At 58.8% G+C, this 114,324-nt stretch carries 109 protein-coding genes and 1 riboswitch (1 of these 110 only partly in view); of the genes, 53 read left to right on the forward strand and 56 right to left on the reverse strand.

Annotated elements, in window-relative coordinates; all coding sequences use genetic code 11:
* Window positions 1-386: 386 nt before the first annotated feature.
* Complete coding sequence (locus BM069_RS17625) at window positions 387-1,526, forward strand: efflux RND transporter periplasmic adaptor subunit (RefSeq protein ID WP_093325672.1); 1,140 nt, start codon at window positions 387-389, stop codon at window positions 1,524-1,526.
* Between the two features lie 36 nt (window positions 1,527-1,562).
* Window positions 1,563-4,703: an efflux RND transporter permease subunit gene (locus BM069_RS17630; protein WP_093325675.1), complete on the forward strand. Its 3,141-nt coding sequence runs from the start codon at window positions 1,563-1,565 to the stop codon at window positions 4,701-4,703.
* 108 nt (window positions 4,704-4,811) lie between these two features.
* Here BM069_RS17630 and BM069_RS17635 read toward each other — a convergent pair whose 3' ends face one another.
* From BM069_RS17635 to bcoG, 5 genes are all read right to left on the reverse strand, one after another.
* On the reverse strand, window positions 4,812-5,522 hold the full coding sequence (locus BM069_RS17635) for a WbqC family protein (RefSeq protein WP_139216239.1): 711 nt from the start codon (window positions 5,520-5,522) through the stop codon (window positions 4,812-4,814).
* A 107-nt stretch (window positions 5,523-5,629) separates the two neighbouring features.
* Window positions 5,630-6,391, reverse strand: a complete 762-nt coding sequence (locus BM069_RS17640; protein WP_093325679.1) for an SDR family oxidoreductase — start codon at window positions 6,389-6,391, stop codon at window positions 5,630-5,632.
* Window positions 6,388-7,863, reverse strand: coding sequence for a carnitine 3-dehydrogenase (locus BM069_RS17645; protein WP_093325680.1), 1,476 nt, complete (start codon window positions 7,861-7,863; stop codon window positions 6,388-6,390). Before BM069_RS17645 ends, BM069_RS17640 begins: the two co-directional genes overlap by 4 nt.
* Window positions 7,864-7,889: 26 nt before the next feature.
* A complete protein-coding gene (locus BM069_RS17650) occupies window positions 7,890-8,462 on the reverse strand; it encodes a lipocalin family protein (RefSeq protein ID WP_244503660.1) in 573 nt (190 codons plus the stop codon).
* Window positions 8,463-8,585: 123 nt separating this feature from the next.
* Window positions 8,586-9,500 (reverse strand): 3-dehydrocarnitine:acetyl-CoA trimethylamine transferase BcoG, encoded by a 915-nt coding sequence (gene bcoG / locus BM069_RS17655; protein ID WP_093325682.1) that lies wholly within the window; start codon window positions 9,498-9,500, stop codon window positions 8,586-8,588.
* Between the two features lie 74 nt (window positions 9,501-9,574).
* Between bcoG and BM069_RS17660 the strand changes: the two genes are divergently transcribed.
* A complete protein-coding gene (locus tag BM069_RS17660) occupies window positions 9,575-10,552 on the forward strand; it encodes a GlxA family transcriptional regulator (RefSeq protein WP_093325817.1) in 978 nt (325 codons plus the stop codon).
* Between the two features lie 44 nt (window positions 10,553-10,596).
* Here BM069_RS17660 and BM069_RS17665 read toward each other — a convergent pair whose 3' ends face one another.
* From BM069_RS17665 to BM069_RS17685, 5 genes are all read right to left on the reverse strand, one after another.
* A complete protein-coding gene (locus BM069_RS17665; protein ID WP_093325683.1) occupies window positions 10,597-12,045 on the reverse strand; it encodes a cobyric acid synthase in 1,449 nt (482 codons plus the stop codon).
* A 1-nt stretch (window position 12,046) separates the two neighbouring features.
* Window positions 12,047-12,391 (reverse strand): Lin0512 family protein, encoded by a 345-nt coding sequence (locus BM069_RS17670; RefSeq protein WP_093325685.1) that lies wholly within the window; start codon window positions 12,389-12,391, stop codon window positions 12,047-12,049.
* Window positions 12,388-12,735 carry a Lin0512 family protein gene (locus tag BM069_RS17675; RefSeq protein WP_093325686.1) on the reverse strand — a complete coding sequence of 116 codons (348 nt, stop codon included), beginning with the start codon at window positions 12,733-12,735 and terminating at the stop codon, window positions 12,388-12,390. Before BM069_RS17675 ends, BM069_RS17670 begins: the two co-directional genes overlap by 4 nt.
* Entirely contained in the window at window positions 12,735-13,349 is a 615-nt protein-coding gene (cobO, locus tag BM069_RS17680; protein WP_093325688.1) for a cob(I)yrinic acid a,c-diamide adenosyltransferase, read from the reverse strand. Before cobO ends, BM069_RS17675 begins: the two co-directional genes overlap by 1 nt.
* A gap of 94 nt (window positions 13,350-13,443) precedes the next feature.
* Complete coding sequence (locus BM069_RS17685) at window positions 13,444-14,598, reverse strand: NnrS family protein (RefSeq protein WP_093325689.1); 1,155 nt, start codon at window positions 14,596-14,598, stop codon at window positions 13,444-13,446.
* Window positions 14,599-14,633: 35 nt separating this feature from the next.
* Window positions 14,634-14,849, forward strand: a riboswitch (cobalamin riboswitch).
* A gap of 78 nt (window positions 14,850-14,927) precedes the next feature.
* Here BM069_RS17685 and BM069_RS17690 point away from each other — a divergent pair.
* Genes BM069_RS17690 through cobJ form a run of 7 tightly spaced genes read left to right on the forward strand, consistent with a single transcriptional unit; the run spans window position 14,928 to window position 22,896 of the window.
* The gene (locus BM069_RS17690) at window positions 14,928-15,311 is read left to right on the forward strand and encodes a DUF1636 family protein (protein WP_093325691.1); all 384 of its coding nucleotides are present in this window, start codon (window positions 14,928-14,930) and stop codon (window positions 15,309-15,311) included.
* On the forward strand, window positions 15,308-16,345 hold the full coding sequence (gene cobW / locus BM069_RS17695; RefSeq protein WP_093325693.1) for a cobalamin biosynthesis protein CobW: 1,038 nt from the start codon (window positions 15,308-15,310) through the stop codon (window positions 16,343-16,345). The genes BM069_RS17690 and cobW overlap by 4 nt, the downstream gene beginning before the upstream one ends.
* A gap of 6 nt (window positions 16,346-16,351) precedes the next feature.
* Entirely contained in the window at window positions 16,352-19,657 is a 3,306-nt protein-coding gene (gene cobN, locus BM069_RS17700) for a cobaltochelatase subunit CobN (protein WP_093325694.1), read from the forward strand.
* Window positions 19,657-20,790 (forward strand): cobalamin biosynthesis protein CobG, encoded by a 1,134-nt coding sequence (locus tag BM069_RS17705; RefSeq protein ID WP_093325696.1) that lies wholly within the window; start codon window positions 19,657-19,659, stop codon window positions 20,788-20,790. Before cobN ends, BM069_RS17705 begins: the two co-directional genes overlap by 1 nt.
* Complete coding sequence (locus BM069_RS17710) at window positions 20,790-21,419, forward strand: precorrin-8X methylmutase (protein WP_093325697.1); 630 nt, start codon at window positions 20,790-20,792, stop codon at window positions 21,417-21,419. Before BM069_RS17705 ends, BM069_RS17710 begins: the two co-directional genes overlap by 1 nt.
* A complete protein-coding gene (gene cobI, locus BM069_RS17715; protein ID WP_093325699.1) occupies window positions 21,416-22,147 on the forward strand; it encodes a precorrin-2 C(20)-methyltransferase in 732 nt (243 codons plus the stop codon). Before BM069_RS17710 ends, cobI begins: the two co-directional genes overlap by 4 nt.
* Window positions 22,144-22,896, forward strand: a complete 753-nt coding sequence (gene cobJ / locus BM069_RS17720; protein ID WP_093325700.1) for a precorrin-3B C(17)-methyltransferase — start codon at window positions 22,144-22,146, stop codon at window positions 22,894-22,896. The genes cobI and cobJ overlap by 4 nt, the downstream gene beginning before the upstream one ends.
* A gap of 39 nt (window positions 22,897-22,935) precedes the next feature.
* Here the strand turns inward: cobJ and BM069_RS17725 are convergent, their stop codons facing one another.
* Window positions 22,936-23,670 (reverse strand): cobalt-precorrin-6A reductase, encoded by a 735-nt coding sequence (locus tag BM069_RS17725; RefSeq protein ID WP_170846787.1) that lies wholly within the window; start codon window positions 23,668-23,670, stop codon window positions 22,936-22,938.
* Here BM069_RS17725 and cbiE point away from each other — a divergent pair.
* From cbiE to BM069_RS17760, 7 genes are all read left to right on the forward strand, one after another.
* Entirely contained in the window at window positions 23,669-24,865 is a 1,197-nt protein-coding gene (gene cbiE, locus BM069_RS17730) for a precorrin-6y C5,15-methyltransferase (decarboxylating) subunit CbiE (protein ID WP_093325702.1), read from the forward strand. The two genes, BM069_RS17725 and cbiE, sit on opposite strands and share 2 nt — an antisense overlap.
* Window positions 24,862-25,227 carry a cobalamin biosynthesis protein gene (locus BM069_RS17735; RefSeq protein WP_093325703.1) on the forward strand — a complete coding sequence of 122 codons (366 nt, stop codon included), beginning with the start codon at window positions 24,862-24,864 and terminating at the stop codon, window positions 25,225-25,227. The genes cbiE and BM069_RS17735 overlap by 4 nt, the downstream gene beginning before the upstream one ends.
* Window positions 25,224-26,018, forward strand: a complete 795-nt coding sequence (gene cobM / locus BM069_RS17740; protein WP_093325705.1) for a precorrin-4 C(11)-methyltransferase — start codon at window positions 25,224-25,226, stop codon at window positions 26,016-26,018. Before BM069_RS17735 ends, cobM begins: the two co-directional genes overlap by 4 nt.
* Window position 26,019: 1 nt before the next feature.
* Complete coding sequence (locus BM069_RS17745) at window positions 26,020-27,330, forward strand: cobyrinic acid a,c-diamide synthase CobB (protein ID WP_093325706.1); 1,311 nt, start codon at window positions 26,020-26,022, stop codon at window positions 27,328-27,330.
* Window positions 27,327-28,049, forward strand: coding sequence for a uroporphyrinogen-III C-methyltransferase (gene cobA / locus BM069_RS17750; RefSeq protein ID WP_093325708.1), 723 nt, complete (start codon window positions 27,327-27,329; stop codon window positions 28,047-28,049). The genes BM069_RS17745 and cobA overlap by 4 nt, the downstream gene beginning before the upstream one ends.
* Before the next feature lie 77 nt (window positions 28,050-28,126).
* Complete coding sequence (cobF, locus tag BM069_RS17755) at window positions 28,127-28,879, forward strand: precorrin-6A synthase (deacetylating) (RefSeq protein WP_093325709.1); 753 nt, start codon at window positions 28,127-28,129, stop codon at window positions 28,877-28,879.
* 338 nt (window positions 28,880-29,217) lie between these two features.
* Window positions 29,218-30,297, forward strand: a complete 1,080-nt coding sequence (locus BM069_RS17760; protein ID WP_093325711.1) for a response regulator — start codon at window positions 29,218-29,220, stop codon at window positions 30,295-30,297.
* A gap of 52 nt (window positions 30,298-30,349) precedes the next feature.
* Here BM069_RS17760 and BM069_RS17765 read toward each other — a convergent pair whose 3' ends face one another.
* The gene (locus BM069_RS17765; protein WP_093325712.1) at window positions 30,350-30,937 is read right to left on the reverse strand and encodes an acyl-homoserine-lactone synthase; all 588 of its coding nucleotides are present in this window, start codon (window positions 30,935-30,937) and stop codon (window positions 30,350-30,352) included.
* 468 nt (window positions 30,938-31,405) lie between these two features.
* Between BM069_RS17765 and BM069_RS17770 the strand changes: the two genes are divergently transcribed.
* From BM069_RS17770 to BM069_RS17780, 3 genes are all read left to right on the forward strand, one after another.
* Window positions 31,406-31,867 (forward strand): hypothetical protein, encoded by a 462-nt coding sequence (locus BM069_RS17770; RefSeq protein WP_139216240.1) that lies wholly within the window; start codon window positions 31,406-31,408, stop codon window positions 31,865-31,867.
* A 112-nt stretch (window positions 31,868-31,979) separates the two neighbouring features.
* Window positions 31,980-33,416, forward strand: a complete 1,437-nt coding sequence (locus BM069_RS17775; RefSeq protein WP_093325714.1) for a sensor histidine kinase — start codon at window positions 31,980-31,982, stop codon at window positions 33,414-33,416.
* An 18-nt stretch (window positions 33,417-33,434) separates the two neighbouring features.
* The gene (locus BM069_RS17780; RefSeq protein WP_093325716.1) at window positions 33,435-33,773 is read left to right on the forward strand and encodes an Hpt domain-containing protein; all 339 of its coding nucleotides are present in this window, start codon (window positions 33,435-33,437) and stop codon (window positions 33,771-33,773) included.
* Here the strand turns inward: BM069_RS17780 and BM069_RS17785 are convergent.
* Window positions 33,770-34,150, reverse strand: coding sequence for a response regulator (locus BM069_RS17785; RefSeq protein WP_093325820.1), 381 nt, complete (start codon window positions 34,148-34,150; stop codon window positions 33,770-33,772). The two genes, BM069_RS17780 and BM069_RS17785, sit on opposite strands and share 4 nt — an antisense overlap.
* Window positions 34,151-34,345: 195 nt before the next feature.
* Here BM069_RS17785 and BM069_RS17790 point away from each other — a divergent pair, with 195 nt between their 5' ends.
* Window positions 34,346-35,110 (forward strand): enoyl-CoA hydratase/isomerase family protein, encoded by a 765-nt coding sequence (locus BM069_RS17790; protein ID WP_093325717.1) that lies wholly within the window; start codon window positions 34,346-34,348, stop codon window positions 35,108-35,110.
* A 58-nt stretch (window positions 35,111-35,168) separates the two neighbouring features.
* Here BM069_RS17790 and BM069_RS17795 read toward each other — a convergent pair whose 3' ends face one another.
* From BM069_RS17795 to BM069_RS17805, 3 genes are all read right to left on the reverse strand, one after another.
* Window positions 35,169-37,409, reverse strand: a complete 2,241-nt coding sequence (locus BM069_RS17795; RefSeq protein WP_093325718.1) for a xanthine dehydrogenase family protein molybdopterin-binding subunit — start codon at window positions 37,407-37,409, stop codon at window positions 35,169-35,171.
* A gap of 11 nt (window positions 37,410-37,420) precedes the next feature.
* Window positions 37,421-37,870: a (2Fe-2S)-binding protein gene (locus BM069_RS17800; protein ID WP_093325720.1), complete on the reverse strand. Its 450-nt coding sequence runs from the start codon at window positions 37,868-37,870 to the stop codon at window positions 37,421-37,423.
* A gap of 144 nt (window positions 37,871-38,014) precedes the next feature.
* Window positions 38,015-38,851, reverse strand: coding sequence for a hypothetical protein (locus BM069_RS17805; RefSeq protein ID WP_139216241.1), 837 nt, complete (start codon window positions 38,849-38,851; stop codon window positions 38,015-38,017).
* A 419-nt stretch (window positions 38,852-39,270) separates the two neighbouring features.
* On the opposite strand from BM069_RS17805, the gene gap (BM069_RS17810) reads away from it, so the two are divergent.
* Window positions 39,271-40,269, forward strand: a complete 999-nt coding sequence (gene gap / locus BM069_RS17810) for a type I glyceraldehyde-3-phosphate dehydrogenase (protein ID WP_093325723.1) — start codon at window positions 39,271-39,273, stop codon at window positions 40,267-40,269.
* On the opposite strand, the gene BM069_RS19885 is transcribed toward gap (BM069_RS17810), so the two are convergent.
* The gene (locus tag BM069_RS19885) at window positions 40,266-40,586 is read right to left on the reverse strand and encodes a hypothetical protein (protein ID WP_170846788.1); all 321 of its coding nucleotides are present in this window, start codon (window positions 40,584-40,586) and stop codon (window positions 40,266-40,268) included. The two genes, gap (BM069_RS17810) and BM069_RS19885, sit on opposite strands and share 4 nt — an antisense overlap.
* Here BM069_RS19885 and BM069_RS17820 point away from each other — a divergent pair.
* The 3 genes from BM069_RS17820 (at window position 40,586) to BM069_RS17830 (ending at window position 44,668) form a co-directional block, all read left to right on the forward strand.
* Window positions 40,586-42,499 (forward strand): AsmA family protein, encoded by a 1,914-nt coding sequence (locus BM069_RS17820; RefSeq protein ID WP_093325726.1) that lies wholly within the window; start codon window positions 40,586-40,588, stop codon window positions 42,497-42,499. The genes BM069_RS19885 and BM069_RS17820 overlap by 1 nt on opposite strands.
* Window positions 42,500-42,509: 10 nt before the next feature.
* Window positions 42,510-43,709 carry a multidrug effflux MFS transporter gene (locus tag BM069_RS17825; protein ID WP_093325727.1) on the forward strand — a complete coding sequence of 400 codons (1,200 nt, stop codon included), beginning with the start codon at window positions 42,510-42,512 and terminating at the stop codon, window positions 43,707-43,709.
* Between the two features lie 200 nt (window positions 43,710-43,909).
* Window positions 43,910-44,668 (forward strand): prephenate dehydrogenase, encoded by a 759-nt coding sequence (locus tag BM069_RS17830; RefSeq protein ID WP_093325728.1) that lies wholly within the window; start codon window positions 43,910-43,912, stop codon window positions 44,666-44,668.
* 1 nt (window position 44,669) lies between these two features.
* Here BM069_RS17830 and BM069_RS17835 read toward each other — a convergent pair whose 3' ends face one another.
* Window positions 44,670-45,398: a hypothetical protein gene (locus tag BM069_RS17835; RefSeq protein ID WP_093325730.1), complete on the reverse strand. Its 729-nt coding sequence runs from the start codon at window positions 45,396-45,398 to the stop codon at window positions 44,670-44,672.
* 95 nt (window positions 45,399-45,493) lie between these two features.
* Window positions 45,494-46,090 (reverse strand): GcrA family cell cycle regulator, encoded by a 597-nt coding sequence (locus BM069_RS17840; protein WP_093325731.1) that lies wholly within the window; start codon window positions 46,088-46,090, stop codon window positions 45,494-45,496.
* 138 nt (window positions 46,091-46,228) lie between these two features.
* Here BM069_RS17840 and BM069_RS17845 point away from each other — a divergent pair, with 138 nt between their 5' ends.
* Complete coding sequence (locus tag BM069_RS17845; protein ID WP_425288694.1) at window positions 46,229-47,029, forward strand: ABC transporter permease; 801 nt, start codon at window positions 46,229-46,231, stop codon at window positions 47,027-47,029.
* Here BM069_RS17845 and BM069_RS17850 read toward each other — a convergent pair.
* From BM069_RS17850 to BM069_RS17860, 3 genes are read right to left on the reverse strand one after another with little or no spacing between them, the layout of a single operon-like run.
* Window positions 47,019-48,353: an MATE family efflux transporter gene (locus BM069_RS17850; RefSeq protein WP_093325733.1), complete on the reverse strand. Its 1,335-nt coding sequence runs from the start codon at window positions 48,351-48,353 to the stop codon at window positions 47,019-47,021. The genes BM069_RS17845 and BM069_RS17850 overlap by 11 nt on opposite strands.
* Window positions 48,346-48,855, reverse strand: a complete 510-nt coding sequence (locus BM069_RS17855; RefSeq protein ID WP_093325734.1) for a PaaI family thioesterase — start codon at window positions 48,853-48,855, stop codon at window positions 48,346-48,348. Before BM069_RS17855 ends, BM069_RS17850 begins: the two co-directional genes overlap by 8 nt.
* Window positions 48,855-49,277, reverse strand: coding sequence for a PaaI family thioesterase (locus BM069_RS17860; protein ID WP_093325736.1), 423 nt, complete (start codon window positions 49,275-49,277; stop codon window positions 48,855-48,857). Before BM069_RS17860 ends, BM069_RS17855 begins: the two co-directional genes overlap by 1 nt.
* Before the next feature lie 116 nt (window positions 49,278-49,393).
* On the opposite strand from BM069_RS17860, the gene BM069_RS17865 reads away from it, so the two are divergent.
* Complete coding sequence (locus tag BM069_RS17865) at window positions 49,394-49,771, forward strand: MerR family transcriptional regulator (protein ID WP_093325737.1); 378 nt, start codon at window positions 49,394-49,396, stop codon at window positions 49,769-49,771.
* Between the two features lie 23 nt (window positions 49,772-49,794).
* On the opposite strand, the gene BM069_RS17870 is transcribed toward BM069_RS17865, so the two are convergent.
* A complete protein-coding gene (locus BM069_RS17870) occupies window positions 49,795-50,562 on the reverse strand; it encodes a hypothetical protein (RefSeq protein ID WP_139216242.1) in 768 nt (255 codons plus the stop codon).
* Window positions 50,559-51,629 (reverse strand): GSCFA domain-containing protein, encoded by a 1,071-nt coding sequence (locus BM069_RS17875; RefSeq protein ID WP_093325823.1) that lies wholly within the window; start codon window positions 51,627-51,629, stop codon window positions 50,559-50,561. Before BM069_RS17875 ends, BM069_RS17870 begins: the two co-directional genes overlap by 4 nt.
* Window positions 51,630-51,970: 341 nt before the next feature.
* Between BM069_RS17875 and BM069_RS17880 the strand changes: the two genes are divergently transcribed.
* The 6 genes from BM069_RS17880 (at window position 51,971) to BM069_RS17905 (ending at window position 58,852) form a co-directional block, all read left to right on the forward strand.
* A complete protein-coding gene (locus BM069_RS17880; RefSeq protein WP_093325740.1) occupies window positions 51,971-52,372 on the forward strand; it encodes a MerR family transcriptional regulator in 402 nt (133 codons plus the stop codon).
* An 18-nt stretch (window positions 52,373-52,390) separates the two neighbouring features.
* On the forward strand, window positions 52,391-54,166 hold the full coding sequence (locus tag BM069_RS17885) for an acyl-CoA dehydrogenase C-terminal domain-containing protein (protein WP_093325742.1): 1,776 nt from the start codon (window positions 52,391-52,393) through the stop codon (window positions 54,164-54,166).
* A gap of 73 nt (window positions 54,167-54,239) precedes the next feature.
* Entirely contained in the window at window positions 54,240-54,452 is a 213-nt protein-coding gene (locus BM069_RS17890; RefSeq protein ID WP_093325743.1) for a hypothetical protein, read from the forward strand.
* A gap of 301 nt (window positions 54,453-54,753) precedes the next feature.
* Complete coding sequence (locus BM069_RS17895; RefSeq protein WP_093325825.1) at window positions 54,754-55,392, forward strand: glutathione S-transferase family protein; 639 nt, start codon at window positions 54,754-54,756, stop codon at window positions 55,390-55,392.
* A gap of 22 nt (window positions 55,393-55,414) precedes the next feature.
* Complete coding sequence (locus BM069_RS17900) at window positions 55,415-56,626, forward strand: acetyl-CoA C-acetyltransferase (RefSeq protein ID WP_093325745.1); 1,212 nt, start codon at window positions 55,415-55,417, stop codon at window positions 56,624-56,626.
* Between the two features lie 24 nt (window positions 56,627-56,650).
* A complete protein-coding gene (locus BM069_RS17905) occupies window positions 56,651-58,852 on the forward strand; it encodes a 3-hydroxyacyl-CoA dehydrogenase NAD-binding domain-containing protein (RefSeq protein ID WP_093325746.1) in 2,202 nt (733 codons plus the stop codon).
* 123 nt (window positions 58,853-58,975) lie between these two features.
* Here the strand turns inward: BM069_RS17905 and BM069_RS17910 are convergent, their stop codons facing one another.
* A complete protein-coding gene (locus tag BM069_RS17910; RefSeq protein ID WP_212611561.1) occupies window positions 58,976-59,422 on the reverse strand; it encodes a MarR family winged helix-turn-helix transcriptional regulator in 447 nt (148 codons plus the stop codon).
* Between the two features lie 2 nt (window positions 59,423-59,424).
* On the opposite strand from BM069_RS17910, the gene BM069_RS17915 reads away from it, so the two are divergent.
* Window positions 59,425-59,856 carry an abscisic acid-deficient protein Aba4 family protein gene (locus tag BM069_RS17915; RefSeq protein WP_212611562.1) on the forward strand — a complete coding sequence of 144 codons (432 nt, stop codon included), beginning with the start codon at window positions 59,425-59,427 and terminating at the stop codon, window positions 59,854-59,856.
* A 151-nt stretch (window positions 59,857-60,007) separates the two neighbouring features.
* Here the strand turns inward: BM069_RS17915 and BM069_RS17920 are convergent, their stop codons facing one another.
* A complete protein-coding gene (locus BM069_RS17920) occupies window positions 60,008-60,649 on the reverse strand; it encodes a Hint domain-containing protein (protein WP_170846789.1) in 642 nt (213 codons plus the stop codon).
* Between the two features lie 335 nt (window positions 60,650-60,984).
* Between BM069_RS17920 and BM069_RS17925 the strand changes: the two genes are divergently transcribed.
* A complete protein-coding gene (locus BM069_RS17925; RefSeq protein WP_093325749.1) occupies window positions 60,985-62,613 on the forward strand; it encodes an AMP-binding protein in 1,629 nt (542 codons plus the stop codon).
* A 100-nt stretch (window positions 62,614-62,713) separates the two neighbouring features.
* Window positions 62,714-63,721 carry a hypothetical protein gene (locus BM069_RS17930; RefSeq protein ID WP_093325751.1) on the forward strand — a complete coding sequence of 336 codons (1,008 nt, stop codon included), beginning with the start codon at window positions 62,714-62,716 and terminating at the stop codon, window positions 63,719-63,721.
* 44 nt (window positions 63,722-63,765) lie between these two features.
* Here BM069_RS17930 and BM069_RS17935 read toward each other — a convergent pair whose 3' ends face one another.
* The 7 genes from BM069_RS17935 to BM069_RS17965 all read right to left on the reverse strand — a co-directional run bounded on the left by BM069_RS17935 (window position 63,766) and on the right by BM069_RS17965 (window position 70,828).
* The gene (locus tag BM069_RS17935; RefSeq protein ID WP_093325752.1) at window positions 63,766-65,199 is read right to left on the reverse strand and encodes an SPOR domain-containing protein; all 1,434 of its coding nucleotides are present in this window, start codon (window positions 65,197-65,199) and stop codon (window positions 63,766-63,768) included.
* Between the two features lie 77 nt (window positions 65,200-65,276).
* Window positions 65,277-65,909, reverse strand: a complete 633-nt coding sequence (upp, locus tag BM069_RS17940; RefSeq protein ID WP_093325754.1) for a uracil phosphoribosyltransferase — start codon at window positions 65,907-65,909, stop codon at window positions 65,277-65,279.
* Window positions 65,906-66,892, reverse strand: a complete 987-nt coding sequence (locus BM069_RS17945) for an adenosine deaminase (protein WP_093325755.1) — start codon at window positions 66,890-66,892, stop codon at window positions 65,906-65,908. Before BM069_RS17945 ends, upp begins: the two co-directional genes overlap by 4 nt.
* Window positions 66,889-68,097: a phosphopentomutase gene (locus tag BM069_RS17950; RefSeq protein ID WP_093325757.1), complete on the reverse strand. Its 1,209-nt coding sequence runs from the start codon at window positions 68,095-68,097 to the stop codon at window positions 66,889-66,891. Before BM069_RS17950 ends, BM069_RS17945 begins: the two co-directional genes overlap by 4 nt.
* Complete coding sequence (locus BM069_RS17955) at window positions 68,098-69,402, reverse strand: thymidine phosphorylase (protein WP_093325758.1); 1,305 nt, start codon at window positions 69,400-69,402, stop codon at window positions 68,098-68,100.
* An 8-nt stretch (window positions 69,403-69,410) separates the two neighbouring features.
* The gene (locus BM069_RS17960; RefSeq protein WP_093325760.1) at window positions 69,411-69,821 is read right to left on the reverse strand and encodes a cytidine deaminase; all 411 of its coding nucleotides are present in this window, start codon (window positions 69,819-69,821) and stop codon (window positions 69,411-69,413) included.
* Window positions 69,818-70,828 carry a cupin domain-containing protein gene (locus BM069_RS17965; protein WP_093325761.1) on the reverse strand — a complete coding sequence of 337 codons (1,011 nt, stop codon included), beginning with the start codon at window positions 70,826-70,828 and terminating at the stop codon, window positions 69,818-69,820. The genes BM069_RS17960 and BM069_RS17965 overlap by 4 nt, the downstream gene beginning before the upstream one ends.
* A 232-nt stretch (window positions 70,829-71,060) precedes the next feature.
* Here BM069_RS17965 and BM069_RS17970 point away from each other — a divergent pair, with 232 nt between their 5' ends.
* Entirely contained in the window at window positions 71,061-73,340 is a 2,280-nt protein-coding gene (locus tag BM069_RS17970) for an NADP-dependent malic enzyme (RefSeq protein ID WP_093325763.1), read from the forward strand.
* Window positions 73,341-73,406: 66 nt separating this feature from the next.
* Here the strand turns inward: BM069_RS17970 and BM069_RS17975 are convergent, their stop codons facing one another.
* Window positions 73,407-74,642 (reverse strand): hypothetical protein, encoded by a 1,236-nt coding sequence (locus tag BM069_RS17975; RefSeq protein WP_093325764.1) that lies wholly within the window; start codon window positions 74,640-74,642, stop codon window positions 73,407-73,409.
* Window positions 74,643-74,947: 305 nt separating this feature from the next.
* Between BM069_RS17975 and BM069_RS17985 the strand changes: the two genes are divergently transcribed.
* Window positions 74,948-76,840, forward strand: a complete 1,893-nt coding sequence (locus BM069_RS17985; RefSeq protein ID WP_093325767.1) for a propionyl-CoA synthetase — start codon at window positions 74,948-74,950, stop codon at window positions 76,838-76,840.
* A gap of 125 nt (window positions 76,841-76,965) precedes the next feature.
* Here BM069_RS17985 and BM069_RS17990 read toward each other — a convergent pair whose 3' ends face one another.
* Window positions 76,966-77,727, reverse strand: coding sequence for an NAD kinase (locus BM069_RS17990; protein WP_093325828.1), 762 nt, complete (start codon window positions 77,725-77,727; stop codon window positions 76,966-76,968).
* Between the two features lie 180 nt (window positions 77,728-77,907).
* On the opposite strand from BM069_RS17990, the gene glyA reads away from it, so the two are divergent.
* The 3 genes from glyA to BM069_RS18005 all read left to right on the forward strand — a co-directional run bounded on the left by glyA (window position 77,908) and on the right by BM069_RS18005 (window position 81,296).
* On the forward strand, window positions 77,908-79,200 hold the full coding sequence (gene glyA / locus BM069_RS17995) for a serine hydroxymethyltransferase (protein ID WP_093325769.1): 1,293 nt from the start codon (window positions 77,908-77,910) through the stop codon (window positions 79,198-79,200).
* Between the two features lie 80 nt (window positions 79,201-79,280).
* Entirely contained in the window at window positions 79,281-79,988 is a 708-nt protein-coding gene (locus BM069_RS18000) for a class I SAM-dependent methyltransferase (RefSeq protein WP_093325770.1), read from the forward strand.
* Window positions 79,989-80,108: 120 nt separating this feature from the next.
* On the forward strand, window positions 80,109-81,296 hold the full coding sequence (locus BM069_RS18005) for a winged helix-turn-helix domain-containing protein (protein ID WP_093325771.1): 1,188 nt from the start codon (window positions 80,109-80,111) through the stop codon (window positions 81,294-81,296).
* A gap of 156 nt (window positions 81,297-81,452) precedes the next feature.
* Here BM069_RS18005 and BM069_RS18010 read toward each other — a convergent pair whose 3' ends face one another.
* Complete coding sequence (locus tag BM069_RS18010; protein ID WP_093325773.1) at window positions 81,453-81,827, reverse strand: hypothetical protein; 375 nt, start codon at window positions 81,825-81,827, stop codon at window positions 81,453-81,455.
* Between the two features lie 74 nt (window positions 81,828-81,901).
* On the opposite strand from BM069_RS18010, the gene BM069_RS18015 reads away from it, so the two are divergent.
* The gene (locus BM069_RS18015) at window positions 81,902-82,672 is read left to right on the forward strand and encodes an alpha/beta fold hydrolase (RefSeq protein ID WP_093325774.1); all 771 of its coding nucleotides are present in this window, start codon (window positions 81,902-81,904) and stop codon (window positions 82,670-82,672) included.
* On the opposite strand, the gene BM069_RS18020 is transcribed toward BM069_RS18015, so the two are convergent.
* The gene (locus BM069_RS18020) at window positions 82,673-82,861 is read right to left on the reverse strand and encodes a CTP synthetase (RefSeq protein ID WP_093325776.1); all 189 of its coding nucleotides are present in this window, start codon (window positions 82,859-82,861) and stop codon (window positions 82,673-82,675) included.
* 127 nt (window positions 82,862-82,988) lie between these two features.
* Window positions 82,989-83,729, reverse strand: a complete 741-nt coding sequence (locus BM069_RS18025) for a YbaY family lipoprotein (protein ID WP_093325777.1) — start codon at window positions 83,727-83,729, stop codon at window positions 82,989-82,991.
* A gap of 134 nt (window positions 83,730-83,863) precedes the next feature.
* Between BM069_RS18025 and BM069_RS18030 the strand changes: the two genes are divergently transcribed.
* The 5 genes from BM069_RS18030 to BM069_RS18050 all read left to right on the forward strand — a co-directional run bounded on the left by BM069_RS18030 (window position 83,864) and on the right by BM069_RS18050 (window position 89,375).
* Window positions 83,864-84,517, forward strand: coding sequence for a response regulator transcription factor (locus tag BM069_RS18030; RefSeq protein WP_093325778.1), 654 nt, complete (start codon window positions 83,864-83,866; stop codon window positions 84,515-84,517).
* Between the two features lie 69 nt (window positions 84,518-84,586).
* Window positions 84,587-85,768, forward strand: a complete 1,182-nt coding sequence (locus tag BM069_RS18035) for an FIST N-terminal domain-containing protein (RefSeq protein WP_093325780.1) — start codon at window positions 84,587-84,589, stop codon at window positions 85,766-85,768.
* Window positions 85,769-85,777: 9 nt separating this feature from the next.
* Window positions 85,778-88,000 carry a hybrid sensor histidine kinase/response regulator gene (locus BM069_RS18040; RefSeq protein ID WP_093325781.1) on the forward strand — a complete coding sequence of 741 codons (2,223 nt, stop codon included), beginning with the start codon at window positions 85,778-85,780 and terminating at the stop codon, window positions 87,998-88,000.
* A gap of 116 nt (window positions 88,001-88,116) precedes the next feature.
* A complete protein-coding gene (locus BM069_RS18045; RefSeq protein ID WP_093325783.1) occupies window positions 88,117-88,677 on the forward strand; it encodes a DUF4202 domain-containing protein in 561 nt (186 codons plus the stop codon).
* Window positions 88,674-89,375: a CbiX/SirB N-terminal domain-containing protein gene (locus BM069_RS18050; RefSeq protein ID WP_093325784.1), complete on the forward strand. Its 702-nt coding sequence runs from the start codon at window positions 88,674-88,676 to the stop codon at window positions 89,373-89,375. Before BM069_RS18045 ends, BM069_RS18050 begins: the two co-directional genes overlap by 4 nt.
* On the opposite strand, the gene BM069_RS18055 is transcribed toward BM069_RS18050, so the two are convergent.
* Complete coding sequence (locus tag BM069_RS18055) at window positions 89,372-90,361, reverse strand: LacI family DNA-binding transcriptional regulator (RefSeq protein ID WP_093325829.1); 990 nt, start codon at window positions 90,359-90,361, stop codon at window positions 89,372-89,374. The two genes, BM069_RS18050 and BM069_RS18055, sit on opposite strands and share 4 nt — an antisense overlap.
* Before the next feature lie 155 nt (window positions 90,362-90,516).
* On the opposite strand from BM069_RS18055, the gene gap (BM069_RS18060) reads away from it, so the two are divergent.
* The 4 genes from gap (BM069_RS18060) to eda are packed head-to-tail and all read left to right on the forward strand — an operon-like array spanning window position 90,517 to window position 95,485.
* The gene (gene gap, locus BM069_RS18060; protein WP_093325785.1) at window positions 90,517-91,524 is read left to right on the forward strand and encodes a type I glyceraldehyde-3-phosphate dehydrogenase; all 1,008 of its coding nucleotides are present in this window, start codon (window positions 90,517-90,519) and stop codon (window positions 91,522-91,524) included.
* A gap of 6 nt (window positions 91,525-91,530) precedes the next feature.
* Complete coding sequence (gene zwf, locus BM069_RS18065; RefSeq protein ID WP_093325787.1) at window positions 91,531-92,985, forward strand: glucose-6-phosphate dehydrogenase; 1,455 nt, start codon at window positions 91,531-91,533, stop codon at window positions 92,983-92,985.
* Between the two features lie 39 nt (window positions 92,986-93,024).
* Window positions 93,025-94,833 (forward strand): phosphogluconate dehydratase, encoded by a 1,809-nt coding sequence (edd, locus tag BM069_RS18070; RefSeq protein WP_093325788.1) that lies wholly within the window; start codon window positions 93,025-93,027, stop codon window positions 94,831-94,833.
* A 4-nt stretch (window positions 94,834-94,837) separates the two neighbouring features.
* Window positions 94,838-95,485, forward strand: a complete 648-nt coding sequence (gene eda, locus BM069_RS18075; protein ID WP_093325790.1) for a bifunctional 4-hydroxy-2-oxoglutarate aldolase/2-dehydro-3-deoxy-phosphogluconate aldolase — start codon at window positions 94,838-94,840, stop codon at window positions 95,483-95,485.
* Window positions 95,486-95,551: 66 nt separating this feature from the next.
* On the opposite strand, the gene BM069_RS18080 is transcribed toward eda, so the two are convergent.
* Entirely contained in the window at window positions 95,552-96,238 is a 687-nt protein-coding gene (locus BM069_RS18080) for a D-lyxose/D-mannose family sugar isomerase (RefSeq protein WP_093325791.1), read from the reverse strand.
* 149 nt (window positions 96,239-96,387) lie between these two features.
* On the opposite strand from BM069_RS18080, the gene BM069_RS18085 reads away from it, so the two are divergent.
* Window positions 96,388-97,497 carry a M24 family metallopeptidase gene (locus BM069_RS18085; RefSeq protein ID WP_093325831.1) on the forward strand — a complete coding sequence of 370 codons (1,110 nt, stop codon included), beginning with the start codon at window positions 96,388-96,390 and terminating at the stop codon, window positions 97,495-97,497.
* A 38-nt stretch (window positions 97,498-97,535) separates the two neighbouring features.
* Here the strand turns inward: BM069_RS18085 and BM069_RS18090 are convergent, their stop codons facing one another.
* Window positions 97,536-99,092, reverse strand: coding sequence for a putative bifunctional diguanylate cyclase/phosphodiesterase (locus BM069_RS18090; protein ID WP_212611563.1), 1,557 nt, complete (start codon window positions 99,090-99,092; stop codon window positions 97,536-97,538).
* A 245-nt stretch (window positions 99,093-99,337) separates the two neighbouring features.
* On the opposite strand from BM069_RS18090, the gene BM069_RS18095 reads away from it, so the two are divergent.
* Entirely contained in the window at window positions 99,338-100,618 is a 1,281-nt protein-coding gene (locus BM069_RS18095) for a flavin-dependent oxidoreductase (protein WP_093325794.1), read from the forward strand.
* A 407-nt stretch (window positions 100,619-101,025) separates the two neighbouring features.
* Here BM069_RS18095 and BM069_RS20180 read toward each other — a convergent pair whose 3' ends face one another.
* From BM069_RS20180 to BM069_RS18165, 15 genes are all read right to left on the reverse strand, one after another.
* The gene (locus tag BM069_RS20180) at window positions 101,026-101,442 is read right to left on the reverse strand and encodes a carbohydrate kinase family protein (protein WP_342028875.1); all 417 of its coding nucleotides are present in this window, start codon (window positions 101,440-101,442) and stop codon (window positions 101,026-101,028) included.
* The gene (locus BM069_RS20185) at window positions 101,336-101,809 is read right to left on the reverse strand and encodes a carbohydrate kinase family protein (protein ID WP_342028877.1); all 474 of its coding nucleotides are present in this window, start codon (window positions 101,807-101,809) and stop codon (window positions 101,336-101,338) included. The genes BM069_RS20180 and BM069_RS20185 overlap by 107 nt, the downstream gene beginning before the upstream one ends.
* 291 nt (window positions 101,810-102,100) lie before the next feature.
* Entirely contained in the window at window positions 102,101-102,796 is a 696-nt protein-coding gene (locus BM069_RS18105; RefSeq protein ID WP_093325796.1) for an RraA family protein, read from the reverse strand.
* Complete coding sequence (locus BM069_RS18110; RefSeq protein ID WP_093325797.1) at window positions 102,793-103,488, reverse strand: alpha/beta fold hydrolase; 696 nt, start codon at window positions 103,486-103,488, stop codon at window positions 102,793-102,795. The genes BM069_RS18105 and BM069_RS18110 overlap by 4 nt, the downstream gene beginning before the upstream one ends.
* Window positions 103,485-104,609, reverse strand: a complete 1,125-nt coding sequence (locus tag BM069_RS18115) for a cobalamin-independent methionine synthase II family protein (protein ID WP_093325798.1) — start codon at window positions 104,607-104,609, stop codon at window positions 103,485-103,487. The genes BM069_RS18110 and BM069_RS18115 overlap by 4 nt, the downstream gene beginning before the upstream one ends.
* A 157-nt stretch (window positions 104,610-104,766) precedes the next feature.
* Window positions 104,767-105,732 carry a cupin domain-containing protein gene (locus BM069_RS18120; protein ID WP_093325800.1) on the reverse strand — a complete coding sequence of 322 codons (966 nt, stop codon included), beginning with the start codon at window positions 105,730-105,732 and terminating at the stop codon, window positions 104,767-104,769.
* Window positions 105,733-105,888: 156 nt separating this feature from the next.
* The gene (locus BM069_RS18125) at window positions 105,889-106,878 is read right to left on the reverse strand and encodes a nuclear transport factor 2 family protein (protein ID WP_093325801.1); all 990 of its coding nucleotides are present in this window, start codon (window positions 106,876-106,878) and stop codon (window positions 105,889-105,891) included.
* Window positions 106,879-106,883: 5 nt separating this feature from the next.
* Window positions 106,884-107,921, reverse strand: coding sequence for a LacI family DNA-binding transcriptional regulator (locus BM069_RS18130; protein WP_425288696.1), 1,038 nt, complete (start codon window positions 107,919-107,921; stop codon window positions 106,884-106,886).
* On the reverse strand, window positions 107,921-108,685 hold the full coding sequence (locus BM069_RS18135) for an SDR family NAD(P)-dependent oxidoreductase (RefSeq protein ID WP_093325803.1): 765 nt from the start codon (window positions 108,683-108,685) through the stop codon (window positions 107,921-107,923). Before BM069_RS18135 ends, BM069_RS18130 begins: the two co-directional genes overlap by 1 nt.
* Window positions 108,682-109,740, reverse strand: coding sequence for an ester cyclase (locus BM069_RS18140; RefSeq protein ID WP_093325804.1), 1,059 nt, complete (start codon window positions 109,738-109,740; stop codon window positions 108,682-108,684). Before BM069_RS18140 ends, BM069_RS18135 begins: the two co-directional genes overlap by 4 nt.
* A gap of 1 nt (window position 109,741) precedes the next feature.
* Window positions 109,742-111,070: a histidinol dehydrogenase gene (hisD, locus tag BM069_RS18145; protein ID WP_093325806.1), complete on the reverse strand. Its 1,329-nt coding sequence runs from the start codon at window positions 111,068-111,070 to the stop codon at window positions 109,742-109,744.
* A gap of 10 nt (window positions 111,071-111,080) precedes the next feature.
* Window positions 111,081-111,611, reverse strand: coding sequence for an ester cyclase (locus BM069_RS18150; protein WP_093325807.1), 531 nt, complete (start codon window positions 111,609-111,611; stop codon window positions 111,081-111,083).
* Window positions 111,612-111,738: 127 nt separating this feature from the next.
* The gene (locus BM069_RS18155) at window positions 111,739-112,620 is read right to left on the reverse strand and encodes a carbohydrate ABC transporter permease (protein WP_093325808.1); all 882 of its coding nucleotides are present in this window, start codon (window positions 112,618-112,620) and stop codon (window positions 111,739-111,741) included.
* Window position 112,621: 1 nt separating this feature from the next.
* Window positions 112,622-113,647, reverse strand: a complete 1,026-nt coding sequence (locus BM069_RS18160) for a carbohydrate ABC transporter permease (RefSeq protein ID WP_093325810.1) — start codon at window positions 113,645-113,647, stop codon at window positions 112,622-112,624.
* Between the two features lie 72 nt (window positions 113,648-113,719).
* On the reverse strand, window positions 113,720-114,324 hold the final stretch of the coding sequence (locus BM069_RS18165; protein WP_093325811.1) for an ABC transporter substrate-binding protein. It continues 622 nt past the right edge of the window; the window shows 605 of its 1,227 coding nt (coding positions 623-1,227); the start codon falls outside the window, past its right edge; the stop codon is at window positions 113,720-113,722.

The following is a 114,324-nucleotide window of genomic DNA, read 5'->3' on the forward strand; positions in this document are numbered from 1 at the left end:
AGCTTCTCCCTCGAGCAGGTCATGGACAAAATGACCAACACCGTGGGCGACTGATACCTGCAAAAAACTTCGCGACCCCAAAAAAGGGGTCGCGATTTTTCATCCATCCAAGTGTTTTCGTCTGACATAGCCGCTCGGTTGACCAAGTGTCACCCACCTGACCAGCGCCCCCTGATCACCGCGCCTGATCCACATCAGCCCCTCAGGACCGGCTCTCTTGCAAACGCTTTCCCGCACTTGGACCAAGTCAAAAACAGCTCCACATCGACGAATTTAAGATACGAACCGCGTTGTTCCTTCTCACGACCGTCCTCTTGTCAGGCGGAATTTCAGATCTATGCTGCGGGTAAGTCATTTTTCGTTGAATTGCTTTTAGGAGATCCAGAATGGGCCTCGCAAAGAAAACCCAACACCTGCTTACTGCTGCGTTTTACACAATAATTGCTTTTTCGCCACAGACCGGCATGGCGTCCTCTGAGGATGGGCCCGTCGTTCTGGTGCAACAAGTCAAAGCAGAAAGCATTTTTCCCTCATTTCAGCACCCTGCCAAGCTGGAAGCCATCAACACGGCAAGTGTGAGACCCCTTATCTCCGCCCAGATCACCGAGATTCACATCAACGCCGGTGAACATGTCAAAGCGGGTGATCTTCTGATTGAGTTGGACAAGACCGACTACAAGATCGCGCTGGCGGAAGCCGAGGCCAACCTGCTTCAGGCACAGGCCAACTCCGTAAAGGCGGTTGCCGATTTTGAACGCGCGGAACGCCTTGTCAGCCTTGAAACCATATCCGAACGGGATCTTGATTTCGCGCTGGCCAACAAAAACGTTGCCGAAGCACAGGTGAAGATTGCCGAGGCACGCCTGCAGCGCGCCCGCAAGAACCTTGACGACACCGTGGTCAAAGCCCCATTTGATGGGCGTATCAGCGCAGCAAAATACGCCAAGGGAGACCTTTTCCAGCCTGGCGATCCCACTCAGCCCGGTGCTGTGGCAGAGCTAGTCTCTCTTGACCCGATCTACGCCACTGGTCTTGTCGATCAGGCAAACTATTTTCAGTTTCTGGCCCGCCGGCTCAACCTCGAAAACGCCGGTGTGAGCATTCCGCCTCTGGAAATCGAATTGGTCTTGCCAGGGGGCACAACCTACCCTCTGACCGGTGTGTTCGAAAACTGGGACAACACCGCCATTGCCAGCACCGGCACAATTGCTGGTCGCGTGATATTTGAAAACCCCAAAGGTGTCCTACTGCCAGGAGAGAACGTGACAGTTCGCGGCTCTCTGATCGAAGCTGTCGATGCCATGCTCGTTCCGCAAAAAGCAATCAGCTTTGACCAGCAGGGCTACTATGTCTGGGTCGTTGGCGCGGATAACACCGTGAGCCGCCAGAACATCGAGATCGGTATTCGGGACGGTGGCGACTGGACAGTCCCAGTCGGTCTTGAAGAAGGCCAAACTGTTGTTGTGGAGGGCCTTCAGAAAGTACGCGAAGGCGCAACCGTTACACCGAAGCCGTATCAAGAGTGATCGGCATCAACAGCGATTTTGAGCGAGAGACCTTCCATGGGACCAGCATTTTTTATTAAACGACCCAAGTTTGCGTTCGTCATTTCCATTCTGATCACGCTGTTTGGCGCCCTGTCGCTTGTGGTGATGCCGGTGGACCAGTTCCCCGACATTTCTTCACCCAAAGTGGTGGTGCGCGCGCTGTACCCCGGCGCAAGCGCAGACACGGTGCTCAAGGCGGTTGGTGCGCCGATCGAGGATGAAGTAAACGGCGCAGAGGGCATGGTTTATATGTCTTCCAAGGCGGCCAGCGACGGCAGCTACACTTTGACTGTGACCTTCGAAATCGGCACAGACCCCGATCTCGCTCAGGTGGATGTGCAAAACAGGGTGGCGCTGGCCATTCCCACTCTTCCAGCCGAGGTGCGCCAACGCGGCGTCAAGGTTAAGAAACGCAACCCCGACATCCTCATGGTTGTGAACATCGTGTCCCCAGACGACCGGTTTGACAGGGTGTTTTTGTCCAACTTCGCCACGATCAACGTGGCCGGCGAACTGGCCCGCATCCCCGGCGTCGGCGAAGCCAGCATTATCGGCGCACTGGACTACGGTCTGCGCGCGTGGCTGGACCCGATCGAAATGTCCAACCGCAATATCTCTGTCACGGATGTGATTGCCGCACTCAAGGAACAGAACGTTCAGGCCGCCGTTGGCCAATTGGGCGCCGCACCAAGCCCTGATGAAACCCATTTCCAATACGTCCTGACGGCCAAAGGGCTTGTCGAAAACGAAGAGGACTTTGGCGACATTATCTTGCGGGCCAATGAAGCGGGCTCAGTGGTGCGTCTGCGCGATGTTGCGCGCATCGAATTGGGCTCCGAAGTCTACAAAGGCTATGGCGAATTCAACAACGGGCCGGGTGTTCTTTTGGCCATCTATAAGTTGGGCGAAGCCAACAGCCTAGAGGTTGCCGAACTTGTCAAACACAAGATGGAAGAACTGAAGCCTCTGTTCCCTGAAGGCGTCGATTATGTGGTAGGTCACGACACCACGTTGTTCATCGAAGCATCGCTGGAGGAAACCGTTCTGACCATGATCTTCACCATCGTTCTGGTGGTCTTGGTGACGTATCTCTTCCTTGGAACAGTTCGGGCCACCCTGATCCCGACCATTGCGGTTCCGGTCTCCATCATTGGTACGCTCGCGGTTCTATTTGCGGCGGGCATGACCATCAACACGGTCACGCTTTTTGCCTTGATCCTCGCGATTGCGATTGTTGTCGATGACGCGATCATTGTGGTCGAAAACGTCGAACGCATCATGCACGAGCAACCGGAACTGTCCGCGCCGGCAGCCACCAAGCTTGCCATGGAAGAAGTGACAGCCCCCATTGTTGCGACCTCAATGGTGCTGGTTGCCGTGTTCGGACCGACCTTGCTTTTGCCCGGGATCACCGGACGCATGTTCAGCCAGTTCGGCGCGACACTGACGGTGTCGGTGCTGATTTCCATGATCAACGCTCTGACCCTCAGCCCTGCCCTTGCCAGTGTTCTGATGACGCATGGCCACAAGCCCAATTTTGTCATTCGAGGCTTCAACAAGGGCTTTGACTTCGTCACCAAAGGTTACGTGGCTCTGGTCGATTTCCTATGCCGCAAGATCTGGGTCACTCTGCTTTTGGTCGTCGGCTTCATGGGGCTGCTTTATACCTTGTATGATCGCGTCCCCACGAGCTTTATCCCCAACGAAGACAAAGGCTTCTTCATCGTTGATGTGCAGCTTCCGGGTGGTGCGTCTTTGAACCGTACAGAGGTCATCATGGACCGCGTCACCGAAATGCTTGGCGAGGATGAGCACATTGAAAACGTGCTGTCTGTGAATGGCTACAGCCTTTTGAACACCGCGCTGCAATCCAACGCAGGCATGGTGATTGCGAAGCTCAAGCCGTGGCACGACCGCCGCTCGCCGGAATCTCATCAATTTGCGCTGCAACGCAAGTATCAGGCGAAATTCGCCGAGATGCCCGAAGCGCAGATGATCGTGTTCGGTGCACCGGCCATTCCGGGCCTTGGCGCCATCTCGGGCTTCAGCTTTGTGCTGCAAGACACCCAAGGTCGGCCTCCTGCCGAATTGAAGGCCACCATCGACGGTTTGATTGCCGAGGCAAACAGCTCCCCGCAAATCGCGCGCGCCTTCAGCACGTTCAAGACCGACAGCCCCCAACTCAAGCTTGAATTCGACCGTTTGCGGGCCAAAACTCTGGGCGTCAAGATCAGCGATGTTTTCCTGACCCTGCAAACCCAGCTTGGCGGGCTGTACGTCAACGACTTCAGCCTCTTTGGCCAGACCTATAAGGTCATGCTGCAAGCTGATGCCCCCTACCGGCAAAACGAAAAAGCGCTCAACGATCTCTATGTGCGCAACAACGTCGGCGAACTGGTGCCCCTCAGCACAGTGTTGCAGGTTGTCCCTGAGCTGGGACCGGACGTGATGTACCGCTACAACGGCTTCAACTCGGCCACTATCAATGGCGTGCCCAACCAGGCACAGGGTTTCAGCTCTGGCAACGCGATGGATCAGATGGAAACACTTGCCGCAGAGACCCTGCCGCCGGGCTATAAGTTCGAATGGACCGACTCCAGCTACGAGGAACGTGCCTCCGGAAATGCTGTGCCAATTGCACTGGCCTTATCTCTCGTCTTTACGTTCCTGTTCTTGGCAGCGCTCTATGAATCCTTCCTGACGCCGATCGCCGTTCTGATGTCAGTGCCATTCGCCATACTGGGCGCATTGGTTGCCCTGACCATCGCCAGTGAACCGCTTAGCCTTTATGGACAAATCGGCCTTCTGATGCTTTTGGCGCTCGCGGCCAAGACGGCCATTCTGATCGTCGAATTCGCCAAGCAACAACGCGAAACTGTCAAGCTGGACCTGCACGCCGCATCCATGAAGGCGGCGCGCCTGCGTTTCCGTCCGGTGATGATGACCGTGCTGGCCTTTGCGGTCGGGGTGTATCCGCTGGTGATTGCCTCCGGCGCGGGCTCCGCGGCGCGGTCGTCGCTGGGTATTGCAGTCTTTGGCGGCAGTATCGCAGCGGCGCTGTTTGGCTCGATCTTTGGTCCGGTGTTCTTCAAGATCATTCAGGGCCTCAGAGAGAAGCTGCACAAGGGACCGACAGGCCTCGAACCCGACAGCTAAGCGATCCAACAACACGGTCAGACCCGCCTCTCACAGCGCAGTTTGCCCCTCAGAACCCCACAAACGCCGGCGCACCCCCGCCGGCGTTTTTCTGTCCCGACACATGCCCTAGGACAACAGCGCGACGTCCCCCAACATAGTCCGCACCGTGGACAATTCGTTCCGCGCAAGCACGTTGAGAATAGAGTGTCCGGTGTCCTCGGCGGCCATGCGGGGCGCGCCTTCAACAAATCGCAGCGAGATGTTGTGCCTGTCAAATTCTGCCGCGTCATAAAGCGCGCGGCCACCCGCAGCATTCACGTATTCGGTTGCGCCGACCTCTCGGCAAAGCGCGATCAGATACGCGCTCGCCGTTTCCCTATCCCGCGGCGCAAGCTGGCTTGCTCGAATGACCGGTGTTGATATCGCAAGCGCCCCAAAGACCTCTGCCAGTCCGGCAAGGTTCACATCGACAAGACCGCGCGCAGGCTTAATCTCGGCCAAGGCCGGTGCCGCCACATCCATCATACCCTCAAACGCAGGCGCATCCCCAAGAGTCGCGTGCAACTGGTTCACAATCCGGCGCCCCCCACGGTCGGCATCCTGAGCCAGCCTGATATCTTTGATCAACGTGGTACGCGGTTGCAACGCCACCGGTACGGTCAGGTACCGTGGCCGCCCGTCGTGCAAGACCTGATTGCGGTTCACCCAACCGCGCCGGATGTATTGCACCGTGTCCAGAACAACAAAAAGATCAACGGCCGCCGCCATCTGAAAATATGGCAGGTGAGGAAAAAAATAAGGTTGCATGATCGCGACACGCATAGGTTCTTTGCTCACTCGCTCCAACTCGCCGACAGGATAGTGGAAGAGCGGCAAAGCCAAAACACCAAAGGCCGCCTATGTGGCCTTTGGTGCTTGCCTACACCCCGCAGCCGGATACTGCGCTAGACCTTTGGGTCGGGATTGACGGTGAACCCATCTACGGCAATCACCTGCCCGCTGACCAAACGCGCCTTGTCCGAGCACAGGAACGCCGCCATCTCACCGATATCGCGCCCTTCGACAAACGAACCCATCGCGGTGCCGGAGGCATAGCCGTTATAGACCGCGTCACGGGTCATACCCTTGGCCGCCGCCTCACGCTCCAACACACCTTCCATCCGCGGCCCCTCGACCGCGCCCGGACAAATCACGTTGGCGCGCACACCATAAGCCCCGAGTTCCATAGCCAGCGTTTTGGTCAACCCGATCACGGCCCATTTCGCCGCCGCATAAGGCGCACGATAAGGGTAGCCATACTGCCCCGCCGTCGAGGAGGTCACCACAATCGCCCCCCCGCCCTGCGCCTTCATCAGTGGCGCGGCATATTTGGCTGCCAGAAACGCTCCCTCAAGATTGACCGCCACACAGGCTTGCCAATCTTGCAATTTTATCTCCTCAACTGCCGCCGTGGGCCCTGCGATACCGGCATTTGCGCAAAGCGCATCGACACCGCCCCAGACCTCCAGAACCTCGCCAAACAAGGTTTTGACCGCCGCCTCATTGCTCACATCCACTTGCGACCGCATCCACGAGGACGGCGCGGCATCCAATGCCGCCGCGTCCATATCCGCGATCCAGATTTGCCAGCCATCGCGCGCAAACGACTCTGCCATCGCGCGCCCGACGCCGGATGCGCCCGCGGTGATCAGAACACGCCCGCTCATCGTGGCTGCCCCACATAGCGGCCAGCGCCTTCTGGCGCGGCCAAATGCGCCTGCGCCTCGGAGATCAACTTCAGGTTTGCGGCAATCTCGGGGCTAAACGGCGCGGGACGGCGTGTCTCAAGGCTCACATGGATGAGGATATGCTCCCCCGTCGCCAACAGAGAGTCACCCGCATACATTTCATGCCAGAGGTGCATTTTCTTGCCTTCTGCCATCAAAACCCGCGTGCGCACCTCAATGACCGATCCTAAATGGGTCTCGTCAATGTGGCGGATGTGGGTTTCCGCCGTAAAGAACGACCCGCCCGTAGCGATATAATCCTGATCGCAGCCGATGATCTCCATCAACCGGTCCGACGCATCGGCAAAGGCATGCAGGTAGCGGCTTTCGGTCATGTGTCCGTTGTAATCCAGCCAATCAATCGGCACCGCGCGGCGCACGGTGACAATCGGCTGGCTCGGGTCGGCAATGTCTGCCGCCCTACGCACCATGCCCGCCTCTGCCGACAACTTCACGTCATGCGCATTCAGCACCGCACCCGAGGCAAAATTCTGCGCCTTCAATGCGCGCATCATCGACACAAGGTTGTTGTCGCGAATGCGCTCCATCTCACGGATCGTCATGTGACCGGATTGCTGGTCCGACTGCCCCGCGATCAGCTCAACCAGCTCATCAGTGAACTCCGGCACATCCATCAACTTGGTCCACGGCCATTCCAGCGCGGGGCCAAACTGCGCCATGAAATGCTTCATGCCTGCTTCGCCGCCTGCCACGCGATAGGTGTCAAACAGCCCCATCTGCGCCCAGCGGATGCCAAATCCCATGCGGATGGCCTCGTCAATCTCCTCAGTCGTCGCAATGCCGTCTTTCACCAGCCACAGCGCCTCGCGCCACACCGCCTCAAGGAAACGGTCGGCGATATGCGCATCGATCTCTTTGCGCACATGCAACGGGAACATGCCCACGCCCTTGAGCGTCGCCTTGGCCCGTTCAATCACCTCTGCAGGGTTTTTGTCGGTTGGCACCAACTCCACTAAAGGCATCAGGTAGACCGGATTGAACGGATGCGTGACCACGATCTGTTCGGGACGCACGGTGCCTTCTTGCAATTCGCTTGGTTTGAAACCGCTGGTCGAGCTGCCCAGAATGGCGTCGGCCGCACAATGCTCCTGAAGGCTTGCATACACCTTCTGCTTCAGATCGAGCCGTTCCGGCACGCTTTCCTGGATCCACTCCGCGCCCTCAACGGCCTCGGCGATTGTCTCGTGAAAGGACAACGTGCCTACTGCCGGCATTGCCGTGTCACTCAGCCCCGGCAAGCTTGCTCGCGCGTTGTCGATCACTTCGCCGATCTTGCGCTGTGCTTCGGGGTCGGGGTCAAACACCCGCACGTCCCAACCGTTCAATAGGAATCGCGCGGCCCATCCACCCCCGATTACGCCACCGCCGATGATCGCTGCTGTTTTGCTCACGCTTGTCTCCCGTCGTGTGTATTTGATCAACCTGGCGGTTGTGCCACGTTGTAAAGTTTGCTGGCGTCATAGCCATTTTTTGTCAGAGCAGCCTCCGCAGCCGCACGTTGTTCTTTTGAAATCTTCGGGCTACGCGCCAAGATCCAGCCGGTCTTGCCAGACGGATTGCCGATCGCTACCACCGAGTAAGCCTCATCAATCCACAACACCCAATAATCACCTCGGGCAAACGGCAACCACGGCACAAATGTCACCTTCAACTTGCCGCCTTCGACAACCCAGGCCTCCCCTTCCGCCGAATTGGCCGGCCCCGACGGGCCGCCTTCTCGACAGGTGTTTAGCACCGAAACCTTTCCGTCATCGCGCAAGGCGTATTCGGCAGTCACCCCTTCGCAGCCTTTTTCGAACCGGTTGGGAAATCTTGCGATCTCGTGCCATTTGCCTAGGTATCGGTCCAGATCCAGCGTCTCGACCGCGGTGATCTCGACACTGCGATCGCGATAGCGTTCGGCAGTCGCGGTGGTTGTCGTTCCCAGAGTGGCAATGGCCGCCAAGGCGAACGCAAACATCTGATTTCGGCGCATGGGGGTTCCTTTCATCATGCTCTCCTTCTCAGGTCTCTACGAACGCCTCTGCTTTCAAGGCCAAATCCATTCCGAAATCCGCACCGACGCGATACCGACGTAATACCGACGCGATACAGCCCGTCTTTTTGGCTCCTTTTACGCCCCTTTCGGCGCGCGCTTCGTCAGGCCAAGTTTCTCGCGCACTTCAGCCGGTCCAATCACCCGCGCGCCCATGTTTTCGATGATGGTGCCGGCACGTTCCACCAGTTGCCAATTCTCAGCCAGCACGCCTTTGTCGAGCCACAGGTTGTCCTCAAGGCCCACCCGCACATTGCCGCCCGCGAGCACCGAAGCCCCCACATAGGCCATCTGATGTCGGCCCAAAGCAAAAGCGGAGAACGTCCACTCGTCCGGCACATTGTTGACCATCGCCATAAAGGTATTGAGGTCATCCGGCGCGCCCCACGGCACCCCCATGCAAAGCTGAACAAGTGCATCGGCCTCCAGAATGCCCTCTTTGACCAACTGCTTGGCAAACCAGAGGTGACCGGTGTCAAAGGCTTCGATCTCGGGCTTAACTCCCAGATCCGTCATCATTTTTCCCATCGCCCGCAACATGCCCGGCGTGTTGGTCATCACATAGTCAGCCTCGGCAAAGTTCATTGTGCCGCAATCCAGCGTACAGATTTCCGGCAGACATTCCGCCACATGCGCGACCCGTTCGGTGGCTCCGACCATGTCGGTTCCGGCAGCGGTCGGAAGCGGTGCTTCCACCCCGCCAAACACAATATCACCGCCCATGCCGGCGGTCAGGTTCAGAACCATATCCACTTCGGCATCCCGAATGCGGTCGGTCACTTCGCGGTAAAAGGCCAGATCCCGCGACGGAGCGCCGGTCTCCGGATCCCGCACATGACAGTGCACGACCGCGGCGCCCGCTTTGGCGGCTGCGATCGCACTGTTTGCAATTTGCTCAGGGCTGCGCGGTACATGAGGACTACGATCCTGCGTCCCGCCCGATCCGGTTACGGCGCAGGTGATGAAAACCTCGCGGTTCATTTCCAAGGGCATGGCGATTCCTCCAACTGATTTGCCCCAAGCCTAACGCGCTTGCGCCAATGCACTTTGCAATTTACGAAGTTTACATGACAAAATTCGAAGAAACCGGCATTTTTCGCCCCAACCCAAACGCGCTCAACACGGCCATCCTCGTGCTGGATGACTGTAACACGCTCAGCTTTGCCGCCGCAGTCGACCCCATGCGCGCTGCCAACCGACGGGCAGCAAAACCCTTGTTCAACTGGACGTTTTATACCGCAAATGGCCACCCTGCCGCCCTCACCAGCGGCCTTGAAATCACGGGATCTGCGATTTCTAAACTGGTGGCCTGCGATTTGCTTTTGGTCGTGGCTGGCTTTCGATTGGAAGAGCACGCCACGCCCTCGCTTCTCGCCTCATTGCGGCGCATCGCCCGGCAAGGGACCACCATCGCGGGCATTGATGGCGGCCCTTGGCTGCTGGCGCGCGCGGGCCTACTGGACGGTGAAACCGCTACCACTCACTGGGAAGATCTAGAGGAATTTGCGACACGTTTTCCGCAGGTTAACACCCGCAGAGACCGGTTTTGCGTGTCCGACCGATTTGCCACATCAGGGGGCGCGGCGCCTTGCATCGACATGATGCTTCACCTGATCGCAACCCGTTTCGGAGAGCCCCTCGCCCGCCGTGTTGGCGGCGCGTTTCTTTACGACCCGTTGCCAGCCGGAAGCCAAACCCTGACCTCAGCCCCGCGCAAGGTTCGCCGGAATCCGCGACTCGCCCGCGCTCTGGAACATATGGAGGCCACGCTTTCCGACCCTCTGCCAATTCCACAGATTGCGGCGCACGTAGGCCTTTCGTTGCGCGCTCTGGAACTGAGGTTCCAGGCACACCTCGGCCAATCCCCTAAAGCCGCGTATTTGCAGATGCGCCTCGAAGAAGCTCTCCGCCTTGCCACCGACACCTCGCTGCCCGTGCGCGATATCGCACTGGCCACAGGGTTCAATGCGCCGGCCACTTTCGCACGCGCGTTCAAATCCGCGCATGGTCAATCCGTGCGAGACCTCCGCGCACAAAGCGCCTAACGCCTTAATCCCACAAAAAATTCTCCTGCCAGTGGCAAACATCTCTAACGCGCCACCGCCAGCAATGCGTCCACATCAAGGTGCGCTTCAACATGATCCGCCAACCGATCCAACACGGCCTCGACCGTGGCGTCGTAGCCTTCATTCCCGACCGTCGCCCCCAACGCCGTCAACCAAGCCCGCCGAAACCCATCATCGCGGAACATCCCGTGCAGGTAACTGCCACTAACCCGCCCGTCGCCAGACACAGCGCCCTCATCGCGCCCGTCAACCTGCGCAAACGGCTTGGCTCGATCGTCGCCATCCGTTCGTCCGATGTGAATTTCATACCCGCGAAACGCCTGCCCTGAGGTCACATGAACCGCCGTGGTTTCGGTCAACCGCTTGTCCGGTGTCATCACCGTTTCCACATCCAACAGCCCAAGGCCTTCGGTATCACCCGCTTGCCCTTCAATGCCTTCAGGGTCACGCACCCACCGCCCAAGCATTTGATATCCGCCGCAAATTCCCAGAACATGCCCGCCACGTCGCACATGCGCGGCAAGGTCTACGTCCCAGCCCTGATCGCGCAGAAACGCCAGATCACCGCGCGTGGATTTGCTGCCAGGGATAATCACAACGTCGGTGTCGCCCGCAATCGGCTCGCCCGCACGCAACATGGTCAACGACACGCCGGGCTCTTGCGCCAAGGGATCCAGATCGTCAAAATTGGCGATCCGCGACAAACCAAGGCAAACGATCTTGAGACCGCCTTCCCGCTCTGCGTTCTTGATGTCCAAAGCGTCTTCTGCGGGGAGTTTCCACGCCTCGCCAAAATACGGCAACACGCCAAAACCGGCCCATCCGGTCGTTTCTTTTATCAAGTCGTAACCGTCATCAAACAGGCTGGGATCTCCACGGAATTTGTTCACCAGAAATCCGGCAACCAATGCGGCGTCTTCTTCCGAAATCACCGCCTGCGTGCCAACGATCTGGGCGATGACTCCGCCTCGGTCGATGTCGCCAGCCAGAATGACCGGCACATCTGCCGCCTGCGCAAAACCCATGTTGGCAATATCACCCGCGCGCAGATTGACCTCTGCCGGACTTCCCGCTCCCTCGACGATCACCAAATCGCTTTGTGATTTCAGCCTGTTAAAACTTTCTAGAACAGCCTCCATCAAAGTCGGCTTGAGCTTGCTATATTCCCGAGCTTTGACCGTGGTCAGGCGCTTACCCTGCACCACAACCTGCGATCCCACATCGGTTTCAGGCTTCAAAAGCACGGGGTTCATATCGACCGTCAACGCCTTACGGCAAGCCAGAGCCTGCAAGGCCTGTGCGCGCCCGATCTCGCCCCCATCCGAGGTCACGGCGGCATTGTTTGACATATTCTGCGGCTTGAACGGCGCCACGGACAGGCCCCTCCGCGCCGCTGCGCGACACAGACCTGCCACCAACATCGACTTCCCAACGTTGGAGCCCGTGCCCTGAATCATCAGCGCTTTGGTCATCTCACACCTGTTTGGGCAAAAATGCCTCGACCGCCGCGGATGCGATCACAAGCACGTTGCCGTCGTCAGGGTTGGTCACATTCAAACCGCCGAACACGGCTTTCACTTCGGCCCGCCCACGCGGCAGCTTTTGGGCCAGAGCGTCGCAATCCACCTTCTCCGGTTCCTGCACACCGACAGTCACCTGCACCCGCATTTCTTTCGGGTCTTTGCCCAGCGCGGTAAACATCGGGATCGCGGAATGGCGGATCGCATCCTCGATCGCGCGGGCTGCGGCCTTGGTATAGTCCCGCCCGTATTGGTCATTGCCCATGCCCATTTCAATGATGAACCGTTGATCAATCATGCGGCGGCCTCCACATCCAGAGCCACCGAAATAGCCACATTGGCGATCACTGTCGGATTGCCATCGGGGCGCGGCACATTCAGCCCGCCTTTCACTGCCTTTACAGTGACTTGGCCATAGGGGAAGATCGCCGCGATCACGTCTGCGTCCACCATTTCTGGCTGCTGCACCGCGACCTCAACCGTGATGATCATCTCGGATTTGTCTTTGCCAAACAATTCGGCAAGGTTGATCGAATTGTGCCACAACGCGTCTTTCGCTGCGCGGCTCGCGGCCTCTGTATAGTCCTGCCGCCTCAGTGATGAACCCATTCCAAATTCCGTCAGCAAACGCTTGAGTGCCATCAGAACTCCACCCCCGCTTGCGCTTTGATCCCGTCACGGAACGGATGTTTGAGCAGGGTCATTTCTGTGACCAAATCCGCAGCTTCAATCAGTTCCGGCTTGGCATTGCGCCCCGTCAAAAGAACATGCGTCATCTCCGGCTTCTCACTCAGCAGGAAATCCACCACGTCATCAATGTCGAGGTAATCATTGCGCAGGGCGATGTTGATTTCATCGAGCATCACAAACCGGTTGGCCGGATCACGGATCAACTCCTTGGCCAATTCCCAGCCCGCTTGAGCCTTGGCAATGTCGCGTTCGCGGTCCTGAGTTTCCCAGGTAAAGCCTTCGCCGCTGACGTGAAATTTCACCTCATCCGCGAAATGCTCCTCCAGAAAGGCCCGCTCCCCTGTTGCCATCGCGCCTTTGATAAACTGCACAACAGCCACCGGCATTTCATGGGCTATGCAGCGCATGATCATACCAAAACCGGACGACGACTTACCCTTTCCTGGGCCGGTGTGAACAATAATCAGCCCCTTTTCTTCGGTCTTCGTCGCCATCAAGCGATCCCGTGCCGCTTTGATTTTCTTCATTTTTTCGGTGTGTCGGGCGTTGTGGTCAAGGTCGGACATGGGGCCTCACAGGTCTCGGGTTTGGAGCGCAGACAACCATAGCCCCTCAAAAGGCGCAAGCCGCTGAGCGACCCTAAAAGCAGGGATCGCGGCGTTACCCTTGAATGTGCCGCGCACCGCTAAAGACGGGCCTTGGCACCGGTCCAGACATGCCGCCCGCAAACAACATCACGTAAATCACCCATCCGACGCACCAGAAAGCAGCCGCTATATCCACCTGCCCCAAAAGCCGCGCTACTGTGGCGCAAAAAACCAACGCAAAAGCCAACCCAGTGCCGCGTCGTGCCCGTAACCCCTGTGGCGTGCGCTGCGCAACGGAGCGCACCGACACCGCAAGGATCAATCCGCCCATCGCCCCCATCAGCAGAGCATGCACAGCCTGCGCCGCCGACACCTCATGCCCAAGCAAAGCCAGCGCCCAAAGGACCAATCCTATCGGCAGCCAAAAATAGCCAATAACCAACATGGCCAAAAGGGGATCACCCCAAGCCGCCCGCAGGTGCCAGCGCGACATCCGCAGCGCAATCAGCCCAACGGCAAGAGCCAGCAAGGCACCTGCAGAACCGGCCCGATCCGTCCATATTCCGGCAATCGCCAAACCCATCAAACCGACCGCGATCCCTGATAGGTACTTCGGATCGCGTGTCCGATCAGTCGCGGCCACATCTCGGCCGCGCGCCAGAAACGCGGGCACGATTTGCCCACCGACGACGATCAACAATGCAGAGAAGGCCACAACTGGCAGGGCGATGGCAAAAGACGGCACGCCCTCCCCCAACATGGCCGCGCTCCATGAAAAAGACCCCAAACCCGCGCCAAGCACAAAAAGAATAAACCCGACGCGCCAGGCTTTCTGGCCCCGATAGGCCTCAAAGGCCAGAACCGATGCCAGCCATAAAAAATAGGCCCCAGTCACAAACGCCGCGCCCTCAAAGGCCGCAAAATGGCAAAGCCGCGCCGCGCACCAAAGACCCGCGAGTATGGCGACCGGCCAACCGTTCACGGGCGCACGTCCGGTCCAGCTTGGACATGCGGTCCAGAGGTAGCCACCCAGCACCGCCCCCGCAAACCCAAAGGTCATCTCGTGAACGTGCCACTCCAAAGTCGCGACGGGAATCGCCCCCCATTGCCAGAGCGCCACACAAAGCGCCGCCCAAAGCCCTGCAAGCGGGAACATAATGCGATAAGATGCGGCCCAAAGGCCGGTTTTGGGCCAAACCCTGTCGGAACTGTTCTGAGAGGTGGTCAAGGGCGCGACTCTTGCTTGACAAAGGGGGGGTGCCTGCCTCAGTTGGGCTGGCTGGTGCCTGTTGTATGACAGGTGAATAGGGAATGCGACACCGGGGTCGGCAAGACACCGCAAGCGCAGCCGCCCCCGCGACCGTGACCGGAGAGGTTCGCCAGAGCCACTGGGCAAAGCCCGGGAAGGCAGGCTAACCGAACGAGCGACCTGCTCGGAGATCCGCAAGCCGGGAGACCTGCCAGCGCCAAAGACATGAACCGGACGGGGTGTTTCCGGTGTCGGGCTGTCCGTCGGATTCCCGCGCTTTCCCCGTCCCCCAGGAGGGACCGAAATCTATGACTGACGCCACTGCGCCTGTCGAATTGCTTGTCTGCACCAGCTGTCGTGCCGGCATGCCCACCGATATCGAAGGCCCCCGCCCGGGCACACAGCTTTTTGACGCTCTCAACGCCTCTGATCTGCCCGACAACGTGACGCTTAAAGGCGTAGAGTGTTTTTCCAATTGCGACCATGGCTGTTCGATCACCATTCGCGGCGGCGCAGAGCGCTGGACATACGTCTATGGAAACTTCACAGGCTCTGAGGACGCTGACCTTGTCGCCGAAGGTGTCACCAAATACGCCGCGACCGCGGACGGCCTTGTACCGTGGCGGGACCGCTCTATCCACTTCCGTAAAAACTGCATTGCGCGCATTCCCCCACTGGAGATCCCCGAATGACCCCCCTTGAGAAACTGCCCGTCACCGTCATCACCGGCTTTCTGGGTTCCGGCAAAACCACACTGGTACGCAATCTGATGCAGAACCCACAGGGCAAGCGTCTGGCCGTTATCGTTAACGAATTTGGCGATGTAGGCGTAGATGGGGAAATCCTGAAATCCTGCGCTATCCCTGACTGTCCTGCCGAGAACATTCTCGAGCTGGCCAACGGCTGCATCTGTTGCACCGTAGCGGATGATTTCATTCCGACGATCGAAGCGCTGATGAAGCTGGACCCGCGCCCAGAGCACATCCTGATCGAAACCTCCGGTCTTGCCTTGCCCAAACCCTTGCTCAAAGCGTTTGACTGGCCAGATATCCGCTCCAAGATCACCGTGGATGGCGTGATCGCGCTCGCCGATGCCGAAGCCGTGGCTGATGGCCGTTTTGCCCCCAATGTGGCCGCCGTCGACGCCCAGCGCGAGGCTGACGTAGGACTGGACCACGAGACCCCGCTTTCCGAGGTGTTTGAAGATCAAATCAGCTGTGCCGACATTGTGTTGCTGACCAAACCTGACCTTGCCGGCCCCGAAGGTGTGGCCAAGGCCCGCGACATTGTTCTGGCAGAAGCACCGCGCCCGTTGCCTGTTGTCGAGGTTGCGGAAGGTGAAGTTGATCCACGCGTCATCTTGGGTCTTGAGGCCGCCGCCGAAGACGACATGGACGCCCGCCCGAGCCACCACGACGGGCATCACGATCACGAGCATGACGATTTCGAAAGCGTTGTGATCGACGTGCCCGAGCAATCCGACCCGGCGGCTTTTGCGGCCAAGATCGAAAAAATGGCCAAGGATCTCAATATCCTGCGGGTCAAAGGCTATGCAGCGGTTGAAGGCAAACCCATGCGTCTGTTGGTTCAGGCCGTTGGCGCGCGCGTGCGTCATCAATTTGACCGTCCCTGGAAGCCGGAAGAAGGCCGTCGCGGTCGTATGGTCGTGATTGCGGAACATGACGACGTAAACGTCGATGCCATCCGCGCGGCATTGCTAGACTAAACGCCCATGCACGTCGTTTTCCGCGAAAGCCATGGCCTCGATGAGGCCGATACCCCGATCGACCTGGGTCAATCCCCGGCCGATCTTGTGGTGCTGTCCTTTAGCGACAGCGACTTGGGGGCTTTCGCGGCAGGCTGGCACCGAGCCAAAGGCGACCTGCCAACGCTGCGGTTGGCCAATCTCGCCGCGCTCAAACATCCGCTGTCTGTGGACACATATGTTGAACAAACGCTGTCCGGTGCAAAGGCAATCCTGATCCGACTGATCGGCGGCATTTCCTATTGGCAGTATGGCATCCAACAGCTTCAGGCGCTCGCCGCGGAGAAGGGCATTGCGCTGGCGGTCCTGCCGGCGGACGGGCGACCGGACGAACGGCTCGACGAAGTCTCGACATTGCCTGCCTCAACCCTGCACCGCCTGACGCACCTTTGTGACACAGGCGGCGCAATTGCGGCTCAGGCGGCTTTGGCGCAACTTGCCTTGGCCGCAGGGCTGTATGCGCGTCCGGTGCCGGGCTCAAAGGCCCTGCCGGATCATGGCGGCTGGACTCCGGAAACCGGCTTGACCGATGCACAGGCCAACCGCGACCCTTCCAAACCGCTCATCGCGCTTACGTTCTACCGCGCCTATGTCAGCGCCGCCGACACAGCGCCGATCGAGGCCATGTTTGACGAATTCCGAGGCCGCGGTTTTGATGTTATCGGACTTTTTGCGCCCTCGCTCAAAGTGCCTGCATCGGCAAAGTGGCTTGCCGAAACGCTCACCGCCCTGTCTCCGGCGGCCATTGTCAACGCCACCTCTTTCTCCGGCAAAGGCGACAACGGCACCTCACCGCTTGACACAACAGATGCCCCCGTCTTTCAGGTGGCACTCGCCACCTCACGTCAAAAGGCATGGGCCGAGTCCGAGCGCGGTCTTGCGCCTGCTGACCTTGCGATGCATGTCGTCCTGCCCGAAGTTGATGGCCGCCTGTTTGCCGGTGTCAGCTCTTTCAAAGAGCCCGGCAAAAAGGACGCAGAACTCGAGTATTCCCGCTTTGCCCACCGCGCAGTATCAGAGCGCATCGCGGCAATCGCTGACAAAGTCGAAAGCTGGGTATGCCTTGGCACCAAGTCAAACGCTGAAAAACGTGTTGCTTGCGTCCTAAGCACCTATCCCGGCAAAGACTGGAATATGGCACATGCGGTGGGGTTGGACCCGCTGGCGTCGGTTGAGGCCGTGTTGGAAGACTTGGCAACCGCAGGTTTTGACACAAAAGCGCCGGAACCGAATGGTAGCGCGCTCCACGGCAACCTTGGCGAAACCCTTCTGACCGAAACGCTGACTTGGCCGCTAGAGGATTATCAATCGGCCCTGACGACGTTACCGCAAGATCTGCAAGGCGACCTCTATGACGTTTGGGGCGCGCCCCAGGACGACCCTTGTTGCGCAGAGGGCGCCTTTGCCTTCAGGTCAGTGCGATCGGGCAACGTCCTGATCGCACTTCAGCCGGAGCGCGGTTCAGACCAGTTACGCGACGATGAATACCACGATCTTTCCCGCACCCCACGCCACAGCTATGTCGCCTTCTATCTCTGGTTGCGGCACACCCTAAAAGCAGACGCGCTAATTCACGTCGGCGCCCACGGCACGCTAGAATGGCTGCCTGGGAAATCCGTAGCTCTCTCAGACTCCTGCTGGCCCGAAGCGCTGATCGGCGATGTGCCGGTGATCTATCCGTTTATCGTGAACGACCCCGGCGAAGCGGCGCAGGCCAAACGTCGGATCAATGCGCTCACGCTTGGTCACGTCCCGCCCCCGCTCAAAGCCTCCGCCGCGCCGCAACGGTTCGCGCGTCTGGAGACCATTTTGGACGAATTTTCCAATGCGGACGGACTGGACCCCAAACGTCGCGATCGCCTGCAATCCGACATTCGCGACGAGGCCGAAGCGCTTGGTTTGCAAACGGAATTGGGGTTGGATGCCGCCACCACTCTTGCTGAGGCCATCACCCGCATCGACACATTTGTATGCGACATCAAAGAAAGCCAGTTTGGCGACGGGTTGCACATTTTTGGCCGAGCCCCCGCCGCCATGGGCAATTTTGATGCCACGCCGTCAGCCCAAGCCGAACGCGACGCCTTGATCCGCGCGCTCAACGGTAAACGCATCGAGGCCGGCCCTTCCGGCTCGCCATACCGCGGGCGCCACGATGTGCTGCCAACCGGCCGCAATCTTTATACCACCGATCCACGCTCGGTTCCGTCACGATCCGCCTATGCCCAAGGCGTGAAACTGGCCGAAGAACTGGTGCGCCGCCATCTCCAAGAAGAAGGCGACTACCCGAAGAACCTCATCGTTGACCTTTGGGGCTCCGCCACCATGCGCACGGCAGGCGAAGAGTTTGCGATGGCGCTGCACCTTTTGGGCGCAAAACCTGTGTGGGACGAAGGTTCCGAACGGGTTTCTGGTGTAGAAATTCTGCCAATCGCCATGCTCGAACGTCCACGCGTTGACGTCACCCTGCGCGTCTCCGGCCTCTTCCGCGACGTTTTCCCAACGCTGTCCACCTTGTTTGGGCAAGCGGTCAAAGCCTTGTCAGAACGTGACGAATCCGCCGATTGGAACCCGTTCGCAGGCCGCATCACCGCGCCGCGCGTCTATGGCCCTGCGCCTGGCAGCTATGGCCTTGGCATGGGGCATGAGATCGAAAACTATTCCGACGAAGGGCGCAAAGCAGCCGGCGAAGCATGGCTAAATGCGTCGTCCTATGCGCTGGATACCGGTGAGATCACCAAAGACGCCGACGGGATCCGCGCCCGCGTTGGGGCTGCAGACAGCTTTGTTCACCTGCAAGACTTGCCGGAAACCGACATCCTGATCGCCAGCGACTATGCCGCGCATGAGGCCGGTTTTGCCGCGGCTCAGGCCATTACCGGCGGTGAGGCCAATCTTTATCACGTCGACAACACCAATCCGGAAAAACCGCGGGCGCGCTCTTTGACGGAAGAAATTGCGCGTGTGGTGCATGCGCGGGCGACCAATCCTGACTGGCTTGCGGGCATGATGCGCCATGGCTTCCGCGGGGGCGCAGAAATAGCCGCCACGCTGGATCACATGGCCGCTTTCGCCAATCTCGCTGGAGCGGTGCCGCCACAGTTATTTGACGCCTATCACGATGCAACGCTTGGCAATGACGACATCATCGCCTTTCTTGAGCGCGAAAATCCGCAAGCCTTGGCCGCCATGCGCGGCCGGTTTGCGGCTTTGCACGATGCCGGCCTCTGGGCCACCCGCCGCAATTCCATCCTTGCCGAATTGGAGCGTCTCTGATGAGCCGCCCCGCCGCCAAGGGATGGTGCCCCGGCGCCTACAACCCGATGATGTCGGGTGACGGCCTGGTCGTGCGGGTGCGTCCGGTCATGGCGCGACTGACCCGCGAGCAAATACTGGGCCTGTGCAAAGCCGCTATTGAATACGGCTCAGGCCTGATTGACCTCACCAGCCGCGCCAACCTGCAAATCCGTGGGGTCGCTGAAACCGACCACCAAGGAGTACTGAACCGGCTTGCGGAGCTCGATCTGTTGCCAGACGATCCCGCGCTGGAAAGCCGTCGCAATGTCCTTGTGCCGCCTATGTGGGCCAAAGGGGATACCACCCACCAGATCGCGCTCACCTTGATTGACCGGCTGGCAGAGCTGCCTGAGTTGCCCGCGAAAATGGGTTTTGCCATCGACATTGATGGCGCACCGCAACTCTCTGACAACTCTGCCGATTTTCGACTCGAACACACGACCGACGGGGCATTGATCCTGCGCGCGGATGGCGCCTCCAGAGGGCGCCCTGTCACCGCCGACAGCGCAGTGGATGCGCTGATTGAAATGGCAGACTGGTTTGTCAAAACCGGCGGCACCGAAAACCGCCGCATGGCCCGCCATGTGATGTTGCACACCCTGCCAGCTGATTGGCAGGCTGCCCTGCCTGCCGCATCGGCACCGCGCCTATTCCCCGGCCAAACCCATCTTGGCACAGTCTTTGGCGCGGCCTTTGGCCAAGTCGAGGCCGACAAAATGATCGACCTGCTCACCGCTACCCACGCCACCGCCCTGCGCGTCACACCGTGGCGGCTCTTTCTGCTGGAGGGGACCGACGGGATGGACACGGCACATTTCATCACCGATGCCAAAGATCCTCTGCTAAGCGCAGACGCCTGCCCGGGCATGCCGCTTTGCACCTCCGCCACCGTTGAAACCAGACAGACCGCGCGCCGCCTTGCGCCGCAGACACGCGGACCGCTCCATGTCAGCGGTTGTGCCAAAGGCTGCGCCCGACCGCGCCCTTGTGCCACAACCCTCGTGGGCTGTGACGGTGCGTTTGATCTTGTTCGCAACGGCGCGCCATGGGATCAGCCCGTAAAAACCGGCCTCGCGCCTGACACCTTGTCTAAAGCTTTGGGAGAGCTTTGATGCCATATGAATATGAAAAAAACGGTCAGGCGATCTATGACGAGAGCTTTGCTACCATCCGCCGTGAGGCAGACCTTGCGGGCTTTGACAAAGACGAAGAGCAAGTCGCGGTGCGCATGATCCATGCAGCCGGCATGATCGGCCTTGAACAGCACGTCAAATTCAGCCCCGGAATGGTGGCCGCCGCCCGAACCGCCATGGAAAACGGCGCGCCGATTTTCTGTGACGCACGCATGGTCAGCGAAGGCGTCACACGCCCGCGCCTGCCCGCTGATAACGAGGTGATCTGCACCCTGCATGCTGACGGCATATATGAGCTTGCCAAAGAGATCGGCAACACACGCTCCGCCGCTGCACTCGAGCATTGGCGCGATCGTTTGGGCGGGGCCATCGTCGCAATCGGCAACGCCCCCACGGCGCTGTTTCATCTGCTTAACATGCTCGAAGACCCATCGTGTCCGCGCCCCGCGGCCATCATCGGCTGCCCCGTGGGATTTATCGGCGCGGCAGAAAGCAAGGACGCGCTTTGGGCCGACCAACCCGTTCCCTGCATGATCGTGGAGGGCCGCCTTGGCGGCTCCGCCATGACCGTGGCCGCCATCAACGCAATCGCGAGCCGTAAAGAATGACCCAAACAGGCACAATCCACGGCGTCGGCCTCGGCCCCGGTGATCCCGATCTGATGAGCGTGCGCGCGCATCGCTTGCTCAGCCGTGCGAAACACGTCGCCTTTTTCCGCAAGGCTGGCCGCAAAGGTCAGGCACGCCAGATCGTCGAAGATTTGCTGCCCGACAACGTAATCGAATTCCCGATGGAGTATCCGGTCACAACGGAAATCCCGCTTTCGGACCCGCGCTACAATCAGGCGCTGTCGACCTTTTATGAAGAGGTTACGCAACACCTGATCGCCTTGGCGCAGTCGGGTGACGATGTGGTGGTGCTCTGCGAGGGCGACCCGTTCTTTTATGGCTCTTTCATGCACCTTTATGCCCGCCTGCGCGACGTTGTGCCCGTGCAGGTGGTGCCGGCGATCACTGGCATGTCCGGCGCATGGACGGCAACCGAAGCGCCAATCACATGGGGCGACGACGTGTTGACCGTGCTGATGGCAACGCTGGATGAAGCTAAGCTCACGCACCACATTTCCGAAACCGATGCATTGGTCGTGATGAAAATCGGCAGCAATTTCGAAAAAGTCGTGCGCGCGTTAAAAACGGCAGGACGCTTTGACGACGCGTGGATCGTGCAATATGCCACGATGCCGAACCAAAACGTCATCAAACTCAGCGAGATGGTCGAAGACGTGACGCCTTACTTCTCAATCATTGTTGTACACGGACAGGGACGGCGGCCATGAGTGGTTGGGTCCAGATCGTTGGCATCGGTCCCGGGGATGACGCGCTGGTGACACCTCAGGTTCAAGCCGCTTTGGCAGAGGCCACCGATGCGGTTGGCTACATTCCTTATGTCGAACGCGTCGCGCAGAACCCCAACCTGACCCTCCATCCGTCCGACAACCGCGTGGAAATTGACCGCTCACAGCATGCGCTCGAGATGGCGTCAGAAGGCAAACGTGTGGTAGTGGTCTCCTCCGGCGATCCGGGTGTTTTTGCCATGGCCGCCGCCGTTTTCGAAGCCGTGGAGCATGGCAAGCCGGAATGGCGCAACCTGGACATCCGCGTGCTACCTGGCATCACGGCAATGCTGGCGGCTTCTGCCGCTTGCGGCGCGCCTTTGGGACACGATTTCTGCGCCATCAACCTCAGCGACAATCTCAAGCCCTGGGCCTTGATTGAAAAACGCCTGCGCCTCGCCGCAGAGGCGGATTTTGCAATGGCTTTTTATAATCCGCGCAGCAAATCCCGCCCAGAAGGCTTTGAAAAGGCGCTGGAAACGCTCAAGGCCGCCTGTGGCGACAACCGCCCGATGATCTTTGCCCGCAACGTGTCGCGTCCGGATCAGACAATCAAGATTGTACCGCTGCAAGAGACGACACCGGATATGGCGGACATGCGCACGGTTGTGCTGCTAGGCTCTAGCCAGACCCGCATCATCGAGCGCGAAGGCGCGCCGATGGTTTACACGCCACGGTCGGTGGCCAGCTAAATGCCGCTGCTTCGCGCCCAATCCACAGCGGGCCAAAGGCTAGGCTCTGATCCAGTCCAGAACCGCGCCCGCCGTTGCCATCTCCTTGCGGGGCGGCAATGGCGCGCGGTCGATCATCACAACCGGCAGACCCAACTCCCGCGCAGCGGTCAGTTTGGCCTCCGCCCCGACACCACCGCTGTTTTTGCAGACCACGACCTCAACGCCATACCGTTCCATCAGCGCGCGATCACCCGCCACATCAAACGGCCCGCGCGACACAACAACCGTGTGGTTTGGCACCGCGGGCGGGGCGTCAGGGTCATCCACCAGCCGCAAGACATAATGGTGCTGCGGCTGTGCCGCAAAGGCGGGCACGTTCTGCTTGCCCAGCGCCAACAACACACGTTTGGCCGGTCCTGCCAGCGCGGCAACAGCGCCTTCGACGTCCTCCACATGACGCCACTGATCCCCTGCCTGAGCCTGCCATGCCGGTCGGGAGAGAGCCACCAAAGAAACCCCTGCCTGATCGCAGGCATGATACGCGTTCCAGCTCATCTGCGCGGCGAAGGGATGCGTGGCATCAACAACGTGGCTGATGTTATGCTCCCCAAGGTAATGGATCAGACCGTCAACACCGCCAAAGCCACCCACCCGCGTGGGCAAAGGCTGCGCCTTGGGCGTGGCCACACGACCGGCATAGGAATACACGGCGTCCAGTCCCTGATCCGCAACCGCACGGGCCAGCATGCTGGCCTCGGTGGTGCCGCCAAGAATAAGGAGTTTGGGTGTCATGTCGTCTGATCCGTGGCTGACCATCGTCGGGTTGGGCGAAGATGGACCGGAAGGCCTGTCGCCCGCAAGCCGCAAAGCGCTTGAGGCCGCCGAGGTCGTCATGGGCGCTGCACGGCATCTTGCTCTACTGCCAAACCTTGATGCAGAAACCCTCGAATGGCCTGTACCTTTCGCGAACGGCATCCCAAAGCTGCTTGCTCTGAAGGGCCGCAAAACTGTTGTGCTCGCCTCGGGCGACCCGTTCTGGCATGGCGCTGGAACCAGCCTGACCAAGCATCTTGAAGCGAGCGAATGGCAAACGTTACCGGCTCCGTCCACCATGTCACTGGCCGCGGCCGCGCTTGGCTGGCCTCTGGAGGCCACACAGACCATGGGCTTGCATGCCGCGCCATTCGCGCGACTGCGACCACATCTGAGCCAAGGCCAACGCGCCATCGTCACACTACGCGACGGCGAGGCTGTTCCAGCCTTTGCCAAGTGGCTGGCCTCTGTCGGGTTTGGCGATAGCACCCTTTATGTGCTCGAAGCGCTCGGCGGCCCCCGCCAGCGCATCCGCAGCGTCAAAACCAATGCCATGTCCCTCAAGGACATCCAACATCCTGTTTCGGTTGCTATCGACATGGCTGGCGGGCCTGCCCTGTCCGCTGCATCCGGCCGCGACGACGCCTTCTTTGACAACGACGGCCAGATCACCAAACGCCCCGTCCGTGCCCTGACGCTTTCGGCCCTCGCCCCCCTGCCGGGCGAACACCTTTGGGACATTGGCGGCGGCTCGGGCTCGATTGCCATCGAATGGCTTCTGAGCCATCCGACCACCCAAGCCACAGCAATCGAGATAGACCCCACCCGCGCCGCGCGCATTGCCGAAAATGCGGCCAATCTGGGCGCGGATCGTCTTTCCGTGCTGACAGCCGAGGCGCCTGAGGGTCTGGACGGCCTGCCCGCGCCCGATGCCGTTTTCATCGGTGGCGGCGTCAGCGAGGCAATGTTGCAAACTGTGTGGTCGCTTATGCCCAAAGGCGCGCGCCTCGTTGCCAACGCCGTCACGCTTGAGGCCGAGGTTCTTTTGGCCACATGGCAGAGCCAAAAAGGCGGCGACCTCTTGCGTGTAGAATTGGCCCGTGCAAATCCCTTGGGCCGCAAACGGGGCTGGAAATCCAGCTATCCCATCGTGCAGTGGAGCGTAACCAAATGATCATCGCCGGATTCGGCTTTCGGGCCACCGCCACCTTGGACAGCCTGCGAAACGCCCTTGCGGCGACTGGCGAGGCCCAAATCAATGCCATCGCCACCCCATCGGACAAGGCGCAAAGCCAAATCCTCCAGGATATGGCTGCCGCGCTTTCCGTACCCGTGATTGAAATCGAACCCCCCGCCATGCACGACGCAGAAACTGCGACCAAATCGGCCAAAGTACAGGAAAAACGCGGCACAGGGTCTGTGGCTGAGGCCTGTGCTCTTGTCGCAGCTGGCCCTGACGCCACGCTCAAAGGTCCGCGCACCATATCCAACGACCGTCTCGCCACCTGCGCGATCGCATACGGAGCCCACACATGACTGTCCACTTTATCGGCGCGGGCCCCGGCGCTGCCGACCTTCTGACCCTGCGTGGCCGCGACCTGATCGCCGCCTGCCCAGTGTGCCTATACGCCGGCTCTCTGGTGCCTGACGCGATCCTGTCGCACTGCCCCGACGACGCCCGCGTCATTAACACAGCCCCGCTGGACCTCGACGCCATCGTGGCCGAATGCAAATCCGCCCATGACGCCGGACAGGACGTCGCCCGCCTGCACTCCGGCGACCTTTCGGTCTGGTCCGCGATGGGAGAGCAAATCCGTCGCCTCAAGGCCGAAGGCATTCCAGTTTCTGTCACCCCTGGCGTTCCAAGCTTTGCTGCCGCAGCCGCAGCCTTGCAAACCGAACTCACCCTACCCGGGCTGGCGCAATCGGTGATCCTGACCCGCACACCGGGTCGCGCGTCCACCATGCCCAAAGGCGAAACGCTGACCAATTTCGCAGCTACCGGTGCGACGCTGGCGATCCACCTCTCAATCGGCAACATTGATCAGGTCATAGCCGACTTGACACCAGGATATGGTGCGACCTGCCCCGTCGCCGTGGTTTACCGCGCCAGCTGGCCGGATCAACAGGTCATCCGCACCACGCTCGCGACGCTCAAGGATGACGTGACCGAAAACATCACCCGCACCGCCCTCATTCTTGTCGGCCCCGCGCTGGCCGGTGAGGGCTTTGAGGAAAGCTGCCTTTACGCCAGCGAATACGACCGCCGCTATCGCCCGCAAACCGCGGACAGCCCATGGTCCAGCTGGCAACACGGAGACGACTGACATGACACCGCCCCCTGGCATCCTGATTTCCGCGCCCTCCTCCGGCACCGGCAAAACCACCGTCATGCTTGGCCTCCTTCGGGCGCTGGCCGAGGACGGTCTCAAGGTTCAACCGTTCAAATCCGGACCAGACTATATTGATCCGGCCTTTCATCGCGCCGCTGCCCGCCGCCCCGCGTTCAACCTCGATACATGGGCCATGCCGCCCGCTTTGGCTGGTGGCATCGCAGAACAAGCCGCGGGCGCAGACATCGTGGTTGCCGAAGGTTCCATGGGCCTTTTTGACGGCGTCGCAACACGCGGCGAAAACGGCTTTGGCAGCTCTGCCGAAACCGCCCTGATGATGGGGTGGCCCGTGGTTCTGGTGATCGACGTGGGCGGTCAGGCGCAATCCGCCGCCGCCACAGCACTGGGCTTCAAAACTTACAATCCGGATCTGCCGTTCGCAGGCGTGATCCTCAACCGCTGTGCGTCCCCGCGTCACGAGCGTCTTGCGCGCCTTGGCATGTACAAAGCAGGCGTGAACGTCCTCGGTGTGCTGCCACGTCGCGGCGATCTGGCACTGCCTGAACGCCACCTTGGCCTCATCCAAGCGGTCGAACATCCCGACCTTGAGGCGGCCATCACCGGCTACGCCAAATTCCTGCGCGAACACGTCGACCTCGGAGCCATCAAAGCCGCCGCCCGTGCGGGAGAGCCCAAAACCGGTGCCCTCCCCAATCCGCCAGCCCAGCGCATCGCGTTGGCGCGAGACGCCGCCTTCAGCTTCACCTACCCGCACCTGCTGACTGGCTGGCGAAACAAGGGCGCAGAAATCCTGCCGTTTTCTCCCCTCGCGAACGAAGCTCCCGATGCCTCCGCCGACCTCGTCTGGTTGCCGGGCGGCTATCCCGAACTTCACGCTGGCAAGCTGGCCGCAAACCAGACCTATCTCACTGGCCTGCGCAAACACGCAGAAACCAAACCCGTGCACGGCGAATGCGGTGGCTACATGGCGCTTGGCAAAACCCTGATCGACAAAGACGGTACTGCGCATGAAATGGCCGGCCTTCTGGGCCTTGTGACGTCCTACGAAAAACGGAAATTCCACCTCGGCTATCGTCAGGCCACACTACAAGCCCCCATGCTGGGTTTTGGCACAAGCGCGCGGCTGCGCGGCCATGAATTCCACTACACCACCATTCTGGAAGAACCCGATGCCCCATTGGCTCTTGTGGGCGACGCTGACGGCAACCCCGTGCCGGAAACCGGCTCGATCAAGGGCAACGTCACCGGCACCTTCTTCCACCTGATCGCAGAGGCAACTCAATGACCGGTTTTGTCAGCTTCGTAGGCTCCGGCCCCGGAGACCCCGAACTCCTCACTCTCAAAGCCGTGGACCGCTTGCAAAAAGCCGAAGCCGTGCTGTTTGACGACCTCTCGGCCGGCCAAATCCTTGAGCATGCCAACAAAGAGGCCGACCTCGTTGGCGTTGGAAAACGTGCCGGTCGCCCCTCTCCCAAACAGGATCACGTCAGCCAGCTGCTGGTGGACTACGCTAAAGAAGGCGCGCATGTTGTGCGCTTGAAATCCGGTGATGGTGGCATCTTCGGTCGCCTTGAAGAAGAGATCACCGCCCTGAAACAGGCGGGCATCGATTTTGAAATCATCCCAGGCGTGACTTCCGCCAGCGCCGCTGCTGCCGCCGCGCGCATTCCTTTGACCCGCCGCCTTGTCGCGCGGCGCGTGCAGTTTGTGACCGGCCACGATGTTGCCGGCGCCCTGCCCGGCGATCTGCACCTGCAATCGCTTGTCGATCCCGGGGCGACCACCGTGCTTTTTATGCCCAAACGCACCTTCCCCGAGTTGGCTGAAAAACTGTTCTCCGCGGGCCTGCGCCGCGACTGTCCTGCTCTGTTGGCTGAAAACGTCAGCCACCCCGACCAAACGCTGCACCGCACAACTATGGAGAAACTGGCGACACAGCTCGCCTCAGACGTTTCCGCCGCCCCCGGTATTATCTTGTTCGGCGAATTGGCCGAAAGCCCCTAGCTTTCATCTCGCAAGAAAGACTCCCGCCGGAGGCATCCGCCCGTCCAACCCGCTCTTCGATTGCGATAGGAACTCCAATGATCACACTTTCACTTGTTGGCATCGGCTCAGGCAACCCAGACCACCTGACCCGTCAGGCCGTTCAACGCCTTGAAACCGCAGACGTGATCCTGCTTCCGCGCAAGGGCGCCGAAAAGACGGATCTGGCCGACCTGCGCCGCATGGTCGCCGGAGAGATCCTTTCGACCTCGCCAAAAATTGTCGAGTTCGACTATCCGGTGCGCGATGCAAACACCCCGAAATACCTTGATGGGGTGAACACATGGCACGATGCTCTTGCAGGGATATGGCAAGATCTGATTTCGCGCCATTTGCCTTCAGACGGGCATGTCGCGCTGATGGTTTGGGGCGATCCGTCCCTATATGACAGCACGCTGCGCATCGCAGACCGTCTTGTCGCCCGTGGGCTGCAACTGAAAGTTGATGTCATTCCTGGCATCACGTCGCTGCAAATGCTCACCGCTGCTCATGCAATCCCGCTGAACACGCTTGGCGCTCCGGTGCTCATCACAACAGGCCGCAAGCTGCGCGACGACGGATGGCCCGCAGATGCAGACACGGTTGCTGTTATGCTGGACGGCGAATGCTCTTTTACCCACCTCGATCCAACCGGCATCGATATCTGGTGGGGTGCCTATGTTGGCATGCCCCAACAGGTTCTGAAATCCGGAGCACTCGCAAACCTAAGCGAAGAGATCGTTGCGACTCGCGCGAAGGCGCGTGCCGAATCTGGCTGGATCATGGATATCTATTTGCTGCGCAAATCCTGATTGACCCTGCCATTTCTTGCAGGTCGAATGGCAAAATGTGACAAGTTCTTGGACGGGCCACCCATCGACAACCCAACGTTGACTGCATTTTTTTGGCGAAAAAGCCACACTTGAGATCGATTCAATGCTCGCAATTGCCTCTTCTGACGCCAAGCCGCGTCAGTTTTTGGTGATTTTTTGTCAAACAATCAAAAAATCCAATTGGTCCAGCTTTCGCCCATTTCTCGACGCATTCCCACGGCACCTTCGATCCCAAGGCTGACGTTCTCTTGTCAGCAAATGCGTAAGAAACGGTTTGGGTAGATATTGGAACTTTTGCACCCAAGAAGGGGCTAAGAATGAAGATTTTGGCTGTCGACGACGACGAAAACATCTGCGCGCTGCTCACAGAAGCAGTGACCGCCAAAACCAACCACGAGTTGATAACGGTGCCCTCCGGCCCCGAAGCGATCCGCGCAATCGCGCGACAGTCGACTCCGTTCGATTGCTTCCTTCTCGACATTCAAATGCCAATCATGGACGGGATCACCCTGGCGGAGAAAATTCGCAAGACCAAAGGCTACGCCCGTACCCCGATCATCATGCTGACCGCCATGTCCCAGAAGCGCTATATCGACGGGGCTTTTGCTGCAGGCGCTACGGACTACATCACCAAACCGTTTGATTTTCTTGAACTCTTCAGCCGCATTAGCGTTGCGGACAAACTGGTCGGCGAACAACAGCGGGTCCTGGCCTCCGCGTCTGAAATGACCTCGCTCAAACGCGATTTGATCCAGAACACCGCGCACAGCCTGAACGAACCGGTCGAAGTAATTGGCGTGACCCAAGTGGTCGGATACGTCGCCTTTGAGAACTACATTATGCAGCTGTCGCGCTCCAAATTGCTGCGCAGCTCCGTTTTCGCAGTAAAGATCGCGGGTGTCGAAAAGATTTTCAACAAGGCCGATCCCATCGCTTTCCGTCAAATGCTGACCGATATTTCTAGCGAGATCGTGTCCGTTCTGGCCGACAATGGCGCAATGGCAGCCTATCGCGGCAACGGCGTGTTCCTGTGCCTCTTGCCCCGCAACAACGGCTTTTCCCATCAGCGCTACGAGTTGGACCTGAACTCCCGACTGGAATTCTGCCCATCCCTGCGCGACATCCAGGCGCCAACCAAAGTCTGTGTTGGTGAACCGTTCAGCCTTCGCTCACTGACCCGCGCCGGTGCGCTTTTCAGCCTGCAAAAAGCGTCCGCAAGTGCCGAAACCCGTGCCAAAAGCCAGAAAGAAGTGCTCGCGCTCCTGCGCAAGTCGGTCCGCATGGCCCCCCGCAACGGTTTTCAGACCGAAATGGAGCGACGGGCCTATGAGGTCTTGTTGCAGGATGCGCTTCGAGAAGACAGTGCCGGAGACCGTCCGGCAACCGCATATGGCTAAGCAAAAAGACCGGCTGCCTCAGCCGGTCTTTTTGCTTTCAACGTCGCTTGAATCAATGCGGGAAGGAATTCAAATCCATTTTCGCCACCTGCACCCGCGCACCATCAATAAGCATCACCGGGCCCGCTGGTTCAGCGACCAAACCAAGTCGACCGATCCACCGCGACCAAACAGCCGGCACCAATCCCAGAACTTCACGCGCATTCAGTTCACGCGAGGTTTCAATCAACTTCATCATCAGCTGCGTCTGCACCTTGGTGCGTTGCTCTGCCGGCACCTTATGTGACACGAAAACACGGCTGGATTCCCAGATATCAGGGTCCACCGGTGCTTCGAAATTCAAAAGGTCGGAGGGGATCGAGTCGAGCATGCCGCGCTGTGCGTCACGGATCATATAGGTATACATGCCGCATTTGGCAGTCGTCGGCGTCAACCGGATGCCTGCAAGAATGGAGTCCCCTTCGTGTACCGCAATCCATCGGCTTGCTGGGGTGTCGTACTGGTCGTACTCCATGCCCTCGGCCTCTGGCAGGTCCCAATTGTTCTGAACAATGAAGGACTGCTTTCGCGCCTTCAAAAGGTTGACCATCAGTTCGCCATGCTGGTGCATGTTCTCAAACGATAGAGTGGTCGCAAGCATTGCGCCTTGTCTCCGGATTTTAGTCGCCACAAAGGAAAAACACTCTAACCGGACCACGTAACGAAACTGGGGACCGGGAACGCGCTCGAAACCAAAATACCACGCACCACACTACAAGCAGCCAAGGCGTTGCAAACCCATCCCCTACGGTTGCTCCCGCGCGCGGCACGCCTTTTTTGCACTACGGCGGCGTGTCTCACACTCAAGTTTCCAACGCGTTCTGCGTCCGAAGCGGTGCAATTTCTCGACTACTCGCTACAATTGACGCATAATTTTCGACACTTTCCAACTAAAAAAATCACGAACTTTCAGTAACGTGCGGTAGTTTGCTCAGTCTGTGGTTGAAATACCCACTCATATCTCCCGCATTTTGTCTTTTTCGAAGGCGCAACAATGCCCCTGCTTAATTCGGAGGCAATTTCAACTGACGCGGTCGCTGCGGTTTCTCATTAATTTCCAGAGTCGACCATGAATTCGCCCACATTGACCGACAACTTGCCAAGCATGGCGGCACGTAGCCGTCGACACCTGAGACGAGGCGGAACGATGCAGCCATATTTCATGAATTTTCACGTAAAAGGTGAAGTTGCCGGAACGTTGCTCATGAAATCGCCGGAACCCAAGCTGCTTGTGGATATCTCTCCTGAACCCGCAACACAGGCTCAGGCCCCTGGATTTCGCTATCCGGCCAGGGTTTGCTTTACAGTGCGAGAACATCAGCTGATCAAGCGTTTTCAGTCTCTGATTTCAATCGGTGATGTGATCGAAGCACACGGCAGCTTCGCGCAAACAGGCTACCTCCCTCAGGGAAATCGCCATGTGGACACCATCTTCGAAATGCGCAGCTTTCAGCAACGCAGCGTCAAAATTCCCGAACTCACCTATGGCGGGCACATTTTTTCACTGCCGCATTCTTGCCTGCCAAACTAAGGCCATCCGACCAAATCTTGGCCCATCCAGTCCATTCTGCGGCCACATTCCTAGAGTTAAGTAAATGTTAAGCACGAGTCCGCACCGGGCTGGCTAACATGGGAAGATCGCTATGTCGCTCGACAAATCTCACTCCGACAACCGGATACAATCGCTGGCCTTGCGCTGGCGGCGGCGGCTCGAGGTGTTTTTCCCGTCCAAAAGGATCACAGTCGAACAAGCGCGCCGACTGAAAAAGCAAATGCACGACTTTTCCCGTGGCGGCCTTGCCTTGTTCTGGCAGCGTCAGGGCATCTATGCCGGGGCTGCGATCCTGTGTGGCTTCTACTATTCCATTCCGATCGCCGTGCTCTGCTACGTGCTGTGTCAGCTCACCGATCTTTTTGACAGTTTCATCTCCCTGCGCGTTATCAACCGCAAGGATCACTCGTTCCGCCATTCCATCGTTCTTTTGAAATGGCTTTTTCTGTCAAACACACTAAGCACTCTGGCTGTCGCAATCTTCACCTACCTGATTGCCAAACTCGAAGGCCCCACCGAACACTTTTCGTCCCTCTTCTTCCTGTTTGCCGCGGGTCTGTTTGCTGCGGTCAACAACCACCAACTGCCGCAAGTACTGGCGGTACGCCTTATCGTTTACGGCGCCCTCTTCATTTATATTCCGGGGGCGGACATCTGGAACCAGCACACCTCATACCAATCGACGGCTTGGCTGCACTTTGCGACCTCGCTGTTTGTGCTCTACTTCGTTCTGGAATGTTCGGTCATCTTTTTGCGGCTCTATCAAAAAGGGCTGGATCAACTTGACGAACTTCGCGCCGAGCGTGACCGCGCGCAAGAAAGCTACGAAGTCAAATCTCAGTTTGTGTCCGTGGTCAGCCATGAGTTGCGCACACCGCTGACTTCAATCAACGGCTCCCTGACATTGCTGCGAGACTCGGATCTGTCCAAAAATCCCGACAGTGCCGCGCGCATGTTGGACATCGCACACAAAAACAGCCTGCGCCTGTCCAAACTGATCAACGACCTGCTCGATATTCAGAAGATGGAAGCCCACAAGATGACGTACATCTTTGCTTCCGTCGATCTTGGGGAACTGATCGATGAAGCGGCGGAATCCGTGACCCCCTATGCTGATCAGTTCGAGACCACCATTCGCGTCACCCAGCCGAAACAGCCGATCACCATTCGTGGCGATCATGAGCGCATGATGCAGGTGTTGGACAACTTGCTGTCAAACGCTGTGAAATTCTCGCATCCGGGATCCTACATCGAGCTTGGCGCATCCCTGCAAGACGGTCTCCCCATGTTGGAAGTCCGCGACTATGGCATCGGCATTCCCGATGACGCACATAACAAAGTTTTTGAAAAATTCTCACAGGTCGACAACTCGGACCGTCGTGATTTTGACGGCACCGGCCTTGGTCTTTCTATTGTCCGTCAGATCGTCGAAGATCACGATGCGGAAATCGACTTCGAAAGCGCCCCCGGCGAGGGCACCCGTTTCTTTATTACATTCCCCGTCGCGCCTGATACAGCCGACGAATAACCCTCGGAGATTTGAGCCGTGTTTCCCCTAGAGCACCAAGATAAGTTTGCCAAACTGCGCGCCCATTTTGTTCAAACCCTTCCCGCTCGCGAAGCGGAAATCGAGGAACTGGTCACTGCCTTGATGGAACACGGCCCAAGCCGCAAGGTGTATGAAAACCTGTTCATTGCCACACACAAACTTGCAGGCATATCAGCAACCTACGGGATGGCCGCTTTGGGCAGTCGCGCGGAACAGGCCGAAGCCCTGATCGACAGCGCACGCAAAAACCGGCCCGACGAAGAACAGTTTTACGCAATTCTCGCGGCGACCGATGTTCTGACAGAGGAAATCCGGCGGATTGCGGAAATAGACTAACCTGCCGAGGCAGCCATGGTCCTGATCTGGTCCGGTAAGGCCACTGGATCAAAGGGTTTTTGAATGGCCCCGACCGCCAACGTCTTGATGTCGTCCTGATGTTCGGTCGCCACATTTTTGGACGTCATAAAGATAGCAGGCGCGGTCACCGAAGTGCGCTCTCGGATCGCGACCAGCGTTTCAACACCGGTCATGCCGGGCATCATCATATCCAGAAGGATCACGTCGGGCGAAAAATCTTCGACCTTTTCAAGTGCATCCATCCCATCGGCGCACTGCAGCACCTCGTACCCTCCGAGGTCGGCCAACGCCAAATAGGCGATCTCTCGAATATCGGGATCATCCTCTACGTGCAGAATTTTTCGGATATCCGTCATTGCCGTATCCATTTACCCATCCACCCGACAAACTAGTGCTCGAAGCCTTTTTTTAAAAGGCTTTCGCAAACTTAAGCGCAAGCTGTGACCAATCTGCGTCGCATTCGTTCGCGCAGTAACGTCGCGTTCACGCGCATGCGCCGCCTTTGCCTAGCTCCTGACGCGGCATAGTTTGGCACCAACGAGGAGAACACCATGACCGAAACAGCGATCCTGCAAGAGCGGCAGAGCAACGCCCTGATCTTGACCTTGAACGATCCCGAACGACTGAACCCGATCGGCATTCAAATGCGCGAAGCGCTAAGCAGCGCTTTGGAGAGCGCCGAAGCGGATCCTTCTTTGCGAGCCATCATCATCACAGGCGCAGGTGGCAATTTCTGTTCCGGCGGGGACATTTCCACCATGGATGCGCCGCAGCGCCTCAAGCGCATCAACTTTGAGCGGGTCAAACATCTCGCCAACCAGATCACCGGCGCGTCGGTGCCGGTGATTGCCGCGGTCGAGGGCTGGGCCGCAGGGGCGGGTCTGGCTGTGGCCATGCTGTGTGATACTGTCATCGCCGGAAAATCCGCACGCTTCATTTCGGCTTTCCCAAAGATCGGCCTGATGCCGGATTACGGCCTGCTTGGTTCATTGCCCGCCCGTGTCGGACAATCCCGCGCCCGCCAAATCATGCTTTATGCCAAACCGGTCAGTGCCCCGGACGGGCTAGACTATGGAATGGTCGATACGCTGTGCGAAGATGGGGAGGCCTTGGCGGAAGCGCTCAAACTGGCGCAACACGTCGAAACCCTCGCCCCGGGAGCGCTGCGCGCCATCAAAGCCTTTGACTCAGGCCGTCTTGACCGCGCAATCGACTACGAACGCGACGTTCAGCCCGGCCTTCTTGACAGCGACAACGCCAAAGAAGGCCGCGCCGCATTTTTTGAAAAACGCCCACCGAACTTCAGATCTGTTTGAAGCGCGACAAAACAAAAGCCCCCGCAACCAACCGGCTGCGGGGGCTTTTCATGTCAGATCACACAAAATCAACGTGATGATAAAGCGGCAACTCGCGGATGCGCTTCCCCGTGGCTGCGAAAATCGCGTTCGCCAGCGCCGGTGCCGCCGGCGGCACGGGCGGCTCACCGATGCCCCGCACCTTGTCCGAGTTCTCCATCCCTTTGACAAAGATTTCCGGACATTGATGCATGCGCATACCTTCGGCGTCCCAATAATTGGCCTGCTCCGCCATGCCATCCGAATACGTGATCTCGCTGTTCATCGCATGACCCAGAGCAAAGATAACGCCCCCTTGCACAAGGTTCTCAAAGTTCACGGGATCAATCACTGTTCCCACATCCGCAGCCACCCAGACCTTGTCGATCCGAATGCCGTCATCGGTGTTGGTTACTTCGATCACTTCCGCGGTTGGCACGCCGAAACTCTCGACAAAGGCAACCCCGCGACCCTGATTAACCCCAAGCGGACTGCCCCAATTCGACATCTCGCCCACGGCCTCAAGCACTTTGCGGCTCACGTCATGCTCCATCAGGCGGATGCGCTCCGCCAGAGGATCCGCTCCGGCTTCATGGATCAACTCGTCCAGCAAGCTATCAAAGAAAAACCCGCCCGCCGACGCCCCGACAGACCGCCAGCTTGATGTCGGCGCAAGCTCCGGAACGCGATAGGCACGCATACGAAAATTCTCCAAAGAGTATGGATTGTTCCAAGCCCCTGCGGAAATCTGTGTGTCCGGTCCCGGCACCGAGATGCCCGCACGCCCCATTTGCGAATTGATCACCGATGGCATCGCCACCGACAGATCCATCGCGACAACTTTGCCGTCCTTCACGGCGCCAGCGCCGCGCGCCATGCCGATGTGACGCGGAAAGTCGTGTGCGAAATCTTCTTCACGGGAATAGGTCAGCTTAACCGGTGTGCCACGCATTTGGTTCGCAACCTCGGCCGCCAGCTTGACGTGCTCGAATTCCAGCCGATGACCAAAACTGCCGCCCATGTACTGGTTCACAAAATCGACCTGTTCCGGATCATGTCCAGTGACCGCTGCCACCTGCTGTTGCAGCATGCGCGGGATCTGGTGGCCGGTCCACACCGTCACCTTGCCGTCCTCGACCAGAACAGTTGCGTTCAGTGGCTCCAGCGGCGCATGCGCCACATAGGGAACGCGATAGTCGGCCGCGACCGCTTTGCCACCGGCAAGCGCCTGATCCACATCGCCATCGGCACGCCATTCCTTGTCCAGCCGATCATCCGAAAAAGATGCTTCCACTTCGGCCCAATGGTCAGACTGTTCCGCAGGATAAGGAGCAGGCCCCCAATCAAATTCAATCGCCTCTGCGGCTTTGATCGCGCGCCAGGTGTTGTCGGCGACCACCGCAACGCCGCCAGTGACGTCCACCACCTTTTGAACGCCGCGCATGGTCTTGGCCTCAGTGGCGTCATACCCGTTCAAGGCACCGCCCTGTCGGGGATTGCAAACCACCGCAGCATGCACCGCGCCCTCAATTTCAACGTCGATGCCATAGGCCTGCGTACCCGTTGATTTTGCTACGATATCAAGGCGCTGCATTGGTTTGCCGATCAACCGCCACTCACTTGGGTCACGCAGCACAATGTCGCGCACCGGCTCAAGCTTGGCCGCCTCCGCCGCCAATGCGGTATAGGCCAGCTCTGTGCCATCCGGCAAAATCACCTTGCCGTTCGCTGTTTTGAGCTGTGCCACCGGCACGCCCGATACATTGGAGGCCGCCAGCTTCAGTGTTTCGCGCGCCATCGCACCGGCTTCGCGCAGCTTCACAAAACTGTCGGGCACAGAACTCGACCCGCCTGTACCTTGCATGCCCAAAAGCTTGAGTGCACCGCCCATTACCTTGCGCGTGGTTTCCGCTGCAAACCCGCGATCGGTTGACAGATACGGCACCCCGTCCTCTGCCATCGCGCGGTTCCAATAGGCTTTGTCGGGCTTGCCGAAAGAGGTCTCGACCTGATCAAGCTCCACATCCAGTTCCTCGGCGATCAGCGCCGCCTGGACATGCATCACGCCTTGTCCTTTGTCGCCATGCGAACCGATCAGCGTGATCTTGTCGCTGTCAATCAAAACCCAAGGATTGAATGTTGCCGAGCCATCCACCAACCCGTCCTTCAACGGGTTTTCAAATGGCGTACGTACCTTGTAAACGCCAAAAGCCACGCCACCAGCCACTGCTGCCGCCCCAATCAGGAACGTCCGGCGGGCGATTGTTCCAACCTTACCCATGTTCACGCCTCCTACAGCTTGGTCGCAGCGGTTTTAACCGCGGCGCGAATGCGGGGATAAGTGCCACAGCGACAGAGGTTGCCGCTCATTGCCTCGTCTATTTCGGCATCCGACGGCATCTTGATCTCGGCAAGCAACGACGCCGCCTGCATGATCTGACCAGACTGACAATAGCCGCACTGGGCGACCTGATGCTCGACCCAAGCCTCTTGAACCGCGTGCATCGCGTCAGGTGTGCCCAACCCGTTGATCGTTGTGACCTCGCCGTCAACATCGGATACAGCGGTCTGACAGGACCGCACAGCGACACCGTCGATATGCACCGTACAAGCCCCGCAGGCCGCGACGCCGCAGCCGTATTTCACACCTTTGATATTTAGTTCGTCTCTCAAAACCCAAAGAAGTGGCATATCATCTTCGACATCCACATCATGACGTTTCCCATCCACGACCAGTTGCATTAGCTGCCTCCCGTAAACCTGGCTCCTGCTTGCGTAGGATCTAAAGTAAACAGGACATCAACACTTTCCACTCGCAGATCGTGCCAAACGACATGCAGGTTGTGACAACTTGCGTTTTACACAGTCACGAAACTGGGAGGAGGGTCATTTCTGGAACTTCTTGGAAACCCCGAGCGTGACGATGAAAGTATCGTCCCGAAGCGTTGTCAACATATGCGTACTCGCGCTCGATACGTCGGAGTTGGACGCAGCCAGACTGATATCCCAGCCATTTCCGACATCGAGACTTCCGCCCAACGCCCAAATCGGCGCTTTAACCAAATTTCCGGAAGGCAAAAGCCGATTTTCTCCCACAATCGGCACGTAATAAGAGGCAAAAAAACGCAGTGGACCCTCTGGGTCCGCGGAAATGTTGCTGCCAATCGACAACAGCTGCCCAGCGCCCGCGCCCGCCCGTGAATATTCAGGCAAAATAGCGTAGGAGAGCGACGCGCTGATCGAAAGGTTTTCTGACGGTGAATAGGTCGCCGGAAAATGAATGGATCCTGCCGGGCTGCTAGTCATGATCCGCCCGGCAACCGGTACCTCCACTTGCCAGTCGATGTATTCCAGCGCTCCGAGCAAAGCAAAACTCCAGTCTCCGCTTTGCCCCAAATGATACTTGGCCTCCAGCCCGAACTGCCCGACGCTATCTGACGACAGTAAACCGCCTGACATGGCCTGCAATCCATACAAACTCGCGGCTGAAACCCCGATCTGCCAACGCTCTCCCACGCCCCATTGCGCAGACAAAAACGCGTAGTTCGGAGGGTGCGATATAGCTGAATTCACGTTCCAGGCATGCTCCAAAGAAACAGCCATATCGCCTTGCTGCAAAAGTTTTGCGTCAAGAACATACCTTTTCGGACGGTCCTCTCCGAGATAGGAGCGCGACGACTGAGCTGCTTCGCCGTTTGCAAAAAAGCCGGAGGCCGCGACCACGGCGCAAACCAATGTCTAGCCGAAAGTATGCACTTCAATTCTCCAGAACCATCTCAACCGGGGGGACCAAATAATCGCTGGCTGTTGCGCCCACCGCGGGCTTTGCGCCTCCTGACCAGCCAAGTCAAAAACGGCATCGGCAGGAGTCCACCGAGGTCAGTGCGGCCAAGCCAAAAGCCGCTGGTCCATCAGGAAAAGACGAATCGACGCGTAGTCGCGTCGGCAGAATTCCCCTAGGCTCCGGCGTAAATCCGCCCCGTCCGGCCTCAGTGCCATTTCGTTAGCGATACCGTTGGCGGCAACGGTCGGGTTTAACGCTAACATGCGGAATTTTCACGCAATCTTACCTTTCGGGCCGTGGCCTTGTTCCCTATAGGAAACCCAACTCACACTATGATCCCGAGCGTCAGGAGAGCAGAATGACCGTCACCGTAGGAATCAACGGCTTTGGCCGTATTGGCCGCTCCACTCTTATGCACATCGCAGAAGAGGCCCGCGAAGACGTCCGCGTCGTCAAAGTGAACGCCACCGGCCCGCTTGAGACCGCCGCCCACCTGATCCGCTACGACTCCGTGCACGGCCGTTTCCGCAACGAGGTGATCGCGGGCAACGGCACCATGGACGTGGGGCAAGGCCCGATGCGCATGTTCTCCACCTATGACATGGACGAGTTGGACTGGGACGGGGTTGATGTCGTTCTGGAATGCACCGGCAACTTCAACGACGGTGAGAAAGCCAAGAAACACCTGGAACGCGGCGCCAAAAAAGTGCTGATTTCCGCTCCGGCGAAAAACGTACAGAAAACCATCGTGTTTGGTGTCAACGATGACGCGCTTGAAGCCAACGACAACATGATCTCCAACGGCTCTTGCACAACAAACTGCCTCGCGCCGGTGGCCAAGGTTCTGAACAATGCATTCGGCATCGAACAGGGCATCATGACCACGATCCACGCCTATACCGGCGATCAGCCGACGCTGGACCGCCGCCACAACGATCTCTACCGCGCCCGTGCGGCTGCGATGTCGATGATCCCGACATCCACCGGCGCCGCCAAAGCGCTTGGTGAGGTTCTGCCGGAACTCAAAGGCAAGTTGGACGGTTCCGCAATCCGTGTGCCGACCCCCAACGTTTCCGCGGTCGACCTGACATTCACAGCCTCCAAAGACGTGACCGAAGCAGATGTGAACGCCGTCATGGCAGAAGCGGCCGCCGGCGAAATGAAGGGCGTGCTGGGCTACAACGACCTGCCGCTGGTGTCTGTTGACTTCAACCACACCACCGAAAGCTCCACCTTTGCGGCGGACCAGACCAAAGTGATCGGCGGTCGTCTGGTGCGGGTTCTTGCGTGGTACGACAACGAATGGGGCTTCTCGGCGCGTATGGCCGATGTCGCCGCCAAAATGGGCCGCACCTAAAAGCCCACCGCGACATTCAATTTCTTGCGCCTCTGCGGGTGGTCAGGCATACCTGACGTGACCACCAACCGCAGGGGCGTTTTTGCGTCATGACCAATCCCATCGCCGTTTTTCTTGCAGTTCTTATCCTTGCCGGGCTGGGGGCTGATCTGCTGTTCAACAGCGGCGATGCAACGCTTTTGATCGTGCGCAAATTCTTCGATCTGATCGAATGGGTCGCCTTCTGGCGATAACTTTAAGGTTTTCGCGCGGCCTTTCCATTGCGCCGGCCACCTGCCTGCCGCTAGGCTGACGACGAGCAGCAAAGAGGTGCCCAATGCGCATCATCCGAATTCTTTTCGCAGTTCTCATCACCGTTGTGATGGGGCTGGTCGTTCTGGTCATGATCCTCCCCGGCGAGAAAATTGCCGCCATTGCCGCGGATCAGGTCAAAGCCAAAACCGGACGGGACCTGACATTTGAAGGTGATGTCGGCTTCAGCTGGTTCCCGACAATAGGCATTTCAACTGGCAAAGTGACCTTTTCCAACGCGGACTGGTCACGCAACGGCCCGATGTTTTCCGCGCAAAAGGCCTCGATCGGCGTTGACGTGCTCGCTGCTCTCTCGGGCGACATCCGTATCAAAAAGATCGAACTGGTTTCGCCGGACATCCTTCTGGAACAAACGACTGATGGTCAGGCAAACTGGCAGTTGCTCCCTCCATCCGGAGACACATCGGACACAACAACGCCCGCCCCCGTTGGCACAAGCGGGTTTGCCCTTGAAAACATGGTGATTCGCGACGCCCGTCTGCGCTATTTTGTCCAAGGGGAAACACCCGTGGAAATCGCGGGCGTTGACGCCCGACTAAAATGGGCCAACCGCAACGCGCCCGCAGATGTCACCGTGACAGCCCAGCCAGGCAACAACCCACTCACCATCACAGCGACGGTCGCTGATCTGGACGCACTGATCGCGGGTGGCATCAGCGACCTGAGCGCCAACGTGTCCGCGGCCAAAGGCGAGATTTCCTTTGAGGGACGCGCGGGTCTGGCACCGGAAGCGGCAGGGCGGCTGTCTGCCAATCTGCCCGATGCGACGGGCTTTTTTGCCGCGCTGGGTCTTTCTGGCGGCGTGCCTGGAGCCGCGAACTTGGACGGGCAGATCACTCTCACACGTGAGATGCAACTCAGCCTGCGTCAGGGGCACCTAACTGCCCTTGGCAACACTCTGACGGCTCAGGCCGATGTCAATCTCGCTGGCGCCAAGCCGGTGGTGAACGCCCAAGTTGCCGCACAAACCCTTGACCTAAAACCCTTGCTGCAGGCGCCGTCGGCACCAGCGAAACCCGCAACAGCCACGCCTGCCTCGGGATGGTCCAAGGCACCGATAGACGCCAGCGCGCTGGCATTGGTGGACGGGAATATCGGCTTTGCCGCCGAAGCCATTGATCTTGGCGACATTCAAATCGGGCGCACACGTGCCACCATAGCGATCGACAATGCCCGCGCCGTGACCACGCTGCAGGAATTGCAAGCCTACGACGGCTCTGTCACGGGCCGCTTTGTCGCCAACAACCGCAACGGGCTCTCGTTGCGCGCCGACCTGAACGTCGCCCAAATTGCCTTGCAACCCTTCCTGAGCGCCACCGCTGACATCAACAGTTTCACAGGCAACGCCGACCTCAAGACGTCTGTTCTCGGTGAAGGCCAATCCATGTTTGCCATTATGAACTCACTGGACGGCGAAGGCTGGGTATCCGTCGGGCGCGGCACCATTGACGGCATCGATCTGGACGAACTCTTGCGCGGCGACGTAACCGGCGGTACGACAGTTTTTGACAACCTGTCAGCGTCCTGGACCACTTTGAACGGTGTGATGCGCAACGACGATTTGTTGATGGAACTTCCCCGCCTCGCAGCCACCGGCGAAGGCACCATCGGCCTCGGTCTGCGCACAATCGACTATGTTGTCTCGCCTCAAATTCGCGGCGATGACGCGCCCGTTTTGGTGGTTCCGGTCAAAATCGAGGGCACATGGGAAGACCCCTCCATTGCACCGGATCTCGACAAGGTTCTTAAACAGAATTTCGCCAAGGAAACCGAAGAGCTGGAGCAAAAGGCCAAAGACGCCGTGGCAAAAGAACTCGGTGTGGCAACCGAAGAAGGCCAATCCACCGAAGATGCCCTTAAGAAAAAACTTGAGGACGAAGCCACTAAGGGCCTTCTAAAACTGCTTGGCGGAGACTAACCACAAAGGCATGTTCCGTCCTGCGACTTCCCCACCGTGTCTGACGACGTTGGTTTTGCTGACCGCATTTTCGGTGCTGTCGCTCAATATGTTTTTGCCGTCGCTGCAAAACATTGCTGCGGATTTTCAGGTCGACTACGCCATGGCAAACCTGTCCATCGCGGGCTACCTCGCGGTCACAGCTTTGCTGCAAATTATCATGGGCCCTCTGTCGGATCGCTTCGGTCGTCGCCCTGTCATGCTGGCTGGTCTTGGTATTTTCAGCTTCGCCTCCATCGGCTGCCTATTTGCCAGCAATATATGGGTTTTTCTCGGATTTCGCCTTCTGCAAGGCGCGCTGATCTCAGGCATGACACTCGCCCGCGCGGCTGTTCGCGATCAGTATAGCCCACAAAAAGCAGCCAGCCTTTTGGGCTATATTTCCATGGCGATGGCCGTCGCCCCGATGACCGGCCCGCTTATTGGCGGCATCTTAGACCAACTCTTCGGCTGGCGTTCCACCTTCCTGTTTTTTGTCGTCGCAGGATTTCTGCTTTGGTGGCTGACCTATGTCGACATGGGCGAAACCAACAAAACCCCCAGCGCCACCATCCGCGCTCAATTCCAAACCTATCCCGAACTTCTGCGCTCACGCCGTTTCTGGGGCTATGCGGTGTGCCTCACCTTCTCGCTGGGCGCATTCTACATCTATATCACCGGAGCGGCGCTGGTCGGCGGCTCGGTCTTTGATCTGTCGCCAGCCGCGATCGGGGCCGGCGTCGGCATCATCACCTGCGGCTTTGCCTTCGGGAGCTTTCTATCCGGCCGGTTTGCCAACCGCGTGCCTCTGACAACCATGGTGATTGCGGGCCGCCTCGTGGCCGCTTGCGGCCCGCTCCTTGGCTTTTGTCTGATGGGCCTCGGCATCCTCAACCCGTTCACATATTTTGGCGCGATCACATTGGTGGGCATGGGCAACGGCCTCACCATCCCCTCCGCCAACAGCGGCATCATGTCGGTGCGCCCGCAACTTGCAGGAAGCGCGGCCGGCCTGTCAGGCGCCCTGGCTGTGGCTGGCGGGGCACTCCTGACCTCGCTCACCGGCGCGGTTCTGACCGCCGAAACAGGGGCTCTCGTCCTTTTGCTTCTGGTCTTTGCCAGCGTTGTGTTGTCTCTTTGCGCAGCGCTCTATGTCAGATTTATCGACAACCGTGACCTGTTGCCCAAATAGAGCCCCCTTGACGCGACCCGCGTGCAATGCCACCTAAGGGGCATGACACAGACCGGCCTCACCTTCTTCGTCTATTATACCCTGACCACATAAGTGGCGGGGCTTTTATCATGCTCACCCGCCGCGGCGCGGGGGTAGCATCAGAGGCACCAACATCAATCAGTCTCCCGCCGGCGCGGCCTACTCTTAGGATTTGCCCAATGGGACAACCGCTCAAAACCAACCGCCCGCTGTCACTTGGCCTGTTTGGCTTCGGAGCTTTCGGCCAACTCGTTGCCCGCGAACTCGCCGACCACTTTGAGATCACCGTCTGTGATCCCGCCTATGTCGGCGCCGTGCTCGAGGACGGCCGCGCCTTCACAGTGCGCGATCTTCAGGAAACCGCCCAGGCCGACATCATTGTGCTCGCGGTGCCTGTCGCACGCATGGCGCACACCTGCGAACAAATAGCCCCACACCTGCGCAAAGGCGCGTTGGTCATCGACGTAGGCAGCGTCAAGCTAGCACCCATGAAAGCCATGGCTGACCACCTGCCCGACCACGTTCATATCCTTGGCAGCCATCCTCTATTTGGTCCACAATCCGCGGCTGACGGCCTCAAGGGTCGCAAAATCGCGCTTTGCCCGTTGCGGGGCCATCGCAGCCGCATCACAGAGCGTTTCCTGCGCCAGATCGGTTTGACTGTCGTCGTGTCCACGGCCGAGGCTCACGACCGGGACGCGGCAATGGTGCAGGGTCTGACCCATCTGATCGCCAAAGTGCTCCACGATCTTGGCCCCCTGCCCGATCAAATGACCACTGTCAGCTTTGACCTGCTGCGCCAAGCCATCAGTATGGTCAAAGATGATCCCCCCACGGTGTTGCACGCCATCGAAGCCGCCAATCCCTACGCCGCCGACGTGCGTGCCAGCTTTTTTAAGCGCGCCGACAAAATTCGCGCACAGTTTGAGGCCGCCTAGGTCACAGCGCCCCCGCGCCGCTATAGATCACAACGGCCAGCACCGCCGTTGCCACTCCAATCAGAAAGGCCCGCGTGTTGACCCGCGCGCGGGCCGGCAACTTAAGCCGTACTGACAGGATAATGATAATGCCCCCGACAAGCGCCGTCGCCACCGACTGAAGCGGATTATAGCGCTCGATCTCTGTGCCGGCGTAGGCCCCGACAAACATCGCCGCAACAAACAGCCAACGCATCCACCGGTCAAAGTCTTCCGGATACATCCGGTACAGGAATTTGTTCACACCGAACAAATGCAATGTAAACACCACAGCCGACGTCACATAAACGCCCGACCCCAGATTGTTCAAATGCACCACCGTCGCCCCGATCAAGGCGCTATAAACCGAGAACGAGAGCACATTCAGGGTCAACCCCAGAGGCGCGGGGCGGCTGGAATGCCTCTTAAAATCAACAAGGTAGTAGGTCAAAAAACCCAAGAGCATGTAAAAATAGAGCTGATGATCCACAATTCCGCGCGCTGCACCGCTTCCATCGCGCAAGCCAGTGGACATGGTGCCGATTTTCGGCAGCAAATAGAGAAACGCATACCCAAGACCAAGGCCAGAAGAATAGTCCAGCAACCAGCGGGACACCGTCGGATAGGCCGCAAAAATCCGTGTCGCGCCGATATGCGCTGAGCAGATCACAATCAATGTGGCCGCTTCATAAAGGCTTATCACTCCAACCACTTGTTCGCTCCACTCTGCTCATCCCGCTTAGTAGCACACAAAAAAACCCCAAGGATCAACGCCTCGGGGTTTTCCAAAGTCACAAAAGACAGGATTTACCGCTTCCGGTCACGACGTGCACTCATCGGCTGGAACGCCACGCCGACATGCGCCTCGCAATAGGGCTTGCCAGCTTGCACGGGCAGACCGCAGAACCAGAACTCATCTGTTGCAGGATCGCCAACAGGCCACTTACAGGTCCGTTCTGTCAATTCCATCAGCGTCAGTTTCTTCGCCGATTTTTCAACCTCGTTCACTTTGGCCAGCGCTTCAGGGCTGATCTCGTTCGCAGAGGGCTGCGGCGGCAGCGGTTGTCCAGCCGGAATGATCGCCTTGCGCAAAGACTGCGCAGGCTTGGCAGCCACGGCCGGCTCCGTCTTGGGTTCCGGCTTGGGTTCAGGCTTCGCTTCTGCCTTGGGTTTTGGCGCTGCCTTCGGTTTTGCCGCGGCCTTGGGTTTCGGCGCTGCCTTCGGCTTGGCCTCAGCGGATTTCGCCCCGCCACCCGAAGACCGGTTGGAGAGCCCCAAACGGTGCACCTTGCCGATCACAGCGTTGCGAGTCACCCCGCCCAATTCCTTGGCGATCTGGCTGGCCGACTGGCCCTCGCCCCACATCTTTTTCAATAGTTCAACGCGATCGTCGGTCCACGACATGCCATATTTCCTCAGCTAAAAAGCGGCCCCCAAAAGGACCGCCCCGCATTTCTTGGTCAGAGGCCTATTCTAATCACCCCAGCCCGAGTTACAAGGCAGAGAATCAGCCAGCAGCACTCGGAACGTAGGGAAATGAGCATGGAAAACGTTGAAATGGGCGTGCGCCGCTTCGGTCGGGTCAATTGGCTGGGCCTGAAAACGCTCGCTATGCGCGAAATTCTCCGTTTCACAACAGTTTGGACCCAAACCCTGCTCGCCCCGCTTGTGACCGCCGGCCTGTTCCTTCTGATCTTTTCCATCGCAATCGGGCCAAGCCGCGGCGACGTGATGGGCGTGAACTTCATCACGTTCCTTGCACCAGGGATCATGATGATGACAGTGATCCAGAACGCCTTTGCCAACACATCGTCCTCGCTTGTGATCTCAAAGGTTCAGGGCAACATCGTGGACACGCTGATGCCCCCTCTTTCTCCGCTGGAAATGGTGCTTGGCTATCTCGCGGGCGCGGTGACTCGCGGGCTGTTTGTGGCAATCGCAATTCTTCTGGCGCTGATGCTCTTTCTGAACATCGTGCCGGTGCATCCGCTCTGGACGCTTCTTTTTGTTGCCATGGGCGGTGCCCTCCTTGGCGCCATTGGCTTGGTCGCGGGCATCTTCGCCAACAAGTTCGATCAGATGGCCGCTATCACAAACTTTATTGTGACCCCTTTGGCCTTTCTGTCCGGCACCTTCTATTCCGTCGAAGCCCTGCCCCCCGCACTCAACACCTTCACGCATTTCAATCCGGTGTTCTATCTTATCGACGGCGCACGCTATGGTGTGATCGGCACATCCGACAGCGCCCCCGAACTGGGTCTTGCCGTCGTGGGCGGCACAACCCTCACCGTTGTTTTTGTCGCGTGGGCAATGATCAAAAGCGGCTACCGGCTCAAGAACTGACGCCCACCGAACGTTCCAGCCGAGGATAGCGCATCCCCAAAGTAACACCGCGCGCGGCGAAACTGATCAAAAGAGCCATCCACAGGCCGTGATTGCCGTATGCTGGAATGAGCAGCGCCAAGGCGAGCGCGTATATCGCCAATGACACAGCCATCATGTCGCGCATATCTTTGCTGCGCGCCGCGCCGATGAAAATGCCATCCAGCACAAACGGTGCGACACCCAGAATCGGCGAAATGATCACCCAAACCAAATACTCCCGCGCCAGCAGCCTCAAATCCGCCGCCGTGGTCATTGCGTCAATCAACAACCACCCGCCAAGACCATAGACAACGGACAACAAAACCGACCCCACAACGGCCCAGACACTGCCCATCGCAGAAGCCCTGCGGAACGCCTTCCGGTTTCCAGCCCCAAAGGCCTGCCCCACCAGCGCCTCTATCGCAAAGGCGAACCCGTCCAGGGCATGCGCGGTGATGTATAGGAACTGCAAAAGAACCTGATTGGCGGCCAACACATCATCGCCAAATCCGGCCCCAAAGAACATGAACGCCAGAAAAATCGCCTGCAACATCAGGGAGCGCAGCAAAATATCACGGTTCACCGCTGCCATCTCAGTCAGGGCCGCGCGGTCAAAAACCCGGGACCAGTCGCGCCACGCAGGTCGCATAAACGCGTCGCGGCACATCCAAAGCGCAAGCGCGCAACCGGAAATTTCGGCAATCACCGTGGCGGTTGCGACCCCACCAACTCCCCAGCCAAGTCCAAGCACAAACCACAGGTCCAGAAGGATGTTCAGCCCGTTCATCCAGATCTGAATGACCAAAACCGCCCGCCCGCGTTCAAGCGCAATCAACCAGCCCGTCAGCCCATACAACGCAATCGCGGCGGGCGCTGACCAGATGCGGATCGACAGATATTCCCGCGCCATCGCCTCCACCTCGGGCGAGGCAGGCGACACATAAAACGCCCCCCGAAACAGCCAGACCTGCAAGGCGACAATCAGCATGCCTCCGCCAAAGCCCACCATGACCGCCCGCGTCAGCATCGCCGCCACTTCACCTGATCGTCCAGCCCCCTGCGCCTTCGCGGTCAGGCCGGTTGTGCCCATCCGCAGAAAACCAAAGACCCAATAGATCACGCTCAGGATGATCGCGCCGATACCCACCGCGCCAATCGGTGCCGCCTGCCCCATCTGGCCGACAACCCCAGTGTCCACAGCGCCCAAAATCGGCACCGTGGCGTTGCTCAGAACAATCGGAAGTGCCGTGCGCAAAATGCGGCGGTGGGTGATGTCCCCGACGCCGCCCGCCGCCTCACTCATCCGGCGTGGGCATCACAAAATGCCCCATCGCCTGTGCAAAAGGCTGGTCCCTTTGATCCTGCCACGCTTCGACCTGCACCGACGCATACCGCCGTCCCGAACGTGTAACACGTGCGCGTGCATAGGCGTCACGCGGCAACCCAGATCTCAGGTAATCCACTGTAAAATCGATGGTTTTCGGCAAACGTGGCAAGTGCCCACGGGTGAGTTCTTCGACATCAAAACGCCCCGCCTCGATGTCATCCCAAAGACTGGCCCACGCCAACCCGATGACGGCGGTGGTCTCAAGGAATCCGGCTGTCACTCCGCCATGAATGGCCGGCAGCATCGGATTGCCAATGAGCTTGTCATCATAGGGCAAAACCGCTGTCAGCTCGTCGCCGCGCCGGTCAAATTCGATGCCCAAAAACTGAATATAAGGCACCCCATGCACCAGCGCCGACAAGGCGGTATCACGGCGTTGCTTTACGACCTGAACGGGATCTGGACGGGACCGCGGCATTATCTTCTCTCCACCGTAAAGGCACCTGTGGCCGTGGCCACAGGTTGATCTGCATCATCATCAACAGCCGTGGCCCGCACAAACGCCACCGACCGCGTGATGTGGTAACATTCGGCCCGCGTGCGGATCGCCTGTCCCGGTGTTGCGGCACGCATATAGTCGATCCGCAAATCAATTGTGGCTGTGCCACTGGGGGACGAAGGATGGCTCATCGCGGCCGCGCCACAGCATGTATCCATCAAGGCCGACACCGCGCCGCCATGCAAAACGCCTGTTTCTGGATCGCCCACGATCTGCTCGCTATAGGGCAACTCCATCTCGGCCACTCCATCGCCAATGTCGGTTAGTTTCATGCCCAGCGCCTGACAATGCGGAATCAGATTTATGAACTGTTCGGCAAACTTTGACTTATCGCCCTGCATTTTGATCCTCGGGGTTGTTTGCGGCAAATAAGATCGACATTTTAGCGCAGGAGCAAGAGCCCCTGTTGCACGGCTCAGACAAGATAACTAAGTTCCGCGGCGAGGAGACCTGCCAAATGAGCGAAAATCGCCTGTCTTTCAAAGAAATGTGTGCCCGATTCGACGTCACCCCGAGAACGTTGCGTTACTACGAGTACATTGAACTTCTGACCCCCGACCGCGAAGGCCGCAGCCGGTATTTCGGCCCCAAGGAAATTGCCCGCATGACGTTGATTATGCGTGGCCGCCGCTTCGGCATCAAACTCGAAGACATCCGCCAGTGGCTGTTGATCTATGAACACGAAGGCACATCCGCACAGATGCAGGCCTTTGTCGACATGGCTGACCGCCAATACGCCGAACTTTTGGAACAACGTGAGCAGCTCGACGAAGCGATGCGTGAACTCAAGGAACTGCGCGATGAGACCGCCGGCTTCCTGACCAAGGCCAAATAGTTACGCCCAAGCCACCGCCCGCGTCAGATGTCCCACCGGTTCCAACAAGTCCGGCCGTAAAGGCTGTTCATGTGAAACACGTCGTTTTCCCTGTGCGCTGTGGCATTTTCAGCCTCCGCCCTAAACAGAACCGAGCCGCGTGAAAACTCGGCTTTGGTCATCACCCCGTCCCGCAAGGTCTCTTCCGGTTGATTGAGGATTTCAAACCCTTCCTCCCGCAACCGCGCCTCACTCAGCGCCATCATCTTGTGAACAAAGGCCTGATCGCCGTTGTCGAGAATGGGCTGCATCTGTTCCGCGCGCCATTCAATCTCAAACAGACTCTCTGAACAAAACGCCTGCCATGCCAGATAGATCGGCTTGTCGGTGACACGCCGCAACACACGGGCGCAATGCATCAACATAGATGCGTCAATGCCCTCCCAAAGCGTGTCTGCAATAACCGCATCACTGACAAAATGAGACGCTTCATGGCTGGTGCTGGGCGTTGCAAAATTGCGGTAGTTGTTAAACACCGGCGTCGGGAAAAACCCCATGCCCGCCAACACGAATGCGTCAAAATCGGCGACTTTGACGCCACCGCCTGTGCCGGAAATTTTACGGAAAAACTCGGCCGCCTTGGCATCGCGGGGAATGACTTCGCCATCCACCACGTCCAAAGTGGCCATGCCATCAGACAAAGCGCCAAAAAATGTCGGGTGAATGTCGGTGCGCGGCGCAATGCCTGCGTGCCATCCATCCTTGAGCGCGGCCACATGTGAATTGCCCATCACGCAAATTTGCCGACTCATTTCTGAAACGCCTCCAAAAGCACTTCCTCGCAAACCACATCCCCCTCATCCACAGCCGCAGTTTTCGCAGGCTTTGATTTGCCTTTAACTGCTCCGCCTTTTGGGTCGTGCTGCTCAAGAAAGGCCGCCATCGCGGTATTTACGCCGCTTTCCGTCACGTTGCGCATGTTGGGTTCAAAAAACATCCCGCGCGTCGCCGGCGCGGTGATCAACTCATATGACGGGAAATAATCCACGTCGCGATAGGTCTCAAACAACTCCCCCGCGACTCCCCGCAAGACCGACTTGGAATAGGTCGACGCCGCCAACACATGCTGACCCGACGCAGTGGCCGTCAACGGCACAGGCGACACCGTCACGATGCTCTTCAAAGGTTTGCTCCGCTCGCGCTTAAGCAAACGCTTCAGCTTCACGAAATCACCAAGCACCCGCCCATGCCGATGGTTCTGAAATTCATAGGCATCGTCATCAAAACTGCCCGCGATGGTTCCTGGCGCGGTTGGATATACGGTGCCGCTCTCCTTGTGCGCCCATGTCTCCGTCAGCCCAAAGGTAAAAACAAAGACATCCATTTCCAGAAGCATTTGACGCACATAGGCCAAATGTCCCTCACGCGCTCTGAGAACCTGCTCCGCGGTGTCAAACCCGCCTGGTTCCACGTTTGGCCTCTGGGCGTCAAAAAAGCGCCCATTGCGTTCCCAAACCCGATCCTGCGGCACCGAGATCGAAAAAGCCTCTCGCGCCAATTGCAGCATTTGCGCCGCCGTATAGATATTGCCGTACCGACAGGTGTAGATTCCGAACCCATATGTCTTGGCCAGCTCCGCGCTCATCCCGCGCGGGGCTGGCTCATACTGCATCACGTTAAACTTGCGGCTTCTAAGGTGGCGGGCGATATGCTGCGCGAAACAGCTTCCGGCGGTTGCGATCGCATCGCGCCGAGAGATGCGAAACTTGCGCCGATAAATGCCCTCTATCGCCAATGGATCTTGTTGCGCGACGCCCGACCGCCAATACCCGCGCTTTGGCACATCCTCATAAGGGGATGTCTTCGGTGAATTACCCATACACTGCTCTCTATCCGCCACACCAATTTCCGCGACAGGAAAAGTCCCGCTTTGGCCGGCCATGCGACACCCGTTGCGCCGCCATTTTTTTCCAGAATCGCAAAAGCTTGCGGGGCACGTCAACCATTTCTTTGGAATTCCGGCGCACGACAAAACAGGCACGACCCTCACTCAAGCCATCGCTATGTCCCAATAATTTTACAAAAAGGAACCTAACGTCATTGGACCTTCCGTCACTTATTTTGTGACGCAACGTCCCTCTTACGTTAACGTAAAGCAGTACTGTATTCCTTCGGCAGTCACCCCATCTGCTCACCAGAGAAGAGAGCCTAGGAGGACCAATGAGCGAAGACCTTTTGACGATCCGCGAGATGTGCGACGCCTATGACGTCACCCCGCGCACTTTGCGTTTCTATGAATCCAAGGAACTGTTGTTCCCGATCCGCGAGGGCCAGAAGCGCCTGTTCACCAAACGGGATCGCGCCCGTCTGAAACTGATCTTGCGCGGGAAACGGTTCGGGTTTTCCCTCGAAGAAATCCGCCAGCTTCTCGACCTTTATGACATGGGCGACCAACAGGCGACCCAGCTGCGACGCACCTTCAACGTCGCTCAGCAGCGCCTGAAAGACATGGAAGAGCAGCGCGATGAGCTGAATGAGGCCATCGACGACCTGCGTGAACAACTGAAGTGGGGCGAGAAAATTGTCGCCGACTTCGAAAACGAACAAAAAGCTGCACAGTAAGTCCAAGGGAAAAGACACATGCCAACTTACACCGCTCCGGTAAAAGACATTCAATTCGTCCTGCACGATGTTCTGAACGTTTCCAACTCAGACGTCCCCGGCTACTCCGACATGGAAGCCGACTTCACCAACGCCGTGCTCGAAGAAGCCGGCAAGCTGACCGGCGAAGTGCTGGCACCGCTGAACGTTGTGGGCGACCACGAAGGCTGCCGTCTTGAGAACGGCGTCGTTTATACGCCGACCGGCTTCAAAGCCGCGTTTGAGCAGGTCAAAGAAGGTGGCTGGACCGGCCTCGACATGCCAGAGCAGTACGGCGGTCAAGAACTGCCATACGTTCTGTCCACCGCCGTCGGCGAAATGTTCTCCTCCTCCAACCAGGCGTTCACCATGTACCAGGGTCTGACCCACGGTGCAGCGGCGGCGATCCTGGCCCATGGTACAGACGAGCAGAAAGACAAATGGCTGCCGAAAATGGTTTCCTGCGAGTGGACCGGCACCATGAACCTGACCGAGCCGCACTGCGGCACCGATCTGGGCCTGATGCGCACCAAAGCAGAGCCTCAGGATAACGGTTCCTACAAAATCTCCGGCCAGAAGATCTTTATCTCTGCGGGTGATCACGACATGGCCGACAACATCGTCCACCTCGTGCTGGCCAAAGTGCCCGGCGGACCCGAAGGCATCAAAGGCGTGTCGCTCTTTATCGTGCCGAAATTCATCGTTGATGACGAAGGCAACATCGGCGCACGCAACGGCGTATCCGTGGGCAACATCGAGAAAAAGATGGGCATCCACGGCAACTCAACCTGCGTGCTGAACTACGATGAGGCCGAAGGCTACCTGTTGGGTGATCTGAACAAAGGCATGCGCGCCATGTTCACCATGATGAACGAGGCCCGTCTGGGTGTGGGCATGCAGGGTCTGGCCGCTGCTGAAGTGGCGTATCAGAACGCCGTGGACTATGCCAAAGACCGCCTGCAGGGTCGTGCCGTGACCGGCGTTGAGAACCCCAACGGTCCGGCTGATCCGCTGATCGTGCACCCTGATATCCGCCGCTCGCTGATGGATCAGAAATCCTTCTCCGAAGGCGCGCGCGCATTCATTCTCTGGGGCGCCCAGATGATCGACGCCGCGCACCGCAAGAACGACAAGGATGCAGACGGCCTCGTGTCGCTGCTGACACCCGTCATCAAAGGCTTCCTCACCGACGAAGGCTACGACATGACAGTCAAAGCCCAGCAGATCTATGGCGGCCACGGCTACATCGAAGAGCACGGTATGAGCCAGTTCACCCGCGATGCACGTATCGCGATGATCTATGAAGGTGCTAACGGTGTTCAGGCGCTGGACCTCGTGGGTCGCAAGTTGGCCCAAGACGGCGGCAAGCACGTGATGGCGTTTTTCGACATCGTCAAAAACTTCTGCAAAGACAATGCAGAAGACGAAGGTCTCAAGGATTTCATCGTACCGCTGAAAGCCGCGTCCAAGGATCTGCAAGCCGCGGGCATGTACTTCATGCAGACCGGCATGAAGAACCCCAACGACGCGCTCTCTGGCTCCAACGACTTCATGCACCTCTTCGGTCACGTCTGCCTTGGCCTGATGTGGGCACAGATGGCCAAAGCAGCCAACGCAGCCCTTGCCGGCGGCGCATCCGACACCGCGTTCTACGAAACCAAACTGACAACTGGCCGCTACTACATGGCGCGCCGTCTGCCCGCGACCGGCATGCACCTCGCGCGCATCCAGACCGGTGGCGACACTGTGATGGCTCTGGCCGCTGAAAACTTCTGATCTCAGGATCGGCACGTGATTGGGCGGGGAAACCCGCCCTTTCTGACCACCACAGGTATCTTAGGGAGGACAGATGCCAAAACGTTTCCGCCTGACCCGCCGCTTTCCGGTTTCTATGACCGAGGATGGCTATCGCAAACTCAAGAGCTTTGCGGCCGAGACCGGTCTGGACGAAGGCGAGGCCCTGTCCTTTCTCTTTGAGAACTTTGACGCGGTCACTGACGACGACCTGCTGGCGCACCGCTTGCGCCAGTTCAACACCACGCTGGATGAACGAAAACGCTAGGGAGGGCTGCCGTGTTCTGCACACCATCGACCGCCGCGCGCCCTGCCATCGCAGGATGCCTCCGGCGGGAGTATTTTTACAAGAAAGAAGCTGGGGGACGTCCACCCCGCCATCCGGCACTTACGGCGGAACGGCGGGGCTTCTCACTTGACGGTCATCGGCTCTCCAGCCTGTACCGCGCGCCCATTAAGCGCCAGTTAACCTTAACGACAGGTAAACACTCTTCTTTCTTGCACAAATACTCTGCGGGGGTGTGGGGGTGCAAAACCCCCACGCTGTCATGAGCCACTGGGAGGACGGCATGACGATCAAACTCTATTGTTTCGGGGAATCCGGACATTCTTACAAAGCCGCTCTGGCGCTTGAGCTATCAGGGCTGGACTGGGAACCCGTCAAGGTTGACTTCTTTGCGGGTGAGACCCGCTCTGAGGAGTATCGCCAAAACGTCAATGAGATGGGCGAAGCCCCCGTTCTTGTTGATGGCGACAAGACCCTCTCCCAAGCCTCTGTCATTCAGGACTATATCTCTGAGAAAACCGGCAAGTTCGCAGGCCAAAACGACACAGAGCGCCGCGAGATTCTACGTTGGCAATTCTGGGACAATCACAAGTTCTCCTCAGTGGCCGGTATGACCCGTTTCCTGATGAATTTCCTGCCCGAGGACAAACAACCCAAAGAAGTCATTGCGTTCAACCTTGGCCGCCTCAAAGGTGCCTATGACATTCTCAACAAGCATCTTGAGGGCCGCAACTTCATTGTGGGGGACGCGCTCACCAACGCCGACCTGACCTGCTGTTCCTATCTCTATTATCCCGAGCCCTTTGGTTTTGACCGTGCGGATTGGCCCAACATCGACCGCTGGCTCACCAATATTTCTGAAACACCGGGGTGGAAACATCCCTATGACCTGATGCCCGGCTCCCCCGCGGACCGCGCCTGAAGACCCTGACAAGGAGATCAAAATGACCGAAGCCTATATTTATGACGCCGTGCGCACCCCGCGCGGCAAAGGCCGCAAGGACGGCAGCCTGCACGAAGTGTCCTCGCTGAACCTGTCCACCACCGTTCTGAACGCTTTGAAAGAACGCAACAACCTCGAAGGCCATGCCGTTGAGGACGTAATCTGGGGCAACGTGACTCAGGTTAAAGAAAACGGCGGCTGCCTCGCACGCACCGCGGTTCTTGCCTCTGATCTGGACGAAATGATCCCCGGCCTTGCCATCAACCGTTTCTGCGCCTCCGGCATGGAAGCAGTGAACCTCGCGGCAAACCAGGTCAAAGGCGGCGCGGGCAAAGCCTATATCGCTGGCGGCGTCGAAGCCATGAGCCGCGTCCCTATGGGCTCGGACGGTGCGGCATTCGCGGTTGATCCGTCCGTCGCGATGGACATGTATTTTGTGCCACAGGGCATCTCTGCGGACATCATTGCAACCGAATACGGCTTCTCCCGTGATCAGGCTGACCAACTGGCTGTTGAATCCCAGCGCCGCGCAGTGGCCGCGTGGGAAGACAAACGGTTCGACGGCTCCATCGTCGCTGTGAAAGATGTCAACGGTCTGACCATTCTGGACAACGACGAATACATCCGCCCCGGCACCGACATGCAGTCGCTTGGCGGCCTGAAGCCCGCCTTCAAAGAGCAAGGCGAAGTCATGCCTGGCTTCGACAAGCTGGCGCTGATGAAGTACCCGCACCTCGAAAAAATCAATCACATCCACCACGCCGGGAACTCCTCGGGCATCGTGGACGGCTCTGCCGGTGTTCTGATCGGCAACAAAGAGTTCGGCGAAGAATACGGCCTGACCCCGCGCGCGAAGATCAAACAGACCGCCAAAATCGGTCTGGACCCGACCATCATGCTCACTGGCCCGGTGCCGGCGACCCAGAAAATCCTGCGCGACGCAGGCATGGACATCAGCGACATCGACCTGTTCGAAGTCAACGAAGCCTTTGCCTCTGTTGTGCTGCGCTTCCAGCAGGCGTTTGATGTGGATCCGTCTATCGTCAACGTGAACGGCGGCTCCATTGCGATGGGCCACCCGCTCGGCGCAACCGGCGCGATCATCATCGGCACCCTGCTTGATGAACTGGAACGCTCCGACAAAGAGACCGGTCTGGCCACGCTGTGCATTGCCTCCGGCATGGGCGCAGCCACCATCATCGAACGCGTGTAATCCGCCACCAACAGGATAAGAAACATGACAGATTTCACAATGAACGTCGGCGACAACGGTGTCGCCATCATCACCTGGGACGTGGCCGAAAAGTCCATGAACGTCCTGCGTCAGGAAGCTTTCGGTGAGCTTGATGCGCTGATCGACGAAGTTCTGAGCAACGACGCCATTAAAGGCGCCGTTATCACCTCGGGCAAAGCCGGCTCCTTCGCTGGCGGCATGGACCTCAACGTTCTGGGCACCATCCGCGCCCAAGCCGGTGACGAACCTGCCAAGGCTCTGTTTGACTTCACCATGGCGGGCCACGGCCTGCTGCGCAAAATCGAACGCGCGGGTATGGACCCCAAAACCAACAAAGGCGGCAAGCCAATTGCCACCGCCCTGCCCGGCACCGCGCTTGGCATCGGTCTGGAGCTGCCGTTGGCCACCCACCGCATCTTCTGTGCCGACAACCCCAAGGCCAAAATCGGCCTGCCGGAAATCATGGTTGGCATCTTCCCCGGAAGCGGCGGCACAACCCGTTTCGTGCGCAAGATGGGCTTCATGGCCGCTTCGCAGTATCTGCTGCAGGGCAAAATGGTTGACCCCAAGAAAGCCAAAGCCGCTGGCATTATCGACGAAGTTGTCGACGATCCAGTTGCGGCAGCCACCGAATGGGTTCTGAACGCCACAGACGCAGACATCGTGAAACCCTGGGATGCCAAAGGCTACAAAATGCCCGGTGGCGATCCCTATCACCCCCAAGGCTTCATGACCTATGTGGGCGCATCCTGCATGGTCAACGCCAACACATGGGGCGTCTATCCGGCAGCCAAGGCGCTTCTGTCTGCCTGCTATGAGGGCGCACAGGTGCCGTTTGACACCGCGCTCAAGATCGAAGCCCGCTGGTTCACCAACGTTCTGATGAACCCGTCGTCTTCTGCCATGATCCAGTCCCTGTTCATCAACAAGGAAGCTCTGGAAAAAGGCGCCAACCGCCCCGCCGTGCCGGACCAGTCCGTCAAAAAGGTCGGCGTTCTTGGCGCTGGCATGATGGGTGCCGGAATCGCGCTTGTGTCCGCTCAGGCTGGCATGGACGTTGTGCTGATCGACACCAATCAGGAAGCAGCCGACCGCGGCAAAGCCTACACCGAGGCGCACCTCGACAAAGGCATGAAGCGCGGCAAGGTGACTGCCGAAAAGAAAGAAGCCATGCTGGGCCGCATCAACGCGACCACCGATCTGCAGGCCCTTTCCGACGTCGATCTGATCATCGAAGCCGTGTTTGAAGACACCGCAGTGAAAGCCGAAATGACCCAAAAGGTCGAGGCGATCATCCCTGCGGACGCGATCTTTGCCTCCAACACCTCGACCCTGCCGATCACCGGTCTGGCCGAAGCATCGGTCCGCAAGGATCAGTTCATCGGCATCCACTTCTTCTCCCCTGTTGAGAAGATGGCGCTGGTTGAGATCATCAAAGGCAACGAAACCGGCGACCGCGCAGTTGCCAAGGCGCTCGATTATGTGCGTCAGATCAAGAAGACCCCGATTGTCGTGAACGACGAGCGTTTCTTCTACGCCAACCGATGCATCATTCCTTACATCAACGAAGGTGTGATGATGGCTGGCGAAGGCGTTGGCCTACCGCTTCTGGACCACGCTGCGCAGCTTCTGGGCTTCCCTGTAGGACCGATCCAGCTGGTGGACGAAACCTCCATGGATCTCGGCGCGAAGATCGCCAAGGCCACCATGGCAGCGATGGGCGATGCCTATCCGAAATCCGTCGCGGATGACGTGACTTTCTGGATGGTCGACGAGGGCCGTCTTGGCCGCAAAGCCAAGGCCGGTTTCTTTGACTACGACGAAAAAGGCAAACGTCTGGGTTACTGGGAAGGCTTCAACGAGAAGTTCGCGCTTCTGGACGACCAGCCTGAACTGACCGAAGTACAGCACCGCCTGATCTTCTCTCAGGTTCTCGAAGCTGTGCGCGCGCTGGAAGCCGGTGTTCTGGAAGACATCCGCGAAGGCGACGTTGGCGCGATCCTCGGCTGGGGCTTCATGCCTTGGTCCGGTGGCCCGTTCAGCTGGCTCGACATCGTTGGCGCCCCTTGGGCCGCCGAGCGTTGCGACGAGTTGGCCGCCAAGTTTGGCGAGCGCTTCTCCTGCCCGCCGCTGCTGCGCGACATGGCGGAGAAGGGTCAGACCTTCTACGGCCGCTTCGGCCCTGGGGCAGAAAAAGCCGCGTAATTGCCAAGCGACACACCAAACAAAGCGCCCGGAGGAACCATCCTCCGGGCGCTTTCATTTCCATAAGTAAGTACGGAATTTCAGCCGTGCCTTCCGTCTGAGGTAACGTTCAAGGTTTGCGCACTATGCAAGCGCATCACCGGTCCCGCCGATCATGCGGCGAAGCAGTCGGGAAAACTGCTCTACTTCGTCGTCCTCCCATAGATCACCGAACAAGTAGCCAGCACGTTTTGAGAACGTCGCAAGGCTCTGTGTCAGCTTCTCTCTGCCGGTATCAGTGGCCACAACGAATACAAGTCTCGCGTCTCGGTCATCGACCTCGCGGCCGACCAATCCGATCTTCTCCATCGGGGCGGCCATACGCGTAATAGTGGATGCACTTACGTGCATGCGCTTGGCCAGATCGACCCGCGACAGGCGGTTCAACGTTGCGCGTTCAAGATGCAGCAACAAGAGAAATTCATTCACAGAAATCCCGTGAACAGCTGAAAATTCGCCTGACAGTCCGTGCCGGAAGTCTTCGGCAACTTGGATCAAACGAAGCGCGTTGGTTGTTGGTAAATCAGTCATAAGTGCATTTTATTGCGAATCGCCTGCATATGCAAGCATATTGCAGCAAACAGCCCTTTCTCTTCAAAACCAATCAGGTGCCTAAAATGTCTTTCGAAATCTTATTCTCGCTTGCCGGCGTTGTTGCCATGTCCGGATGGCTTCTTCTTCTGTTGTCCCCTCTCATGCCCGAATGGTCTGACCGGCTTGCGGGCGTCGTGTTGCCGCTCATGCTGTCGTTTGGCTATCTAATTCTTTTAATTCTTCCGGCGTCAGCCAAAGGCGGCGGGTTTGGTACGCTGGCTGACGTCATGGACCTGTTTTCTTATGAACAAGCGGCACTGGCGGGTTGGGTCCATTTCCTTGCCTTCGACCTGTTTATCGGAGCGTGGCTTGTCGGACAGCAAAGGCGGAAGGAGTACCTTTCATACTGGTCGCACCTTGCCTTCCCGTAATCTTCCTTTTTGGGCCTGCGGGACTAATGGCTTTTCAAGCCGTGCGTGAAACTCTCCGCCGAATAGGTCGGCCACAAATCTAGACCTGCGCCATAAAAAACGCCCGCCGATCCCCCCGGCGGGCGTTTCCTTCTGACCAATAGGAATGTGTTCAAGCGATCGCTTCGCCCTCGAACTCGGTCAGAAGAACCTCAACCAGCGCCCGCGCCGCGTTCACTGGCAACATGTTGTAGTTGGTCGGCGCGCCGAACCGCGGCATCAACCCCGCGCGAGTGCCCCAATGGGCCTGACAGAAAGTCAGCATGCCACCTGCAGCAAAGACCATGTGATCCTCGGCAAACACCGGCAACACAATCTCCGCAGCCCCTTGCGGAGACACCCGCTCAACCCCCGGTATGCACGCAAGCGCCGCCGCCGGTATCACCGCATACGGATCACCAAGGCGATCCGCGACCTCTTCCACTTCCAGCAAAATACCCTGATGTGGCAGCATCAGAACCTCTTCGCGGTTTTCCAACGCTCCGGCAGGCACCAGAACCGGTCGCAGGGTCTCGGGCCACCGCGTTCCTGCACGTACACGATCTTCGCGCACCATGGCGCTCAGTGGCTGAAATCCAGCATCAAAGGTCAGAACCTCGTCGCCTGCATCCAGTTCCCCAACCGCGACCCAACCGTCCGGCGTCGCCACCGGCGTGTCCGCCAGCAGCCCGAAACCGGGACCGGAATAGACCGGTGCCACTTTGCCTTTTTGCGGCGCTATGTCGGTCCACCAATTTTCGCTCGTATCTTTCATCGTCTTCCCCAGGCGCATGTTTTCATGCCTTGGAAAAACAATTCGCTAAGACTTGAGGAGTGATTTGGCCGCAAATTGGGAAAAAATGAGGCACTGTGCGCACCCGCGAAACAGTGCCTATGGTTAATGCATATTAACCCTGTTTCGGGGTCAACATACCCCCTTATCACCACAATCATGCCCTTCCCCAAGCGGGTCACGATCGATTTCTGACACCTTTCGCTCCCGTTTCTCTCTCTGATTCCCCCTTTCGAGCCCGCGTAGAATTACCAACTTCCCAAGCCCGCATTCTGACGGCAATATCGCGCGACCATGATCTGCGGGAGGAGGCAAAAATGGGCTGGATGTCTGATGAAACCGGACTGAACAAACGAGCGGCAAACTATGTTCCGCTGACCCCCTTGTCGGCTCTTAACCGCGCCGCCAAGATTTTCCCTGACAAACTGGCTGTCGCGCACGGCACGCACCGCAAATCTTATGGCGAATACCACGCGCGCTGCACACAACTTGCCTCGGCGCTTGCGTCCATGGGGGTCAAACCCGGAGAGGTGGTCGCCACCATCCTGCCCAACATCCCCGCCGCCGCCGAAGCCCACTTTGGCGTGCCCGCCTGTGGCGCTGTTCTGAACGCCATCAACACCCGCCTTGATGTGGCCACCGTCGCCTACATCTTTGATCACGGCGAAGCCAAAGTTGTTCTGGTCGACAGCGAATTCCTCTCTCTCGCCGAAGCGGCCTGCGCCGAAATGGAGGGCCCTGAGCCTCAAATCATCGAGGTCGCTGCGCCCGACCACGGCCACCCTGCCTCAGGTCGCCACCCCGAATACGAAGCCACCCTCGCCAGTGCTGACACCGCATTTGACTGGATCATGCCCGAGGACGAATGGGAAAGCCTCGCACTCAACTACACCTCCGGCACCACCGGCAAACCCAAGGGCGTGGTCTACCACCATCGTGGCGCGTACCTGAACGCTATGGGACAGGTCCTTAGCTGGCGCATGGTCCTGCACCCCGTCTATCTGACCATTGTGCCGCTCTTTCACTGCAACGGTTGGTGCCACACATGGATGATGCCAATGGTCGGCGGCACGCTGGTCTGCTGCCGTGACATCACCGCCCAAAACATCTTTGACGCCATCGCTGACGAAGGCGTCACGCATTTTGGTGGCGCACCTATTGTGCTCAACATGCTGGTCAACTCACCCGAGGAAGACCGCCGTGTCTTTGATCACACCGTCGAAGTTTTCACGGCAGGTGCCCCCCCAGCCCCCGCCACATTGGCCAAGATCGAACCGATGGGTTTTCACATCACGCAGGTCTATGGCCTGACCGAAGTCTACGGGCCCGCCACCGAATGTCTTTGGGATCATGACCGTTGGGGCGATCTCGAAGGCCACCACCGCGCCGAAATCAAGGCCCGCCAAGGCGTCGAGATGCCATTCATCGACGACGTCGCCGTCATGGACGCTGACATGAACCAGACAACAATGGACGGTGAAACCATTGGCGAAATCATGATCAAGGGCAACGCGGTCATGAAAGGGTATTTCAAAAACCCCGAAGCCACCGAAGAAGCCTTCGCAGGCGGCTATTTCCACTCCGGCGACATCGCGGTGCAACACGGCGACAGCTACGTCCAGATCACCGACCGCGCCAAAGACATCATCATCTCGGGTGGCGAAAACATCTCCTCGGTCGAAGTCGAAGGCGTACTGATGCACCATCCTGCGGTCTCTCTGGCCGCTGTTGTGGCTAAACCGGACGAAAAATGGGGGGAGGTTCCCTGTGCCTTTGTCGAACTTCTCGACGGCGCAGAGGCCACCGAGGCCGAAGTGATTGCCTTCGCCCGCTCTCAACTGGCGGGGTTCAAAACCCCGAAAAAGGTCGTCTTTCAGGAATTGCCAAAGACCTCGACCGGCAAGATCCAGAAATTCGAGCTGCGCAATCTGGCCCGAGATATCTAACGGTTGCGCCGGATGCACCTTGCGTCCTGCGCACGCCCCATTGCCGGGGCAAATCCGCCTGTGCTAAGCCTGAAGAAACAAAAGGCAGAGCAGGCCTTCCATGAGCACCGCACTTCACAAATACGACCGCCTTGAGGCGACCGCAATCTGGCGGGCCTCAACCAAAGACCAGCGCCGCGATGTGATCGTATCGATCGGAGACGCGACACTTGTAATCTCCGATCTTCAGGATCGCGCCATCACCCATTGGTCGATCCCCGCCGTGCGCCGCGCCAATCCAGGAGAGCGCCCCGCGATTTTCCATCCCGATGGCGATGACGGCGAAACCCTGGAATTCGGCGAAGACGAAGGCGAGATGATTGACGCCATCGAGAAGTTGCGCGCCGCTGTATCCCGCCGACAGCCCAAACCCGGTCGTCTGCGCTACGGCATCTTTGGCCTCAGTCTGACCGCGGTTCTCGCTCTCGGTGTTTTCTGGCTTCCGGGTGCGCTGCGCGACCATGCCTTGCGCGTCGCGCCGCCAGCAGCCCGCAGTGACATCGGCGAGGCCATCCTGCGCCACACCACCCGTGTCACCGGCCAGGCCTGCGACGACGACCTCGGACTGATTGCCCTGCGCAAACTGGAAAGGCGTCTGGGCGTCGGTGATATCATGGTGGTCCCCTCCGGCGTGCGCGAGGCCGCTGTTCTTCCGGGTGGCACCGTTCTTCTCAATCGCAACACGGTCGAAGATTTCGAAGAGCCCGACGTGGTCGCCGGTTTTGTAATTGCCACACAAGTCGCCACAGGAGACCCCCTGCAACGCCTGCTCGAAGGCTCCGGCCCGCTCGCAAGCCTGCGCCTTCTCACCACCGGCACCCTGCCCGATAACCTGCTGCGCAGCCACATTGAGGACGTGATCCTCGCACAACCCGACCGCCCCTCCAAAGAGGCGATGATTGACGCCTTCCGGAAACATCGGGTGCGCATCAGCCCCTACGCATACGCGGTTGACCCGTCGGGCGAAGAAACCCTCGAGCTTATCGAAGCGGACCCCTTTGCTGTCACCCCCGAGCCCGTGCTGTCAGACGGCGATTGGGTGGCCCTACAAGGCATTTGCGGCGCCTGAGCTTTCGCCAGACGCCGCAACACATTTCATAATACGCAATTGCTTTACTTGCGCAGGAATGCCCCGCCATACCCGGCGCTCTGCGCCGAACGCAGCGCCGCATCCGCGGCTGCCTGATCTTCAAAAGGCCCCGCCAGCACCATGCGCTGTACACTTCCGGCGCGCTCAACCTTGCCGATCAGCACCGGCAACCCCAGCTTGCGGATTTTTTTGGCCGCAGCTTGGGCCTCGCGCGCGGAGCCATAGGTTGCCACCTGCACATAGGGCGTGCCTGTCAGGCGGATCGACTTCTCGGCAGGCGCCGAACGGGACGACACCACCGGCGCGGCCACATCCGCTGTCATGCCGCCACTGTTGCGAGCCACAACAACTGGCCCGCTTTCGACGGAGCGCGGTATCAGGCGACGCGGCAACTTGCGCGTCCAAATCGCATCGCTTTGTGCCTTGCCGTTAAACGTCATCTCTGCGCGGCGCGCATTCAGACGCCCATCGTCAAAAGCCAACCGATACCCCTCGGGCACTTCGGTCTCCACGTTGTTGACCAAATTTGCTTCATATACGTGTTTGGGCACCACTCGCACGTCCCCGCCCACGTCGCCGAACCGCACAACCGTTCCGACAGGCGGACGGCGCAGCGACGAATTCTGCTGGTTGAACCGCATTTTCGGAGGCGCAGCAGTCGGCGACCCACTGCCTGGCGTATAGGGCAGCTCGGTCTGCGGACCACAGCGCACCTTCAGCCCCTTATAGGTCGACACACCGCCGCGACACGGCGAGGCGCTGCCAGAACTGCGGGCCGGCTGCGTGCCCGTCCGGCGCGTGGTGGGTGCCGTGGTCGTTGTGGTCGTCGTCGTCGGTGCGGCAGGCGCAATCACTGTTGGCGCCGACGCCGTCGACTTTTTCTTGGCTGTTGGCGGCACAGCCACAGGTGTGGTGTACAAAGGTTGCTCTTGCGAGGTGTTGGAAATCGTCAAACCGGTCTGACGCGGCGCGGCCTGTGTCGCTGGCGCTGCACTCGCGGACGAAGTTGTCGTCTTTGGCTTCGTCTTGGTCTTGGTCTTGGTCGTGGATGTTGCAGTCGTTTTCTTGGTGGCCGTCGAAGATGTCGTCGCTTTTGTGCCCGTCGAGGAGCCAAATATCGTCGTCCCTTCAGTCGGCGCGGTCGCCGGCTGAATCTGCACAACATTCTTGTCGATTTTCGGCGGGGGTGCCGTGCCCGCGACGGGCTTGTCAAATGTCGGTTTGAAGCCGCAAACAACCTTGCGATCCCGCGTCACACGCGGCACCCAGGCAACACTTCCGTCGATGCCCGCGCGGATATACACACAGCCGCGGCTGTCGACATACTGTTTGCCTTTATAACTCGCCGGCGGGAATTCTGCCGGTGAGTCCATTGGCGAAAAGGACTGAGCGTGGACCACGCCTAAGCCCAAAGATGCCGCGATCACTCCGAACGCGATGACTCTGGTCAGTTTCATTTTGCCCCCACAAGATGTAGGGGCAACTTTGCCGGATTATTCTATATGAGTAAACCGCTGATATTGTTAAAGTTGCATCAGCGGGTGCCGAACATCCGATCGCCCGCGTCACCGAGCCCTGGCAGGATATAGCCCTTCTCGTTCAGCCGCTCGTCCAGCGCTGCGGTCACAATCGGCACATCCGGATGGGCTTCTTTCATCCGCGCAACACCTTCAGGCGCCGCCAGAAGGCACAGGAAACGGATGTTTTTGGCACCCTGCTTCTTCAGCAAATCGATCGCCGCCACAGACGAATTGCCCGTTGCCAACATCGGGTCCACAGCAATCACCAGCCGCTCGTCCAATTCACTCGGTGCTTTGAAGTAATACTGCACCGGCTCCAGCGTCTCCTCATCACGGTAAAGGCCGACAAACCCGACCCGCGCCGATGGCACCAGTTCCAGCATACCGTCCAGCAACCCATTGCCCGCCCGTAGGATCGACACCAGTGCCAGCTTACGTCCATCCAGCGTCGGCGCGTCCATTTCCACCATCGGCGTCTTGATCCGCTTGGTGGTCATCGGCAACTCTCGCGTCACCTCATAAGCAATCAACTGGCTGATCTCGCGCAAAAGGCGGCGGAACTCGCCCGTGGACGTGCTCTCGTCGCGCATAATCGTCAACTTGTGCTGCACCAGCGGGTGATCAACAACGGTCAGGTGATCCATCAGGCTTTCTCCAATCTCTTGGCTACGGTTTTCTTTGTTTCGGCATCACAGAAGGCGGCGTCAAGCGCAGTCGCATTCAATGCGCGGAAATCTTCTTCGTCCCAGCCAAACGCTTTTTCCAACTCTTCATACTCTCGGCGCATGTTGGTGTGGAAAAACGGCGGATCATCAGTGCTCACCGTGACCTTCACACCCGCATCCCGAAGTTTGGAAATCGGATGGCTGGCGAAATCCGGATACACATCAAGCACAACGTTCGAGCCCGGGCAGACCTCCAAAGTCACACCGCGCTCAACCAGTTCTTTCACCAGATCAGGATCTTCAATCGCCCGCACACCATGCCCGATGCGCTCCACCTTCAAATCGTCGATTGCGTCCCAAACACTTTGCGGTCCAAGAACCTCGCCCGCATGGGTCGTCAGCTGCAATCCCGCTTCACGCGCCTGATCAAAGGCATAGGAAAACGCGCCCTGCGTCAGATGCGCCTCATCGCCGCCCATGCCGAAACCGGTGACAAACGTGCCAGCAGTCTCTGCCGCACAATGGGACGACAGACGGGACTTCTCCGGTCCGAAATGGCGCACCGCAGTCACAACCCCGCGCAGCGTGATACCGTGCTTGGCCTCCGCAGCGGCCGCAGCTTCCTGAATGGCCAACAGATACTCGCGCCAAGCGCCCAAATCACCGCCACCGCAGAAATCGGGGCTTATAAAGCTCTCGGTGTAGACCACACCATTTGCCGCGCTTTCCTCAAGGATCGCTGTCGTCAGGCGGGCAAATTCCTCGGGCCCGGTCAGAACCGAACTCGCCGCCTCATAGACACTCAGGAAATGCACAAAGTTCTCGAAAGCATATCCGCCGTCAGGCGTGAACACCTTGCTCAGATCAACATTTTTCTCATGCGCCAGCTGCTTGATAAACGCTGGCGGCGCTGCGCCTTCATGATGAAGATGCAACTCAATTTTAGGCAAGTCCGCTACGGTCACAAAAAGCTCCTTCCACGCGGGGGTGTCACCCCCAGATGGGTCGCCACGGTCGCGGCCACATCTACAAAATTCAAAAGTCCGGCCTCTTTGGCGCCCACTCCGGCGCACAACACCGGCACACGTTCGCGCGTGTGATCGGTGCCGGACCAACTCGGGTCATTGCCATGATCTGCGGTCAACAGCAACAGATCACCGTCCCGCATCTTGTCCATAAACTGGCCAATCCCCGCGTCAAACCACTCCAACGCACGGGCATAGCCCGAAATGTCGCGGCGATGGCCATACAGGCTGTCGAATTCCACGAAATTTGCAAAGGTCAGACTGCCATCCTCAGCCTCATCCGCCAATTTATGCAAATCCTGCATCAGCTTGGCATCCGCACCTTTTGTGCAATCATCGATGCCCGCCATAGTGAAAATGTCGCCGATCTTGCCAACGCCATGCACCTTCCCACCGGCGTCCTGCACCCAGTTGCTCAACACCTTTTCAGGCGGAGCAATCGCATAATCGCGCCGGTTTGTGGTCCGCGAAAATCCGTTCTCCGCATCCCCGACAAAGGGCCGTGCAATCACCCGACCGATCTTCATGGCATGCAAAGTCGGCGCCAAATCAACACATAGTTTCAGAAGCTTATCGAGGCCGAAGTGGTCCTCATGGGCCGCAATCTGAAACACGCTGTCCGCCGAGGTATAGCAAATCGGGAACCCTGTCCGGATATGTTCTTCTGCCAGATCATTGATGATCACCGTGCCTGAGGCATGGCAGTTCCCGAGGATGCCCTTGGTGCCGGCCAATCGGCACACCTCCGCCACTAAGTCCGCGTCAAAGCAGGGCTCTGTGACCGGAAAGTATCCCCAGTCCCATGGCACCGGCACGCCCGCCAGTTCCCAATGGCCTGACGGGGTGTCTTTGCCTGGCGAATGTTCTGTCGCCGCGCCCCAAACGCCTGTGGGTTCGGCATCCAGCCCTGGCACATCCGCGCCGCTCGCCAATCGTGTCGCCGCTCCGAGGCCCAGCGCATCCAGATGCGGCACCTTCAATGGTCCGCTGCGCCCATCTTCGGCGTCACCAGCAGCGCAGGCCTGTGCGATATGGGCCAGCGTATTGGCGCCCGTGTCCGGAATATTGCCGTTAAAAAATTGCCCCGCATCCGGCGCGCCGCCAATACCAACGGAATCCATCACCACCAAAAACGCACGCGCCATCTACCGGTTCCTCTCATGAATAAGAGGCGGCATATCGGGCATTTCGTCGGAAAGGGCAATCGCAGATCGCACAGCAACCTCCGCAGCGGCAGCCGCGTCCTCACGGCTGGCATGCAGACGCAACAGGGTGTCCCCCACCGCCACCCGATCGCCCAACCGGACCACTTCGGAAAATCCGACCGCCGGATCGATCACATCGCTCTCGACCTGACGTCCGCCACCAAGGCCAACCACCGCCAATCCAAGCGCTTCGCCGTCAATCGCTGACACATATCCGGCCCTCGTCGCTTTCACAGGCCGGATCACCGAGGCTTCCGGCAAGAACCGCCGCCATTCCTCGACAAACCGCACCGGCCCGCCGTGCGCTGCGACCATTTTGCCAAAGGCCTCCGCCGCCGAGCCGTCCGCCAGCGCTGCAACCATCCGCGCCACGCCATCTTCGACATCGGTCGCCAATCCTGCATTCGCCAAAAGCACGCCGCCCAGGGACACGCTCAACTCCGCCATGGGGCCGCCTTTGTCGCCGCACAGCACCTCCATGCATTCCGCGACCTCAAGCGCATTGCCCAAAGACGGTGCCAGGGGTTGGTTCATGTCCGAAATCACCGCGCTTGTCGGGCACCCAGCCAAATTTGCCGTACTCACCAAAGAGTCGGCCAAAGCCTCGGCATCTGCCAGCGTCTTCATAAATGCGCCCGACCCGACCTTTACGTCCAGCACAAGACCTTGCAGCCCCGCAGCCAGCTTTTTAGACAGGATCGACGCCGTGATCAGGTCCAGACTTTCCACTGTCCCCGTCACATCCCGGATCGCATAAAGCCGCTTGTCCGCGGGCGCGATATCGGCTGTTGCGCTCACAATCGACGCCCCACATTCACGCACCACCTGCGCAAACTGTGCCTCATCCAATCCAGTCTGATAGCCCGGAATGGCCTCCAGCTTGTCCAGTGTGCCGCCGGTATGCCCAAGGCCGCGCCCCGACACCATCGGCACATACGCGCCACAGGCCGCCAGCGCGGGTGCCAGAACCAAACTCACGCAATCGCCCACGCCGCCGGTCGAGTGCTTGTCCAACACCGGAGCAGGCAGATCCCACGCCATCGTGTCGCCGCTGTCGCGCATCGCAAGCGTCAACGCCACGCGCCCCTCTTCCGACAGGCCGCGCAAACACACGCCCATCGCAAAGGCCCCCGCCTGTGCATCGCTCACGGTTTTGTCTGCCAAGCCTCTGGCAAACCACGCCAATTCCTCTCGACTTGGGTCTTCCCCGCGTCTCAGCTGGGCAATGATTGCGCGTGCGTCCATGTCGCCTCCTAGTCCCGATCCGCGTGGTCTGCGTCCATGTGGGCCGTCCCAAAGGCGCCCGGCAACAGCTCTGCCATGGTCATGCTCACCCGCACACCATCCAGATTGGCCAACGTGACCTTTGTGTCACCGCTCGCAGCAAACTCTGCCAGCTTTTGGCGGCACCCGCCGCACGGGCTCACCGGCTGCTTGCTGTCGGCCACCACAAAAACCTCGGTCAGGCGCAATTCGCCTGCCGCCACCATCGCCGCAATAGCGCCAGCTTCGGCACAGGTGCCTTCCGGATAGGCGATGTTTTCCACATTGCAGCCGCCATAAATCGTGCCACCCTCAGACAACACAGCCGCCCCAACCTTGAATTTCGAATATGGCGCATAGGCATTTTCACGCACCGCAAAGGCTGTTTTTTCCAAACTCATTGATCCGTCACTTTCGTCTTGAACGCCCCCGGCAGCGTGACTTCGAGCATCTCGATGTCCGCGCTCGGCTCGGCGTAGCGGGTTTTCATTCCGGGCGGGATAACAAAGGCGTCTCCGGCTTCCAGAGCAAACGGCTCGCGCCCCTCGCCCTCCAAAACCATCGTGCCCTTCATCACAAAGGTAAAGTGGATATCGGCGTCATGTCGCGCCCACTGCGGGCTGCCGTCGCCACGCCGGATCACCTGAACTCCGGCAACATCTTTGGTGTTGGCGGCAATCGTCGTGTCGCGACAAACAAAACCCGACAGCCGGAAATCGGCCCACTCGGCCCCCTCCGCCAGATTATGCACAAACCGTTGTCCGTCCCATTCCCGATCCGGCCGGTCAAAGAGCGTCGGCAGATCCATCTCGTGATCAATCTCGGTCACATGATCTGCCGGCACACCAATCTCGATCACTTGCAAATCATCGCTGGCCTCGCAAACGCGGTGCCGAATTTCGGGCGGCTGGATGAAACAGTCCCCCGCATTCAGCCGCCGCATACCGCCCTGATCTTCGTACAAAACATCGACCCAACCGTTCACGCAAAAGATCAGCTGAAACCCGACCTTGTGATAGTGCACCATATCCGGCACGGGCCCGCCGTCTGGTATGCGAATGTGGCTGGCGATCATCGCCCCGCCCAACCGGTCCGGCACCAGATCACGATAATGCATACCCGCGCGCCCAATCACCCACGGCGCCTGATCCGCCAATCGGCGCACCACAAAGGAATGCTGCACCTTTGGCAAAACCAACGGCGGGTTCAGCTCATCAATTTCCACCCGCGTGCCATTGGGCGCCACCAAACTGCGCGCGCCCTCGGCAAACCCCTCCGGATCGTCGGTCAGAATACGGATCGTTCCCGGCCCTTCGGGTGCGCCCTTTTCAATACGCAGCCGCAACCCATGGCCTGAAAACACAGCAACCGTCGGGTCGTCCGCCGGATAAATCATATCCATCCGCATTTTCAGCGTCTGAGTATAAAAAGGAATGTCATCCCGCAGCTCTTCCGTCGGAAGCCTTACCTCTGCCCGTATGTCCAATTCTGTCGCTCCCCCAAGTCATTTGGCCGAGAATGAAACCAAATGGTCAAAAATTCAAGATGCTGCCGTTGCGGCAGGATTGCCCATTTCCACCGCCAAGAAATTAGTTTAAGGCTGAACTATCTTCGAAAACCCCTGATCCGAGGTATCCCGAATGTCTGACAACCGCACCCAATCGCTCCGTGATGCGGCCCTGTTCTACCACGCGAATCCCAAACCGGGTAAGCTCGAAATCCGCGCGACCAAGCCGCTTGCGAACGGCCGCGACCTGTCCCGCGCCTATTCCCCCGGCGTTGCCGAAGCCTGCCTCGAAATCAAAGACGATCCAGCCAACGCCGCGCTGTATACAGCGCGTCAGAACCTTGTTGCGGTTGTGTCCAACGGCTCTGCGGTTCTGGGTCTGGGCAATATCGGCGCGCTGGCCTCCAAGCCGGTGATGGAGGGCAAGGCCGTCCTTTTCAAGAAATTTGCCAACATCGATTGTTTTGACATCGAGCTTGACGAAAAAGACCCCGAAAAACTCGCCGACATTGTTTGCGCCATGGGGCCGACCTTTGGGGCGATCAACCTCGAAGACATCAAGGCACCGGACTGTTTCGTGGTCGAGAAACTGTGCCGCGAGCGCATGAACATCCCCGTCTTTCACGACGATCAACACGGCACCGCCATCGTGGTTGGCGCCGCTGCGACCAACGCTCTACAGGTTGCTGGCAAGAAATTTGAAGACATCAAAATTGTCTCGACCGGTGGCGGCGCGGCGGGCATCGCCTGCCTCAACATGCTGCTCAAACTTGGCGTGAAACGCGAAAACGTCTGGCTCTGCGACATCCACGGTCTCGTCTATGAAGGCCGCACCGAGGATATGAACCCGCAGAAAGCCGAATTCGCCCAAAAAACCGATCTGCGCACGCTCGATGACGTGATTGACGATGCAGACATGTTCCTTGGCCTTTCTGGCCCCGGCGTTCTAAAACCTGAACACGCCGCCAAAATGACCGCCCAACCCATCATCTTTGCGCTCGCCAACCCGACGCCCGAGATCATGCCGGACGAGGCCCGCAAAGTGGCCCCTGACGCCATCATCGCGACCGGCCGCTCCGACTTCCCCAATCAGGTCAACAACGTCCTCTGCTTCCCGTTCATTTTCCGCGGCGCGCTGGACGTTGGCGCAACCGAGATCAATGACGAAATGTGCGTCGCTTGCGTGAACGGCATCGCCGAACTCGCCCGCGCCACCACCTCCGCCGAAGCTGCTGCGGCCTACAAAGGCGAACACCTCACCTTCGGCGCTGACTATCTGATCCCAAAACCCTTTGATCCGCGACTGGTCGGTGTGGTCTCTGCCGCCGTGGCCAAAGCCGCCATGGACAGCGGCGTCGCAAAGCAACCGATTGACGACCTTGAGGCCTATACCCACAAGCTCAACCAATCGGTCTTCAAATCCGCCCTCCTCATGCGCCCCGTTTTCGAGGCGGCCTCCAACGCGTCCCGCCGTATTGTGTTTGCCGAGGGCGAAGACGAGCGCGTGCTGCGTGCCGCCCAAGCGATCCTTGAGGAAACCACGGAAACCCCGATCCTGATCGGCCGTCCCGAGGTGATCGAGGCCCGCTGCGAACGCGCCGGCCTTGCCATCCGCCCCGGCACCGATTTCCAGATCGTGAACCCCGAAAACGATCCGCGTTATTTCGACTATTGGAACAGCTATCACCAACTGATGGAGCGCGAAGGCGTCACGCCAGATCTCGCCAAGGCCATCATGCGCACCAACACAACCGCCATCGGCGCGATCATGGTGCACCGAGAAGAGGCCGACAGCCTGATCTGCGGCACGTTTGGCGAATACCGCTGGCACCTGAACTACGTCGATCAGGTGCTCGGCAGCGCAGCGCTCTATCCGCACGGCGCCCTGTCTCTCATGATCCTCGAGGACGGGCCTTTGTTCATTGCGGACACGCAGGTTCACGAGCTGCCCAGCCCCGAACACATCGCCCGCATCACAGAAGGCGCAGCCCGCCACGTGCGCCGCTTTGGTCTGGAACCCAACATCGCGCTCTGTTCACAAAGTCAGTTTGGCAACCACCGTCAGGGCTCGGGCAAGCGTCTGCGCGAAGCCATTGCCATCCTTGACAGCCGCCCGCGCGATTTCTCCTATGAGGGCGAAATGAACGTCGACACCGCGCTGGATCCGGACCTGCGCGCCCGCATCTTCCCGCGTACCCGTCTTGAAGGCGCCGCCAACGTGCTTGTCTTCGCCAATGCCGACGCGGCATCTGCGGTGCGCAACATCCTGAAAATGCGCGCCGATGCGCTTGAGGTCGGTCCGATCCTGATGGGCATGGGCAACAAGGCCCACATCGTCAGCCAATCGATCACCGCCCGTGGCCTTCTGAATATGGCCGCGATCGCTGGCACACCGGTGACACACTACGGCTAAACAAAAACGCCCTCCTGACACTCAGGAGGGCGTTCTTTTGGTTGCGGCCTCGGAAAACGCCGCAGGCTACTGTCCTTCGACCTTCAAATCTTCCCGCAACTTCTTGTCCTTGCTGGGCCGCCAGATGAACTGGTCCAGCACATAATGGTGCATCTGAAACCCGAGCGTCAGCATGACGTAGAAGGCGATCCATGTTGTGCCACCAATCTCCAGAGGATCCCCCCAGACCGGCCCCACGGAACACACGTTGATCCGCCCGATCAAACACCCCAGCCCCCAGACCGGCAGCGAAATCGCAGCAATGGCAAAGGCGAGATAAATCCAGAAATTGCGCGACAGCTTGGCCGCAAACCCATAGGTCTGCTCCGCCTTTTCCGGCTCCCCACCGTATCGATTCTCGTTATAAAACCAAACAATCGCCAGATATTGCACGTCATGGTAAATCGTCACGATCATCGTGAACACCAGAAGGCTGGTGAACAACAGATGGCCCGAATAGCACATATAAAGATGCAGCGGCAGCACCGCCGCGAGAAACGCCAGCTTAGGCAAGGCGATCTTGTCCCCCTGTGAAACCCGCTGCACCTGCCGCGCCACAAAGACGCCCAGCAGCGCGACCACAATCACCACAGTCGCCAGAACAACCCAAAGCTCCCACTGCAAAGCTGCGACATACTCAAACCAAGACTGGCCAATCTCTCGCTCCGGAAACGCGGGACGCCCCTCAAGCCCCACACGCCGCCGCGCGCCGCTATGCTGCGCCAGAAACGCCACAAAAGGCACCAGCAAGCAGCCATAAAGCACCCAACTGTCAATCCGCGCGTCCTTGGTGCCGGTTTCGCCATTGACCCGATGATACAGCCGCAAAATGCCATAATGCTGGCGCGTCACATGCCAATAGGCCCAAAGGCTCACCACGATCATGAACCCGTACCACGGCGCCTTCCAGAAGGATGCCCCCATCCCCTGAAGCCCATAGGACACCAACAGTGTTACGGGACCGACGAGAAACACCCCCAAGGACAAAATCAACAGCCGCGGCATCTGTTTGCGCGCGGCCTTGTCCAAATAGGTCCGGCTGTAGGTGGCAAAGAAATGCGGCGTGTCCAGAACGATCACCCAGACCAGCCAGACCAAAATCATGTTCCAGCCCATCAGCAGGTAGATTCCGAAAATCAGCCACCCTGCCAACACCGATCCGATCAGAAAAATCAAATCGCGTCGCGCGCTGAACACCCAATTCATTTTGAAATACCGGTCCAGCCCGGCGCCCGGGCCCGGATGTAAATTTGTTTCTGTCATAGGTCTTCCCTCAATTGCCAAAACAATGGCTTGGCGGCTGCAAACCTGTCAACTGCGCCAAAGGCCACCTTCCGCTTTTCCCATTCCGCGATTCGCATATGGCCGGCTCACGGCTTTGCAACTTTGCAAACGGGCGCCAGAAGTTTGCGCCAATCCCGCCGTTTTCACCGCTTTGCAAAAATTTGCAGTCAACCTTCGCAAAGTCTGCAAATTTTCTGCGATAATCTGCCACGGGGCACGCCGCGCCCCTTGCCGCAACGGCACCTGCTCCCCTAAGCCTATAGCCAAGGAAGAGGAGATCCCCCATGTCGTACAAAGACGTCTATCAATCCTGGGAAGACGACCACGAAGGTTTCTGGCTGGAAGCGGCAAGCTATATCGACTGGGACAAAGCGCCCACCAAGGCGCTGACCGACAACGGCAATGGCATCTACGAGTGGTTTTCTGACAGCTTGGGCAACACCTGCTACAACGCCGTGGACCGTCATGTGGAAAACGGCCGTGGTGATCAGGCCGCCATCATCTACGACAGCCCGATCACCGGCAAGAAAGACAAAATCACCTTTGCCGAGCTGCGCGACAAAGTCGCCTCCCTCGCCGGTGGCCTCGCAGCCAAAGGTGTGACCAAGGGCGATCGCGTCATCATCTATATGCCGATGGTGCCAGAAGCGCTTGTAGCGATGCTCGCCTGCGCCCGCCTCGGCGCCATCCATTCGGTGGTCTTTGGCGGCTTCGCGTCCAACGAACTCGCCGTACGCATTGACGACGCCACCCCCAAAGCCATCATCGCCGCCTCCTGCGGTCTCGAGCCGGGCCGCGTGGTGCACTATAAACCGCTGGTGGACGGCGCGATCGAACTTGCCAAACACAAGCCCGAGTTCTGTGTGATCTACCAACGCGAAGAAGAGCGCGCGGACTTGATCCCGGGGCGCGATGTGGACTGGGTCGAATTTCAGGCCGACACACCCGAAGCCGACTGCGTGCCGGTCGAAGGCAACCACCCGCTCTATATCCTCTACACCTCCGGCACCACCGGCGCGCCCAAAGGCGTGATCCGCGCCTCAGCCGGCCACATGGTCGCGCTGTTTTGGACCATGGAGAAAATTTACGACGTCAAGCCCGGCGATGTGTTCTGGGCGGCCTCCGATGTGGGCTGGGTCGTGGGACACTCCTACATCTGCTACGGACCGCTCCTGCACGGCAACACCACTCTCGTGTTCGAAGGCAAACCTGTCGGCACCCCCGATGCGGGCACCTTCTGGCGCGTGATCGACGAGCACAAGGTGCGCAGCTTCTTCACCGCCCCGACCGCGATCCGCGCAGTGAAACGCGAAGATCCGACCGGCCAGTTGATGAAAGACTATGACCTGTCTGAGTTGCGCGCCCTCTTCCTTGCGGGCGAACGCGCCGATCCGGACACCATTCAATGGGCCTTTGACCACCTCAAAGTGCCGGTCGTAGATCACTGGTGGCAAACCGAAACCGGGTTTGCTATCGCCGCCAACCCGCTCGGGGTTGAGGAAATTCCGGTGAAAATCGGCAGCCCCTCCGTGCCGATGCCCGGCTATGACGTACAAATTCTTGATGAGGGCGGCAACAAAATGGGGCCCAACGAGCTGGGCGCCATCGCCATCAAACTGCCGCTGCCTCCGGGCACCCTGCCAGGCCTGTGGAACGCCGAAGACCGCTTCCGCAAGAGCTACCTCACCACTTTCCCCGGCTACTATGAAACCGGCGATGCAGGCATGATCGACGAGGACGGCTATCTTTATATCATGGCGCGCACAGATGACGTGATCAACGTCGCCGGACACCGACTTTCCACTGGCGGAATGGAAGAAGTCCTCGCCTCTCACCCTGACGTGGCCGAATGCGCGGTGATCGGCGTGGCGGATCAACTCAAGGGCCAGATGCCTGTGGGCTTTCTTTGCCTGAACGCGGGCGCAGATCGCGATCACGATGACGTCGTGAAAGAAGTCGTGAAACTCGTGCGCGAGAAAATCGGACCGGTGGCCGCATTCAAGCTCGCCGTCGTGGTGGACCGTTTGCCGAAAACCCGTTCGGGCAAAATCCTGCGCGGCACCATGGTCAACATCGCCGACAGCACGCCTTGGAAAATGCCTGCCACCATCGACGATCCTGCCATTCTGGACGAGATCACCGAAGCGCTCAAATCCATCGGCTACGCTGGCGCATAACCGACACTCGTGGGGGCTCTGCCCCCACACCCCCAGGGTATTTTGAGCCAGAAAAAATGGTTTTCTACGTTCCGGTTTTTACGTGCCAACAGCAACAAGATCTCAGAAGCCATAGGCCTTTGGGTTTAGACAAACTGCTCGCGGATAAGGCGTTCTTCCAACCCGTGACCGGGGTCAAACAGGATCTTATGCGCCACCGAGGGTTCGCTTCGGATTTCAACGCGCACTACATTTTCAAAGCTGCGGCTGTCAGCGTCCGCCATCACCGGCCGTTTTTCAGGCTCGACCACATCAAACTGCACCTGCGCGGCTTTGGGCAACAAAGCCCCGCGCCAGCGTCGCGGACGGAATGGTGCAATCGCAGTCAACGCCAGCACATCCGATCCAATCGGCAGGATCGGGCCATGAGCAGAATAGTTATAGGCTGTTGAACCGGCCGGAGTGCTGACCAAGGCGCCGTCACAAACCAGTTCCTCCATGCGCAACCGCCCATCCACGGTAATGCGCAGCTTCGCGGCCTGAGGACCGGCCCGCAACAAGGAGACTTCGTTGATTGCCAGCGCCGCGTGAACAGTGCCATCCGCGCAGGTGGCGCGCATCGACAACGGATTGAGAACCTCTTCCTGAGCCGCCGCCAGCCGCTCAGGCAGGTCGCCTTCCGCATAGGCATTCATCAAAAAACCGACGGTGCCACGGTTCATCCCGTAAACCGGCACATCCAACGTCTGGGTGTCATGAAGCGTCGAGAGCATGAACCCGTCACCACCAAGGGCCACGATCACATCGGCCTCTTGCGGCGCGCAATCGCCATAACAGCCGATCAACGCCGCCCGCGCGGTCTGCGCCACTGGGGCGCGACTGGCCAAAAAGGCGATTCTCTTTGTCATGGTACCTGGTCCGCCGAGATCGTTTCGCAGCCGCCCCAAAGTTTCCGAAGACGGCATATGTTTATCCACTGCACCATTCACGGCGCACAGACAAGGCATTACGTCGCTTTAAGACCTTCCGTCCCTCTCATAATTCCTTTAGCAAACGGCCAACGTGAACACTCATCTGGAGACGCCCCAATGACCACGACCCGCGACGCCGGCTTTTTCACCGAGGCCCTGTCCACCCGTGACCCCGAACTCTTTGCCTCGATCACCGATGAACTCGGTCGCCAGCGCGACGAAATCGAGTTGATCGCTTCCGAAAACATTGTGTCGGCGGCGGTGATGGAAGCTCAGGGCTCTGTTCTGACCAACAAATACGCCGAAGGCTATCCGGGCCGTCGCTACTACGGCGGTTGCCAGTATGTCGACGTGGCCGAGAACCTCGCCATCGACCGCGCCAAAGCGCTCTTTGGTTGTGAGTTCGCCAATGTGCAGCCCAACTCCGGCTCGCAGGCCAACCAGGGTGTGTTCACCGCGCTGCTGCAACCGGGCGACACCATCCTCGGCATGTCTCTGGATGCCGGCGGTCACCTGACCCACGGCGCGAAACCGAACCAGTCCGGCAAATGGTTCAACGCCATCCAATATGGCGTCCGCAAAGAAGACAGCCTGCTGGATTACAATCAGGTCCGCGAACTGGCGCTTGAGCACAAACCCAAGATGATCATCGCAGGCGGCTCCGCCATCCCCCGCCAGATCGACTTTGCCAAGTTCCGCGAAATCGCAGACGAAGTCGGCGCCTACCTGATGGTCGACATGGCGCACTTCGCAGGTCTCGTTGCCGCAGGCGAGCACCCCTCGCCGTTCCCGCACGCGGATGTTGCGACAACAACCACCCACAAAACCCTGCGCGGGCCCCGCGGCGGCATGATCGTGACCAACGACGAGGCCATCGCCAAAAAGGTCAACTCCGCGATCTTCCCCGGCATTCAGGGCGGCCCCCTGATGCACGTGATCGCAGGCAAAGCGGCAGCCTTTGGCGAAGCGCTGCGCCCTGAGTTCAAAGAGTACCAGAAACAGGTGCGTGCCAACGCAGTGGCTCTGGCGGATCAGTTGGTCAAAGGCGGTCTGGACATCGTAACCGGTGGCACCGACACCCACGTCATGCTGGTCGATCTGCGCCCCAAAGGTGTGAAAGGCAACGCCACCGAGAAAGCCCTTGGTCGCGCCCACATCACCTGCAACAAAAACGGCATCCCGTTTGACCCGGAAAAGCCGATGGTCACATCTGGCATCCGCCTTGGCACCCCCGCGGGCACCACGCGTGGCTTTGGCGAAGACGAGTTCCGCGCCATTGCCGACATGATTGTCGAAGTGGTCGACGGTCTGGCCGCCAACGGTGAAGAAGGCAACGCCGACGTGGAAGCCGCGGTGAAAGCCAAGGTCGCAGACCTTTGTGCCAAGTTCCCGATGTATCCGAACCTGTAAGACCACAGGTTTCATGCTATGCACGCCGTCGCAGGGTTTCCTGCGGCGGCGTTTCTTTTTTGACTATTTGGAGTTTTGCAATGACCGACGGTTGGAACACCTCCGCCCAAGCCTGGATCACATCCCAAGGTGAAGACGGTGATTTCAGCCGCCAGCACGTGCTCGACGCGCCGATGCTGGCCCGAGTTGTCGCCGCTGCGCCAACCGATGTGCTTGACCTTGGTTGCGGCGAAGGTCGCTTCTGCCGCAAACTCGCGCGCCTTGCCGGAACCGTCACCGGCATAGATCCCACCCAAGCTCTCATCACGCACGCACGCGCCCTTGGCGGGGCCCGTTATGAAACGGCCTTCGCCAAAGCTCTCCCCTTCGCGGATCACAGCTTTGATATGACCGTCGCCTATCTGTCACTGATCGACATTCCCGACATTCCCGCGGCCCTAACTGAGACACACCGCGTTCTGCGCCCTGGCGGGCGCCTACTGATCGCCAACCTCAACCCATGGACCACCTCCAGCCAGGCCCATGGCTATCCAGAAAAAAACGCAGACGGTTCAACCACGCTGATCATGGACCACTACCTCGACTGCTTTGCCTCTTGGGCAGAATGGGACGATATACGCATTCAAAACTGGCACCGCCCCCTGTCATTCTACATGACAGAACTGCTGGCTGCGGGCTTTCAACTCACGCACTTTGACGAACCCAAAGCCACTGGCGGCGGCCGCGCCGAAACCTACAATCGCGCGCCCTATCTGCATCTGATGGAGTGGCAGAAGCCGGACCAATAAGCCAAGCTTTCCCGCCATTTTACGACATGGCAACGCTGCCCCCCACAGGCCCGGCGCGGTTTTTTGGCGGGCCACCAAGATTGTTCTTTATTTGTTCTAAACGTCTTTCTAGGGTGCGGCATGGTTACTCGTATTTCCAACCGCGACGCGCGACGCCTTTGGCTTTTCAATCAGGGTTTGGCGGAATCCCCCACCGGCCCCGCCAATCCGCGGACCACAATCACACAGCTTGGGTTTGTCCAACTGGACAGCATTCAGGTGCTTTCCCGCGCCCATCATCACATCCTGTGGTCGCGCAACCAGAACTACCGCGAACCGATGCTGGACAAGTTGTTGGGTCAAGACCGCGCTGTGTTTGAGCATTTCACCCATGACGCCAGCGTCCTGCCGATCGAAACCTACCCCTATTGGCGCGCCCAATTTGAGCGTCGCAAAGCGCGCATGGATGCCAAGGGCTGGTTCAAAACCGCCCTGACCAAGGTTGACCTTGGCGAGATCAAGGACCGCATCGCCAACGAAGGTGCGCTCTCGACCGAGGCCTTTGACACCAAGATAGACGGCCCCAAGGAGATGTGGTCCCGCCCGCCCCACAAGCAAGCGCTGGATTACATGTGGTACGCAGGAGAGCTGGCAACCTGCCACCGGCGGAACTTCAAGAAGTTTTACAACCTGCCGGAACGTGTGATCCCGGACGACATCCGCGCAGCCCACGTGCCCCATGCCGAACAAATCGACTGGCTGTGTCAGCAAGCCGTTGCCCGCCTTGGCTTTGCCACCACCGGCGACATCAAACGCTTCTGGGAAGCCGTCGACACCGCTGAGGTCAAGAACTGGGTCACAGCGTCTAACCTGATCGAGGTCGAGGTTGAAACCGCCAAACGTCAATGGCTGCCAATGCTGGCCCCTCCGGATATTGCCCAGCGCATAGACGCCACTCCCGCGCCCACATCGCGCCTACGCATTCTCAACCCGTTTGACCCCGTGATCCGCGACCGCGACCGGCTCTCGCGCCTGTTTGGTATGGACTACCGCATTGAAATCTTTGTGCCTGCCGCCCAACGTATCTGGGGCTACTACGTCTATCCTCTGCTCGAAGGCGACCGCTTTGTTGGTCGACTTGAGGCCAAGGCAGACCGCAAGAAAGGCACGCTCACCGTCACCCGCCTTTGGGCGGAAAAAGGCGTCAAATGGACCGATGCCCGCGCCGAAAAACTCGATGCCGAACTTGACCGCATGGGGCGCTTCATCGGCACCCGGGACATTCACTGGTCTTGCACCAAACAGCCGGAACCCGCCCCCATCTCATGACTGTGCCTCTCAAGACCCCGCCAACTGGAACACCCTCTGGGCGACCGGATACAGGCCCGCCGACCAAAGCCGCTCACAGGACATATCAAGTTCAGTTTCAAGATGATTTCTGACTGTGGGTTTTCGCGACGCGCTGGCGCCTGACCGCTGTCGACCCTAGATAAACCCGTGCCAGCGCAGGAACAGAATAACCAGCGCGGTCAACACAATCAGATTGAAGCTCAACGAGCCCAACACATCCAGAATCCGGTCAATCCGCCGCTCTCGGCGGTCCACGGTCTCAAGATGCGCGGTGATCGCGTCAAATGCCTTTTCCACCCGCGCATGATCCATCTGCATCATCAACTTGGGATGCCCCGTCAGCCCGCGGGCCTCCCCGATCACCCGTACTTCCTTGTGAACCCAGTTCGGCACCCGCCGCCCGACCTTCTTCATCGCCTTCTCAAGCGAACGGCCACGCACGCCAAATTTCGCTTTCGCCAGCGCCAGCACATCCGCCGTTTTGCGATCAAGGGTCTCTGCATCCATCATCCCGTCTGTTTAGGCCCTCGCCGCGCAACACTCAACTCTGGAACCTGCGCCCTTTGCGTTCTATTGCTTGGCCCATGCTGAATGTGATCGACCACGGCCCCGCCGAAACCACCGAACCGCCCCTTCTGATCGTACATGGCCTCTTTGGCTCTGGCCGCAACTGGGGCGCCATTGCCAAACGGCTTTCACCGACCCGCTATGTGCTGGCCGTCGATCAACGCAACCACGGCAATTCGCCTTGGTTTGACAGCCATTCCTACGAGGACATGGCCGCCGATCTGGCAGAGGTGATTGCCCGCTATGGTGGCCCGATGGATGTGCTGGGTCACTCGATGGGTGGCAAGGCTGCGATGGTGCTGGCGCTCACCCGCCCCGAATTGGTCAACCGACTGATTGTTGCCGACATCGCGCCTGTGGCCTATGGACACGACCAGAACCAGAATATCGAGGCCATGCGCAGCGTCGACCTCAGCCGCGTCGCCAAACGCGCCGACGCCTCTGCCCAACTGGCAGAACGCGTTCCAGACACCACGCTGCAAAGCTTCTTCACTCAGTCGCTGGACGTGAAAGAACAGCGCTGGCGGCTCAATCTGGATGTGCTGGACGCCGAGATGTCCAAAATCCTCGGCTTCCCCGAGGTCCCAGGCGTCTTCGACGGGCCCACGCTTTTTCTGTCAGGCGCCAACAGCGACTACGTGATGCCCGAGCATCGCCCGACCATTCGCGAGAAATTCCCTAAGGCGCGTTTTGCCAAAATCACCGGCGCAGGCCACTGGCTGCACGCCGAAAAGCCCCGCGAGTTTATTGCCTCGGTTGAAGCATGGCTGGCTCACGCCAAAGCGTGATCAACTGCCGCGGCTATAAAGCTCTTTCGCCACATAGGCGCTGACCGGATAGCCGACGAGATATCCCATTACCGCCGCGATCAGGATGCCCCGCATTGTGTCAAAACCCGACACAAGCGCGACAATCACCGCGACACCGGCCAGAGTGGAGCCGATAAACAAATGCAGAATAAGACTCAGGCGCAACATGGCATTCCTCCAAGAAAGTAATGCCGCCACCTTGGTCTCGAGAGCGCCGCGTCACTTTGATCTCGCGCAAATATATTCAAGTTTTACTATTTGAATATCCGACAGTTTGATGTCGCCAGTCCATTTTTTACTGCGCCATCAGCCGAATGACTTCATTCCCCGCGCCATCAACAAGCGCCACACCGCCTTCGACGTCAAACCCCGCCACCCGCTCGAGCGCCCCAAAGAACGCCCGCTCCTGTGCATCAAGTGGTGCCGGACAGGCCATGCGCGTGCTCGCCAAAGGCCCAAAGCTCAACGCGCTTCCATCGACCGTGACAGACCCGTTGAACCGGTTGCACCCGCTTGAGCCACTCACCCGACCGTCTGCGCCAAATTCCATCTCCGGCACTGGACTGCCTTGCACCTCGACACCATCTATTGCCACCACCAGATATGACCCCAGCGTCAGCGCGTCCGGAACCGAGTTTTTTACCATCCCTGCCGCCTTTTCCAACATCACATCCACACGCTCCGGCGCATCTTCGGTCAAAGCTGCAAAAACCTGCGTTGTGCGCCATGCTACCTGACCATCCACAATGATTTTTGCCTGCACCGCATAGCGATGCCCCGAGCGCACCATCGCGCTGTCATAGGCCATACGATAGTCCACCGGCACCTGCCCCTCGGGCCGGATCACCACAGTCGCAAGCTCCTGCGACGGTGCATCCGCCAGCGAAATGTCCTGCAAGCTGACCTCAACCAGAGCGCCTTCCGGCATAGCGATCCTTTCGCGATACCCGACACTTCCTTCAAGATCGCGCATCTCCGCCGCTGCGGCGCTCACTATCGCCATGCATCCGACGACCAAGCCAACCATCTTTTTCATAGAAATCTCTCCAAATACCTGTCCTGAATCTAGTCACGTTGCCTCGCAACGCAACCATCCGCTACGACTTTAGCCTCCCTTCCAATCCCCGCCCGCTTTGTTAGGCTAGACACCAAACCAATCGCGCAGAGCCTATGCCAACCGCCAGTACCCGTTTCAAAACCGCCCTTGTCATCGACGATCACCCGCTCTTTTGCGACGCGCTGGTGATGACCCTTCAGGCCGTGTGCACCGTCGAGTCCGTGGCCACAGCCGCCAGCCTCGCCGAGGCGCTCACCGCGCTGGACAGCGTCACGCCCGACATCGTTGTGCTGGACCTCAACCTGCCCGACGTCAGCGGCTTTGACGGCCTGATCCGCCTGCGTAAATCCACAGATGCGGCGATCCTGGTGGTCTCCTCCATGGCCGACGCCCGCACCATCAACGCGGTCATCTCCGCCGGAGCGGCCGGCTTTGTGCCAAAACACAGCCAGCGCGACATGTTCGCCCGCGCCTTTGACGCCATCGCGCAGCAGCGGACCTTTGTGCCCGAAGACCACATGCCCGAGACCGACACCGCCACACAGGACGCAGTCGCCCGCCTCGCCAGCCTGACCACACAACAGTCCCGCATTCTGGAATTGATCTGCGAGGGCAAACTCAACAAACAAATCGCCTTTGATCTCTCGATTGCCGAAACCACGGTCAAAGCGCACGTCACCGCCATTATGCGCAAACTCGGCGTGCATTCCCGCACGCAGGCCGTGCTGATCGCCAAAGAGGCCAGTTTCGAAGACCACTTGCGCTAAAGACACTTACGCGCCTAAGCTGCCCCCGCGGCTTTGGGGAGAGGTCGCCTAAGGGAGGAGATCACAGCAATGGACGGCGTGACCGACACGTCCCGCCAACCTGTTCGGAGGAGTGAGGAGGCCACCGAACATGTGCGCCGCGGGTTTGCACCATGCGACGCGTCCGACGCCATAGATCGTCTGGACACCGCGCTCGGGAAAGGCCCACTGGCACTGGTGATCCTCTTCCTCTCCCCGCAAACACCACTGAACGCTTTCCTTCAGGCCGCCCAAGGCCGTTTCGGCGGCGCGCCGGTTGTTGGCTGCACCACAGCCGGTGAGTTGGGGGCTGCCGGCTACACCGAAGGCGAAATCGTCGCCATCGGCTTTCCGGCCGACAATTTCGCCGCCACCACGCTGCTGATTGAAGACCTCAACGACATCCGCGCCGATGACCGCATCCCGCAGATGATCCACAACCGCAACGCGCTTGCCACCGCCCGTCCCGACTGGCACTCCGAATTTGCCTTCCTGATGGTTGACGGGCTCAGCATGCGCGAGGACGCCCTTGCCAACGAACTGGCCCTCGGCCTTGGTCCGGTGCCTCTCTTTGGGGGCTCTGCGGGCGATGGCGAGGATTTCAAGCAAACACGCGTGATTTACAACGGCGCCATCCACGACAATGCCGCCATTCTGGTGCAAGTGCGCTCCAACTGCCCTGTGCGCGTGTTCAAAACCGATCACCTGCAACCCACTGACGCGCGCATGGTTGTGACCGCCGCCGATCCTGCAAAACGCCTTGTGTCGGAAATCAACGCCGAACCGGCCGCGCTCGAATACGCCCGCATCCTTGGCATAGACTCCGAGCAGCTTTCCACCTTCACCTTCGCCGCCCACCCCGTTGTGGTCCGCATCGGCGATCAAACCCACGTCCGCGCCATTCAACGCGTCGCCGACAACGGCGACCTCGTGTTCTTTTCCGCAATCGACGAAGGCATGGTGCTGACCTTGGCTGAACCCGAGGACATGGTCACACACCTCGACCGCGAGCTTTCCGCCCTTTCTGAAACCAAGGCACCGGACATGATCCTTGGCTGTGACTGCCTCCTGCGCCGCGTCGAAGCCACCCAGAAGCAAATGACCACTGGCCTCTCAGATGTCATGGCGCGGCACAATGTTGTCGGCTTCTCCACCTACGGCGAACAGGTCAACTCGATGCATGTGAACCAGACCTTCACAGGCGTCGCCATCTACCCGCCCGACACGGACTAAACCCCGCCCATGGCCCAATCTTTGATCAACCCGACCGACACGCTGGCGCGGCAGAACGAAAAACTGCTCAAGATTGTCGACACCCTGATGCGCCGCGCCGAACAAGGGCCAGACACGTCCGGAATGGCCTACGCGCAATTTGAACGCGCCGTCATGCTCGAAGAAGAGGTGCGCTCCCGCACCCGCGAACTCGAACATGCGCTCGATTTGCTGAACTCTTCCAACGCCCAGCTCGCCACCGCCAATGCACAGGCCGAAGCCGCGCGCGCCAACCTCGCCAACGCCATTGAAACCGTGGACGAAGGGTTTGCCCTGTTTGATGCCAACGAACAGCTCGTCATGTGCAACTCGCGCTTTGGCAGGCACATGCGCGACGTGCACCACCGGTTTGAGCCCGGCCTGCCGTTCCGCGACTACGTTCACATCGTGTCCACCAGCCCCTATCTGGAACTGCCCGAGGGCGAGACCCCCGCCCAATGGGCCGCCCAGCGCATGGCGCGCCACAAAGAACAGCATGTGGTGTTTAACGCGCGCATGGCCGGAGATCGCTGGCTTCAGGTTTCCGAGCACCGCACCCGCGACGGTGGCACCGTGGTTTTGCAAACCGACGTTACTGATATGATGTTGCTGGAACGGCAGGAACGCGAACGGCTCAAGGATGACCAAGCCGCGCGGATCAAGGCCACTCTCGAACACCTCAACCAAGGCGTCGGGATCTTTGATTCCGAGGCGCGCCTTGTCGGATGGAACCGCCGCATGGGCGAGCTTTTGTCGATCCAGATCGGACGCTTTCGCATCGGTCAGAGTTTCAACACCATCTTCGATCAACTCAGCCGCAAGGTTTCCTTTGCCACCGCCGAAGATGCCGCGGCCCTGCCCCGATGGACCGCCCGAAGCGGCCGCCGCGCCCCCCTGAGCTTTGAAGTCGAAATCGGCACCGATCGCACGCTTGCGATCTTTGCCCAGCAAATGCCGGACGGTGGCTTTGTGATCTCTTTCACCGACATCACCGCCGAACGTGCAGCGATGCGGGCAATTTCACAGGTCAACGAAACGCTGGAACGACGTGTGACCGAACGCACGCTTGAACTTCAGGACGCGCTGGCCGAGGCCGAACGCGCCAACGCGTCAAAGTCGCGTTTCGTGGCCGCCGCCAGCCACGATTTGCTGCAACCCTTATCAGCCGCCAAACTCTACATGGCCTCTCTGGACACCGACATCGAAGACCCCGATCAACTCGAACGCCTCACCAAAGCCAGCAGCGCCCTGCAAAGTGTGGAACACATCCTTGGCGCGCTTCTTGATATTTCGCGTCTGGATTCCGGACGCGCGGCCATTCACACCACCGACATTCCCCTCGATGTGATGCTTCACCAACTCCATGACGAGCTTGCACCGCTGGCCGCCGAAAAAGGGTTGCGCTTTGACGTGGTGGCCAATTCCGCCCATGTGGCCTCAGACATCACCTATTTGCGGCGCATCCTGCAAAACCTGATTTCCAATGCGCTGCGCTACACCGAACAGGGGCGCGTTCTCGTCGGGGTGCGCAAACGCGGCGATCGTGTGGTGGTGGAAATCCACGACACCGGCCCCGGCATCCCCCCCGAGCAACAACAAAAGGTCTTTGACGAATTTCACCGCGTCAATGCCACCGCCAGCGCCGCCGAAGGCCTTGGCCTTGGCCTCGCCATCGTCGATCGTGCCTGCCGTTTGCTGCATCACCCGCTGACAATGCGCTCCACGCCCTCGGGCACACGGTTCAGCGTAGATCTGCCTTTGGCAAGCTCTGTGTCACTGCCAAAAGAAGAGGTCGATGACCCCGTGGCAGGCACACCTTTGGCCCACAGGATTGTCTTGCTCGTGGAAAACGACACCGAACTGCGCAGCGCGATCTCTATGACGCTTGAGAATTGGGGGGCGGATGTGCTGGCCTGCAAGAGCCAGTCCGAGGCCATTGCTCTATTGCAAGAAATCGAACTCGCGCCCGATGTGATCCTCGCAGACTACCAACTCGACGACGGTGCAACTGGCACCGGATTGATCACCGAACTGCGCGCGACCTATGGCCCGCTGCCCGCGGTGGTGATCACCGCCAACCGTGAGCCCTTTGTGCGCTCCGAAGCCGCCGCCCTCTCGGCGCAACTGCTTTACAAACCGCTGGACCTCGACGCCCTGCGCGCGGCACTTGAGGCACAGAAAATTTCCCCTGATGTTCGCGATCCGCTGAGTTGAGGGAAAACCTGTCTCCCCAAAAGCGCACCGACGTATTACCGACGTGATACCGACGCGTTGCAGCCCCCCGAAACAGCCACTAAGTTCGCCCCAAAGGTCACAGCCCGGAGCCCCCGATGTCCAAGCGAGAAACTGCCCTAACCACCATTGATGCCGCCAACGCCAAGGACCCCCGCACCGACGAAGGACAGCCCGAGGCGCTGCTCTACGGCAAACGCATGGGCGCCGAGTGTGACCGCCTTTTCCCCGATGCGTCAGAGACCTTACAGATTGCCGCCCGCGGCCAGCACATTGAACGATGGGTGCTGAAGCGCGCAAACTATCCCGAAGGACGCGCAGGATATCTGAAATGGCGTCGTGACCTTGGTGCCCATCACGCCACCCGCGTTGGAGAGATCATGGCCGCCGCCGGATATGATGAAGACGCCATTGCTGAGGCGTCCGCGATGTTGCGCAAAGAAGGCATTAAGCGCAACGATCAGGTACAAGCTCTTGAAGACATTATCTGTTTCACCTTCCTGAAGTGGTATTTCGCCCCCTTTGCGGCCAAACATTCCCCTGAAAAGGTGCTGGACATTGTCGCCAAGACCGCCCGCAAAATGTCCCCGCAGGCCCGCAGCCGCGCCCTGTCCGAATTCGATCTACCCGCCGATCTGGCCGCCGCGTTTGAGGTATGAACCAAGCCCCAAAACAAGCGCTGATCGTCGCCCACGGTCAGCCCTCCGACCCCGAGCCGCCGGAACTCTGGCTGGCTGAGTTTGCCGACAAAGTGGCCGCGCTGCTGCCCGATTGGCAAATCCGCTCAGCCACCCTAGCCAAGCCTGCCTCTCTGGAAAATCAAGCGCGTGGGTTGGATGATGGCGCTCTGGTCTTTCCGATGTTTATGGCTGACGGCTGGTTCGTCGGCCGCGTTCTGCCGCGCCGCCTTGGGGATCAGAACCTGCGCATCTTGCCGCCCCTTGGCTTTCACCCCGACCTGCCGGACCTCGCCGCAACTCTCATCCGCGGCCACTTTCAGCATCAGGGTTGGACCGAGGCAGACACGCACCTCCTGCTTGCCGGCCATGGCTCCGCCAAAGGAGACAAGGCCGCCCTTTCGACCCGCAACTTCGCCGAGGCCCTTGCAGAACGACTTCCGGAAATCGATATTATTCAAGGCCTTATCGAGGAAAGCCCGTTTATTTTTGACGCCGCCCGCGATCTTGGAACCACCGCAATTTGCCTACCGTTCTTCGCGCTTGAGGGGGGGCACTGCAAAGAAGACATTCCCAACGCACTCGATGCAGCGGGCTTTCAAGGGCTGCGCCTGCCACCCCTTGGCCACGCCGAGGCCCTGCCCGCATTGGTGGCTCGCGCCTTAAAGAACGAAATCTAAAGACTGTCCCCACGGATCGCTTCCGGCTCAAGCTGCACCAGCGTCACTTGATCGGGATCTTCCAGAATGATGTCGGCCGCCGCCTCACCAATCGCGAAACGGTGCGCATCGGTGGTTGCCAGCTTGATTGGCAAACCGCGCAGCAAATTCAGATTGTTGAACCCCGCCAAAGCCAGTTGATCGGGCACCGAAATACCGGCGGCCACACAATACATATACGCCCCGACACTCATAACATCGCTGGAGAAATACAGACATTCCAGATCCGGCGTGCGCGCCAGCACGTCTTTCGCCAACAGATGCCCGTTCTCAATCGAGGACGCCCCCGAATACAACTCTTGATCCGCCAGAGAAACGCCCGCCTTTTCAAGTTCTTCCAGAAAACCGGTCAACCGCTTTTCCGCGCGGAAATCCTGCGGCATCTTGGTGCCAATAAACCCGATCCGCCGGTATCCCGCCTCAAGTATCGTGCGCGCCATGGCCCGCCCCGCGGCCAGATGCGACACCCCCACGCAATGCCGCACCGGATCTCCGTCCACGTCCATAACCTCAACCACAGGACAATCGGCATTCGCCATCATTTTGCGCGCTGCCGGCGTGTGCTCAAGCCCCGCTACAACGATCCCCGCCGGACGCCAACTCAGCATCTCACGGATCACTTCTTCTTCTTCCTCAAGGTCATAGGCCGTGACTCCGATCACCGGCTTTAGCGGCGTGTCTTTCAGCTTTGACGAAATCCCGGAAAGCACCTCCGGAAACACCGACGAATTCAGGCTCGGCACGACCACGCCCACCAAATTCACCTTGCTCGACGCCAGCGCCCCCGCAATGCGATTCGGAACATAACCGACGTCTTTGGCAATCTGCTCAACCTTGACCCGCGTGCGCTCGGACACGTCCGGCGCGCCTCGCAAAGCACGCGACGCGGTCATTTCGCTCACACCCGCAAGCTTGGCGATGTCTTTGAGAAGCAACTTTTTTCCCATGGCCCAATGCTCTGACACATCAGCGCAAACCGCAAGGTTCAATGCGGTCGCATTGATGGTTTCTTTCTTCTTGATTTCGAAGGCACTTCCATTTACCGATAGCGCTAACGGTAGCGCAACCAAAATGTGCAGATCCACGAGCTAGGAGTTTTGAGATGACCACGAAGATTGCAATCAACGGTTTTGGCCGGATCGGTCGCGGCGTTTTGCGGGCATTGGTGGAAAGCGGAGCAGACGACATCGAAGTTGTCGCGATCAACGATTTGTCACCTAATGACCATCTCGTTCACCTGCTGAAATACGACAGCGTCCACGGCCGCTTTAACGCCGACGTCACGCTGGACGGAGACGTCATGACCGTCGCCGGTCAGAAAATCCGCCTGACTGCAATCCGCTCTCCCGAAGATCTGCCGTGGTCAGACGTCGACATCGCTTTTGAATGCACCGGCATTTTCACCGCCAAAGACAAAGCAGAGCTGCTGCTGAAATCCGGCGCGAAACGGGTGTTGATATCGGCCCCCGGCAAAGACGCCGACAAAACCATCGTGTTTGGCGTGAATGACGACACATTGACCGCAGACGACATCATTGTCTCCAACGCCTCCTGCACCACCAATTGCCTCGCGCCAGTGGCCAAGGTGCTTCAGGAAACCGTCGGCATCAAAACCGGATACATGACCACTATCCACGCCTACACCGGCGATCAGCCAACGCATGACACAAACCACAAAGACCTCTATCGCGCCCGTGCCGCGGCCCTGTCGATGATCCCGACATCCACTGGCGCCGCCCGCGCGATTTCGTTGGTGTTGCCCGAACTCGCGGGCAAACTCGAAGGCTCGGCCGTGCGTGTACCAACAGCCAACGTGTCCATGGTTGACCTGGTGATTGTGCCTGAAACCCCCGCAGACGCAGCGACCATCAACGCCGCGATGAAAGCCGCCGCTGAGGGCCCGCTCAAGGGCGTACTCGGTTACGAGGAAGCCCCGCTGGTGTCGCAGGATTTCAACCACGATCCGCACTCCTCGATTTTTGCGCCCGCGCAAACATCGGTCACAGACGAAGGCCTCGTGCGTGTGGTAAGCTGGTATGACAACGAGTGGGGGTTCTCCAACCGCATGCTCGACACCGGCCGCCGTATCGGCGCTCTGCTTAAGGGATAAGAAAACATGGTCGCTCGCGTCATCCCGGTTTCCCCCTTTGATCTGGTGATTTTCGGGGCTACGGGCGATCTGGCCCGGCGCAAAATTTTGCCGGGCCTCTTCCTGCGCTTCAAGTCAGGCCAAATGCCGGAAAAGGCCCGCATCATCGGGTCCGCCCGCTCCGATTTTGACAGCGCTGAATTCCGCAAGGTGATCGGCGCCGCAATCGAAGAATTCCTTGACGAAGAGCACCGCCCCGCAGAAGCCGTGACCGCGTTTCTGGACCGTCTGGAATATGTGCATATCGACGCCATGGGCGACACCGGCTGGTCCGATCTCAAGGCCATTCTGCGCGACGATGTGATCCGCACCTTTTATCTGTCGGTGTCCCCGTCCCTTTTCGGGGCCATCGCGGAACGCCTGTCCAAACATCGCGTCGCCACGCCCGAGGCCCGAATTGTGGTGGAAAAACCCTTCGGCCACGATCTGGCCTCTGCGAAGGCGTTGAACGCGGATTTGTTGCGCTACTTTATGGAAGAGCAAATCTACCGCATCGATCACTACTTGGGCAAAGAAACCGTGCAGAACCTCATGGCGCTGCGCTTTGCCAATTCTCTGTTTGAGCCGCTTTGGAATGCAACCCACATTGACCATGTGCAAATTACCGTCGCCGAAAGCCTCGGCGTCGGAGGGCGCGGTGGCTACTATGATCAATCCGGCGCGATGCGCGACATGGTACAAAACCACCTGATGCAACTGCTGTGTCTGACCGCCATGGAACCGCCTTCCAAATTCGCGCCGAATTCTGTGCGCGACGAAAAAGTGAAAGTGATTGAGGCGCTTGATCCGGTGGCCCCAGAGGACATCGTTCGCGGCCAATATCGCGCGGGGCGCGACGAGCCGAGCTATTTTGAGGATGCCGAAAACCCCGACAGCCGCACCGAAAGCTTTGTTGCGATGAAGCTCAAGATCGCCAACTGGCGTTGGGCCGGCACGCCGTTTTATCTGCGGACGGGCAAACGGTTACGGGATCGGGTCAGCGAAATCACCGTGGTCTTCCGTGACCCCCCTCACATGATTTTCCCCAACCCGATGGAAGGCCGCAAGGGAAACGCACTGATCATCCGACTGCAACCGGACGAAGGCATCACCCTGCGCACCACCATCAAAGAACCTGGCCCCGGAGGCATGCGCCTGACCGAGGTCGACATGGACATGACCTTCGCCGATGCCCTTGGCTCCGATCTGCACGCGCAAGACGCCTATGAACGCCTGATCATGGACGTGATCCGCGGCGACCAGACGCTGTTTATGCGCGGCGACGAGGTCGAAGCGGCGTGGGGCTGGGCGGATCCTCTGATCGCCGGATGGCAAGAAAGCGGCAAACGCCCCGTACCTTACGATGTCGGCAGTTCCGGCCCCGAAGAAGCCCTCATGCTCTTGCACCGCGACGGAAGACGCTGGCGCCCCATTGGCGACTGACGCTAAACAGAACGCGATTTTTTAGGAAGGAAGGCACATATGCCGATCCACCCAACAATTGAGGCTGTCACCAGCCGCATCATGTCCCGCAGCGCTGCGACCCGCACCGCCTACCTCGCGCGCATGGACGCCGCGCGCAAACAGGGTCCCGCCCGCGCGCATCTCTCCTGCTCCGGCCAAGCCCACACCTACGCCGCAACAGGACAGGATCAAGAGGCATTGGCCACCCAATCCGCTGGCCACCTCGGCATTGTGACCGCCTATAACGACATGCTGTCAGCCCACCAGCCGTTTGAAACCTACCCCGCCGCCCTCAAAGACGCGGTACGCGAAATCGGTGGCACAGCTCAGGTCGCAGGCGGTGTTCCGGCCATGTGCGACGGCATTACCCAAGGCGAAGCGGGTATGGAGCTCTCGCTGTTTTCGCGTGACGCCATTGCCATGGGCGTCGGTGTGGCGCTCAGCCACAACGTCTTTGACGCCACTGTTTACCTTGGCGTTTGCGACAAGATCGTGCCCGGCCTGATCATCGGCGCACAGGTCTTTGGCCACCTACCGGTCGTCTTCCTGCCCGCAGGTCCCATGACCTCAGGCATCTCGAACGACGAAAAATCCGAAGTCCGCAAGAAATTTGCCGCCGGTGAGATCGGCCGCGAGGAGTTGCTGAAATCGGAAATGGCCGCCTACCACGGCCCGGGCACCTGCACATTCTACGGCACCGCCAACACCAACCAGATGCTCATGGAGTTCATGGGCTTGCACCTGCCTGGCTCCTCCTTCGTCAGCCCAGGCACCGACCTGCGCGACGCCCTGACCCGCGAAGGCGGCAAACGCGCGCTCGCACTGTCCGCTCTTGGCAACGACTACACGCCGGTCTGTGAGGTGCTTGACGAAAAGGCCTATGTGAACGGCATCGTTGGCCTGATGGCCTCCGGCGGATCTACCAACCTGTTGATCCACCTGATCGCGATGGCCCGCGCGGGCGGCGTGATTTTGGATTGGCAGGACTTCGCGGAACTCTCAGACGTCGTGCCACTTCTGGCGCGCGTCTATCCCAACGGGCTGGCGGATGTGAACCATTTCCACGCAGCCGGCGGTCTGGGCTTGATGATCCGCGAACTTCTGGGGGCAGGTTATTTGCACCCTGACACCAAAACCGTCACCGGTCAGGGCCTTGGCAGCTACATCATGGAACCCTTCCTTGAAAACGGCGCTCTGACATGGCGCGAAGGCACCTCCGAAAGCCTCAACGAACAGATCATCCGCCCCGCCAGCAAACCGTTTCAGGAAACCGGCGGCCTTGCGCGCCTCACCGGCAACCTTGGCACCGGTGTCATGAAGGTTTCCGCCGTTGCCGAAGAAAACCGCGTGATCGAGGCTCCCGCCCGCATCTTCCACAATCAAGACGAAGCCAAAGACGCCTTCAAGAACGGCGAACTGACCGAGGATGTCGTGATCGTTGTCCGCTTCCAAGGTCCCAAGGCCAACGGCATGCCCGAGCTGCACTCCATGACACCGTTCCTGTCGATCATGCAGGGCCGCGGCCAAAAGGTCGCCCTGGTCACCGATGGCCGCATGTCCGGCGCATCCGGCAAAATCCCCTCCGCCATTCATGTGGTGCCGGAGGCGCTTGACGGCGGCCCCATCGCCAAACTGCGTGACGGCGACATCGTGCGCGTCGATGCCACCACCGGTACTCTCGAAGTCCTCACAGACGGCGCACTCCAGCGCGATGCCGTCACCGCCGACCTGTCGGCCTACCAACACGGGACGGGCCGCGAACTCTTTGGCCTATTCCGCAACAACGTCACTTCTGCCGACACCGGCGCAACCGTATTTGGACACTGACTTTATGCCTATCACGCCCACCGACGCTTCCCTTCAAGCCCGCAAAATCTGCGAGGCCGCTCCCATCGTGCCCGTGCTGGTGGTCGAAGACGTTGCCCACGCCAAACCTCTGGCCCAAGCCCTTGTCGCCGGTGGCCTGCCCGCGCTCGAAGTCACCCTGCGCACCCCCGCCGCACTTGATGTGATCGCGGCGATGGCCGAAGTCGAGGGCGGCATGGTCGGCGCAGGCACCCTGCTCACCCCCGCCGATGTCAAAGCCGCCAAAGCGGCAGGCGCGACCTTTGGGGTGTCTCCGGGTGCCACCGCGACACTGCTGGACGCCTGCGAGGCCGAAGGCCTCCCTCTCCTGCCCGGAGCGGCCAGCGCAACCGAGGCCATGGCGCTTCTGGAACGTGGCTACACCGTTCAGAAATTCTTTCCAGCCGAAGCCGCGGGCGGCGCGAAATTCCTCGGTTCCCTCGCAAGCCCACTGCCACAGATCAGCTTTTGCCCCACCGGCGGCGTGAACCCGCAAAACGCCACAGACTATCTGAGCCTGCCTAACGTCCTCTGCGCCGGCGGCAGCTGGGTCGCGCCTTCGGCGCTGGTCAAGGGCGGCAAATGGGACGAGATCGAAACCCTCGCCCGTGAGGCAGCCAAGCTGCCCCGCTGATCTTCTTTCTTGCAAAAATACTCTGGGGGAGTCTCGCGCCCTGCGCGGGACGGGGGCAAAGCCCCCTCACCCCAACCATTTGCCGTAATCACTCACCAGCAAATGCATCGGCGCTTCGTCTTCTTCGATCTCGGCAAACCTCCCGATCGGTGCGCGGAAGATATTATCGGTCTCATCATCATTCACGGTTGAGACCTCTCCGATCAGAACGTCGCCCCCTTCACCCCAGAACGCGTGCCAATCACCAGGCATCAGGGTCACGCTCTCTCCTGGCGCAAAGCGCAGCTTCTCGCCCGCAGCAAACGTCCGTTTGATCCCGTCACACATGACAACGCCCCCGCGATCCTCGGCAAAATTGCCCTGATCGTCCGACCCATAGAGTTCCACAACCAATGTCGCCCCGCCGCGGTTGATGATATCCTCGGCCTTGATCACATGCGTGTGCATCGGGCTCAGTTGATCTTGCTTGGAAATCAACAGTTTCTCCGCATAACACATACCGCCGCCGCGCTGCAGATCGCTCAGTAGACCGTTGCGCAATGTGAACAGAAACAAGCCCATCTCATCAAAGCAGCCATCACCATAGTCTGTGATATCCCAGCCGCAGCGCGCGTCAATCACATGCCGCGCCGACTGCGTGCGCGTGGCAAATTCGTCCGGCGTCCAATACGCAAACGGCGGCAATTGAAATCCGAAACGACGGATCATTTCGTCTGCCTCGGCGATGATCTGATTGATGCGCGAACGTTTCATATGTCACTTCCCCCTGTCCCAGTTGTGTCTAGCAACTCGCATCGCCCCTGTCAGCGCTAACAGCTTCCTGCGTTTCAAATTCTCTGCACCCCATTGCGCCCGCGGGGCCATTGCGCAACAACTGAACATAAGTTCACCAGAGGATGCCCATGACCAACGCCATCTATACCGACCGCCTAGCCGCCCTGCGTAGCCGCATGGAGGCAACCGACACCGACCTTGTCGCGCTTGGCCCGTCCACGCATATGGCGTGGCTGTCCGGCGTAAATCCGCACGGCGATGAACGCCCCGTGATGCTTCTTGTGGGCCGCGAGGCTGAGGGCTTTTTGATGCCGTCGCTGAATGCCGACAGCGCGCGGCAGATGACCGAACTGCCGTTTTTCCCGTGGAAGGACGACGAAGGACCAGCCAAGGCGCTAAGCGACCTTCTCGATCATGTGGGCGTCGCCGACATGACGGATCCGTCGATTGTGATCGACGAAACCATGCGTGCTGATTTTGCCTTCCGGCTCACCGACGCAATACCGACGCAATACCGACGTTTTACCGACGACACTGTTGGCCTTTTGCGCAGCCGCAAAGACGCAAGTGAAATCGCCGCCATCAAGGCCGCGCATCTGCTGAACGACCAAGCGGTAAAAATCGCTTTTGACAGCCTGCGAGAAGGCATGACCGAACGCGAGCTGCAGGACATCATCCGCACCCACTACAAAGCCAACGGTGCCACACCCGAATTCACCATTATCGGCTTTGGCGCCAATGGGGCCTTCCCGCATCACCACACGGGCGACACCAAACTCACGGCCAACACCGCTGTCCTTATCGATACCGGATGCCGGCTAAACGGCTACCCTTCCGACATGACCCGAAGCGGCTTTTTCGGCACGCCAAGTGCTGAATATGAAAAGGTTTTTGAAACCGTTGAGCTGGCCGTACAGGCCGCACTGAAAGCCGCCAAACCGGGTGTCCGCGCCCAAGAAATTGACGCCGCAGCACGCGACGCAATCACCGCGGCGGGCTATGGCGAATTGTTCCTGCACCGCACCGGACACGGCCTCGGCGTGGACGTGCACGAGCCCCCCTATATCACCGCAACCTCTGACGTAGTTTTGGAAGCGGGCAACGTTTTCTCGATTGAACCCGGCATTTATCTGGCAGGTGAATACGGCGTGCGCCTTGAGGAAATCGTGGTTCTGACCGACGACGGCAACGCTGTCTTCTCCGAACTCAGCCGCGACATGAAAACCGCCCCGTGCTGACCAGCACGGAACGGTTTTGATTTCACAATATCAACACCTTACCCAGCGACCTTAAGGGGTGGCGTACAGATAACCCTGTCGGACCATTCGGTCTCCAGCAACCAACTGATCTGTTCTGCGGGGACGGGCTTTTCGAAGAAAAAGCCCTGCCCCAAAGAGCAACTTTGCTTCTGCAAATAGGTCAGATCTTCAATGGACTCGATCCCTTCAGCTGTCACCTCAAGGTTGAGACCCGAGGCCAACGACAAAATCCCATTCACAATTTTCTGGCTCTGCTCCTGCTCGGACACGTCCGTGACAAAGCTACGGTCAATCTTCAACCGATCAAAAGGCAGACTCCGAAGGCAGGCAAGGCTCGAATACCCTGTGCCAAAATCGTCCAGCGCAATCTTGATGCCAAGCGCTTTTAGCGCTTCGATCTTTTGGGCTGCTGCAGAAAAGTCATCAATAACAGAGCTTTCCGTGATTTCTATCGTCAACCGTCGTGGATCAAATCCGGTTTCATCCAATACTTGTTTGATCTGAGAGACCAGTTCCTGCTCGACAAACTGAATGGGAGAAACATTGAAAGACATCCCGAGAATTTCTGGCCAATCCAAGGCTTGAACGCAAGCCTTGCGCAAAATGCTCATGCCGAGTTCGCCAATCAAACCGCTGTCCTCAGCTATTTCGATGAAGATTGTTGGCGGGACATCGCCCCGCGTCGGGTGGTGCCATCGGGCAAGGACTTCAAATCCAACCAATTCGGTGTTTCCGATTTTCACAATCGGCTGAAAATAGGGAACAATCTCCTGGTGGGCCACGGCCTCTTTCAAGTCTGCTGCAATCTCCGCACGGTCCCGCGTCTGGCGGTCAGCATCCGCATCATACCATGCAAACTGTCCACGACCGTTGGACTTTGCCTGAAACAAGGCGTGATCCGCACGCCGCATCATTTCCGTTAAGCCACGCGCGGCATCCCACTGCACAAGTCCAAGACTTGCTCCGACCGACAGTTGCCGTCCCTCGAACGGAATAGGTTTGGCAACAGATCGCAAAATCCGCCGCGCTGTCCGTTCAACCGAAGCCGCATCCATCGCGGGCCCGAAAACCAAAACAAATTCATCGCCGCCCAAGCGCGCCACTGCTCCTCCCGCGCCGGCCTCTTCACGCATACGCTCTGCAGACGCACACAGAGCTGCATCCCCTGCGGCATGCCCGTGCTGATCATTCACAGGCTTAAAGCGGTCCAGATCGATCAGCGCGACATAGCGTGTCGCGTCCGGCCCCTCCGGGTCGGAGAAAATCTGATCCATGACCTCATAGAATGCGCGGCGATTGATCAATCCGGTCAACGGGTCATGGCGCGCATTCACCTTGGCCCGATTACGTTCCAGCGCTCTGTATTCGCGCAGCCTTCTGAGTTTGCGAGATTTGAGATAGTCAGACAACCCAAGCGCAACCGCCAAATTGAGGGTGAGCAAGGCGACTTCATCACCTCCCCACGTGTCATAAGCGCGACTGAACTCATAGAATGCATCAAAGGCATTTTTCTCGACTATGAGCGGCCAAGTTACGATCGCACTTGCAATGAAAAGCGAAGGGGCAGAAAGCAAGCGACTGCGCCAAATGGCTGTTTGCTCAGGGGACAACTTGGGTGGTCTCCAAACCGGTTCATTTCACCAAATAGATTACGCCAATGTCCTAAGCTTTGGTAAATTCGGCACCGCAGGCAGTTCCACGTGTCCCTGTAATTTTAGAGAAACTGAAACCACACTCTACACCACACAAATTGCGCTCCACAATCGTGTCGGCAACGGCCTATAACTGATGGGGAACTTGGAATAATTTGGAAGGTCGAATGTCAAATAACACGGTAATTATCGCCGGCGGCGGCATTGGCGGGCTTTCTTTGGCGCTCACCCTGCAACAAATCGGTGTGCCCTGTGTGGTTTGCGAAGCCGCCACAGAAATGAAGCCGCTGGGCGTGGGCATCAATTTGCAACCCAACGCAGTGCGCGAACTTCTCGACCTAGGCATCGAAATTTCGGAGCTAAATTCCATTGGTGTTCAAATTGGTGAATGGTCGTTGGTTGGACAAAACGGCCACGAGATTTATGCAGAAACCCGCGGTTTGGAAGCGGGATATCACTGGCCCCAATACGCTGTTCATCGGGGTGCGTTTCAGATGCTGCTTTATCAGCGCTTTCAGAAACTTACAGGAGGACATTCGCTTCATCTGGGGCACCGGATGCGACGGTATCAAACCACGCCTGACGGATCCGTTCGCGCCACATTTGATACCGCCGAAGGGGAGCGCGTTCTAGAGGGGGCTTTACTCATTGGAGCGGATGGCATTCATTCAGCCACGCGCGCCCAAATGCACCCCACACAACCGCCAATTCACTGGGGCGGCGCTTTGATGTGGCGCGGCACAACCTGGTCAAAACCACTCCGCACCGGCGCTTCCTTCATTGGTCTTGGCTCCAACACGCAACGCATGGTGATCTATCCGATCAGCCAGCCTGACCCTGACACCGAACTGATTTTGACCAATTGGATCGCCGAAGTCACATATGAGGACACATCCAAATACGACCCTGCATCCTGGTTTGCCCAAGTCACGGCCGACAGTGTTCTACCCCATTTCACGGACTGGCAGTTTGAGTGGCTGGATGTTCCGGCCATGATTGCGGGGGCTGACACCGTATTTGAAAACCCGATGATCGACCGGGATCCGGTGCCGACGTGGGTCCATGGCACCACCGCACTTTTGGGAGATGCGGCGCATGCAATGTATCCGACGGGATCAAATGGCGCCTCTCAGGCAGTGATTGACGCGCGCACTCTCGGCTCAAAAATTCTGGAGCACGGCGTAGGTGCGGACGCGCTCTCGGCCTATAATGAAGCGTTACACGGCCCGGTGTCCAATCTGATCCTACGCAATCGCTCTGCGGGGCCCTTCGGGCTTTTGAATATCGTCGATGAACGGTGCGGCGGTGAATTTGAGAACATCGACGACATCGTTCCCAAGGCTGAACGCGACGCATTCATGGCGCAATACAAATCGGCTGCCGGATTTTCTCGCGATGCCCTGAACCAAGCACCGCAAACGATTGCAACTGACGCGCGAGTTTGTTGATACTTAGAATTTGCCACTCGTCCCGACAGTGTGTCCCCAAAAAGCCTGAAGCCGCTTTTCCCGATTTTGCCCCCTCTGAAGTTGAGTGTGGTTTCCGCAAATTCGAAAGTTCGGATCAGCAGGGTTTCAATCTGCTTGCAGTTTTATCCTAAGTCCCTAAGGATCATTTCACGGCCCAACACGATTGATCTTTCGATGAAAAATGTCCCGAGGCGGTCCATACCCCGGACAACATCAACTACCATACCTGCTTCGTTCTGGTAGACCTTCTGCCAATGGACTGAACAATCGCAAGCCACATCGTACCGTTGGCAAATTTGGGCCACACATTGCCGCCAAAGACATCCCCGTTGGCAATATGAACTGGGAGAACTTAAACGGCAGGAACAACGCCTATTGGCACAAAACTAATGTTTGCCTGTTCGGGACCGGACTGCCCGCCTTTTCTCGCCGATTGCCGACCATCCTTCGCCGGCTATCTGCCCCTCCAATTCACGGCGCCAAGGGGGATTGGCGCCAGCGCGAGACACGGTCAAGCCCGCGACGTCGGCACCAAAGGACAAAGCGGCCTTCGCATCCTCCTTCGACAAGGACGACAACGCCGATTTGGTCAAATGAGAGTGCTCACTAAGGTAGGTTAGCACGCCCGCGCTAAAGGTATCTCCGGCGCCAACCGTATCAACAACTTGAGCAGGTTTAACCGGCACTCGCACCCAGTCACCGGAGGCCAGATAAGCGCTCGCGCCCGAGCTGCAGCTGGTCAGGATAGCAACGGCTGGCCCCTGCGCGCACAAACGGGCGGCTTTTTTCAAACGGGTCATCATCTGGAAAAACCCAATCTAAATCTTCGTCAGACACTTTGAAAATATCCGCACCCGACACCATCGTATCCAGACGCGCGCGAAACCGAGCCTCGTCGCGAACGAACCCTGCACGAATATTGGGGTCCAGCATGAACACCCCGCCCTCGGCGTTTTGCTGCGCAAAAGTGGCATAGGCATCCGCGCCCGGGACACAGGCGAGGCTGCCGCCACCGAAATACAACGCGGAAACTTCTTGGGTAAGGTGAGGAAATTCATGTGCTTGAAGCATCCGTCCGGCGGACTTTTCGTCAATGTACGTGTATGCGGCCTGCCCCTCGGACAGCTGTTCAAAAACAACCGCGCCGGAAACCGTCGATGCGGGGATCATGTCGATCAAGGCTTCGCGACAACATAATATAGTTCAGAAACAACCCCTCGTGAATGACAACAACCCAGGACCGGAAACGCCAAGAAGCAGGTGTTCGCTTTTGCCTTAAGGTCAGCCTTCTCGATAGCGCAAAATCGCAAGCTCTTTCGCGACGGATGTGCGCGCCCGAGCGCAACACAAATAGAGTGGTCATCACTCTCCTATGCGCTCCTTGTTTGCACCACCGCCTTCTTGAGACAGGTCTCGGACACAACCCAATGGCTCCGGACGAACCAAAAATTCGTTTCTAGCTCACGTTCGCGAAGCTTCAAATGCGGCCCAAGCTGCCTCAAAAGCTTCAAAATCAAACCCCTCTTGGCGTGCCGGCTCCAAGATCAGCTTTTCGGTGTCCAGCAGCTTGTGGATCGCATCTTCCAGCAGCTCAATCACTTCCGGCGGGACCACCAAAGCACCATGCCGGTCAGCGTGTATCAAATCGCCGTCACGGATGCGCAGCCCTAAGACTTCAACCTCGTCGCCGATTTCGCGGACATGCACAAATCCATGGCTTGGCCCGACCGAGCCCGCTACCACCGGAAACTCCGCAGGCAAATCGCCAAGATCGCGCATCACCCCGTTGGTCAAGGCGCCGCCGACCCCAAGACCCTTGTGAACAGTGGTATTGATCTCCCCCCAATAGGCCCCGATGCAGTTGGGAAAATCGACGTCTTCAATCACCGTTACGGCGGGGCGTCGACCTTCGGACATATGCTTGTAGTAAGCCATGCGCCGGGCCTTGATCACTTCAGGCGCCTCTTGCGGTGGCTCAAGTGCCGCGATTTTCGCGGTACGGGCATAACCGACCATAGGCCCGCCATTTGGATCAGAACAAAGCATCGTGCCGCGCGTGAATTGATCAAAGCCGCGTTGGCCTTGGGCCACTTCGATGGCGTTGCAAACGGTTGGGGTGTCCACAGATTGCAAAAGTTTCAAAAGTCCGTTGTTCATAAGCTCTCCAGCCAGCGGGTGAGCGCCGCTGTGGTCAATTGAGGTTGTTCCAAAGTTGGCAGATGCCCGGCGTTGTCGACAATTTGCAACGTGCTGCGGGAAACCAGATTTTGCATCAGTTGATGGCGCTCAACAGGGCACAAGGTGTCCTCACGGCCACACAGGATCAGCGTTTCACCAGTGTAGCCGCGCAGGGTTTCCGTTTGATCCCGCCGATCCCGCAACGCTGTGGATTGGCGGACAAAAACCTCCGGTCCAAGGTCGGTGGCCATGGCCATGCAAAGATCCAAGATTTTGCCTTGGTTTGGGCCATCCGCCAGGTAGTTGGGTTTCATCTCCTCGCGCATCACGCGCCGCATGTCTCCTGCCAACGCGGCGGCAATTTGCTGGGCGCGACGGTCCTTTGTTGCGTCTGCTTCCGCGAGCGGATTTGTGTCCAGCAAGGCCAATCCGACAACACGATCACGCGCCTGTCGGAGCATCTCCATGGCCACAATCCCACCCATCGACAGCCCCGCTAAAGCGAATTTGGGCGGGGCATGTTGCAACACTTCGGTTGCGAGATCTTCAATGGTGTTCTGCCCGCCTATCGGAGCCATCATAATCGGGAAACGACCAGACAAAGCGTTGATTTGCGGCCCAAAAAGCCGCGCATCACACATCATACCTGGGAGTAGGACCAAAGGACTCATGAAAGCGCAGCAGCTCCCTCGCTCAGGGAGGCGAGCTTTGCATAGGCAATGTCGGGGTCAACCGCGCCAAACCCGGCAAACGTGCCAAAGCCACAGTCACTTCCAGCGATCACACGGTCCGCACCAACGATGTCTTTAAATCGTTGAATACGCTGAGAAACCAGATCCGGATGCTCGACAAAGTTGGTGGTGGTGTCCACCACACCGGGCACCAGTACCTTGTCCTCGGGGATCTCTGATTTCCGATCCCTGAACACTGTCCATTCATGCGCATGGCGGGGGTTTGAAGTTTCAAACAGCACGTAACGCGACTTTGTGGCCATCAAAGTGCTAAACACTTTGTCCATCGGAATGTCGCAGCAGTGTGGACCTTCGTAATTTCCCCAACAAATGTGAACCCTTACGCGATCCTGAGGCACGTTCTGCAGGGCGTGATTGAGAGCCTCCACATGCATGTTCGCGACTTTCAAGAACTCAGCGTCAGTTAGGTCGTTAAACAACATGTGGCGGGACAAGGCCAAATCTGGACAATCCAATTGCAGGTCTAAACCATTGGAAACAATGGTTTCATACTCGTCTTTCATCGCGTCCGCTAAGGCGGCCAGATAGGCCTCGCGGCTGGAATAGTGATCATTCTGCAAAAACAGTGAAATCACCCCTGGAGAGGCTGCATTCATGAAGCCCCGCTCAACACCGTGAGTGGCCATCGCCGCCTTCAGGTTATTGATATCTTTCATCAATTCCCCCTGCCCTTTACTGCGCACGTTGCCGGTGCATTTGGGGCGGGCGTATTGCGGCGTGCCGCCATCATCAGCCAAGCGTTCTAGGAAAGACGGGAACATTTTCAAATCCGCTGGCGCGTTGCGCTCACTGTCTCCAGAGAATCCGGTGTAGCGGTCTTTGACATAAGTGGCGTAGGAAATTTTGCTGGTTTCCCCGTCACTTACGATATCGACGCCCGCCGCGACCTGCTTGCGCACGGTCTCGTCCACGGCCTCGGTCATGGCGGCGTCAAATGCGGCTTGATCAAAGGGCTGTTCGTTTTCCCGCGCAAAAATGAAATCGACCACCTTTTGCGTTCGTGGCAGGCTGCCCACGTGGGTTGTTAGTATCTTCGCCATGTCCCGTTCCTCCCTGTCTGTTTCACGTCTGTATTACGTCGGTATCACGTCGGTGCAGCCTCAGGCGTCTCGCCGTTAACCACCTCCCCCACATCGCACGCTCCCTGCGCGCTGATGCCCGTGCGGCTGGGGCGATGCCCCGCCGCGCGGGCGTGGTTCAGCCCTGCCAAGTCAGGCCGGCAGGATCAGCCGTACCAACGATCTGATATATCGCCGCTTCGCCCGTCATCGAGGGCAGCACGGTGTGCGCCATGCCTTCGGGCACCGACATGGTGTCGCCCGGCGCAAGGGTTGCGGAACCACCGTCCCATGTGACTTTCCAATGGCCGGTGACCGGCATCAGAACCGATGGGTGTGCAAAGCTGCCGGCGCGTTCGGAAGCCGATCCGCGGGTGATGAAGTTGACCTCAAAACCGGGCTTGTCGCGCAGGATGCCGGTCTCGCCAATTACCTTGGCAGGTGATCTGTCCGACAGAGCAACCATGTCCCAATAACGGGCCACGTGGTTGGGCAACACCTGAGCGGTGGTCGGTTCGCCGCGTTTGGCCAGTTCGTCGGCCTCCATCAAAGGCATTGGGCCGACGTCGCCTGGCAGCGCCTCACCTTTTTTGGTGTCATAGAGTTTGCCGGTTTCGGCCAGCACCAGACCGTGGTCCGCCGCGTCCTCAATCACCTGCGGGGCCCACATCACACCACCGCCGGCATCGTCACCGCCAAGGATCGCCATAATCATCCCATAGTCGGAGCCGATGTTTTCAAAGCCACGGAAGACACCGGTGGGAATGTTAAAGATATCGCCTTTTTCCAACACCACTTCCCCCGCGTCGCCATAGCGCCCCCAGAAGAACCGCCAGCGGCCAGAGAGTACAAAGAAGGCTTCTGCAGTTCGGTGATCATGCAGCGAGTTGCGGCATTTCGGAGGTTGACCCGCAGCGCCGATGTTAAAGCCGTGCGGGATGGTGATGTGTACGTGTTGATCCGGGGATTCAGAGACGCCGCCGCCAATGATGGTGAAGTTTTCCTTCTGATCACTGCCCGGTGTGTGCGCGTCGATGAAGGCGGTTTTGCAGGGTTGCAGATCGCCGTAGCGAACGATGCGGGATTCCATATCTTGTGGTGTCATTTGGGTCGTCCTTTGTGTTGTGGTTTCAGGGGATGAACGCACAACTCCGCCCCGGAGGCCGGTTGTTCAGTCGGCGGGCACGCAAAGCGGCGCGATGCGCATGAAAGCGCCGCGCGGATTGCGAGTTGCACATGCCGCAGTATGTCAGCGCATCGCTCATGACTGGCCAGAGTGCAGGAGGATCTGCTTCCACACGGATGTTTCGTCAAACAGCGTGTATTCGCGGCGCACTTTGGGCTGATCACCGGTCACCGCACCAAAGTCTGCATGGCTGATGCCAAGCACAAAAACTTCAGCACCGGTGGGTTCGCCAAATGCGCCCCAGCCTTCGTGCTTGCCGTGCAGGCTCCAACGGATGGCAGAGCGCGGCGGCATCATGGCATCCTCGCGGCCGATCTGGTGCTCGATTTTGAACTCCGCGTTCGGGAAGGCCGCGCGCAGACCCATCCAGAAGTTTTCGACGGCACCAAAAGAATGACCGGTAAAACCGCCAGGATATTCGGTTTGCACCGCACGGTCATAGTCGCGTTTCACGGTGGCAATATCCGCGCCCATAATGCGGCACAGGATATCGGCATAGCGCTGACCCCACGGGTTTTCGTTGCCCGTACCTTTGTAGGGACCTGGCTGATCATTCGCGGGCGTCAGCGGTTTGACACAGGCATCGCGTCCGCCTTCCCGTTCGATCAGCGCAGCTGCGTAGTCTTTAGGGTCCCAGCCCATCTGCCGGACAATGGCGCCCTGATCTCGGATCAGCCATTCGTCGTTGATCTGATTGTTGATGGCATGACAATCGGCCATCACGCGATAGGCCAATTTGGTGCCGGAAGCTTTGCCGTAAACCCCGTCGCCGTCATGGGTGGCCGTGGTCAGAATGCGGTGGCTGGAGAGCATGCCTTCTTCCGGTGTGCCGGACCAGATCACGTCCTCGCCCAGAAGTTCGCGATCCGGAAATTCCGCCAGCGTGGCCATGGTTGCGCCGATCACGTTCTGATTGCCGATCACCACAGATCCCGGAGAGCGCACCACAATGTCATCGCTGTAATAGTGATGCAAAGTCGCGATGCCGCGGTCTTCCCAAATTTCCTTGGTGATGCCGATGATGTAATCGGGGAAATCCTGAAACTTCGCATCAAAGCCTTGCATGGGGTCTATCCTTCTTGTGGAGGCCAAATGTCAGGCACGCGCGCGGAGCCGCGTACAATCAATGGGGTGGAAATCGCAACTTTTCGCGGGGTGGCTGTGGATGGGTTTTTGATGTGGTCCAATAGGGCATCGACGGTTTCCTCAACCATTAGATTGGCCCTCTGGCGCATGGTGGTGAGATCATATGCCCGCCAAGCGGCCGGAGGCACATCGTCAAAGCCAACCACAGAAACATCTTCCGGAATTTTGAGATCGAGGCCAAACCTCAGTTCGTCCATCACCGCAAAGGCCATGTGATCGTTCGCAACAAAAACGGCATCGGGGCGGTTTTCAGGAGCGACATTGAACATCGCATTGGCCGCCGCGCGGGCCCGATCCGCATCAAAGTCGCCAACTTCGCGCGCAAAGAGCGTTTGGCCAAGGTCAGCGAGTGAATCGCAGAAGCCCGCTTCGCGATCACGTTGGGTTGACGCTCCCTCCCAACCGGTAATGTAGCCAATCTTCTTGTGACCTCCGGCGACAAGAAAACGGGCCAACTCGCGCCCGCCTTCGTAGTTGTCGGATGTCACGGAACTGACGCCCTTGGTGCTTTCAAAGCGGTTGAAATGCACCACCGGCACTCCGGCCTGTAGGCAGCGTTGCGACAGGTCTGATGACATGGCGACCGAAGCCGTGACGATGCCATCCACCTGATAGTCCAGAATTTCTTCAACCACGCCGTCGATGTTGCCCGAGGTTTGCGAGGTCATGAAAACCAGAACGTGGTAGCCCTGCTCCTGCAACGCGTTGGAGAGAATTTCCAATGCTTCCGGATAGAAGTAATTGTCCAGATACGCCACGACGAGGCCGATGATGCGGCTTTTGCCCGACACCATCGCACGGGCGAGCACATTGGGGCGGTAGCCGAGTTCCTCAGCAGCTTTGCGCACCTTTTCAACCGTGGCTTTGGAGGCCGAGGCCCCCGGTGTGAACACGCGGCTCACGGCGGATTGGCTGACGCCGGCGCGCTCGGCAACTTGGAGGGAAGTCACTTTCTCAGCCATCAGTCTGCAGTCCACCCGCCGTCAATCAACATGGAGGTGCCTGTAACCAAAGCGCTGGCGTCAGACGCCAGATAAAGCACCGCCCCCATGATGTCCTCGACCTCGCCAATGCGGCCAAGTTTGATCTTCTCTTCCACCCAGGCTTTGCGTTCGGGCCGTTCAAAAGTCTGCGCTGTAAGGGGTGTTTTGATAAATGTCGGGCACACCGTGTTGATGCGGATTTGGCTTGACCCCCATTCGATCGCCATGGATTTCACCATACCCTCGAGCCCGTGTTTGGACGCGCAATACACGGCACGGTCAATGCCACCGACATGCCCCATCTGGCTTGAGATATGAATGATGGAGCCCGGCTTGCCTGCGGCCATCAGCGATTTGGCGGCGTAGGCGGACAGGAAGTACGCGGAGCGCAGGTTGAGCCCCATGGCCGCGTCGTAGTCCTCCGGCGTGGTCTCTATGGCGGGGCCGTGACGGGCCAGTCCGGCCGAGTTCACCACAACGTCGATGTCACGTGTTTCAAACACCTGTGCCAGCGCCGACAGGTCGCTTTGGTCCAGCGACAAAGCCTCAGTGCTCATACCTGCCGCGGTCATGGCCGCGACGGTCTCTTGTAGCTTCTCCGCCCTGCGCGCTGCACAGATCACATGGGCGCCGGCCTCGGCCAATGCCACAGCACAGCCCTGCCCGATGCCGGAGGAGGCACCGGTGACAAAGGCGGTTTTGCCGCTCAGTGAAAAGGAAGGGGTGCGGGGCAATTGCGTCATAGGCTCATTCCATCCGGGATATTCAGGCGCGCCATACTGCGCGCCTTGTTGAACTCCCGCAAGCGGCCAAAAACGTCCACTCCCAATTGGCGATAAACGTCGAGCAAATCCACCAACACCCAGTTTTCGCGGATTTTTCCGTTCTCAACACGCCAGAAATCAAGCGACTTGAGAGTAATCTTCTTGCCTGCGGGCGCGATACCCAACCAACCGTCATGTGTCACAGACTGGATCATGTCAGGCCAACCGGTGACAGCGGCATAATCGCCATCTCCAAAAAAGTGGTAGGTGATTTCGTCCTCAAACTGTCCACGATCCGGCATGCCGCTCAGGAAGGGGATTTGATGCCAGTTGCGAAAGCCCGCCACACCGCGCGCAGTGCCAATGCCGGCAGGGCCGTACCAGCTCATGCGTTCATGCCAAAAGTCGTCCAGCTCCATGGAACGTGGATCGGGGTCATTTGGGTGCCGCTTAAGATGCTCAAGCATGTCCAGGATATGCTGGCAAGTGGCTTGCCCTTTCTCGGCATCATACGGCCCCGCGACCAATCCATCCGAAGTTGCCGGACCAGGCACATGCCATTCGCGCCCCAAAGAAGGCGCCATTGGCCAGGCATTGGCTTGCATCATAACTTCGGGAATGTCCCAAAGCGCCTGATACTCAACCACTTTGCCGCCATCAAAACGGAAGAACTCATGATAACGCATCGCGACTTGATGGCCTGTCGGTGGAATGTCGAGCCAGGGGCCGGTGAAGACACCGGTGTAGTATCCACCACAGCCAACCCAATCGTTGTCGAACTCATCAGGGCCAGCCATGACAATATAGTCGCGGCGTTCCAAGTCCGGCCAGGCTTCCAACAGCCCGCCATAGGCATTGGCGTAGAAGTCATCCGGGCCGGTCATATCCCCAAACGGGTGACACAGCCGGAACACCGCATCCGGTGTCGCCAAATCGCCCAGCGCCTTGCGCACTCCCTCTTCGCTGAAATTGTAAGACGCATCCCGAAAAGCCTTGATCAGCTCTTTGTGGTGCGTGTGCTTGTCAGCGGTCATATCACTCGGCGGCCTCCCGATAGGGCGCACCCTGCCCGTATGGCACGTTGATCCCTCCGTAGCGGCGCACGCGCACATTGCATTGCTCGGCGTGGCCAACAAATCCTTCGAGCATGCACAGACGCGAGCCATATTCGCCGATCATGGTGGCCGCCTCGTCGGTCAGAACGCGCTGATAGCTGTGTGTTTTCAGAAATTTGCCAACCCAAAGGCCACCGGTGTAACGTCCCGCTTTCTTGGTTGGCAGTGTGTGGTTGGTGCCGATCACCTTGTCACCGTTGGAGACATTGGTGCGCGGACCCAAGAACAGCGCGCCATAGCAGGTCATGTTTTCAAGGAACCAATCGTCGCGGTCGGTCATCACTTGCACGTGCTCGGATGCGATGTCATCGGCAACCGCCAGCATTTCGTCATAGGTGTCGCAGACGATCACCTCTCCGTATTCCTCCCAGCTCACCGACGCGGTATCGGCGGTGGGCAGAATTTTCAGGATACGGTCGATTTCTGACAGCGTTTCCTCAGCCAGTTTGCGCGAGTTGGTGACCATCACACAGGGGCTGTTGTAGCCGTGCTCGGCCTGCCCCAAGAGATCGGTGGCGCAAAGTTCGGCGTCCACGGTTTCATCCGCAATCACCATTGTTTCGGTGGGGCCCGCAAAGAGGTCGATGCCGACGCGTCCAAAGAGCTGGCGCTTGGCCTCGGCCACGAAGGCGTTGCCGGGGCCGACAAGCATATGCACGGGATCGATGGTTTCGGTGCCCAGCGCCATTGCGCCAATCGCCTGAATGCCACCCATGACGTAAATCTCATGCGCGCCGCCTAGATGCATGGCAGCGATCACGGCAGGGTTCGGCTTGCCATTGAAAGGTGGTGTGCAGGCGACAATTCGGGGCACGCCTGCGACCGAGGCCGTTGCAACCGACATATGGGCTGACGCCACCATCGGGAATTTGCCGCCCGGCACATAGCAGCCGACAGATTGCACGGGAATGTTCTTGTGGCCCAAAATCACACCGGGGAGGGTTTCGACCTCCAGATCCAGCATGGTGTCGCGCTGTGCCTGCGCGAAATTGCGGACCTGTTCCTGGGCGAATTTTATGTCGGACAGTTCGCGATCGGTCAGCTGAGCCATCAAGGCATCAATATCGTCCTGACCCAGTTTGAAGGAGGCAGGAGAATACTTGTCGAATTTCTCGGAGAGCTCCCGCACGGCCGCATCGCCGCGGGTTTCAATTTCTTTGAGAGTGGCCTCGACCACGGCGCGGGTTTTGGCGTCATCTTCGGCGCGTTCGGCCTGATCTTTGCCGCGTTTGAGATACTCGATTGTCATACCATCATCCTCACTTAGTCGGGCGCGGGGCTGTTTTTTCCCCGCGATCAAAGGCTTCCCAGCCTTCGCCATTGAACAAATCGACGCCAAGCTGTGCGGCGACATGGGCGAAATCGACATTCACCCAGTTGTCGACAATCTTGCCGTCGACCACTTTCCAGAAATCCATGTAGCGGATTTCGATGCGTTTTCCGGTCGGTGCGATGCCAAGGAACTCGCCGGAATGCGTGGCTTCCTGGCGGCCAAAGGCGGCCGCCCACTCGCCCATGTAAAGGCGGGCCTCGTCGATGCAGGTTTTGTCGGAAAACGCCGCCTGAAAGGGGCGTTGCCAGTTGTCCTGAAATTCCTGAAGGCCGGTTTTGGTGCCGCAGCCCTGATTGCCCATCCAGCGGAAGCCTTGGGAAAAGAACTCGCCAATGTCGTCAATGCGGTGGTCGTTGAGACCGTCCACCATGGTTTCGATCACGCGGCGGGTGTCTTCGGTTTTGCTCAGGTCGGTGTCGCGCGTCAGCACGGCCTGTTCGGGGCGGGAGCCTTTCATCGGGCGTCTCCTTTCAGAATGATTTGGGGGATTTCGAGGGGGCGTACTGCCCTCTGCCCTATGAAATCCCGCGGCATTCTGTTGAGCGCCGGATGGCGTGCCACAGCGGTATGTCGTGCGGACGAGCTCACCCTTTGACTGCCCCCGCTGTCAGGCCGGAGACGATCTGGCGCTGGAAGAACATCACGAGGATGAAGAGTGGTGCGGTCGCGGAAACCACGGCGGCGACCGCAAACATGACGTTGCCTTCGGTGTAGGTGGTGCCAAGGAAAGCAGCGATGGCCGGCACCATGGTGCGGTTGCTTTCGCTCAGCAGCATCGCGGTCACGGCAAAGTCGTTATAGGCCAAAAGAAAGCTGAACAGACCTGTGGTGATGACACCCGGCCACATGACCGGCACGATGACATGGCGGAAGGCCTGAAACTGTGTGCAGCCATCAACTTTGGCGCTTTCGTCGAGCTCTTTGGGGATGTTCTGAAAGAAGCTGTGCAGCATCCACAGGGTGAAGGGCTGGTTGATCGCCACAAGAACGATGATGGTGGTCGGCAGAATGCCCCAGACGTTCCATTCAAAGAACGGCAGCAGGTAGCCCGCGACCAGAGTGATCGGCGGCATGGCGCGGAAGATCAGCGCGGTGATCAGCAGCCAGAAAGTATAACGGAACGAAGAACGCGACAGGGCATAGCCGCCTAGCGTGCCGATTGTCAGCGAGGTGCAGACCACGAAAAAGCAGACAATGAAGGTGTTGATGACATTGCGCCAGAACTCTTCCTGCACCCATGCGCCGTGATAGGCCGCGCCGGTGAAGGCGGAATCATAAGCCGCTTTGGTGCGTTCGCCGGTCAGCGCGTTGGTCCAGTCGGCGATCGAGAAGAAATCGAGTTCGACTTTGAACGAGCCCCAGAACGTCCAGAAGAACGGGAAGGCGGCGAGGATGAACCAGACGAAGACAAAGCCGTAGGTCAGGATGCGGAGCCCGAGGGGCATGCGTTGTGCTTTGGATGCCATGTTACTTGCCCTTGAAGTCGCGCCATGTCCGCACCAGCACTGGCGAGAGCAGGATTGCGACACCGATGATGGTCAGAACGGAGGTTGCAGAGGCGGCCGAGAGTTGCCGTGTTTCGCCGCCAAGATCGTTGAAGATGATCCAGCTGAGCGAGGTGGCATGTGCCGAGGCGTTGAAGCCGACAACCGGTTCAAAGACGCGGAAGTTGTCCATCAGCTGAATCAGCGCCACGAAGGTCACCAGCGGCATCAGGTGCGGCACAACCACGTATTTGATCTGTTGCCAGCGGGTGGCGCCGTCGATCTGGGCGGCTTCGATCTGATCCTGCGGCAGAGTTTGCAGGCCCGCATAGAAGACCACAAAGGCAAATGGTGCGGAGTGCCAGACGCCGTAGACGATCAACATGATCCAGGTGAGGCCGGTGCTGGCCTTCATCGAGAAGTCCGGATCCCCTGCCAGCGCCACAAGGGCCGAGCCAATCACGCCGCGGCTGTCGACCATCCAGAAGAGGATGAGAGAGCCAATCAGCGGCGTCACGATCATCGGCAGGAGCGAGAAGAAGATCATCAGCCCTTTGAGGCGACTGTGAAGCGAATTCACGGCCAGCGCGATCATCAAGCCAAAGACAATCAGCAGCGGCGTGACAATGAAGGTGAAAGTCAGCGTGAAGGCGAGCGCGCGGTAAAGCGGCAAATTGAAGAGCCGGTCAATGAAGCCGCCCATGCTGGCGCTTGCAGCCCATGCTTCGCCCACTTCCGTAACCGCAAGGTGTCCACGGTCCAGATAAATGTCGAGCCCGACAAACCGACCCAGTGGCTGCGCCTCGCGGATGTCGCGGGTGGCGTCCTGATCGATGGTGGTTTCCGTGGTGCACCCCACAAGCGGCGTACAGTTTTCAACCGTTTTCAGGACAGCCTCATGCGGTGCATATACCGACTGGATCACAACAGACACGATCGGCAAGGCGATGAACAAGAGCATCGCGAGGCCTGTCGGCAAAAAGAACCAGAAAAACGTGCGGTGTTTCATCTTGGGGTCCGGGCTACGAGAATTGGGGGAGGATGCCGGAGAGGAACGGGCCCTCTCCGGCGGGAGGAAGGCTTACTTGAGGAAGCCCTTTTCCTTGGCGGCAGCAGTATAGGCCGCTTCGATGTCGGACAGCGCCTGTTCCGCGCTTTCCTTGCCTTGCAGGAAGTCGGACAACTCGTTGCCGATGGAGCCGTGCATCAGGCCCATGTAAGGGACCATCGGATAAGGCACGGTGCCGGCTTTGGCCGCTTCAAACACGCCGATGGCGGCTTCGGTCGGCTGATAACCGTCGATCAACCAAACCGCCTGCTGACGGATTTCGTCGTTCTGCATCATGTCCGGACGGATGCCGTTCATCATCGCGATAAAGGTGGCCTCGGCCTCTTCATCGGATACGTTCTTGGCAACAGTCCAACCGTCCCACCACAGGGTGGAGGCCGGAGTGGAACCACCGCCGACGGTCATCGGACCGGCAATCGCGTGGCCGTTTTTCACAGCATCGGTCACACCATCTGCGGTGGTTTGCGATGCAGCGCGGCTGCCCCACATGTTCAGCAGCGCAATGTTGCCCGCACGGTATTCGGCGTTTGTCGCGTTGGAGTCATGGGTCAGGTAGTCGGGGTTCATATACTCCGTCAGCGCCTTCATCATGTTCAGCGTGTTCACGCCCGCCTCAG

This window comes from Shimia haliotis (assembly GCF_900114415.1).
GTDB lineage: Bacteria > Pseudomonadota > Alphaproteobacteria > Rhodobacterales > Rhodobacteraceae > Shimia > Shimia haliotis.

What these genes read in the sequence shown, in the direction of transcription:
- BM069_RS17625 (WP_093325672.1), top strand. Translation starts at nt 387, where the DNA reads ATGGGCCTCGCAAAGAAAACCCAACACCTGCTTACTGCTGCGTTTTAC.
- BM069_RS17630 (WP_093325675.1), top strand. Translation starts at nt 1,563, where the DNA reads ATGGGACCAGCATTTTTTATTAAACGACCCAAGTTTGCGTTCGTCATT.
- BM069_RS17640 (WP_093325679.1), bottom strand. Translation starts at nt 6,391, where the DNA reads ATGAGCGGGCGTGTTCTGATCACCGCGGGCGCATCCGGCGTCGGGCGC.
- BM069_RS17650 (WP_244503660.1), bottom strand. Translation starts at nt 8,462, where the DNA reads ATGAAAGGAACCCCCATGCGCCGAAATCAGATGTTTGCGTTCGCCTTG.
- bcoG (WP_093325682.1), bottom strand. Translation starts at nt 9,500, where the DNA reads ATGCCCTTGGAAATGAACCGCGAGGTTTTCATCACCTGCGCCGTAACC.
- BM069_RS17660 (WP_093325817.1), top strand. Translation starts at nt 9,575, where the DNA reads ATGACAAAATTCGAAGAAACCGGCATTTTTCGCCCCAACCCAAACGCG.
- BM069_RS17665 (WP_093325683.1), bottom strand. Translation starts at nt 12,045, where the DNA reads ATGACCAAAGCGCTGATGATTCAGGGCACGGGCTCCAACGTTGGGAAG.
- BM069_RS17670 (WP_093325685.1), bottom strand. Translation starts at nt 12,391, where the DNA reads ATGATTGATCAACGGTTCATCATTGAAATGGGCATGGGCAATGACCAA.
- BM069_RS17675 (WP_093325686.1), bottom strand. Translation starts at nt 12,735, where the DNA reads ATGGCACTCAAGCGTTTGCTGACGGAATTTGGAATGGGTTCATCACTG.
- cobO (WP_093325688.1), bottom strand. Translation starts at nt 13,349, where the DNA reads ATGTCCGACCTTGACCACAACGCCCGACACACCGAAAAAATGAAGAAA.
- BM069_RS17690 (WP_093325691.1), top strand. Translation starts at nt 14,928, where the DNA reads ATGACTGACGCCACTGCGCCTGTCGAATTGCTTGTCTGCACCAGCTGT.
- cobW (WP_093325693.1), top strand. Translation starts at nt 15,308, where the DNA reads ATGACCCCCCTTGAGAAACTGCCCGTCACCGTCATCACCGGCTTTCTG.
- cobN (WP_093325694.1), top strand. Translation starts at nt 16,352, where the DNA reads ATGCACGTCGTTTTCCGCGAAAGCCATGGCCTCGATGAGGCCGATACC.
- BM069_RS17705 (WP_093325696.1), top strand. Translation starts at nt 19,657, where the DNA reads ATGAGCCGCCCCGCCGCCAAGGGATGGTGCCCCGGCGCCTACAACCCG.
- BM069_RS17710 (WP_093325697.1), top strand. Translation starts at nt 20,790, where the DNA reads ATGCCATATGAATATGAAAAAAACGGTCAGGCGATCTATGACGAGAGC.
- cobI (WP_093325699.1), top strand. Translation starts at nt 21,416, where the DNA reads ATGACCCAAACAGGCACAATCCACGGCGTCGGCCTCGGCCCCGGTGAT.
- cobJ (WP_093325700.1), top strand. Translation starts at nt 22,144, where the DNA reads ATGAGTGGTTGGGTCCAGATCGTTGGCATCGGTCCCGGGGATGACGCG.
- cbiE (WP_093325702.1), top strand. Translation starts at nt 23,669, where the DNA reads ATGTCGTCTGATCCGTGGCTGACCATCGTCGGGTTGGGCGAAGATGGA.
- BM069_RS17725 (WP_170846787.1), bottom strand. Translation starts at nt 23,670, where the DNA reads ATGACACCCAAACTCCTTATTCTTGGCGGCACCACCGAGGCCAGCATG.
- BM069_RS17735 (WP_093325703.1), top strand. Translation starts at nt 24,862, where the DNA reads ATGATCATCGCCGGATTCGGCTTTCGGGCCACCGCCACCTTGGACAGC.
- cobM (WP_093325705.1), top strand. Translation starts at nt 25,224, where the DNA reads ATGACTGTCCACTTTATCGGCGCGGGCCCCGGCGCTGCCGACCTTCTG.
- BM069_RS17745 (WP_093325706.1), top strand. Translation starts at nt 26,020, where the DNA reads ATGACACCGCCCCCTGGCATCCTGATTTCCGCGCCCTCCTCCGGCACC.
- cobA (WP_093325708.1), top strand. Translation starts at nt 27,327, where the DNA reads ATGACCGGTTTTGTCAGCTTCGTAGGCTCCGGCCCCGGAGACCCCGAA.
- cobF (WP_093325709.1), top strand. Translation starts at nt 28,127, where the DNA reads ATGATCACACTTTCACTTGTTGGCATCGGCTCAGGCAACCCAGACCAC.
- BM069_RS17760 (WP_093325711.1), top strand. Translation starts at nt 29,218, where the DNA reads ATGAAGATTTTGGCTGTCGACGACGACGAAAACATCTGCGCGCTGCTC.
- BM069_RS17765 (WP_093325712.1), bottom strand. Translation starts at nt 30,937, where the DNA reads ATGCTTGCGACCACTCTATCGTTTGAGAACATGCACCAGCATGGCGAA.
- BM069_RS17770 (WP_139216240.1), top strand. Translation starts at nt 31,406, where the DNA reads ATGAATTCGCCCACATTGACCGACAACTTGCCAAGCATGGCGGCACGT.
- BM069_RS17775 (WP_093325714.1), top strand. Translation starts at nt 31,980, where the DNA reads ATGTCGCTCGACAAATCTCACTCCGACAACCGGATACAATCGCTGGCC.
- BM069_RS17785 (WP_093325820.1), bottom strand. Translation starts at nt 34,150, where the DNA reads ATGACGGATATCCGAAAAATTCTGCACGTAGAGGATGATCCCGATATT.
- BM069_RS17790 (WP_093325717.1), top strand. Translation starts at nt 34,346, where the DNA reads ATGACCGAAACAGCGATCCTGCAAGAGCGGCAGAGCAACGCCCTGATC.
- BM069_RS17795 (WP_093325718.1), bottom strand. Translation starts at nt 37,409, where the DNA reads ATGGGTAAGGTTGGAACAATCGCCCGCCGGACGTTCCTGATTGGGGCG.
- BM069_RS17800 (WP_093325720.1), bottom strand. Translation starts at nt 37,870, where the DNA reads ATGCAACTGGTCGTGGATGGGAAACGTCATGATGTGGATGTCGAAGAT.
- gap (WP_093325723.1), top strand. Translation starts at nt 39,271, where the DNA reads ATGACCGTCACCGTAGGAATCAACGGCTTTGGCCGTATTGGCCGCTCC.
- BM069_RS17820 (WP_093325726.1), top strand. Translation starts at nt 40,586, where the DNA reads ATGCGCATCATCCGAATTCTTTTCGCAGTTCTCATCACCGTTGTGATG.
- BM069_RS17825 (WP_093325727.1), top strand. Translation starts at nt 42,510, where the DNA reads ATGTTCCGTCCTGCGACTTCCCCACCGTGTCTGACGACGTTGGTTTTG.
- BM069_RS17830 (WP_093325728.1), top strand. Translation starts at nt 43,910, where the DNA reads ATGGGACAACCGCTCAAAACCAACCGCCCGCTGTCACTTGGCCTGTTT.
- BM069_RS17840 (WP_093325731.1), bottom strand. Translation starts at nt 46,090, where the DNA reads ATGTCGTGGACCGACGATCGCGTTGAACTATTGAAAAAGATGTGGGGC.
- BM069_RS17845 (WP_425288694.1), top strand. Translation starts at nt 46,229, where the DNA reads ATGGAAAACGTTGAAATGGGCGTGCGCCGCTTCGGTCGGGTCAATTGG.
- BM069_RS17850 (WP_093325733.1), bottom strand. Translation starts at nt 48,353, where the DNA reads ATGAGTGAGGCGGCGGGCGGCGTCGGGGACATCACCCACCGCCGCATT.
- BM069_RS17855 (WP_093325734.1), bottom strand. Translation starts at nt 48,855, where the DNA reads ATGCCGCGGTCCCGTCCAGATCCCGTTCAGGTCGTAAAGCAACGCCGT.
- BM069_RS17860 (WP_093325736.1), bottom strand. Translation starts at nt 49,277, where the DNA reads ATGCAGGGCGATAAGTCAAAGTTTGCCGAACAGTTCATAAATCTGATT.
- BM069_RS17865 (WP_093325737.1), top strand. Translation starts at nt 49,394, where the DNA reads ATGAGCGAAAATCGCCTGTCTTTCAAAGAAATGTGTGCCCGATTCGAC.
- BM069_RS17870 (WP_139216242.1), bottom strand. Translation starts at nt 50,562, where the DNA reads ATGAGTCGGCAAATTTGCGTGATGGGCAATTCACATGTGGCCGCGCTC.
- BM069_RS17875 (WP_093325823.1), bottom strand. Translation starts at nt 51,629, where the DNA reads ATGGGTAATTCACCGAAGACATCCCCTTATGAGGATGTGCCAAAGCGC.
- BM069_RS17880 (WP_093325740.1), top strand. Translation starts at nt 51,971, where the DNA reads ATGAGCGAAGACCTTTTGACGATCCGCGAGATGTGCGACGCCTATGAC.
- BM069_RS17885 (WP_093325742.1), top strand. Translation starts at nt 52,391, where the DNA reads ATGCCAACTTACACCGCTCCGGTAAAAGACATTCAATTCGTCCTGCAC.
- BM069_RS17890 (WP_093325743.1), top strand. Translation starts at nt 54,240, where the DNA reads ATGCCAAAACGTTTCCGCCTGACCCGCCGCTTTCCGGTTTCTATGACC.
- BM069_RS17895 (WP_093325825.1), top strand. Translation starts at nt 54,754, where the DNA reads ATGACGATCAAACTCTATTGTTTCGGGGAATCCGGACATTCTTACAAA.
- BM069_RS17900 (WP_093325745.1), top strand. Translation starts at nt 55,415, where the DNA reads ATGACCGAAGCCTATATTTATGACGCCGTGCGCACCCCGCGCGGCAAA.
- BM069_RS17905 (WP_093325746.1), top strand. Translation starts at nt 56,651, where the DNA reads ATGACAGATTTCACAATGAACGTCGGCGACAACGGTGTCGCCATCATC.
- BM069_RS17910 (WP_212611561.1), bottom strand. Translation starts at nt 59,422, where the DNA reads ATGACTGATTTACCAACAACCAACGCGCTTCGTTTGATCCAAGTTGCC.
- BM069_RS17920 (WP_170846789.1), bottom strand. Translation starts at nt 60,649, where the DNA reads ATGAAAGATACGAGCGAAAATTGGTGGACCGACATAGCGCCGCAAAAA.
- BM069_RS17925 (WP_093325749.1), top strand. Translation starts at nt 60,985, where the DNA reads ATGGGCTGGATGTCTGATGAAACCGGACTGAACAAACGAGCGGCAAAC.
- BM069_RS17930 (WP_093325751.1), top strand. Translation starts at nt 62,714, where the DNA reads ATGAGCACCGCACTTCACAAATACGACCGCCTTGAGGCGACCGCAATC.
- BM069_RS17935 (WP_093325752.1), bottom strand. Translation starts at nt 65,199, where the DNA reads ATGAAACTGACCAGAGTCATCGCGTTCGGAGTGATCGCGGCATCTTTG.
- BM069_RS17950 (WP_093325757.1), bottom strand. Translation starts at nt 68,097, where the DNA reads ATGGCGCGTGCGTTTTTGGTGGTGATGGATTCCGTTGGTATTGGCGGC.
- BM069_RS17955 (WP_093325758.1), bottom strand. Translation starts at nt 69,402, where the DNA reads ATGGACGCACGCGCAATCATTGCCCAGCTGAGACGCGGGGAAGACCCA.
- BM069_RS17960 (WP_093325760.1), bottom strand. Translation starts at nt 69,821, where the DNA reads ATGAGTTTGGAAAAAACAGCCTTTGCGGTGCGTGAAAATGCCTATGCG.
- BM069_RS17965 (WP_093325761.1), bottom strand. Translation starts at nt 70,828, where the DNA reads ATGCGGATGGATATGATTTATCCGGCGGACGACCCGACGGTTGCTGTG.
- BM069_RS17970 (WP_093325763.1), top strand. Translation starts at nt 71,061, where the DNA reads ATGTCTGACAACCGCACCCAATCGCTCCGTGATGCGGCCCTGTTCTAC.
- BM069_RS17975 (WP_093325764.1), bottom strand. Translation starts at nt 74,642, where the DNA reads ATGACAGAAACAAATTTACATCCGGGCCCGGGCGCCGGGCTGGACCGG.
- BM069_RS17985 (WP_093325767.1), top strand. Translation starts at nt 74,948, where the DNA reads ATGTCGTACAAAGACGTCTATCAATCCTGGGAAGACGACCACGAAGGT.
- BM069_RS17990 (WP_093325828.1), bottom strand. Translation starts at nt 77,727, where the DNA reads ATGACAAAGAGAATCGCCTTTTTGGCCAGTCGCGCCCCAGTGGCGCAG.
- glyA (WP_093325769.1), top strand. Translation starts at nt 77,908, where the DNA reads ATGACCACGACCCGCGACGCCGGCTTTTTCACCGAGGCCCTGTCCACC.
- BM069_RS18000 (WP_093325770.1), top strand. Translation starts at nt 79,281, where the DNA reads ATGACCGACGGTTGGAACACCTCCGCCCAAGCCTGGATCACATCCCAA.
- BM069_RS18005 (WP_093325771.1), top strand. Translation starts at nt 80,109, where the DNA reads ATGGTTACTCGTATTTCCAACCGCGACGCGCGACGCCTTTGGCTTTTC.
- BM069_RS18010 (WP_093325773.1), bottom strand. Translation starts at nt 81,827, where the DNA reads ATGATGGATGCAGAGACCCTTGATCGCAAAACGGCGGATGTGCTGGCG.
- BM069_RS18015 (WP_093325774.1), top strand. Translation starts at nt 81,902, where the DNA reads ATGCTGAATGTGATCGACCACGGCCCCGCCGAAACCACCGAACCGCCC.
- BM069_RS18020 (WP_093325776.1), bottom strand. Translation starts at nt 82,861, where the DNA reads ATGTTGCGCCTGAGTCTTATTCTGCATTTGTTTATCGGCTCCACTCTG.
- BM069_RS18025 (WP_093325777.1), bottom strand. Translation starts at nt 83,729, where the DNA reads ATGAAAAAGATGGTTGGCTTGGTCGTCGGATGCATGGCGATAGTGAGC.
- BM069_RS18030 (WP_093325778.1), top strand. Translation starts at nt 83,864, where the DNA reads ATGCCAACCGCCAGTACCCGTTTCAAAACCGCCCTTGTCATCGACGAT.
- BM069_RS18035 (WP_093325780.1), top strand. Translation starts at nt 84,587, where the DNA reads ATGGACGGCGTGACCGACACGTCCCGCCAACCTGTTCGGAGGAGTGAG.
- BM069_RS18040 (WP_093325781.1), top strand. Translation starts at nt 85,778, where the DNA reads ATGGCCCAATCTTTGATCAACCCGACCGACACGCTGGCGCGGCAGAAC.
- BM069_RS18045 (WP_093325783.1), top strand. Translation starts at nt 88,117, where the DNA reads ATGTCCAAGCGAGAAACTGCCCTAACCACCATTGATGCCGCCAACGCC.
- BM069_RS18050 (WP_093325784.1), top strand. Translation starts at nt 88,674, where the DNA reads ATGAACCAAGCCCCAAAACAAGCGCTGATCGTCGCCCACGGTCAGCCC.
- BM069_RS18055 (WP_093325829.1), bottom strand. Translation starts at nt 90,361, where the DNA reads ATGGGAAAAAAGTTGCTTCTCAAAGACATCGCCAAGCTTGCGGGTGTG.
- gap (WP_093325785.1), top strand. Translation starts at nt 90,517, where the DNA reads ATGACCACGAAGATTGCAATCAACGGTTTTGGCCGGATCGGTCGCGGC.
- zwf (WP_093325787.1), top strand. Translation starts at nt 91,531, where the DNA reads ATGGTCGCTCGCGTCATCCCGGTTTCCCCCTTTGATCTGGTGATTTTC.
- edd (WP_093325788.1), top strand. Translation starts at nt 93,025, where the DNA reads ATGCCGATCCACCCAACAATTGAGGCTGTCACCAGCCGCATCATGTCC.
- eda (WP_093325790.1), top strand. Translation starts at nt 94,838, where the DNA reads ATGCCTATCACGCCCACCGACGCTTCCCTTCAAGCCCGCAAAATCTGC.
- BM069_RS18080 (WP_093325791.1), bottom strand. Translation starts at nt 96,238, where the DNA reads ATGAAACGTTCGCGCATCAATCAGATCATCGCCGAGGCAGACGAAATG.
- BM069_RS18085 (WP_093325831.1), top strand. Translation starts at nt 96,388, where the DNA reads ATGACCAACGCCATCTATACCGACCGCCTAGCCGCCCTGCGTAGCCGC.
- BM069_RS18095 (WP_093325794.1), top strand. Translation starts at nt 99,338, where the DNA reads ATGTCAAATAACACGGTAATTATCGCCGGCGGCGGCATTGGCGGGCTT.
- BM069_RS20180 (WP_342028875.1), bottom strand. Translation starts at nt 101,442, where the DNA reads ATGATGACCCGTTTGAAAAAAGCCGCCCGTTTGTGCGCGCAGGGGCCA.
- BM069_RS20185 (WP_342028877.1), bottom strand. Translation starts at nt 101,809, where the DNA reads ATGATCCCCGCATCGACGGTTTCCGGCGCGGTTGTTTTTGAACAGCTG.
- BM069_RS18105 (WP_093325796.1), bottom strand. Translation starts at nt 102,796, where the DNA reads ATGAACAACGGACTTTTGAAACTTTTGCAATCTGTGGACACCCCAACC.
- BM069_RS18110 (WP_093325797.1), bottom strand. Translation starts at nt 103,488, where the DNA reads ATGAGTCCTTTGGTCCTACTCCCAGGTATGATGTGTGATGCGCGGCTT.
- BM069_RS18115 (WP_093325798.1), bottom strand. Translation starts at nt 104,609, where the DNA reads ATGGCGAAGATACTAACAACCCACGTGGGCAGCCTGCCACGAACGCAA.
- BM069_RS18120 (WP_093325800.1), bottom strand. Translation starts at nt 105,732, where the DNA reads ATGACACCACAAGATATGGAATCCCGCATCGTTCGCTACGGCGATCTG.
- BM069_RS18125 (WP_093325801.1), bottom strand. Translation starts at nt 106,878, where the DNA reads ATGCAAGGCTTTGATGCGAAGTTTCAGGATTTCCCCGATTACATCATC.
- BM069_RS18130 (WP_425288696.1), bottom strand. Translation starts at nt 107,921, where the DNA reads ATGGCTGAGAAAGTGACTTCCCTCCAAGTTGCCGAGCGCGCCGGCGTC.
- BM069_RS18135 (WP_093325803.1), bottom strand. Translation starts at nt 108,685, where the DNA reads ATGACGCAATTGCCCCGCACCCCTTCCTTTTCACTGAGCGGCAAAACC.
- BM069_RS18140 (WP_093325804.1), bottom strand. Translation starts at nt 109,740, where the DNA reads ATGACCGCTGACAAGCACACGCACCACAAAGAGCTGATCAAGGCTTTT.
- hisD (WP_093325806.1), bottom strand. Translation starts at nt 111,070, where the DNA reads ATGACAATCGAGTATCTCAAACGCGGCAAAGATCAGGCCGAACGCGCC.
- BM069_RS18150 (WP_093325807.1), bottom strand. Translation starts at nt 111,611, where the DNA reads ATGAAAGGCTCCCGCCCCGAACAGGCCGTGCTGACGCGCGACACCGAC.
- BM069_RS18155 (WP_093325808.1), bottom strand. Translation starts at nt 112,620, where the DNA reads ATGGCATCCAAAGCACAACGCATGCCCCTCGGGCTCCGCATCCTGACC.
- BM069_RS18160 (WP_093325810.1), bottom strand. Translation starts at nt 113,647, where the DNA reads ATGAAACACCGCACGTTTTTCTGGTTCTTTTTGCCGACAGGCCTCGCG.